The sequence below is a fragment of the Streptomyces asiaticus genome, assembly GCF_018138715.1.
GTDB lineage: Bacteria > Actinomycetota > Actinomycetes > Streptomycetales > Streptomycetaceae > Streptomyces > Streptomyces asiaticus.
On record NZ_JAGSHX010000006.1, the window covers coordinates 8,572,913 to 8,685,808 of the forward strand.

Sequence of the window (112,896 nt, forward strand, 5' to 3'; positions counted from 1 at the left end):
ACTCCTCGACGGTCCAGGTCACCTCGGCCGGAAAGCCCATCAGCTTCATGTTCTCCTGATAGGTGGCCCCCACCTCCAACGTGGCCGGACCGCCCTGCGGGAAGCTGGTGTGGGTGGCGTTCCAGTCGCCGTACGTGGAGAAGTCCGCCAGCCGGGCCCAGACCTTCTCGGCCGGTGCCTCGATGCGTGTCTGCGCGCTGACCTCGGCCATGGGGGAGTCCTTTCGGCGCGTTGCTGCGGGGTGTGGTGTGACGGTGCCGGGCAACGTAGCCCCGGGCCGCGGAACATTCAATACTGACGGGTCATCAGTTCCCGTTCATCGGGGCCGCCCTCCGCCCCTCTCCTCCCCGAGGAGGAGAACCGGTCATCCACGCACAACCACGGTGGGATGCGCACATGCTTCCCGGCGAGGATGCTCCGGCCCGAAGGGACTGATGGGGTGAGAGTGTGCGAAGTTCTACCCTTTCCGCCGGCCCGGACGACACCGGATGCGAGGACCGGGTGAGCGACGTGGTGGCCGCCGTGATCGCGGGAGCGCGCCGGCGCGCCGTACGCGACGGTGACGCGCGGATCGACACCGCCCATCTGCTGCACGGCCTCCTGGAGTCCGACCCGGACGTACGGGACGCGTTTCCCGGAGGCTCCCCCCAGGTGATCCGGCTGCTGGGGTATCTGGTGCAGCGTGCCATCGGCTACGGGCTCCGGTGGAGCGGCAGCGTCGAGGACTCGGGGGCGGCGCGGTCGGCGGGGAGCGGGATGGCCGGATGGTCGCCCGCCGCGGCGGCCGCCCTCGATGCGGCGGTCCGCCGCGCCGCCTCCCGTGGCGCGCCACGCGCCGACGGCCTCGATCTGCTCGCCGCGCTCGTCCAGGACCGGGAGTGTCGTGCCATGGAGGTACTGCGGCGCGCGGGTGTCGCCGTTGCGCCACTGGTCACCGCGTTGGAGGCAGAAATCTGACAGTAGTCAAAGGGGTGACGGTGCTGACGCGGGCTGACATGATGGCCCGGTGCGCGTATCCGGAGATCACTCACAGCAAAGGAAGGCCGGCCTGGGACTCGCCCTGCTGTCGGCGTTCACGTTCGGCGGATCGGGCGTCGCCGCCAAACCGCTGATCGAGGCGGGACTCGCGCCGCTCGAGGTCACCTGGCTGCGGGTGACGGGCGCGGCCCTGGTCCTGCTGCCCCTGGCCTGGCGCCATCGCGGGCTGCTGACCCGCCGCCCCGCGCTGCTGGTGGGGTTCGGTCTGCTGGCCGTCGCGGGGGTGCAGGCGTGCTACTTCGCGGCGCTCTCCCGCATCCCCGTCGGCGTGGCGCTGCTCATCGAATACTTCGCGCCCGCGCTGGTGCTGGGGTGGGTGCGGTTCGTCCAGCGCCGGCCGGTGAGCCGTGCCGCGGCGCTCGGGGTCGTCCTGGCCGTCGGCGGGCTCACCTGTGTGGTGGAGGTCTGGTCCGGGCTGAGCTTCAACCCCCTGGGAGTGCTGCTCGCCTTCGGCGCGGCGTTCTGTCAGGTGGGCTACTTCGTCCTCTCCGACCACGGCAGCGACGGCCGGGACCCGGCGGATCCGCTCGGTGTCATCGCCTATGGACTGGTGATCGGGGCCGTGGCGCTGACCGTGGTCGGCCGCCCCTGGGGCATGGACTGGACGGTCCTCACCGGGCGCGCCGACCTGGCGGGCGCCCGGGTCCCCGCACTGGCGCTGCTCGCCTGGATCGTGCTGGTGGCGACGGTGCTCGCGTATCTCACCGGGGTGGTGTCGGTGCGTCGGCTCTCACCGCAGGTGGCCGGGGTGGTGGCCTGTCTGGAGGCGGTGATCGCGACCGTTCTGGCGTGGGTGCTGCTGGACGAGCACCTGGGCGTGGCGCAGGTCGTCGGCGGTGCGGTGGTGCTGACCGGCGCACTGATCGCCCAGACCTCCACCCCGAAGGCCGCCGCGGCAGAGCCGGTGGCGGCCTCGGCGCCGATGGAGGGGGAACGGGAGTTCACGGCGGGGGGATGACCGGCCCCGCCGCCCCGTGTGCGAGGACAGGAACGAAGCCCGGAGGGCGGCGGGCCGGCCGGTCAGAGCCGGGTGAGGTAGCCGGGCACCGGCGTGTCGGACGCCAGGTCGTCGGCGGGGACCGGCGCGCCGTACGCGCGGGCGACCGGCACCACGCCGCTCCAGTGGGGGAGTTCCAGGTCCTCGTCGTCGTCGTTGGGCCCGCCGGTGCGGACCTTCGCGGAGACCTCTTCGAGGTCGAGGCGGAGCACGGCGGTGGCGGCCAGCTCCTTGGCGTTGGCGGGGCGGGAGTCGGCGGCCCGGCCCGGCACCACATGGTCCACCAGGGCGTCCAGCGCCGCGGTGCGCTCGGCCGGATCGGTCACCGGGCGGGCGGTGCCGTGCACCACCACCGAGCGGTAGTTGATGGAGTGGTGGAACGCCGAGCGGGCCAGGACCAGCCCGTCGACATGGGTGACGGTCAGACACACCGGCAGCCCCGGCTCCCCGGCGCCCGACCCGCCCGCCATGCGCAGCGGCCGCGCCCCCGTCGAACCATGGACGTACAGCCGCTCCCCGACCCGGCCGTAGAGGGTCGGCAGGACGACGGGGGCGCCCTCGCGTATGAAGCCCAGATGGCAGACGTAGCCCTCGTCGAGGATCGCGTGCACCACCTCCCGGTCGTACGAGGCGCGCTCGCGGGAGCGGGTGGGCACGGTGCGGTCGGTCGGCGGGTAGGTGCTGTCGGGCGCGTGGGTCGCGGCGGTGGCGTCCGGGGCGGGCATTTGCGTCCTCCATTGCGCTAGTGCAAAATAGCGTTTGTGCTAGGAGAATATCCGATCGCAGGTCGTCGCGCAGCCGAGATCGCGGCCAGTGTGGAGCGCGCGGTCGGCGCCGGTGAGCTGCCGCCGGGCCAACTGCTGCCGCCCTTGCGGGAGTTGGCCCAGCGGCTGGGCGTGAATCCCAATACGGTCGCGGCCGCCTATCGTGTGCTGCGCGAACGGGGTGTGATCGAGACGGCGGGGCGCCGGGGCAGCCGGGTGCGCTCCCGCCCCTCCAGTACGCCCCGCGAGTGGATCGGCGTCGACGCCGCCGGTGCACGCGATCTGTCGAGCGGCAACCCCGACCCCGCGCTGCTGCCCCCGCTCGGCGCGCCGCTCGCGGCGGCCGCGGCGCGCGCGGCGGAGCGCCCCACGCTGTACGGCGCGCCGGACGTCGTCCCCGAGGTGGCCGAAGTCGCCAGGGCCGCCCTCGACGCGGACGGAGTGCCGCCCGGCCCGGTCGCCGTCACCTCCGGCTCGCTCGACGCGATCGAGCGGGTGCTGGCCGCGCATCTGCGGCCCGGTGACGCGGTCGCGGTCGAGGACCCCGGCTGGGGCAGCCTGCTCGATCTGATCCCGGCGCTCGGACTGCGCGCCGTACCCGTAGGGGTCGACGACGACGGACCGCTGCCCGAGCGGGTGGAGCACGCGCTGGCCCAGGGCGCGCGGGCGCTGGTGGTCACCGACCGGGCGCAGAACCCGACGGGCGCGGCGGTGAGCGCGACACGCGCACATGAGCTGCGGGGCGTGCTCGCCGGCCACCCCGATGTGCTGCTGATCGAGGACGACCACGGGCACGGCATCGTGGACATCCCCCTGCGCCCCCTGGCCGGGGGCACCGACCACTGGGCGCTGGTCCGCTCCACCGCCAAGGCGTACGGTCCCGATCTGCGGCTCGCCGTGCTCACCGGCGACGCCGTCACCCTGGACCGGGTGCGCGGCCGCCAACGGCTGGGCCCGGGCTGGGTCAGCCATCTGTTGCAGGACGCGGTCGCCTGGCTGTGGCGGACGGACGCGGTCGACCCGGCGGCGGTGGCGGCGTCGTACGACACGCGACGCGCGGCGCTGGTGCGGGCGCTGCGCGAGCGGGGGATCGCCGCGCACGGGCGCAGCGGGATGAATGTGTGGGTGCCGGTCCCGGATGAGACCGGCGCGGTCGCCCGGCTGCTGGCGGCGGGCTGGGCCGTCGCCCCCGGGGCGCGCTTCCGCGTGGCCTCGCCACCGGGGGTGCGGCTGACGGTCTCGCCGCTGGCCGCCGACGAGATCGGGGCGGCCGCCGACGCGGTGGCCGCGGCGGCGGGGGCGACGGTATCGGGACGGCTGGACTAGGGCCTGTCTGGGGTTGTGATCTGGGCTCGCGGGGCGTGGTACGCACGCTCGCCGCGTTGCCGAAACGCCCTAGTAGCTCCGCTACGAGGGCCTTCCGGCGCCTTGCGATCGCACGCACCACGCCCCGCTCCCTGATCCAGATCGCAACCCCAGACAGGCCCTAGGAGCCTGTGCGATGGACCCGTATGGTCCGGGAACGTCCGCCGGACGGGGCCCGGGACGCGCCGGAGCGCCGCTGGGTCAGGGCCGCGCCGATGAGGACGATCACGGCGCCCACCGGCGTGTTCCAGGTGAGGTGCTCCCCGAGGATCACCACGCCCGCGGTGGTGGCGATGACCGGGACGAAGTACGTGACCATCATCGCCGTCGTCGGGCCGACCTCGTCGACAAGCCCGTACTGGACCAGGAACGCCACCCCGGTGCCCAGCGCGCCCAGGGCGAGCACCGAGAGCAGCGGCAGGGCCGGGAAGGAGGTGGGCGTCGGCGCGAACACCGGTGCCACGAGGGCGAGTTGCACCGTACCGAGCAGCAGCTGCCCGCCGGACATCGACAGATGGGAGTGGCCGGTGTCGCTCAGCGTGCGCCGGACGTACTGCCAGCCGACCGCGTAGCTGGCCGAGGCGATCAGCGCCAGCGCCGTGCCCAGCGGATCCTGGCCGGAGAAGCCCTGCCAGGCGCCCAGCACGATCAACACGCCGACGAAGCCGAGCCCGAGACCCGCGACACGCTGACGGGTCGGCCGGTCGTCGGAGACCACGACCACCGCGAGCAGCATCCCCCACAGCGGCGAGGCGGCGTTGCAGATCCCGGCCAGGGTGGAGGGGATGGTCAGCTCGGCGTAGGCGAACAGCGAGAACGGCAGCGCGTTCAGGAAGAACGCGGCCACCGCCAGATGGCCCCAGACCCGCGCCCCGCGCGGCAGCCGCTCCCGCTTCACCACCAGCGTCACCAGCAGCACGGCGGTGCCGAACAGCATCCGCCCGAGCGTGACGTACAAGGGGGCGAACGCCTCATTGCCCACCTTGATGAAGAGAAAGCTGAAACCCCAGACCAGGGAGAGCGCGCCGAAGCGGATGCGCCAGTCGAGGAGCGGTCGGCGGACGGGTTCGGGGGAGGGCTCCGCGGTGGAGGCGGCGGTGGGGGGCGCCGAGGCGGCGGCTGAGGTCATGCCATTACGATGTGGGCTGCAACCTCTTAGGACAAGCGAGAATTCGTTCGCGATTTCGCGTAGTATTTCTTAAATGAACCTGGATCGCCTCCGCACGCTGTACGCCGTGGCCCGCCACGGATCCGTGAGCGGGGCGGCCGAGGGGCTGCATGTCACCACCTCCGCCGTCTCGCAGCAACTCGCCAAGCTCGAGCGGGAGACCGGACAGCAACTGCTCGCCAAGAACGGGCGCGGGATCCGGCTCACCGACGCCGGGCGGCTGCTCGCCGACCACGCGGCGCGCATCCTCTCCCAGGTGGAGCTGGCCCAGGCGGATCTGGAGGCACAGCGCGGCCACGCCGTCGGCGAACTGCTGCTGGGCGCGTTCCCGACCGCCGTCCGCGGTATCTTCCCGGACGCGCTGAGCCGGCTGCGCACCGAGCATCCGCAGCTGAATGTGCGGCTCCAGGAGATGGAGCCCGATGAGTCGGTGCCCTCGGTGGTGCGCGGCGACATCGATCTGGCCGTGGTCCTGGACTGGTACAACAAACCGCTGCCGATGCCCGGCGGGCTGGTGAAGGCCGCCCTGCTGGACGACCCGGTGGATGTCGCGATGCCCGCCGACCACCCCCTCGCCGACCGCCACGCGGTCGAGCCGGAGGACTTCGTGGACGACGAGTGGATCTCCTGGCCCAAGGGCGGGTTCTGCTACGACTGGCTGATGGTGACCCTGCGCGGCAAGGGCATCGAGCCGAGGATCCGGCACACCGCGCATGAGCACCACACCCAGCTCTCGCTGATCGCCGCCGGGCTGGGCATCGCCGTGGTGCCCCGGCTGGGCCGTGGCCCGGTGCCCGAGGGGGTGCGGATGGTGCCCGTCAGCCAGCCCACGATGCGGCGGCACATCTACGCGGTCTGGCGCGCCGACGCCGATCGCAGGCCCTCGATCCGGGCGGTGGTCGAGGTGCTGCGGTCGGTCGGCGAGAAGATCATCGACTGACCGTCCTTCCGACCCGGACCCCTCAGCCCTGCGGCATCTTGCGGAAGTCCCAGGAGCGGATCGCCTCGGGAACCAGCCGCAGCCAGGCGTGGCGACCGTCGTGCGGCATGGCGTCCAGGCCGAAGTACTTCGCCGCGAACATCCGCTCCGGCGTGTCGAGTTCGGGGCACGACACGCCGGTGCGCGGCTCCTCGCCCACGGGGACCGCCTCGCCGGAGAGCTCCACCCCGCGCAGTTCGCCGTAGTCGTGCCCGTCGTCGACCACCACCGCGATCCGCGGATCGCGGCGCAGTTCGGCCCAGCGGCGGCTGCGGGTCAGGGAGTACAGCCACAGGGCGGTGCCGTCCCAGCAGAACCACAGCGGGCTGATATGCGGCCGCCCGTCGGCGGACACGGTCGCCACCCGGCAGGTGCGCTGTTCGGCGAGGAAGGCGTCCAGCTCGTCCTGGCTCATCATGATGCGGCGTCCCCGCCGCTGAGTGACGGTCATCCGACCTGTACCTCCCGGTAACCCGTTGTGCGGCACAGGATGATAGCTCTTCCTTGATGACGCAAGGGACGCTACTCTCCCGCGCCGTGACCTCGAGCCCCCGCGAACACCTCGTGGAACTGCTCCGGCCGGAAGGCTGCGCCCTGCTCACCGTCGAATGCCAGCGCGGTGTGGTGGGGCCGGACAGCGCGCTGCCCGAACTGGCCGCCGTGGCCCAGGAGTCCGGTGCGCTCGGGCGTGTCGCCCAGCTGGTCGCGGCCGCCCACGACACGGGCGTCCAGGTGCTGCACGCGGTGGCCGAGCGGCGCGCCGACGGACGCGGCGCGAGCCGCAACGCACCGCTGTTCCGGGCCGTCGAGCGGCTGCCGGTCCGGCAACTGTCCGGAAGCGCGGCGGTGGAGATCGCCGAACCCATTCCGGTGGCGCCCGAGGATCTGGTCGTACGGCGGCTGCACGGTCTCTCGCCGATCGCCGGGACCGAGGTGGACGCGCTGCTGCGCAATCTGGGCCGCCGCACGCTGGTCATCACCGGCGTGTCGGCCAATGTGGCGATCCCGGCCGCCGTCTTCGACGCCGTCAACCTCGGCTATACGGCAGTGGTGCCCGAGGACGCGATCGCCGGGGTGCCCGCCTCGTACACCCCGGCGATGGTCCGTCACACCCTCGCCCTCGCGGCCGCCGTCACCACGGCCGACGAGGTGGCCGCCTGCTGGCGGCGGACGGCCGTCACGCCATCCAGATCGAACTTCCCTGCACCTTGATCTGCGCGCCCGGCAGCGGCTTCTGCGCCGGGCCGCCCTTCACACTGCCGTCGGTGATGTCGAACTTGCTCTGGTGGCAGGGGCAGTTGATGGTGCCGCCGCTCACATCGCCGACCGAGCAGCCCTGGTGCGTACAGATCGACGAGAACGCCTTGAAATCACCCGCCTTGGGCTGGGTCACCACGACCTTGTGGTCCTTGAAGACCATGCCGCCGCCCTCGGGGATCTGGGAGGTCTTGGCGAGTTCCATGCCCTCCCCGCCGCCCGACTGGCCGCCGCCCTCCGCGCTCTGCGACGCGCTCTGCGACGGCTGCGCGCCCCCGGCGTCCTGCGCGCTGTCCGCGCCGCCGCCGCCCGAACCGCCGTCGTCGTCCTTGCCGCATGCGGCAAGCGTGGCGGCCAGCCCGGCCGCTCCGGCCGCGGTGACGACGGCACGGCGGGTGGTGCCCTGCCCGGGGATTGCCGACTGCGTCATGGTGGTGCCTCCTGCTCGGGGGACGTTTCACCGTTCCATACGGACGGCGGGGCCGCCGCGTTCAGCCGCCCCCGGGCATCATCGCGCCGGGGACTGGAAAATCACTTTGCCGACCGCCCGGCCGAGCAGTGAGAATGCCGGTTCATGGGACATCTGGAGGCCGCGCACCTCGCCTACTTCCTGCCCGACGGACGGCTGCTGCTCGGCGATGTGTCGTTCCGCGTCGCCGAGGGCACGGTGGCCGCCCTGGTCGGGCCCAACGGGGCGGGCAAGACCACGCTGCTGCGGCTGGTCTCCGGTGAGGTGGAGGCGCACGGCGGCACGGTCACGGTCAGCGGCTCCCTCGGGGTGATGCCGCAGTTCATCGGCTCGGTGCGCGATGAGCGGACGGTGCGCGACCTGCTCGTGTCGGTGGCCCAGCCCCGGATCCGCGAGGCCGCCCGCGCGGTGGACGCGGCCGAGCTGGCGATCATGGAGCGGGACGACGAGGCCGCCCAGCTGGCCTACGCCCAGAGCCTGAGCGACTGGGCCGAGGCGCGCGGCTACGAGGCCGAGACGGTGTGGGACATGTGCACCACCGCGGCGCTCGGAGTGCCGTACGAACGGGCCCAGTGGCGCGAGGTGCGCACGCTCAGCGGCGGCGAGCAGAAGCGGCTGGTGCTGGAGGCGCTGCTGCGCGGGCCCGACGATGTGCTGCTGCTGGACGAGCCGGACAACTACCTGGATGTGCCGGGCAAGCAGTGGCTGGAGGAGCGGCTGCGCGAGACCCGTAAGACCGTGCTGTTCATCAGCCACGACCGGGAGCTGCTGGCCCGCGCGGCCGCCCGGATCGTCAGCGTCGAGCCGAGCCCGGCGGGCAGCGATGTGTGGGTGCACGGCGGCGGCTTCGCCACCTACCACGCCGCCCGCGAGGAGCGGTTCGAGCGCTTCGAGGAGCTCCGGCGGCGCTGGGACGAGAAGCACGCCCAGCTCAAACGGCTGGTGCTGGACATGCAGCGGTACGCGGCCCGCAGCGACGAGATGGCCTCCCGCTACCAGGCCGCCAAGACCCGGCTGCGGAAGTTCGAGGAGGCCGGGCCGCCACCGGAGCCGCCGCGCAAACAGGACATCACCATGCGGCTCGCGGGCGGGCGCACCGGGGTGCGCGCGCTGACCTGCCGGGGGCTGGAGCTGGTGGGGCTGATGCGCCCCTTCGACCTGGAGGTCTTCTACGGCGAGCGGGTGGCCGTACTGGGCTCCAACGGCTCGGGCAAGTCCCACTTCCTGCGGCTCCTGGCGGGCCAGGACGTCGCCCACCGGGGGGAGTGGAAGCTGGGCGCGCGTGTCGTGCCCGGCCACTTCGCCCAGACCCACGCGCATCCGGAGCTCTTCGGACGCACGCTGGTGGACATCCTGTGGACCGAACACGCCCGGGACCGGGGGCGCGCGATGAGCGCGCTACGGCGCTATGAGCTCGACCGCCAGGGCGACCAGACCTTCGACCGGCTCTCGGGCGGTCAGCAGGCCCGGTTCCAGATCCTGCTGCTCGAACTGGCCGGGACGACGGCGCTGCTGCTGGACGAGCCCACGGACAACCTGGACCTGGAGTCGGCCGAGGCGCTCCAGGACGGGCTCGGAGCCTACGACGGCACGGTGCTCGCGGTCACCCACGACCGCTGGTTCGCGCGGTCCTTCGACCGCTTCCTGGTCTTCGGGGCGGACGGTGTCGTCCGCGAGACGGCGGAGCCGGTCTGGGACGAGCGCCGGGTCGACCGGGTCCGCTGAGCGCTCCGCGGGAAGGGGCACGAGGCGCGGTCGTTCATCCGCCGTGGGCGCTGTTGGCCGGTATCTTCCTCTTCAGCTGCTGGACCGGGTGGAGCGCGGGCGAGCGCTGGATGACCACCATGGCGGCGTCGTCGCCCAGCCGCCCGCCGACATGGGCCAGCAGATCGCGGCGGATGTGGTGCAGCAGCCCCTCGGGACCGGAGCCGCACCACTGCGCGACCCGCTGGGCCAGCGGATAGAAGGTCCCGTCGGGGGCCCGGGCCTCGACCACCCCGTCCGTGTAGAGCAGCAGCGTGTCGCCGTCCTCGAAGGGCATGGTCTCGGGCGTGCCGGGGTCGCCCGAGCTCCTGGGGAGTTCGCACATGCCCAGCGGCGGGCCGGGATTGGCCGGGTGCAGGGTGATCACCTGGCCACCGTCCCGCAGCAGCAGGGGCGGCGGATGCCCGCAGCTGGCCATGTACATCACCGGGCCCTCGTCCGGGATGTCCAGCAGCAGGGCGGTGATGAAGTGCTCGCGCAGCTCCTCGTCCGCTCCCGGCCGCGGCTGCTCGGCACCGTCGTGCTCGACACTCGCGGTGCCGATGTGCTCGGCCAGGTGCCGGCAGACGCTGCGCTCCAGGAGATCGATGAGCTCCAGCAGGCTGGGGGTCAGGTGGGCGGCCTCCCGGAAGGCGCCCATCAGCACCGACGCGTCGCTGATGGAGGTCAGCCCCTTGCCCCGGACATCCCCGATGATCACCCGGGTGCACTCCTTCACCCGGGTCGCGGCGTACAGGTCCCCGCCGATCTGTGCCTCGTCCTCGGCCGCCATGTACAGCGAGGCGACCCGCAGCGGGCCCAGCCGGTGCGGCAGCGGCCGCAGTACGACCCGCTGAGTGGCCTCGGACACCGACCGCACCCGGGCCAGCTCACCGTGGCGCCGCCGCTGCTCCCGGGCGTAGGCCGTGATGAGCAGCGAGAGCACGGTGAGGGCCGCGATCTGCACCTGGTGGTTGAGGTCGAAGCCGCCGCGCAGCGCCGCGATGAGTATCTGGGCGGCCACCGCCAGCGCGCCGATCAGCCCGGTGGTCCGGGGACCGGCGAACGAGAGGGTGATGGCCGGGGCGACCACCAGCAGGGGGCCGAGGTGGATATGGGACGGGGCCAGCAGATCGATGAGGGTGATCAGCACGATCAGCCCGACGGGGATCGCCACCAAGGCGTACCCAGGCTGCCATGGCCTCGTCAGATCGGTCAGCCGTCGCCGAACTCCCACGTCTTCCACTGTGCACCCTCCCGGCACGGCACGGCACGGCTCGACTTCATCGCCCGCCGTCACATCCGGCCGGTGCCACCGCCGGGTGCGCCGCGCCCCCGGCGGGCCGTTCCCGCCCGTCGCCCGCGGAATCGGGCCGTGCGAGACGGACGGCGCCCGGTCCGCCGGGCGTGTCGTGACGCCGGTACGGGGCACTGCGAGACGATGGGCGTTCCCCGGGCAGCCACGGGAGCGGGCGGAGGAGAGGGGCCGCATGGATCAGCGGGTCACCACCACGGACGTACGACGGCGGATCCCCCGCACCGACGCCGTCCTGGGCGACCCACGCCTGATCGAGGCGGCACAGCGGCTGGGATCCGGGGCAGTGAAGGCGGCGGTGCGGCAGGCCCAGGAGCGGGCGCGGGCCGGTGCCATCGCGCCGGACGGGGTGGCGGACACGGCGGTCGCCCTGCTGCCCCGCACGGCCGGCGGACTGCGACCGGTCATCAACGCCACCGGCGTGGTGCTGCACACCAACCTCGGCCGGGCGTCGCTGTCGGCGGCGGCCCGGCGGGCGGTGCGGGAGGCCGCCGGGCCCACGGACATCGAGCTGGATCTGCGCACCGGGGTGCGGGCCCGCCGCGGGCGGACCGCGCTGGCCGCGCTGCGCGAGCGGGTGCCGTCGGCCGCCGCCGCGCATGTGGTGAACAACGGCGCGGCGGCGCTGGTCCTGGTGGCGACCGCGCTCGCCGCCGGGAAGGAGATCGTCATCAGCCGCGGCGAGATGGTGGAGATCGGGGACGGCTTCCGCCTGCCGGACCTGCTGGTGTCCACCGGGGCCCGGCTGCGCGAGGTGGGAACGACCAACCGTACGTCCGTCGCCGACTACGCCGCCGTGATCGGCCCCGAGACGGCCTTCGTCCTGAAGGTGCACCCCTCCAACTTCCGCGTCACCGGGTTCACCAGGGCCGCCGGGACCGGGGAACTGGCGGCTCTCGGCGTTCCGGTGGTCGTCGACATCGGCTCCGGGCTGCTCGCGCCCCACCCTCTGCTGCCGGACGAGCCCGACGCCGAGACCCGGCTCCGGGCCGGAGCGTCGCTGGTCACCGCGAGCGGCGACAAACTGCTCGGCGGACCGCAGTGCGGACTGCTCCTCGGGCAGGAGGAGCTGGTGCGGACCGTGTCCCGGCATCCGCTCGCCCGTGCGCTGCGCGTGGACAAGCTGACGCTGGCCGCGCTGGAGGCGACGCTGACCGGGCCCGAGACCCCGACCGCCGTGGCACTGGCCGCGGGTCCGGCGGGGCTCCGCCACCGTGCCGAGCGGCTCGCCTCCGCCCTGGCCGCCGACGGCATCGATGTGCGGGCCGTCGAGAGCGCCGCGTCGGTGGGCGGTGGCGGCGCCCCGGGGGTGACACTGCCCAGCGCCGCGCTGTCGCTGCCCGAGCGGTACGCCGCGGCCCTGCGGACGGGCCCGGTCCCCGTGGTGGGGCGGCTGGAGGCGGGCCGGTGCCTGCTCGACCTGCGGGCGGTGGCACGGGAGGACGACGAGCGGCTGGCCGAGGCCGTGCGGTCGGTCGGCGGTCCGGCCGCCACGGATCCGGCCGCGGGAGCCGTCACGGATCCGGCCGCGGAAGGGTAGGGCCATGCGGGTACTGGCCACCGCCGGGCATGTCGACCACGGCAAGTCGGCGCTGGTACGGGCGCTGACCGGGATGGAGCCCGACCGTTTCGAGGAGGAGCGGCGCCGCGGCCTGACCCTCGACCTCGGGTTCGTCTGGACCCGCCTGGGACCGGACGGGAGCCCGGACGGAGGCCCGGCGGACGGGAGCCCGGACGGAGACGGCGCCCCCGGCGGCGAGCACATCGCCTTCGTGGACGTGCCCGGACACGAGCGCTTCGTCGCCACCATGCTGGCCGGTGTCGGGCCCGTGCCCGCCGTACTGTTCGTGGTGGCCGCGGACCAGGGCTGGCAGCCGCAGTCGCAGGAGCACCTGGAGATCCTGGACGCCCTCGGGGTGCGGCACGCCGTGCTCGCGGTGAGCCGCGATGACCTGGCGGACCCCGAGCCCGTGCGGGCGGACGCCGCCGAGCGCATGGCGGCCACCTCCCTCGGCACCGTGCCGTCCGTCGCGGTGAGCGCGGTGACCGGCGCCGGGCTGGACCAGTTGCGCCGGGAGCTGGCCCGGTTGGGCCGCTCGCTGCCCGTTCCGCCCGCCGGTGCGGACGTACGGCTGTGGCTGGACCGTGCCTTCACCGTGCGCGGCCAGGGCACGGTCGTCACCGGCACCCTGGGGGCGGGCACCCTGCGCGCCGGCGACCGGCTGGTGGCGGGGGACGGCAGGACCGCGCTGCGGGTGCGCGGGCTCCAGTGCCTGCGGGAGGACCGGTCCGCGGTCAGCGGCGTGGCGCGGGTGGCGGTCAATCTGCACGGCGCGCCCGACGGCGTGCTGGGCCGGGGCCAGGTGCTGCTGACGCCCGACCGCTGGCTGCTCACCGGCCTGATCGACGTCCGGGTCCGCGGAGCGGCGGCCCGCGACCTGCCCCGGACGGTCACCCTGCACATCGGCACCGCCGCGGTGCCCGTGACCGTCCGCCCGCTGGGCGCGGACACGGCCAGGCTGACCCTGCCCCGGGAGCTGCCGCTGCGGGTGGGCGACCGGGCGGTCCTGCGGGAACCGGGCGGACGGCGCCCGCCGTGCGGGGTGACCGTCCTGGACGTACGGCCGCCCCGGCTGACCCGGCGCGGGGCGGCCCGGGCGAGGGCGGCCGAGCTGGCGGACCTGACCGGCGCGCCCGACGGCGCGGCGGAACTGCGACGGCGCGGGCTCATCCGCCGCTCGGAGCTGGCGGCCATGGGGCTGCCCGCCCCCACCGCGCCGGTGGCCGGGGACTGGCTGGCCGACGCGGCCCACTGGGCGGCGCTGCGGGACCGCCTGGAGGCCGAGGTCGAACGCCATGCGGCGCGCCACCCGCTGGAGCCCGGCCTGCCTCCGGAGGCGGCCCGCCGTCTGCTCGGCCTGCCCGACCGGTCCCTGGTCGACGCCCTCGCCGAGACCTCGGAGAAGGTGTACGGCCGTCAGGGGCGGCTGTACGGCGGCGCGGACGCCCGGCCCACCCTGCCGCCGCCCGTCCAGGCGGCCGTGGACGACGTGCGGCGACAGCTGCTGCGGACACCGTTCCGCGCCCCCGAGGCCGACCGGCTGACCGAACTGGGGCTGACGCGCCGGACGGTGGCCGCCGCCGTCGCGGCGGGCGCGCTGCTGCGGGTCGGCGACGGCATCCTGCTGCTTCCGGGCGCGGACACCCGGGCCGCGGCCGTACTCCGCGGCCTTCCGCAGCCGTTCACGCTCAGCCAGGCGCGCCGGGCCCTCGACACGACACGCCGGGTGGCCGTACCGCTGCTGGAGTACCTCGATGCCCAGGGGCTCACCGAACGCGTGGACGACCAGCGTCGGCGCTGCCGGGCCGGTACGGAGAGCGGAGGCGGACGGGAATCGAACCCGCCTGCCCGAGATCCTCGGGCACCTCGGTTTTGAAGACCGGGAGGGCCACCAGGCACCCACACGCCTCCCTCGCCCGGCCAAGGCTACCCGCCGCCGACCACCATCGACCGAGAGGACCGGCATGACCACGACCCGCGAAACGCCCGTACGGCTCACGCAGTTCGCCCATGGCGGTGGCTGCGCCTGCAAGATTCCGCCCGGTGAACTGGAGGACGTGCTCAGCGGACTGGCCGGGCCGACCTCGGCCGCGAGCGACAGCCCGCTGCTCGTCGGGATGGCCACCGGCGACGACGCCGCCGTGGTCGCCCTGCCCGCCCCGGCGGGGGGCCCGGCCCAGGCGGTCGTGTCCACCGCTGACTTCTTCACACCGGTCGTGGACGACCCGTACGACTGGGGGCGCATCGCCGCGGCCAACGCCCTGTCGGACGTGTACGCGATGGGCGGCCGCCCGGTGCTCGCCGTCAACCTCCTGGCCTGGCCGCGCGATGTGCTGCCGTTCGACCTGGTCCGCGAGGTGCTGCGCGGCGGGCTCGACATCGCCGCCGAGGCGGGCTGCCACGTGGGCGGTGGGCACAGCGTGGACGATCCCGAGCCCAAGTACGGCATGGCCGTCACCGGCCTCGCCGATCCGGCGCGCCTGCTGCGCAACGACGCGGGCCGGCCGGGCGTGCCGCTGTCGCTGACCAAGCCCCTCGGCCTGGGGGTGCTGAACAACCGTCACAAGGCCACCGGCGAACGGTTCGAGCAGGCGGTGGCCACGATGGTGGCGCTCAACCGGGACGCGTCGGCCGCGGCCCTGGAGGCCGGTGCCACCTGCGCCACCGACATCACCGGCTTCGGCCTCCTCGGCCATCTGCACAAGCTGGCGCGGGCCTCGGGCGTGACCGCGGTGGTCGACACCGCCGCCGTGCCGTACCTCGACGGGGCGCGGGAGGCGGTCCGGGACGGGTACGTCAGCGGCGGCACCCGGCGGAACCTGGAGTGGGTGGCCCCGTTCACCGACTTCGGGGACACCGACCCCGCCACCAGGCTGCTGCTGGCCGACGCCCAGACCTCCGGTGGGCTGCTCGTGGCGGGCGAGGTGCCCGGAGCGCCGGTGGTGGGAGAACTGGTCCCGCGGGGGGAGCACTCCCTGATCCTGAGGTGAGACGTCCTCAGGCGAGACTGTCCTCGGATGAACGCCGTGGTGGCTCAGAGTTCCGTGCCGGTGTGTTCGTCGATGCCCGCGCGCGTCCGGTAGGCCCGCACCAGCTCCACGGCGGCCGGGCCCCTCGGGCGGCGGCCCGGCCGGATGTCGACGGCGAACGCCTTGGTCTCCTGGATGTGGGTGTTGGGGTCGAGGGACATGTGCAGCAGCTCGTTCGCCGCGTCCCCCGTGCTGTAGCCGTTCGGCCCCCAGTGGTAGGGCAGGCCGACCTGGTGCAGGGTCCGCCCGTGCACGGTCAGCGGCGGTACCCGGTCGGTGACCAGGACCCGCGCCTCGATCACCCCGCGGGCGCTGACGACCGTCGCCCAGCCGGTGTGCTCGAGGCCGCGTTCGGCGGCGAGTTCGGGGGAGACCTCGCAGAAGAACTCCGGCTGTAGCTCCGCCAGGTAGGGCTGCCAGCGGGACATGCCGCCCGCGGTGTGGTGTTCGGTGAGCCGGTAGGTGGTGGCGACGAACGGGAACACCTCCGAGCCGGGCTGGCCGCCGCCCGGCTGGTAGCGGTTGTCCGGGCGTGACGGCAACAGGTGCCGTACCGGGTTGCGCCACTGGCCGTACAGCAGGTTGGGGAAGGGCGAGTCCTGCGGCTCGTAGTGGGTGGGCAGGGGGCCGTCGGTGAGGCCGGACGGCACGTACAGCCACGCCTTGCCGTCGGCCTGCATGATGAACGGGTCGGTGCCCGACAGCGCCGCGCCCGCCGTCGCGTCCGGCGGGGGCCGGTAGGAGGGCGCCTTGCCGGGCGCGAAGTCGGGCATGTCATGGCCGGACCACCGGGCCCGCTTCTCGTCCCACCACACCAGGGCCTTGCGTTCGCTCCACGGTCTGCCGTCCGGGTCGGCCGAGGCCCGGTTGTACAGGATGCGGCGGTTGGCGGGCCAGGCCCAGCCCCACTCGGCCGCCACCCAGTTCTGCTGGGTCCCCGGCTTGCGGCGGGCGGCCTGGTTGACGCCGTCGGCGTACACCCCGCAGTAGATCCAGCAGCCGCAGGACGTGGAGCCGTCCCCGGCCAGCTGCTCATAGGACGAGAGCGGGCGGCCCTCGGCGTCGTGGCCGTTGATCTCGGCGAGGACCGCCTCCGCCTCCGGTTCGGCGTGCTCGCCCCTGGTGGGGTAGTCCCAGGTCAGATCGAGCACCGGCCGGTCCATCGGATCGGCCGACCCGGCCAGCTTCGCCCGGATCCGGCGGCCCAGGTGGTACATGAACCACAGATCGCTGCGCGCCTCGCCGGGCGGTTCGACGGCCTGGTGGTGCCACTGCAACAGCCGCTGGGTGTTGGTGAAGCTGCCGTCCTTCTCGGTGTGCGCGGCGGCCGGCAGGAAGAACACCTCGGTGGCGATGTCCTCGGTGCGCAGCTCGCCGGTCTCGATCTCCGGGCCGTCCTGCCACCAGGTGGCGGACTCGATGAGGGAGAAGTCCCGGACGACGAGCCAGTCCAGGTTGGCCATGCCCAGCCGCTGCATCTTGGTGTTGGCCGAGCCCACGGCGGGGTTCTCGCCCATCAGGAAGTAGCCCTTGCAGACTCCGTCCAGCTGGGCCATGACCGTCTCGTAGGTGGAGTGGGAGCCGGTCAGCCGCGGCAGGTAGTCGAAGCAGAAGTCGTTCTCGGGCCGCGCGGCCTCGCCCCAGTAGGACTTGAGCAGGCTGACCAGATAGGCCCGCATGTTCCCCCAGTAGCCCTTGCGGGCCGCTTCGACCTCCACGAAGGTGTCGAGGTCCTGCATCTGGTGGGCGTGTGGCATCGGGATGTAGCCGGGCAGCAGGTTGAACAGGGTGGGGATGTCCGTCGAGCCCTGGATGGAGGCGTGCCCCCGCAGGGCGAGGATGCCGCCGCCGGGCCGGCCGATGTTGCCGAGCAGGCTCTGGAGGACGGAGGCCGCGCGGATGTACTGCACACCCACCGTGTGCTGGGTCCAGCCGACCGCGTAGGCGAAGGCGGTGGTCCGGTCGCGTCCGGAGTTCTCCGTGACGAGCTCGCACACCTGGCGGAAGAGGTCCTGCGGGACGCCGCAGATCTTCTCCACCATCTCGGGCGTGTAGCGGGCGTAGTGCCGCTTGAGCACCTGGAAGACGCAGCGCGGATGGCTGAGCGTCTCGTCCCGCTCGGGCTCGCCCTCGCCGACCTCGGCGCCACCGGCCCCGTGCGCCTCGCCGCGTGCGGCCTCGCTCACCGACCGTCCGCCGCCGGTGCGCTTGTCGTACGCCTGGTCGCGCTCACCGGAGGCCGCCTGCACCTCCATGCCCTCGTACTGCCAGCTGCCGTTGTCGTAGGCCCGGCTTTCGGGGCGGAGGCCGGAGAAGACGCCGTCGAGGTCCTCGGTGTCCCGGAAGTCCTCGCGCAGCACGACGGGGCCGTTGGTGTACGCCACGACATAGTCCCGGAAGTACGCGTCGTTCCGCAGCACGTGGTTGATGATCCCGCCGAGGAAGGCGATGTCCGAGCCCGCGCGCAGCGGCACATGCAGATCGGCCGGCGCGCTGGTCCGGGTGAAGCGCGGGTCGACATGGATCACCTTCGCGCCACGGGCCTTGGCCTCCATCACCCACTGGAACCCGACCGGATGGCACTCGGCCATGTTCGAGCCCTGGATGACGATGCAGTCGGAGTTCTGGAGGTCCTGCTGGAAGGTGGTCGCGCCGCCGCGGCCGAACGAGGTTCCCAGACCGGGAACGGTGGAGGAGTGTCAAACCCGCGCCTGGTTCTCGATCTGCACGGCTCCCAGGGCCGTGAACAGCTTCTTGATCAGGTAGTTCTCCTCATTGTCGAGCGTGGCCCCGCCCAGGCTGGCGAAGCCGAGCGTGCGCCGGGTGCGGGTCTCGTCGACCTCCCACTGCCAGCCCGCCCGGCGCGCCTCGATCACCCGGTCGGCGATCATGTCCATGGCCGTGTCGAGGTCCAGCCGCTCCCATGCGGTGCCGTGCGGGCGCCGGTGGAGGACGTGGTACTCGCGGGCGCCGCCGGTGGTGAGCTGGAGGCTGGCCGAGCCCTTGGGGCACAGCCGGCCGCGGGAGACGGGGGAGTCGGGGTCGCCCTCGATCTGGGTGACGCGGTCGTCCTCCACATACACGTTCTGGCCGCAGCCCACCGCGCAGTACGGGCAGATGGACTTCACCACCCGGTCCGCCGAGGCGGTCCGGGGAGTGGGCCGCGCACCGGCGCTCGTGGCGGCGGCCCCGCGGCCCAGCGGGTCCGTCCCCGTGAGCTGGCGGTAGACCGGCCAGGAGGCGATCCATGTGCGTACGCCCATGTCATCCGCCCTTCCGTGCCCTTGCGGTGGCGCTCGGTGCCGTGCCGGGTACCCGGTTTCCCTCTCCCGTACGCGGGCATCCCTACCGGCGGTGCGTCCGCTCACCGGACCGTTCGGCCTGCCCGTGATGTCCCTTTGGCCTCGGTCCGGATAGTACGACGGGAGTGATCGGATGGCTATCGGGAGCGCTGGTCCCCATGGCCGGTGACGGCCGCCCGGGCGTCCTCGTCTTCGACGTCAACGAGACGCTCACCGACATGACCCCGCTCGCCGCGCGCCTGGAGGACATCGGTCTGCCCGGCCATCTGCTGCCGGTGTGGTTCGCCGGTGTGCTGCGCGACGGTATCGCCCTGTCCCTCGCGGGCGGCCGGGCTACGTTCGCCGAGGTCGCCGGGGACGTCCTGCGCACCCTCCTGGCCCGGCACGGACCCGGGGGAGCGGACCCGGCGGCGGCCGTGGACCATGTGCTCACCGGCCTGCCGGACCTGCCCGTCCACCCGGACGTCCCCGAGGGCGTACGGGCACTGCACGCGGCCGGACACCGCCTGATCACCCTGACGAACGGCTCGGCGGACACCACGCGTGCGGTGGTGGACCGGGCCGGGTGCGCGGACTGCTTCGAGGCCCACCTGGATGTCCAGGGCGCCGGTGGCCGGTGGAAGCCCGCTCCCGCCGCGTACGCGTACGCGCTGCGTGCGGTGGATGTGCCGGCCGGGGCGGCGACGATGGTGGCGGTGCACCCGTGGGACATCGACGGCGCCGCCCGGGCCGGACTCTCCACCGTCTGGTTGCGGCGCACACCGGTTCCCTACCCGTCCACGGCCCGGCCCGCCGACCGGGAGGCGACCGGGGTGGCGGATCTGGCCCGGCGCCTGGGGACCGCCCAGCCCGGCTGAATCGGGAAACGAGCGCCTGGCCGTCACCAGGCTGGTGATCACTTCAGCGCGGTGCCGCGGAGCCTGGCCGCCGAGCGGACGAGCGATGCGACCGCCAGGGAGCGACTGCTCGCCGGCCATGCGATCACCGTGGTGACCTTCGGCGCGTCGACGACGGGTACCGCGATGTGTTCGGGCCACTGCCAGGCACGGCTGGAGGCGGGGATGACGAGCAGTGTTTTGCCGAGCGCCACGAGCTGAGCGAGCTGCGACTGGGTGTGCACCTCCGGTCCTGGCCCGTCCGGGTAGGACCCGTCGAGCCGGGGCCATCGAGCGATCGGCAGGTCCGGCACGTTGTCGACATCCGCCAGCGTGAGCTGATCGCGCGATGCGAGCGGATGCCCCGCGGGAAGGATCGCGACCTGGCCTTCGACACAGAGGCTTTCGGTGTCGAACCCGGCGAGGTCGTCGAACGGGCGGTGCATGAGCGCCACGTCGGCGTGCCCGTCGCGGAGCAGCCGCGCCTGCTCGCCCACCTCGCACAGGACGAGCTCGACCGGTGCCGCACCGGGTTCGCCCGCAAGCTCGTCGAGGAGCCGTCGCAGCAGCTCATGGGATGCCCCGGCCTTCGTCGCCAGCGCCAGCGGCCGCTTCGGATCCCCGGCGCGCCGCGTCCGGCGCGCGGCGGCCGCCACCGTGTCGAGCGCCACTCCGGCCTCCCGGAGGAGCACCCTGCCGGCATCGGTGAGCGCCACACCACGACGGTCCCGGTCGAGGAGCTGGACGCCGAGCCGCTGCTCCAGCTTGCGGATCGCGCGCGAGAGCGGCGGTTGTGCGATCCCGAGCCGACCGGCGGCCCGTCCGAAGTGCAATTCCTCCGCGACGGCGACGAAGTACCGGAGTTCGCGGGTTTCAAGATCGTCCACGCGAGCAGCCTACCGGCTGATACCCGGTGAGTATCACAGCCGACTGATTCGATATTGGACGACGTGTGCGCGGCCCACTGAGCATGGATCGCGTGAACAACACGAAGATTGCGCTGGTCAGCGGCGCGAACAAGGGAATCGGTTACGCCATCGCACAGGGTCTCGGGGCGATCGGCTTCAGGGTCGCGGTGGGCGCTCGCGACGAGGCCAGGCGCGAGGAGGCCGTCAAGCATCTGTGTGCCGAGGGCGCCGACGCGTTCGGCGTCGCCCTCGACGTCACCTCCGACGACAGCGTCGCCGCGGCGGCGGCGACCATCGAGCAGACGGCGGGGCGGCTCGACGTACTCGTCAACAACGCGGGCATCTCCGGCCCGGTCGACGGTGGCACGCAGGATCCGACGACGCTCGACCTCGACGTCGTCCGCACCGTCCTCGACACAAACGTGTTCGGGGTCATCCGGGTGACGAACGCGATGCTCCCGCTGCTCGGCCGCGCCGACTCGCCGCGCATCGTCAACATGTCGAGCACCATGGGCTCGCTGGCGCTTCAGACCGGCCCCATCATGGCCGCGTACGCACCGTCGAAGTCCATGCTCAACAGCGTCACGGCACAGTACGCCCGTCAGCTCGCCGATACGAACGTCATCGTGAACGCCTGCTGCCCCGGCTATGTGGCGACCGACTTCACCGGCTTCAACGCGCCGCGGACACCCGAGCAAGGTGCCGCGATCGCCATCCGGCTCGCCACCCTGCCGGATGACGGACCGCGCGGCGGCTTCTTCGACGACGAGGGCGTCGTCCCCTGGTGACCTCCGGCGGACGGGAGGGGGTGCGGGTGTGCCCGGTAGTGGTGCGCGTTGCGCCTGGCTGTACGTGTAAGAGGGGCGTTTGAGGGGGGAGTTGGGCGGAACGTTCGCCGGGCCGGGCGGCCCGCGCCGGTAGGCGGGGACGAGGTGGCGCGGCACATCCGGCTGCGTGGCGCGAGCCGCAGGCCGGCCCCGGGAGCTGTGTTGGAGCGCCGTACCAATTTGGCACGGCGCTCCAAACGTGGCACGATCGAGGCATGGCAGCGCAAGGGCGCCGGACACAGCGGCGCAACCAGGTGCTCTCCCGGGAGCAGATCATCGATACCGCCATCGAGCTGCTCGATACCGGCGGCGAGGGGGCGCTGACCATCCGGGCGCTGACCGAGCGCCTGGCCACCGGGTCCGGGGCGATCTACTACCACGTGGGCAACCGGGACGAGCTGCTGGATACCGTGACGGAGACCGTCGTCACCGCCGCATGGGCGACCGAGCCCACCCGGGCTCCGGCGACACCCGAGGACGAGATCCGCGTCGTCGCACTGGCCCTGTTCGATGCGATCGCCGCACACCAGTGGCTCGCCACACGGCTGATCCTCCAGATCATCCGCAACCCGGTGGGCCCGGTCACGGTCGGGATCTTCGAACGGATCGGTCGGCAGGTGGGCGCCCTGGGCGTGCCGCGAGCCTCCTGGTTCGACGCGACCTCGGCGCTCGTGCACTACATCCTCGGCGCGGTCAGCCAGAACGCCCACATCGACGGAGACACCTCAGGCGTCGACGCCGACGCGGACCGCGAAGAGTTCTTCGGCGCGGCAGCGGCGGCATGGCAGGAGCTCGACCCCGAGGACTACCCGTTCATGCACGCCATCATCGGCCAGATGAGTGAGCACGACGACCGCGAGCAGTTCCTCACCGGCATCGCCATCGTCCTCGACGGCCTCACCCATCTCCGCTGACCCACCGAGACAGGTCGGGTTCGCCAAATGACCACGCTGGGAGAGAAATCCCTCATGCATGACGTAGTGATCGCGGGTGGCGGCCCGGTCGGCCTGTTCCTGGCCGGCGAGCTCGCCCTGTCCGGCTGTTCGGTCCTGGTTCTCGAGCGTGACCAGGAATGGAGCTCGCCGTTGAAGGCGCTCCCGCTCGGGTTGCGGGGTCTGACCGCTGGTTCGGCCGAGACGTTCTACCGCCGGGGGCTGCTGGAAGCGGTGGCGAAGGCCTCCGGTGTCGACGCGGAGAAGATCGGCGCGGACCCCGAAGCGATCGAGGCGCCCGCTCCCCGTGGCCTGAGCCATTTCGCGGGCATGACGCTCGACGCGGCCGACATCGAGGCATCCACCCTTCCGTTCCGGCTGCCCAGCCCGGCGATGGAGGGCTTTATGACGAGCCTGGACGCGGTCGGCGAAGTGCTGTCCGAGCGGGACGCGGCGCTCGGTGTGGAGATCGTCCGGGGCGCTCCCGTCACGGCCGTGACGCAGGACGACGCGACCGTGGTGGTGACCGCGGGCGGGTGCGAGTACCGGGCGCGCTGGCTGGTGGGATGTGACGGCGGGCGCAGCGCGGTACGTGAGCTTGCGGGCTTCGACGTCGTCGGCACCGAGCCGCTGTTCACCGGCTACGTCGCCAAGGTCGCCTTCGCCGACCCGCGGCAGCTGCCCCTCGGGTTCAACCTGACGCCGAACGGCATGTACCTGCGCACGCCGCTCGAAGGGCACCTGGGCATGATGGACTTCGACGGCGGCGCCTTCGACCGCTCGCAGCCGCTGACCCGCGACCACCTCCAGACGGTCCTGCGCCGCGTCTCAGGCACCGACGTGGTGCTGGACGAGGTCCATCTCGCGTCCAGCTTCACCGACCGCGCGATGCAGGTGACCACGTATCGCAAGGGCCGCGTGCTGCTCGCCGGTGACGCCGCGCACATCCACTCCCCGCTCGGCGGCCAGGGGCTCAACCTCGGCCTCGGTGACGCCGTCAACCTCGGCTGGAAGCTCGCGGCAACCGTGCGCGGCTCCGCGCCGGACGGCCTGCTCGACACCTACACCAGCGAGCGCCACCCCATCGGCGCCTCGGTGCTCGACTGGTCACGCGCCCAGGTGGCGACCATGAAGCCGGGCCCGAACGCCCCCGCGCTGCGGCGGCTGGTCCGCGAGCTGATGAGCACCCCCAATGGAACCACCCACGTCTACCGCGAGACATCGGGACTGTTCCACCGCTACGACCTGGGCAGCGAGCAGCCGCTCGTCGGCCGCACCGCCCCGGACTTCCGCTTCGAGGACGGCACCCGCCTCGGCGACCTGCTGCATCAGGGCCAGGGCGTCGCGCTCGACTTCAGCACCGACTGTGCACTCCAGGCCGCGGCCAAGGGGTGGGAGGGCCGGATCCGGTACGCGGCCGGTCCGGTGCGCGACGACCTCGGGCTGAGGGCCGTACTGATCCGACCTGACGGCGTCGTGGCCTGGGCGAGTGAGCACACCCCCGACAACCATGCGTTCGAACAGGCCGCCGCCCAGTGGTTCGGCACCCCGGAGAACTAGAGCGACTGACCGGCTCCCGTTCCTCATCGCCACAGCGGCTGCGCTCCACCCTCCGGTCTCGCCGTAGCGCGCCCAGCCGAACTCGGTGAGCACCGCCGCCCCGAACACCAGCCGCGATACCCGACCACCGAAAGGCAACGACCAAGGCCATCGCCGTCGTCGGTGACTCTCGCGTCGATGGAATCGGCTCCACCCCCGGCGCGGACCGGCGCTGGACCGACCTGCTCGCCGAGCGCCTGGCCGCCCGCGGCGGACAGACGCGCTGCGTGATCAACCAGGACATCGGCGGCAACCGCATGCCCGCCGATGGCATCGGCACCGCCGCCCTCGCCCGCTTCGACCGCGACATCCTCGCCCCGCCGGGCCTCGGTCACGTGGTGACCGCCGTGGGCAACGACCTCGTCTTCTCCTTCGCCCCCCACACCGAGGAGACCGCCGGATTCCTCGCGATGTTCCCCGGCGCCACCGTCACCGCGGACGACATCATCGCGGCCCACCTCCAGTGGGCGGCCCGAGCCCGTGCGCACGGCGCGAAGGCTTATGCCGCGACCATCGCTCCCTACGGCGGCACGGACATGTACTCACCCGAGGGCGACAAGGCGCGCGAGCACGTCTGATCCCGGCTGGAGTATCAGGCGCCCTGATTCACGCGTCGCTGACCTGCGTGGGCAGATGCGGGGAGCGGAGCACGAGCAGGGTGATCTCGCTGGGGGCGAAGACGCGGAACGGCGGGCCCCAGAAGCCGGTACCGCGACTGGTGTAGAGGAGGGTGCGGGGGCCGTGGTGGCTGAGGCCGGCGAGGGCGGGCTGGTCGATGCGGACGAGGTGGTGGAAGGGCCAGATCTGGCCGCCGTGGGTGTGGCCGGAGAGTTGCAGGTCGATGCCGGCGGCTGCTGCCCGGTCGATGAACTTGGGCTGGTGCGCCAGGAGCAGGACGGGCAGGTCGGGGTCGGCGCCGTTCAGGGCTCCGGCGAGGTGGGCGCGGTGGCCTGCCAGGCCGGAGGACTCGGCGGTGACGTCGTCCACGCCGGCGACCACGAGGGTGTCGCCTCCGCGTTCGAGCAGCAGGTGGCGGTTGCGCAGCGGCTCCCAGCCCAGCTCGTCCATCAGGTCGACCCAGCCCTGGGCCTCGCTGTAGTACTCGTGGTTGCCGGTGACGTACACACGGGCCCGGGTGGCCCGCACGGTACCGAGTGGGGCGGCCTGGGCGCGGCGGCGGTCGGCCGTGCCGTCCGCGATGTCGCCGGTGTGGCAGACCAGGTCGGCTTCCAGAGTGTTCACCGTCTCGCATACCCGCGCCGACCAGCGAGTGCGAGGGAGCGGGCCGTAGTGGGTGTCGGTGATGAGGGCGACGCGGAGGCCGTCCAACCCGGCACCCAGCCGTGGGAGTTGCACGTCGAGTCGGCGCACACGTGGCACGCGGCGGGCCTCGGCGTATCCCCAGCCGAGCAGTACGGCGGTTGTGCCGAGGACGGCCCAGGTGACGATGCGGGCCCGGTCCTGGCTCTCGCCGACGCCGGCCACGGTCAGGGCGAGCCGCAAGAGGACGCCGAGCAGTACGGACCAGGTGAACAGGATCCAGCCGGCGCCCAGCAGGGTGTCGCCGATGATCGCCGCCCGGTCCTGCTGGCGCCGGCCGTGGCCGCGCATCATCGCGAGCGGCATAACGATGAGGCCGAGGACGAACAGGGCGGTGCCGGCCAGCGTGACGGGCAGCGGCCAGTGCTGACCGCTGTGCAGGAGCACCCAGCAGGGCACGGCCCACAGCAGGACGGGGGCGATCAGGGGCATGTAGCGCATCAGGCGGCGCAGTCGGCTCTGCCGCGGCGCTTGCGCTTCACCCTCGGCGGGCCGGGTGTCGCTGGTGTCGGTCACGCTTCCCCTCCCTGACCGGGCTGCCCTCTCGCGCACTGTATCCGGTCGCCTTGGGCCGGCCGGATCCGGTCGCGGGTGTAGAGGTCCCGGTCGGCCAGGTCCAGGCCCTGGCGGTATTCCCCCACGGCGCAGCTCCACGTGGTCGGGCGCGGTGGCGGAGTTCCAGGAGTCGTGACAGTGGGCGGCGGCGCCGAAGGATGGTTTCCACGTGCTTCGGCACACCCACGCAAATCGTGAATTGCAAGGTCAGTAAGTCGGATAGCCTGGGAAAATGTTGACCGAAGTCACCGCGATCCGGTATGTCACGCCCTTGCGCGAGGGCGGATCGCTGCCGGGCATCGTCGAGGCCGACGATCTGGGCACCTATGTCATGAAGTTCACCGGCGCCGGGCAGGGCCGCAAGACCCTTGTCGCCGAGGTCGTCTGCGGTCAGCTGGGCCGTCGGCTGGGGCTGCGGGTGCCGGATCTGGTGCGGATTCAGTTGGACCCGGTGATCGGTCTGAGCGAACCGGACCAGGAGGTGCAGGAGCTGCTCAAGGCCAGTGGCGGGCTCAACCTCGGCATGGACTACCTCCCCGGCTCGCTCGGCTTCGATCCGCTCGCCTTCGAGGTGGGTGCGGAGGAGGCCGGGCGGGTCGTGTGGTTCGACGCGCTCATCGGCAATGTGGACCGCTCCTGGCGCAACCCCAACATGCTGGTCTGGCACGGGCGGCTGTGGCTCATCGACCACGGCGCCACGATGATCTGGCACCACGGCTGGCGCGGGCTGGACAAGGCCGCCACCAAGCCGTACGACGCCTCCGACCATGTCCTCGCGCCGTTCGCGCCGGACATCGCCGCGGCCGGCCGGGCGCTCGCGCCGCTGATCACCGAGGAGCTGCTCACCGAGGTGGTGGCGGACGTCCCCGACGAATGGCTGACCGACGAGCCGGGCTTCGACGGCCCGGACGCGGTGCGCCGCGCCTATGCCGAGGTGCTGCTGGAGCGGGCGGCCACGGTGGAGCAGAGGATCACGCTCGGGGAGCGGGCCGGGCAGGAGCCGTCCAAGGCTCCCGAGTGGCTGCGGGTGTGGGTCGACGGAAAGGCGTCGCAGTGAGCGGGTTCCACAACGGCCGGGATGTCTTCGAGTACGCCGTGCTGCGGGTCGTGCCCCGGGTCGAGCGGGGAGAGCAGATCAACGCGGGCGTGGTCGTCTACTGCCGCGCCACGTCCTTCGTGGCGGCCCGGGTCCATCTGGACGAGGACCGGCTGCGTGCCCTGGACCCCACGGCGGACGTGCCCGCGGTACGGGCCGCGCTGCGCGCGGTGGAGTGTGTCTGCGGCGGCGGAGAACGGGCCGGTCAGGCGGCCGGGGAGGACGCGGGACGGCGCTTCCGCTGGCTTGTGGCGCCGCGCTCCACGGTCGTCCAGCCGGGGCCGGTGCACACGGGTCTGACGGCGGACGCGGAGGCGGAGGTCGAGCGGTTGCTCGAGCTGCTGGTGCGGTGACACATCGGCTCAAAGGGCGCGGAGGTGAGCGAGCACATACGGGCGGTCGTTGACAGGCGGTGGCGGGCCTCATAGCGTCTCGTGCGCAGGAGAGACTAAGCGGTTGCTCACTCCCGGGGCCGGGACGGTGAGCCGCCATCGATGCGAGGGAGAACCCGCATATGTCCACCACCGAGCAGCGCGTTGCCATCGTGACGGGCGCGGCCCGCGGCATCGGCGCGGCGACCGCCGTGCGCCTGGCCGAGGAGGGCCGCGTCGTCGCCGTGCTCGACCTCGACGAGGGGGCCTGTGCGGCCACCGTGGAGAAGATCACCGAGGCGGGCGGCAAGGCCATCGCCGTGGGCTGCGATGTGTCGGACGCCGAGCAGGTCGAGGCCGCCGTCGCGCGTGTCGCCGAGGAGCTCGGCGCGCCGACGATCCTGGTCAACAACGCGGGTGTGCTCCGCGACAATCTGCTGTTCAAGATGAGCGAGTCCGACTGGGACACGGTGCTGAACGTGCATCTGCGGGGCGCGTTCCTGATGACGCGCGCCTGCCAGAAGCACATGGTGGACGCGGGCTTCGGCCGGATCGTCAACCTCTCCAGCAGCTCGGCGCTGGGCAACCGGGGCCAGGTCAACTACTCCGCGGCCAAGGCCGGCATGCAGGGCTTCACCAAGACCCTCGCCATCGAGCTCGGCAAGTTCGGCGTCACCGCCAACGCCGTGGCGCCCGGCTTCATCGCCACCGACATGACCGCCGCGACCGCCGAGCGCGTCGGCATGGGCTTCGAGGACTTCCAGAAGGCGGCCGCGAGCCAGATCCCGGTGCAGCGCGTCGGGGAGCCCGCCGACATCGCCAACGCGATCGCCTTCTTCACCGGCGAGGCGGCCGGTTTCGTCTCCGGCCAGGTCCTGTACGTGGCCGGCGGCCCGCTCAACTGATCAGGAGTCACGCACCACATGACCGAGCAGATACCGGACAGCGGCAAGGCCGCGCTCATCACCGGGGCGAGCCGGGGGATCGGCTACGCCATCGCCGAGGCGATGGTGGCCCGCGGCGACAAGGTGTGCATCACCGGGCGCAACGAGGACGCGCTCAAGGAGGCCGTGGAGCGGCTCGGGGCCGACCGTGCGATCTACGTCGCCGGGAAGGCCCATGACCAGGCGCACCAGGCGGCCGCCGTCGAGCGGACGATGGAGGCGTTCGGCCGGGTCGACCATCTGGTGAACAACGCCGGAACCAACCCGGTCTACTCGCCCATCGCCGATCTCGACCTCGATGTGATCCGTAAGGTCTTCGAGACCAATGTCGTCTCGGCGCTGGGCTTCGCCCAGCGGACCTGGAAGGCCTGGCAGCAGGAGAACGGCGGCACGATCGTCAACATCGCCTCGCTCGCCGGGATGTCGTCCTCGCCGTTCATCGCGGCGTACGGCGTCAGCAAGGCCGCCATGATCAACCTCACGGTGCAGCTCGCCCAGGAGTTCGCCCCGCGGGTGCGGGTCAACGCCATCTCCCCGGCGGTGGTGAAGACCAAGTTCGCCACCGCCTTGTACGAGGGGCGGGAGGAGGAGGCCGCCGCGGCCTATCCGCTGAAGCGGCTCGGCGTGCCGGAGGACATCGGGGGCGCGGCCGCGTTCCTCACCTCCGACCAGTCGGCGTGGGTCACCGGCCAGACGCTCGTGGTGGACGGCGGCATCCTCCTGGGCGCCGGGCTCGGCTGACCGGTGCCCGGTCCGGGCCCGCGCCGCCCCTGGTCCGGCCCCGTGCCGCTGAAGTGGCCCGGGCGGGTGTGAGGCGTTGTCAGTGGCCGCCGGTAGGTTCTGTGCCCGTAGGACGGAAACACCGACCGGAGGTTGAAGACGTGCCCGATGTGCTGCCCGAGTCCTGGCGCGGGGTCCTCGGCGAGGAGCTGGAGAAGCCCTATTTCAAGGAGCTCACCGAGTTCGTCGAGGAGGAGCGGGCCAAGGGGCCGGTGTACCCGCCGCGCGAGGAGGTGTTCGCCGCCCTGGAGGCCACGCCGTTCGACCAGGTGAAGGTGCTCGTCCTCGGGCAGGACCCGTACCACGGCGAGGGCCAGGGCCACGGACTGTGCTTCTCGGTGCGGCCGGGCGTCAAAACCCCGCCGTCGCTGCGGAACATCTTCAAGGAGATGAAGGAGGAGCTCGGCCACCCGGTGCCCGACAACGGCTATCTGATGCCCTGGGCGCAGCAGGGCGTGCTGCTGCTCAACGCGGTGCTGACGGTCCGGGGCGGCGAGGCCAACTCCCACAAGAGCAAGGGATGGGAGAAGTTCACCGACGCGGTGATCCGCGCGGTGGCCGCGCGCCCCGATCCGGCCGTCTTCGTCCTCTGGGGGAACTACGCCCAGAAGAAGCTGCCGCTGATCGACGCGTCGCGGCACGCGGTGGTGAAGGGGGCGCACCCGTCCCCGCTGTCGGCGAAGAAGTTCTTCGGGTCGCGCCCCTTCAGCCAGATCGACGAGGCGGTCAAGGCCCAGGGGCACGCCCCGATCGACTGGCGGATCCCGGATCTCGGCGCCTGACCGGGGCTAGAGCGCGTAGTCGAAGCTGTAGGGGATCTCGGACTCCCCCTGGACGGCGGAGAAGGTGCCCGATCCGGTGAGCCCGGTCAGCTCGCCGGTGCCGGATCCGGGCACCACCTCGAAGGCGCAGTGGACGGTGGCGTCCTCGCCCCAGCTGGCGTGCTGCACCACGACGAAGCTGCCCGCGCGCCCGTCGAGGGTGCCGGTCAGCAGCTCGTAGCCGCAGCAGACGCCGGTCTTGTCGGGCAGATAGGTGATGGCGTACTGGCAGCTGGTCCGCGGTGCCTCGATACCGCCCGAGAAGGCGTTCGTGACCACGGCCCGCGCCAGCTTGGCGCCGCCCTCGGTCTCCTCGAGGGCCGTCTCCTGCCAGTCGGCGTAGGTGAAGTGGCCGGTGGTGTGCGTGGTCATGGTGGTGGGTCCTTTCCGGGGCCGGGATCGGCTGTGAACGTCACTCTGGCCGCCGTACCTGACATCTTCTGTCAGGTACGGCGGCCACAATGGGCCGCATGCGCGCCGACCGCCTTCTCTCACTCCTCCTGCTGCTCCAGAACCGGGGCCGGATGACCGCGCCCGAGCTCGCCGCCGAGCTGGAGGTCTCGGTGCGCACCGTCTACCGCGATGTGGAGGCGCTGAGCGCGTCCGGGGTGCCGGTCTACGCCGACCGGGGCCCGGCCGGGGGCTTTCGGCTGCTCGACGGCTACCGCACCCGGCTGACCGGGCTCACCGGCGACGAAGCCGACTCGCTCTTCCTCGCCGGGATGCCCGGCCCGGCCGCCGAGCTTGGCCTGGGCGCCGACCTCACCACGGCCCAGCTCAAGCTGCGGGCGGCGCTCCCGGCCGCGCTGGGGGAGCGGTCCCGGCGGATACAGGAGCGCTTCCACCTCGACGCGCCGGGCTGGTTCCGGGACGCCGAGCCGGTGCCCCATCTGGCGGCGGCCGCCGAGGCGGTATGGGAGCGGCGCGTCCTGCGGGTGCACTACCGCCGCTGGCGCGGCGAGGTACGACGCGAGCTGTGCCCGCTGGGCCTCGTCCTCAAGGGCGGCATCTGGTACCTGGTGGCGCGGGTCGAGGACTCCGTGCGCAGCTACCGGGTGTCGCGGATCCTCGACGCCGAGGTGCTGGCGGAGGTCTTCGAGCGGCCCGCCGGATTCGACCTCGCCGCCTCCTGGGCGGAGTCGTCCCGCCGGCTGGAGGCCATGCGCTTCCAGGGCCAGGCCGAGCTCCTGCTCTCCGAGCGCGGGGTGAAGCTGCTCCCGATGCAGTTCGGGGCGGTGGGCGCGGAGGCGGTGGCCGCGGCGGGCCCGCCCGAGGACGACGGGCGACGGCGTGTCGTCCTCCCCGTGGAGTCGCTGCCGGTCGCGGTCCACGACATGCTGCGGCTGGGCACCGACGCCGAGGTGCTGGGCCCGCCCGAGCTGCGGTCGGCCGTCGCCCGCGCCGTCGCCGAACTGGCCCACCGCTACGGCGCGCCGGACGACACTCCTTGAGGTCCCGCCGCGCCACGACACGCCGAGCGGCGCGGGCGGGAACGGCTAGCGTCGTCCGAAAGACGGGAGGCGGCGATGGCGGAAGCGCGGCACCAGGCGCCGGAGGGCGATGCCGTACTGACCCGGATCGGGCAGGCGGTCATGCTGCACCGGGGCGGCGACCGGGAGGAGGCGCGCAATCGCCTCGCCGCGCTGTGGCGGGAGATCGAACGGGACGGCGCCCCCTTCCACCGGTGCGCCCTCGCCCACTATCTGGCCGACACCCAGGACGATCCGCTCGACGAGCTGATCTGGGACCTGCGGGCGCTCGCCGCCGCGGACGGACTCACCGGGGCCCTGGCGCCACGGGCGTTCCTGCCCTCCCTCCACCTCAACGTGGCCGCGGGCCATCTGAGGCTGGGCCAGGAGGAGGCGGCCCGGGGCCAGCTGGCGCTGGCGCGCGAGGCCGCCGGCGCGCTCGGCGAGGATCCATACGGCGACGGGGTGCGGGCGGCCATCCTGCGGCTGACCCTGGTCCTGGAGGGCGCCGTCGAGGACTGAAGGTCAGCGGAAGGCGCCGTCGAGGACTGAAGGTCCGGCTATGCCGCCTCCCCCAGCTCCTCCCAGCGGTCGGCGAGCTCCTTCAGCTTGACGACGAACCGTTCGCGTTCCGCCTCGTCGAAGGACTCCAGGAGGATCTTGTCGAGCCTGCGCGCCCGGTGGTTCGCCTCCTGAAGGGCCTCTTTGCCCGCGTCGGTCAGGTAGAGCAGTTTGCGACGGCCGTCGGCGGCCGCGGTTTTCCGGGCGAGCAGCCCACGGTTCTCCAGCCGGCGAGCCACATCGGCCATGGTGGAGGTGTCCAGGGCGACGGCGGCAGCCATGGAACGCTGGTCCTGGCCGGGATGGGCCTCCACTGTCTGCAACACCGCGAACTGGGGGCCGGTGAGGACTGGGTCCACCTCCCGTGCCCACACGGCGAGATACGCCTGGTAGAGACGGCGGACCTGATAGCCGGGCGCGGCCGTCAGGGCAGTGGGGGCCTCCGGCCCGGTTGGGGCGGGCGGGGTGGGATCGGTCATAGAACCTACTTAAGCACGCACGGTTGACGCCGAGGGACATCGGGGGCGGACGCCGGCGCCGCTCCCGGCAGGGCCGGAGACCCGGCCGCCGAGCAGGCTCCCGGCGCCGGGCACGACGGGCGGCAGCCCGAGCTCCGTCAGAATGCGGAACGCGGTGGAGGTGGCCGCCGACAGTACGGGCAGCCCCGCCTCGTCCTCGACGGGCTGGATCGACGCCAGCGACGGCATCTGCACACAGGCCGACAGCACCAGCGCGTCGGCCCTGCCCAGGTTCAGGCGGCGCCAGTGGTCACGTAGATCGGCGGGGTCCAGACGGGCCACCGCCAGGTTGTCCGGAACTTCGAGGCTGAGCGCGTCGACGACCTCGATCCCGGCGTCCTCGATGTAGTCGGCCACCTTGGCGGTGAGCTCCTTCATATACGGCGTGATGATCGCGACTCGGCGGGCGCCGAGCGCCTCGACGCCGCTGAGCAGGGCGCCGGCGCTGGAGACCACGGGCGCCAGGGAGCCCTCGGACCGCAGTGCGGAGGTGATGTCGGCCTCCGCCACACAGTGGTGGCCCGGCCCCTGCGCCATGATGGCGACCAGGCAGGCGGTGGCGACGACGTCGGGCCGCGCGTCGGCCAGTTCGAGGGCGGCCCGCTCGGTCTGCGCGTTCATATTGCGCAGCTCGTCGGGGGTGACGTGCTTCATCCGCATCCGGCTGGTGTGGAAGACGAAGCGGTCGTCGGGCGCGATGGACGCCCGCGCGTCGAGCATCCGGGGGAGTTCGGTCTCCATCGTCAGGTTGGAGCTGGGCACGATCAGCCCGATGTGATGGTCTGCCATGGGGTTGGTCCTCCGAAAGGGGGCGGCGGGCACCGGTCAGGCGGCCGGGGAGAGAACGGTCCGGAGCGCGTCGCGGAGCGCCGCGGTGGCGATCGCCGGGGCGTCCCAGAAGATCATGTGGCCGGCGCCGGGGATCTTGTGCAGCGGTGCGGTCGGATTGCTCTCGGCGGCCTCCCGCGCTCCTTCCGCCGTCACGACGGGGCTGTCGGCCCCGTAGAGCAGGTGGGCCGGTCCGGGCACCCGGGGCCACCAGTCGAAGAAGTCCTCGTACTCGAAGCCGTGGTGCGTGGCCACGATGGCCTCCTCGGCGCAACTGGACAGCCAGCGGGCCCGCAGTTCCTGTTCGCGCCGCGGCCAGGTGGGCCAGGAGGCGGCCACCTCGTCGGCGTCCGTACCGCGCCTGGCTTCGGAGAGTTGCCGCAGGAACACCTCCCGGGTGGTGGGGTAGGGGCCGCGATCCGGGCCGCTCAGCGGCGGATCGGCCAGCACGGTGCCGCGCAGGGGCACCTTGGCGCGCACCGCGACGGCCGCCGCGATCCGCGCGCCCATCGAGTGGCCGAGGAGCAGCGGACGGTCGAGGCCGAGCTGGGTGATGAGGGCTTCGGTGTCCTCGGCGTACTCCGCCAGCCCGTAGCCGTCGCCCTCGTCCGAAAGTCCCCGGCCGCGTACGTCCAGCACCACCGGCCTGACCAGGTCGGTCAGTTCGCGTGCCACGAAGTCCATGGTGACCGCGGGACTGGTGATACCGGGCAGGACGACCAGCGGCGGCAGGTCGCCGCCGTAGTCGAGGGCGTGCAGCCGTACCTCTCCGGAGCGCGCCCACCGGCTCGTGGCCGGCACATCGGCCAGATCGGCGAGCGCGCTCTGCTGGACCGAACGCCGTGTCATGTGCTGTCTCCTCGTCGGTGGGAACGCCGGGCCGCGTCAGGAGCCGCCGGGGCGGGAACGGAGCCGATGTAGCCGACGGCGTCCTCGAGGGTGACGACGTCGCCGTACTTGGCCTGGATGTCGAAGAGCGCCGCCTCCGCCGGGCCCTCGGCCCGGTCGCCCACGCAGGCACGGGGCACCAGCACCGGGAAGCCCGACTGGACGGCGTCGACCACGGTGGCCCGCACACAGCCGCTCGTGGTGGCGCCGCACACCACGACGGTGTCGCGGCCGAGACCGGTCAGGGTGGCGGCGAGACTCGTGCCGAAGAAGGCCGAGGCCCCCTTCTTCACCACCAGTTGATCGTGTCCCGGCCGCATGGGCAGCCGCGGGTCGATGGCCACGGCATCACTGCCCTCGACCAGGGCGCGCAGACCGGGGGCCTTGCGCAGCCAGGCGACCGCGTCACCGGACGCCTCGGCCTCGGTGTATGCGATCGCGGTGAAGATCACTGGCACCTCCACCGGCCGGGCCGCCTCGATCAGGCGCGTGGTGGCGGCCACGACCTCGGAGAGGTCGGCACCCGAGGGGTACGAGTCCTCGGTGAAACCCCGGGTCAGGTCCACCACGACGATCGCCGGACGGCTGCCGCGCCGCACTTCGGCGCCGAAGCCGGCCCGCCGGTAGGTGCGGTTGGTGGTGACGCCGTACAGTCCGCCGCTCATCGGCGCCTCCCCAGCAGCCAGCCCGGCACGAACCCGAGCAGGAACGCGCCCGCGACCGGGCCGTACTTCTTCAGCAGCGGGCCCGCGATCAGCACCATTCCGTTGAGCTCACCGGGCGCTTCGGCGGGTGTGCCGGCCGCGGGAGCGGACGCGGCGGGCACCGCGCCGGAGACGGGGGACGCCTCCGCGCCGTCCTGCCGCAGGAGCAGGCCGCCGAGGTTCTGGGCGAACTGCTGGAGGATCCTGTCGGACACCGCCCCGATGGCTCCCTTGCCGAACTGGGCGATCTTGCCCCGGATCACCAGGTCGGTGGAGAGGTTCAGCTGGGCGCCGCCCTCGGCCGGGACGACCTCCAGGGAGACCTCGGCCTCGGCGTCGCCGCTGCCGTGGGTGTCGGCGCCGCTGGCGTGGACACGCAGCCTCCGCTTTTCCGCGTCGACCTCCAGGAAGCGCACGGTGCCGGCGTAGGCGGCCGTGATCGGGCCCACCTTGATCTTGACCGTGCCGCGCCAGGCATCGCCGTCACGGCCTTCGAGAGCGGCGCCGGGCATACAGGACGCCACTCTTTGGACGTCTTCGAGCAGCGCGAACACCGCGTCGGGCGCGGCCTGGACGGAGACGGTGTTGATCAGTTGCATGATTCCTCCTCGGCGCCCATGGCCCGCTGGGAGCGCCGGGCGGTCGCGCAGGCGTCGATCGCCTCGACGATGGTCTGGTAGCCGGTGCACCGGCACAGGTTCGCGGCGACGACCTCCCGGATGTCCTCCTTGGTCGCCTCCGGCCGCTCCGCGAGGAAGCCCTGGGCCAGCATCAGGAAGCCGGGGGTGCAGAAGCCGCACTGTAGGCCGTGGTGGGCGGTGAAGGCCCGCTGGAGATCGCTGAGCTCGCCGGTGCCGGGGTCGGCGAGGGATTCGACGGTGGTGATCCGCGCACCCTCCGCCTGGGCGGCGAACATCAGACAGGCCCGGACCGGGAGCCCGTCGACGAGCACGGTGCAGGCTCCGCAGATCCCGTGCTCGCAGCCGACGTGGGTGCCGGTCAGCCGCAGATCGTGGCGGAGCACATCCACCAGGGTGCGGCGCGGTGCCGTGATCACCTCGTAGGACGTGCCGTTGACGTCGAGCGTGATGAGCTGGACGTCGTCGCCCAGGCCGGTGGTGTCGTTCATGGTGTCTGCTCCGGGGTGCGGGGGGTCAGTGCACGGTGGACCGTCTCCGGTGTGATGGGCGTGTTGTCCAGCTCGACGCCGGTGGGCCGCAGCGCGTCGTTGACGGCGTTGAGTACGGCGGCGGGGGCCCCGATGGTGCCGCCCTCGCCGGCGCCCTTGGCGCCCGTCGCGGTGAAGGCGCACGGGGTCTCCAGATGGTGGATCACCACCTCCGGGATCTCCTGGGCGGTGGGCACCTTGTAGTCCATGAAGCTGGTGGCCGACGGCTCGCCCTGGGCGTCGTAGGTGATCTGCTCGAAGAGCGCCCCCGAGATGCCCTGGGCGATGCCGCCCCGGCACTGCCCCTCCACCACCTGCGGATTGACGGCGACACCGCAGTCCTCGACGCAGAAGTAGGCGAGGATTTCCACCTGCCCGGTGCCCTCGTGCAGTTCCACCACCACCCCGTGGGTGGCATTGGAGAAGGTGCCGTCGTTGTGGACGTCGAAGACGGCGGTGGCGGTGAGGCCCGGGTCGATGTCCTTGGGCAGCAGATGCGATGTGAGATAGGCGGTGTCGGCCAGGCGCTCGTAGCTGAGTGCGACATCCGGGTCGTCACGCCGGCGGACCCGGCCCCGGTCCAGTTCGGTGTCCTCCGGGGGGATGCCCCACTCGGCGGCGGCGATGGCGCGGAGCTTGTCGCCGAGCTTGGCCGCCGCCAGTCGTACGGCACTGCCGCCGACCGCGATCGAGCGGCTGGCGAAGGTGCCCCAGCCGTAGGTGATGCGGTCGGTGTCGCCCTGGTGGAGTTTGACCTTGGCGATGTCGAGGTGGAGCGTGTCGGCGACGATCTGCGCCATGGTCGTCTCATGGCTCTGCCCGTGGCTGATGGTGCCGGTGGTGGCGGTGACCGCGCCGCTGGTGTCCATGCGGACCTCGGCGAGGTCGAACCCGGGCACGACCTCCATCTTGCGCTGGGCGAAGGCGGCGGAGCCGTAGCCGGTGCGCTCGCTGAAGCAGCTGTAGCCGATCCCGATGTGCCTCCCCTCGGCCGTGGCCGCCGCCTGCCGGTCGTACCAGCCCGCCTCGCGCAGGGCCCGCTCGCACAGGTCGAGCGATTCCAGATAGGAGCCGGGGTCGTAGGTGATGTTGTTGACGCCGGTGTACGGGAAGTCGGTGATGACGTTGCGGCGCCGGATCTCCACCGGGTCCAGGCGCAGTTCGCGGGCGGCGCGCTCCATGAGCCGCTCCATGGCCATGACGTACTGCGGGCGGCTCACACCCCGGTAGGGGGCGGTGGGCGCCTTGTTGGTGGTGATCGCCCGGCCGCGCACCCGGTAGGCCGGGACCTTGTAGACGCCGGGCATCTCGGCGGAGGCCATCAGCGGCTCGATACCGGCGGTGAACGGATAGCAGGAGTAGGCACCCATGTCGCACACCACGTCCGCGTCGAGACCGAGGATCCGGCCGTCGGCGTCGAAGGCGGCGCGTGCGGTGTAGTGCTGTTCCCGGGCGAGGAACGAGGCGGACAGGGCGTCCTTGCGGTCCTCGATCCACTTGACGGGCCGGCCGAGCCGCAGTGCGGCCGCCGCGGCGGCGATCTCCTCGCGGCCGACCACGCACTTGAGGCCGAAGCCGCCACCCATGTCCGGGACGATCACGCGCACCGCGCGCTCGTCCAGCCGCAGGCAGCGGGAGGCCACGGTCCGCACCTGGTGCGGGGTCTGGGTGCAGGCGTGCAGGACGAGCTGCTCCTCCCGGGCGTCCCACTGCGCCACCGCGCCACGCGTCTCCAGCGGCAGGGCGTTCTGGCGGCCGGTTCGCACATCGACGTGGACCACGCAGGGAGCCTGGTCGAAGATCTCGTCGATGCCCTCGGTGGCGAACAGGCCGACGTCGACCAGGGTGTTCCCGGCGGCCTCCGCGTGCACCCGCGGAGCGTCGGGGGCGAGGGCCTGTTCCTCACAGGTGATGGGCGGCAGGGGCGCGTACGTCACCTTGGCGGCCTCCAGGCCGTCCTCGGCGAGGTAGGGGTCGCGGGCGACGACCACGGCGACGGGCTCGCCGACGTACCGGACCCGGTCGCGGGCGAGGACGGGCATGGCGGTCGGCACGAACTCCGAGAGCGGGCGGCCGAGTTGCGCGGTGATATCGCCCAGCTCCAGGTCGGCTGCGGTGAACGCGGCGACGACGCCCGGGACCTGACGCACCCGGGTCAGATCGATCTCGGTGATCGTCCCATGGGCGACCGTGCTGCGGACGAACTGCGCGTGCAGCATGCCGGGCAGCTCGATGTCGTCGACGAAACGGCCACGTCCGGACAGCAGCCGGGGGTCCTCGCGGCGCGCCACCGACCTGCCGACCAGCCGGTCGTCCTTGGCGGAGGTCATCGTGACATCGCCTCCTCACAGGCTCGCTCGATCAGATTGCGGATGAGGTGCTTGCGGTAGTCGCCGGTGCCGTTTGCGTCACTCGGTGGATCCACGGCGGAGGCCGCCGCCTCCGCGCAGTCCCGGAACGAGCCGCCGGCCGCCAGCACGGCCTCCGCCTCGGGCACCCGTACCGGCATCGCGGCGACACCGCCCAGCGCCACCCGGCCGCCGAGGACGTCCTCGCCCTCGGTGGCCAGATCGACCGCGGCGGAGACGATGGCGAAGTCCCCGCGACGCTCGGCGAACTCGGTGAGCGCCGCGTGCGGCGCGGGGCTGGGGAAGACGATCTCCACGAGGATCTCGTCGGGCTCCAGGGCGGTGGTGTAGTAACCGAAGAAGAACTCACCGGCCGGGATGCGCCGCCGCCCGCGCGGGCCGTGGGCGACGAACTCGGCGTCGAGCAGTACGGCCAGCAGACACCACTCGGCGGTCGAATCGGCGTGCGCGATACTGCCGCCCACGGTGCCGCGGGTCCGGATCGGCAGATGGCCGATCCACCGCATGGCCTCGCGGATGACCTCGAAACCCGCCCCGAGCCGGTCCGCGGACGCGGTCTCCACCGTGTGATGGGTGGTGAGCGCCCCAATGTGCAGCCCGCCGTCGGCCCCGACTCCGAGATGGTCGAGTTCGCGCAGGCCGGCGATGTCGACCAGATGCCCCGGGCGGGCCAGCCGGAAGTTCATCATCGCGACCAGGCTCTGGCCGCCGGCGATGACCTTGGCCTCGTCGGACAGTTCGGCCAGGAGTGCCGTGGCGCCCTCGACATCGCGCGCCCGGTGGTACTGGAAGGGAGCGGGCTTCATGTTTCTCCTGTCGTTTTCGAAGGCCGCCCCGGACAGTCCGGTCGGGGCGGCCTGCGCTTCAGCGCACCGGCTGACCGACGGCCGGCTCCGGGGACGCCTGGGCGGGCACCGCGGTCGGATCGTCCTCGTCGAGGTCGCGTCCCTTGGTCTCGGGCGCCGCGAACGCCGTCCAGACGACGGCCCCCAGGACGGCCACGGCCAGTACCCCGAACGTCATCGGCAACCCCAGCAGCGGCCACATCACCGAGCCGAACAGCATCGGGGCGAAGCCGGTGAGCACGCGGCTGAACGAGGACGCCCAGCCGAAGCCGCTGGCCCGCAGCGTTGTCGGGTACAGCTCGGAGACGTAGGCGTACATGGCGGGGATGGTCAGCTGCATCAGGAAGCCGAAGACGCCGATGGCCACGACGGAACCCGTCGGCATGCGCATCACCAGCGCGAACACCACCAGTGCGAGCGAGGCGACCGGGGCCGAGACCCCTATGAGCCACTTCCGGCCGACCGCGTCCACCAGCACCGTGGAGGTCAGGACGCCGACGATGCCGACCGCGCTCATCAGCGTGGTGCTCATGAAGGCGGCCGTGTCGCCGAGGCCCTCCTCCTTGAGAATGGACGGCAGCCAGCTCAGGGCCGCGTAGTACACCAGCATGACGGTGGCGAACAGCAGCCAGGCGGCGGAGGTGATACGCGGGCTGAACTTCCAGACCGCGCGCAGCTGTTCGAGCGCGGCGCGGGGACCGTTCCCCCCGGACTCGTGCACCGGGGCGGGTATGACGTACGGCTCGGCAGGCGCACCCGTGCGGGCGACCAGATCGTCGATGACGGCCCGCGCCTCGACCTCCCTGCCCTTCCTGCTGAGGTAGACCGGCGACTCCGGCACACCCCTTCGCACCCAGAACAGCAGCAGCGCCGGAACGCTCATCACGCAGAGCATCCACCGCCAGTTGCCTTCGAGGGAGAGCATGGCCGTCGAGACGAGACCGCACAGGGTCACGCCGATCGGCCACCAGGCGTCCAGCGCGGTCAGTACGCGTCCGCGGTACTTCGTCGGGGAGAACTCCGCCACCAGGGCGTAGTCGACGGGAATACAGCCGCCCAGTCCGACACCCGCGATGAAGCGCAGGGCGAGGAAGATCCCGTAGTTCGGGGCCAGGGCACCGGCGACCGAGAACAGCGCGAAGATCAGCAGGGTGACGCTGAAGGCCTTCTTGCGTCCGATGCGGTCGGCGATCGCGCCCCAGGCCACCGCGCCCACGGCCATGCCGACCAGATTGGCGGTGGCCACCAGACCTCGCTGGGAGAGTGAGAGGTGGAAGTGGTCGCCCAACAGCGGCATCAGAAAGCCGTTGAGGGCGATGTCATAGGCGTCGAAGAGGTAGCCGAGGCCGCCGATGATGAAGATCCTGCCCTGGACTCCCCATCTCCATGGGAGGTCCTGGACGATGTGGTCGCCTGTTTTCACTGTCGCTCCACGGGGTGTTCGGGGATGTGCCCGCGCGGGGCGACACCGAGGTGGATGAGCGGGAAGTGGCCCCGGAGGGGTCGAGGGATGAGCGGAGGGGGAGGGGAGGGGCGGGGAGGGGCCGGTCAGCGGGCGAAGCGGTAGTCGAAGGCGCCCAGGTCCGGGTCCTCGAGGGGGCTGCCGCTCCACAACCAGTGGTAGGAGACGTCGGATTCGCCGTCGAAGCCGCGCCGCAGCAGGGCGTCCCTGGCCTCCTGCTGGGGGCCGTCGGGGTAGTGGTAGAAGGTCTTGTTCTGTAGTGAGGCGTCCTGGACCATGCCGGCGTGCTTGGCTCGCCGGTCCACATAGCGCCGCAGCGCGCCCTCGACGCCGTCGGCGGTTATCCGGCCCAGTTCCTCGGCCAGTACGGCGGCGTCCTCCATGGCCTGGGAGGCACCCTGGGCCTGGTAGGGCAGCATGGCGTGGCAGGCGTCGCCCAGGAGGGCCACCCGGCCGTCCATCCAGACCGGGTCGCGCCGGCGGTGGTAGAGGGCGAAGGAGAGCACGTCCTCCTTGGCCTTGGACAGCATCGCCGCCGCCCGGTCGTCCCAGCCCTGGTAGGCGTTCACCAGGTCTTCCGCGGTGGCCGAGCCGGTCCATTTCTCGGCGACCTCGTCCGTGCACGGGACGCAGCCGACGACGTTGAGGTACTCGCCGCCGCGGATCATGTAGTGCACCAGGTGCCGGTCGGGGCCGTACCAGATGGTGCTCTGGAAGCGGTCCATCAAGAAGCGCGTGGCCGGGTCGGCGGCGATGAGGTCGCCGGGGATGAGGACCCGGAAGGCCATCTCGCCGGAGAACAGCAGGGTGTCGGGGAGGCCCATGAGGTCGCGGACCCGGGAACGGATGCCGTCGGCGCCGATCAGCACATCGGCTTCGAAGCGCCGGCCGTCCTCGGTCACGGCCGCGGGGCGGCGGGGGTCGCTCCGGTCCAGTTCGCCGACCCGGCTCGAGGTGTGCAGCGCGACCACCGGGCCGGGGCCGGCCGGGTCGACGCAGGCATCGGTGAGGACACCGTGCAGATCGGCCCGGTGGTAGTGCCAGTACGGCGCGTTGTAGTGCTGCTTGACGTAGTCACCGAGCTGGGTCAGGCCGATGATGCTGCCGTCCTTCCACCGGCGCCGCACCTGGTCCAGGGGCTCGGTGCGGATGGCCTCCAGTTGCCTGCGCAGCCCCAGCCCGAGCAGGACCCGGCTGGCGTTGGGCGCTGTCTGGATGCCCGCGCCGATCTCGCCGAACTGCGGTGCCTGCTCCAGTACGGTCACCTGATGGCCGCGCTGCCGCAGCGACAGCGCGGCGGTCATTCCGCCGAGCCCGCCGCCGACGATGACGACGTCGAGGGATTGGGTGGATGCCATGTTCTCTCCAGATGCGGGTGCGGCGGCGGGATCAGAAGTCGACGAGCCGGCCCGCGGTGACGACCTCCTGGTCGTCGACGGAGACGGTGCAGCCGCGCATGGCGATGTCGACGTGCGCATACGATTCGCGCTCGAGTACGGGGTGGGGTCCGGTGGACCACAGGAAGTTTCCGGCGAACGCCCGCGCGTCCATGCCCATTAGCTCTTCCTTGCCGTACAGGGCGGTGGCGAACCAGTCGGCGGTGCGCATCAGACCCCAGCCCATATGGGACAGGCTGCGCCCCCATTCGTCGTTCGCGTCGTCGAAGAAGGTGTTCAGCAAATGGGCCTCGGCGCCACCGGACACCTTCTCGATGTTCCCGCCCGCGATCTCCAGAGTGACCGGCTGGCGTACGTACTCCTTGAACGGCAGCAGGATGTCGCCCTCGGAGAGCACGATCCGGCCCTCGGAGAACCGCGGCCAGCACAGGACCATGGTGCTCGGCCAGTGGTCCCAGCGGCCCGGGTCGTCGGCGAAGCCCACCTGGAACTCCGGCTTGGAGCCCGGCAGTTCGACGGTCAGGTCGGTGCCGGCCTCGGAGGTCACCCGCATGACGGACGCGCTCTTCAGCAGGTTGACGCCCTTGAGCACCTCCGCCTTGTCCTCCGGCTTGGGGAGATTGCGGATGAGTACGTCGGGGGCGTCGCACACGAAGAGGATGCGGGTGCCCGTCCGCATGATCTCCTGCTGGAGCGGGGCGTGGATGAAGCCCTCCCGCGTGAGGTCCACGACGAGGTCGGCGGCCTTGAGCAGGTTCTGCGCGGCGGTGTCGCCGAGCACCGCGCTCAGGCCGGGTCCGGCACCGGTGCGGGTGCTGTCCGAAGGCGACGGGTTGCCGCCGGGGACCGTGGCGGCGATGACGTGCGCGCCGCAGGCCTTGGCGGCGCCGAAGGCGGCCGCCACGTAGTCGCCGCGGCTGGTGGGCTCGGACAGGACGACGACGTGCTCATCGGGCTTGAGCTTGCACAGCTTCAGCTCCTGGGTGAACGCCTCGAGCAGGTCAACGGAGGTGAGGTCGAGCATGTCTCGCTCCTGGGGGAGGGGAAGGTGGCAGACGGCGATCGCATGGTCCGGGCAGGCGTAGAGGGTATGGATCCAGCCATGCGGCCAGGTGGCTTCATGGGGAGACGCGGGTCTCACGGGCGCCGCCGACGAATTAATCCGAACGCGTACGATCTGGGTTTGGCAAGGGGTACGGCCGAACTATTTTGTGATCAGTCCGCCTCCCGGGGTGGTCGCGACGGGCAGGGCACCCCCGCTGACCTCGCATTTTCCCTAGGTGTCGGCCGTCTTTCCCGGCTTCACGAAGATGAACGAAAGATGATCGTGGCTGGCATGAAGCCTTGCGCCGAGAGTTCGTACGTGCTCGGATGGTTTCTGTTCACATCCGGAACTGCGTGCCCTGAGCTGCCTCGCGATGGCTGGTTCTCAGCGGCACGCGCCGCCGCCAAGGAGGGCTCCGATGGTCATCCCCCGCGTCCCTCGGCGCACCGTCGTCCCGGCGCGCATGGCTCCGTCGCGTCACCGCGCCTGCCCGGCGCCCTCGCGGGTACACGCGAGGGCCGCGGGGCATCGGCCCCGCGGCCCCATCTGACGCGGCGTCACTAAGCGGCCTCGCTGACGTCCGGTGCGGTTCGGGTGCGCCCCGAAGGGGCGCGGGGCGGTATCGGTATGCGGCTCCGCCGCGGGGCGCGACCGGCCACGGCGAAGCCGCGGATGAACGACCGCACCTCGCGGCACTTCCCGTGGAGCGCTCAGTCGCCGGTGACGCCGTCGATCCGCTCGCGGATGAGGTCGGCGTGGCCGTTGTGGCGGGCGTACTCCTCGATCATGTGCAGGTAGATCCAGCGCAGGTTGTAGTCCCCGCGGCCGGGACGGCTGGCCACATCGTCCAGGGAGCGGCCCGCGGCGGCCTCCTTGGCCTTGGCGATCTCCTCCCGCCAGATGGCGAAGGCGGTCTCCGAGGTGTCCTCGTCGGTGAGGTGGAACTCCCCGTCCGGGTCCTCCTCGCTGTACCAGATCGGCGCTATGTCCTGCCGGTCGAGCACCCGCCGGAACCAGCTCCGCTCGACCTCGGCCATATGCCGTACCAGGCCGAGCAGGGTCAGCCCGGACGGCGGCGCCGACGCCTCGCGCAGCTGCTTGTCGTCCAGGCCCTCGCACTTGAGGGCGAGGGTCGCGCGGTGGAAGTCCAGCCACCCCTCCAGGCTGGTGCGTTCATCGGCGGTCCGGGGCGGGTCGGGGCGTTCTGTGATCGTCATGGCGGTCATGATGAGGCGCCGCCCTCATGACCGCCACGCGTTATTCGTCCAGCATCCCGCGCAGCAGCTCCTCGAACCCGGTGCGCAGCGCCGCGCGGTCGGGTACGGCGTCGTGGTCGGCGCCCGCGGCGCAGCTGAACATCAGCCCCTCGCACCAGGCGACCAGTGACCGCGCGTGCCGCCGGGGCTCGGTGGAGCCCAGCGCCGTCATCATCGCCTCGAGTGGCTCCCGGAAGCCGCGCCCCGTGGCGTCGTAGAACTCCCGCAGCTCAGGGCGGCGGGTCGCCTCCAGCGCGAGCTCGTAGCGGGCGATCAGCAGATCGCGCTGGGTGGTGAGTGAGCGGTGCAGGGCCAGCGCGAGCGCGTCGGCCGGCCCCGCGACCGGATCGGTTCCCTTCGGCGCCGCGCCGGCGGGGCCCGGCATCTCGTCGGGCGCCAGCACCTCCGCCTCCCGCTGGGCCAGCCGCCGGACCGCGGCCTTGAGCAGGGCGGCGCGGGTCCGGGCGTGGTTGGAGGTCGAGCCGAGCGGCAGCCCGGCCGCCTCGTCCACCGCGCGGTGCGTCAGCCCCCGCATCCCGCGCTCGGCCAGCAGCGTCAGCGCGGTATCGGCGATCAGCTCGGCGCGGGACGCGCCGGACGCGGAGGCGGACGGGGCGGCGCCGGAAGCGGAAGCGGCGGTTCGATCAGCGGTCATGGGGCCAACCTAAGCCCATCCGTCACGCGTACTACGGGTGTAGTAACGTAAGTGAGTACTACACCTGTAGTTGGTCTGGAGGAGTCATGCAGCAGCCCCGTGCCGTCGTCATCGGTGCCGGAGTCGGCGGGCTCACCGCCGCCGCGGCCCTGCACCGCCGCGGCTGGTCCATCACCGTCCTGGAGCGGGCCGCCCGCCTCGAGCCGGTCGGCGCCGGAATCTCCCTCGCCGCCAACTCCCAGCGCGCCCTGGACGCCATCGATCTCGGCGACGACGTGCGCGCGCTCGCCGCCTGGCAGGGCGGCGGCGGACTGCGCACCCCCGGCGGCCGCTGGCTCTCCCGGATGGACAGCGCCACCATGGCCGAGCGCTTCGGCGGCCCGCTGGTCCTCCTCCACCGGGCCACCCTCGTCGATCTGCTCGTCTCCCGGCTGCCCCAGGGCGCGGTCCGCACCGGGACCGCCGCCCGGCTGGCCGACCCCGGCGCCGCCGACCGCCCGGCCCGGGTCACCACCGAGGACGGCGACCACGAGGCGGACCTCGTCATCGGCGCCGACGGCATCGACTCGGCCGTCCGCCGCGCGCTCTTCCCGGACCACCCCGGGCCCCGCTACGCCGGATTCACCACCTGGCGTGTCGTCATCCCCGCCCCCGACCGGCCGTTCGAGCCGCACGAGACCTGGGGGAGGGGCCGGATCTGGGGCACCCAGCCGCTCAAGGACGGCCGGGTCTACGCCTACGCGGCGGCCGTCGCCCCGCCCGGCGGCCGGGCCCCGGACGACGAGCGGTCCGCACTGCTGCGGCTCTACGGCGACTGGCACCGGCCCGTCCCCGACGTCCTCGCCGCCGTCGCGCCCCCGGACGTGCTGCGCCATGACATCCGGTACATGGCCGAGCCGCTGCCCGCCTACCACCGGGGCCGGGTCGCCCTCCTCGGCGACGCCGCCCATGCGATGGCCCCCACGATGGGGCAGGGCGGCAACCAGGCCATCGAGGACGCCGTCGTCCTCGCCCACCAGCTGGCCCCCGGCATCGCCGACCCCTCCGCCGCACTGGCCGCCTACACCCGCGACCGGCTGCCCCGCACCATGGACGTGGTGCGCCGCTCGGCGCGCACCGCCCGCATGATCACCCTCACCAGTGCCCCCGCCGTCGCCCTGCGCGACGCCGCGATCGCCGCCGTCGGTCGCCTCGCCCCCGGTCTCGCCCTCCGCTCCTTCGACGGCATCGCCGACTGGTCTCCGCCCACCTCCACGTATCCTGCGGGGGCACAGCGGAAGGCGTGATCGGAAGAGACCGGGGAGAACATATGAGGGTCGGCTGCGTCGGGCTCGGCGACATCGCGCAGAAGGCGTATCTGCCCGTGCTGATGGCCCGTCCCGGCCTGGAGCCGCATCTCCACACCCGCACCCCGGCCACCCTCCAGCGGGTCGCCGACAGCTATCGCGTCCCCGGAGCCCAGCGCCACGCCGACCTGGACTCGCTGCTCGCGGCCGGGCTCGACGCGGCCTTCGTACACGCCCCGACCGACACCCACGCCGATCTCGTCACCCGGCTGCTCGAGGCCGGGGTGCCCACGTACGTGGACAAGCCGCTCGCGTACCACCTCGCCGACAGCGAGCGGCTCGTGCGGCTCGCCGAGGAGCGCGGGGTGAGCCTGATGGTCGGCTTCAACCGGCGTTACGCGCCCGGCTACGCCCAGTGCCTGGACCATCCGCGCGATCTGATCCTGCTCCAGAAGAACCGCGTCGGCCTCGCCGAGGACCCGCGCACCCTGGTCCTGGACGACTTCATCCACGTGGTCGACACGCTGCGCTTCCTCGCGCCCGGACCGGTGGACCACATCGATGTGCGCGCCAGGGTCCGCGGCGGGCTGATACACCATGTGCTGCTCCAGCTGTCCGGGGACGGGTTCACCGCGCTCGGCGTGATGAACCGGATGAGCGGCTCCACCGAGGAGGTCCTGGAGGTCTCCGGCCAGGACACCAAGCGGCAGGTGCTCAACCTCGCCGAGGTGATCGACCACAAGGGCCAGCCGAGCGTGCGCCGCCGGGGCGACTGGGTGCCGGTGGCGCGGCAGCGCGGGATCGAGCAGATCACCGACGCCTTCCTGGACGCGGTGCGCGCCGGGCGGCGGATCGGCGCCGAGGACCCGCTGCGCACCCATGAGCTGTGCGAACGGGTCGTCAGGGACGCCCTGGAATCGGCTGGTCTGTCCGCCGCTCCGACGGCTGGTCCGGCTGGTCCGGCCGGCGGTCCGTCCGCCGTCTGAGCGCCCGGCCCCCCTCGACGGCGCAGAAGACGCCGAGCGCCGCCATCGCCCCGTACGCCGGCCAGGGTCCGATCCGCACATACGGGCTGGTGCCCTGCCCCAGCGGCACCGTGTAGACGGTGGCCGCGCTGGTGCCGGTGGACATCCGGTGGCCCACCGGCTCGCCGCGCGGCCCGAACACCGCGCTCTCCCCGGTCAGCGTGGCATGCACCATCGGCCGCCAGGTCTCGGCGGCGCGCAGCGCGGCCAGCGAGGCGTGCTGCGCCGGCGCCCAGCTCTTCTGGAAGGTCGAGGTCGAGGACTGGACGACGAGCACCCGCGCCCCGTCCCGCACCAGGTTCCGGCTCATGTCCGGGAACGCCGACTCGAAGCACACCAGCGGCCCGATCCGCAGGGAATCCGGCAGCTTCATCACCACTGGTTCGGTGCCCCGGTGGCGGTCCTCACCGGCCGCCTTGCCCACCGAGGTGGCCCAGCCCAGCAGCGGCCGGGCCGGGATGTACTCCCCGAAGGGGACCAGCCGCATCTTGTCGTAGCGCTGCCCCGTCGGGCCGTCCGGCCCGATCAGCACCGAGCTCTTGTAGATGCCGGGCATATCGCCGCGCCGCGCGTCCACGTTGACCAGCAGATCCGCGCCGGCCGTCCGGGACAGCGCGGTCAGCCGCCCGCGCAGCTGCGGATGGGTGGTCAGATCCTGGGCCACGCTGCTCTCGCCCCACACCACCAGGTCGACACCGCGGCCGGCCAGCTGCCGGGTCAGCTCCGCGCTGCGCTCGAAGCGCGGCCCCGGCCCGAGGATGACCCCCGGCTGCACCACCGCGATCCGCGCCGTCCCGGGCTCCTTGGCCTGCGGCACCCAGGCCCATGTCCCGGCCACCGTGGCGCCGCACGCGGCGAGCCCGGCCAGCGCCACCGTACGGGCCCGGGCCACCGCGATCAGCACGGTCACCGCGACATTCACCAGGACCAGCAGAAACCCGAGCAGCCAGACCCCGCCCACCGAGGCCAGCCGCAGCGCGGGCGCCACCTGCCACTGGCTGGCGCCCAGCAGCCCCCAGGGCCCGCCGAGATACTGCCAGGACCGGGCCAGCTCGGCCATCAGCCAGACGGACGGCAGCAGCACCAGCGCCGCCGCCACCCGCCCGGCACCCGGGCGGCCGTGCAGCAGCCGGTGCGTCAGCCACCCCCAGGGCGCCCACAACAGCCCCAGCAGCAGCGCCAGGAGCACGATGAACACATGCAGGCTCGGCATCAGCCAGTGGTGCACCGCGAGCAGGAACCCGGCGCCGCCCAGCCAGCCGTCCCGCATCGCCCGGCGGCCGGTGGGCGCCGAGCGCATCAGCAGCAGCCAGGGCACCAGGGCCACATACGCCCACCACCAGAGCGAGGGCGCGGGGAAGGCCAGTGCGGGCAGCGCGCCCGCCAGCAGCGCCATCGCGCCCCGCCACCACGGGGAGGCCAGCCGCCGCCCCCACAGGTCCTCGCCGCCGACCGGCCTCCGCACCTCGGATGCCCCCCTCCTGTTGGCACAAGGCCAGTGTGCGGGAGTCAGCCGATCATGAACAGGGCAGGGGTGCGCCGGAGCGTGCTTCATGCCGCATCCGGGAGGTCGCGTTCCGGGAGGTCCCGTTCGGGGAGGTCTTGTTCGGCCCAGATGAGCTTGCCGCCCTCGGTGTAGCGGGTGCCCCAGCGGCGGGTCAGCTGGGCGACGAGGAACAGCCCCCGGCCGCCCTCGTCGGTGGTGCGGGCGTGGCGCAGCCGCGGCGAGGTGTTGCTGGTGTCGGTGACCTCGCAGATCAGCACGTCGTGCCGGATCAGCCGCAGCCGGATGGGGCCGGTGCCGTGGCGGATGGCGTTGGTGACCAGCTCGCTGACGATCAGTTCCGTGGTCGTCATCAGCTCGTCCAGCTCCCACTCGGCGAGCTGGCGCATGGCCAGGGAGCGGGCACTGGCGACGACGGCCGGATCGGAGGGCAGGTCCCAGGAGACGACATGTCCGGTGCCCAGACCGTGCGTACGGGCCAGCAGCAGGGCCACGTCGTCGGTCTGCGGGGAGGTCAGCAGGGTGTCGACCACCGTGCGGCAGAGCTCCTCCAGCGGCAGCACGGCCTGGCCGAGGGCGTTGCTCAGCCGGCTGAGGCCGACGTCGATGTCCTGGTCGCAGGTCTCGATGAGCCCGTCGGTGTAGAGGGCGATCAGGCTTCCGGCGGGCAGCTCCAGCTCCGCCGACTCGAACGGCAGCGACCCCAGGCCCAGCGGGGGACCGGCGGGCAGCGCGGGGAAGGTGACCTCGCCCGAGGGGTCCACGATCGCGGGGGTCGGGTGGCCCGCCCGCGCCATCGTGCACCGCCGGGTGACCGGGTCGTAGATCGCGTACAGACACGTGGCGCCCATCACCGCGGCCGCCACGCCCTCCTGTCCTGCCTCCTCCTCGGTGAGCCGGATGACCAGGTCGTCGAGGTGGGCCAGCAGTTCCTCGGGCGGCAGGTCCATGTCGGCGAGCGTGTGCACGGCGGTGCGCAACCGCCCCATGGTGGCCGCGGCGTTGATGCCGTGCCCGACCACGTCGCCGACCACCAGCGCCACCCTGGCGCCGGACAGCGGGATCACATCGAACCAGTCGCCGCCGACCCCGTTGCGCGCGTCCGTGGGCAGATAGCGCGAGGCCACCTCGACGGCCTGGCCGCCGCTCAGGGCGTGCGGCAGCAGACTGCGCTGGAGGGCCAGCGCGGTGGCGTGCTCACGGCTGTAGCGGCGGGCGTTGTCGATGTTCAGCGCCGCCCGTGCGACCAGCTCCTCGGCGAGCAGCAGATCGTCCTCCTCGAACGGGTCCGGATGGTCGGAGCGGACGAACGAGGCCACGCCCAGGACGGCGCCGCGGGCGCAGATCGGGACCACGATCAACGAGCGCATCCCGAATTCGTGCACCTTCCGCGTCCGGTCCGGGTCCTCGCCGCTCCACGCTTGCAGGGCGACGTCCAGCTCCGGATCCAGCACCGCCTCTCCCTCGAGGAAGCTACAGGCGAAGGGCGACGCCGGGGAGATGGTGATCGGATCACCGCGCGCCGCGATGGACTCGGGGCAGCCCTCGTGGATGGACGTCTGGCCGGCGCGCCGGAAGGGCGGGATGGCCCGGGGGGGCCGCGCCGAGGGCTCCTCGCCGCGCAGGACGGACTCCAGCAGATCCACGGTGACGAAGTCGGCGAGCCTGGGCACCGCGAAGTCGGCCACCTCCTGCGCGGTGCGCATGACGTCCAGCGTGCTGCCGATCTGCTCGCCGGCCTCGTTCAGCAGGGCCAGCCGCTCCCGGGCCCGCCAGCGGTCGGTGACGTCGATGACCATGTGGCACACGGCCACCGGACGGCCCTCGGCGTTGTCCAGGCGGAAGAAGGAGGTCGAGTACGCGTGCTCGCGGTGGGGCGCGGCCATCGTCCAGCCCCGGTACTCGTAGTCGATCACCGGCTTGCCGGTCTTCAGTACCTGCCGCAGCTGTGCCTCGAGCGCCTCGGTGTCCACCCCCGGCAGGCACTCCGCCATCCGGCGCCCTATCCGCTGCTCACGGGGTAGCCCGCCGTAGCGCTCCAGCGTGTCGTTGAGCCACACATACCGCAGATCCGGGCTGAGCACGGCGATCCCGACCGGCGACCGGGTGAGGAACGCCTGGAGCAGCGAGCCGCTGAGCGCCCAGGTCGGGATGGAGCCCACATCGATCCCGGAGACCAGCCAGGAGACCTCGCCGTCCGGGTCGTGTATGGCGGAGACCCGCAGCCCCACCTCGATCCGGTGGCCGTCCCGGTGCCGGAGCCGGCCCAGACCTCCCCAGCCGTCGTGCTCCTGGCACCACGAGCCGATCGCCTCGGCCTTCGCCGCGTCCTCCGGCGCCGTCAGCAGCATCCTGGCCGACTGCTTCATCGCATCCGCCGCCGGATAGCCGAGGAGTCTCTCCGCCGTCGGGGTCCAGCCGATGATGGTCCCCGTGACGTCGATCAGCGCCGAGGCCGCATCCGCCATGTCGAACGGGACATGCGTCTCGGTCGGCGCGATTCCCTGGGGGATGGCCATCGCACCCGTCCCATCTGCGGATACATTTCCCTTAATACTATGACTTCTGCGCCTCCCCGGCGGTGAACCGCACGGCGCGGCCGAGGCCCTGGCGCGCCTTGACGCCGTACGCGCGGTTGTGGGCCCGGACCACGATGGCCACCCCGGCCCGGTCGGGGGCCACGTCGACGGCGACCACGGGCACATGGGCGCGCCGGGTGGCGCTCAGCCCGGGGGGGCGATGGTGGCGGAGTCGATCGGGGAGACGACCAGGCCCTTGACGTCCTTGGCCGGCAGATTGTCGATATCGGTGATCTGTTTGCCCGGGTCCGCACCGCCGCCGCGGCCCGCGGCGGCCGGGCCGCACAGCAGGAGCAGGGCCGCGGTGGCGGTGGCGAGGCGGTGGGGCATGGGGTCTCCGACGCTCGGGACGAATACCTCATATCAATACAGAACGGGCGAAAATCAGAGGAAAGTCGACCCTTGACAACCCTCCGGTGTACGTCCGAGGATCGCCGCGTGAACTTGTCAGACAGCCAGACAGGTGGCTCCGGATTCGCCTCCCCTCGTCGCATCAGCGCGATGGAAGCGGTTCTCACCCACCTCCGGGAAGCGATCGAGCGCGGCGATTACGCGGTGGGGGACAAACTCCCCTCCGAGGCCGAGCTCTGCCGCCGCCTGGAGGTGAGCCGGCCGGTGCTCCGCGAGGCCCTCAGGGCCTTGCAGACGATGGGGCTGACCGCCTCGCGCACCGGCAAGGGCACCTTCGTCATCTCCAGCGGCCCGGTGGAGGACCCCACCTTCGGCGACTACGCCGCGAGCGACCTGCTGGAGGTGCGCCGGCACATCGAGATCCCGGTGGCGGGCTACGCGGCGCTGCGCCGCTCCGCCGAGGACCTCGACCACCTGTCCCATCTGCTGGAGCGGATGGAGCGGGAGACCGACACCACCGCATGGGTGGCGATGGACACGCTGTTCCATCTCGCCGTCGCCCAGGCGGCCCGGAACCCGGTCTTCCGGCGGGTCATCGAGGAGATCCGCGATGCCCTGGCCCGGCAGTCGGCATTTCTCAACGAACTCGGCGGCCGCCGCGAGCAGTCGAACCGGGAGCACCGGGCGATCGTCGAGGCGCTCGCCGACGGGTCCGAACACGACGCGGTGGGGGCCATGTCCCACCACCTCGAACGCGTGGAGACCACCCTGACCTCCATCGTGCGGCCCGCCGCGGCGGACGACCGGACGACAGCACCGACAGAAGGCGGACAGCAGGCGTGAGCGAGCAGTCCCTCCGGCAAGAAGACCGCCAACAGCACCAGGCCGGGAGCCCCGCGCATGTGGACGCGGGCGACGCCGGTTACAGCAAGTCCCTCAAGGCCCGGCACGTCAACATGATCGCCATCGGCGGCGCCATCGGCACCGGCCTCTTCCTCGGCGCGGGCGGGCGGCTCAAGGACGCCGGGCCGTCACTGGCCCTGGCGTACGCGGTCTGCGGCCTCTTCGCCTTCCTGGTCGTACGCGCCCTGGGCGAGCTGGTGCTGCACCGGCCGTCCTCCGGCGCGTTCGTCTCCTACGCCCGTGAGTTCCTCGGCGAGAAGGGCGCCTTCGTCGCGGGCTGGATGTACTTCCTGAACTGGGCCACCACCGGGGTCGCCGACATCACGGCCGTGGCGACGTACACCCACTACTGGGGGATGTTCACCGAGATCCCGCAGTGGGCGATCGCCCTGGTCGCGCTGGCCGTGGTGCTCACGGTCAATCTGATCTCGGTGAAGATCTTCGGTGAGCTGGAGTTCTGGTTCGCGATCATCAAGGTCGGCGCGCTCGTCGTCTTCATGGCGATCGGCATCTTCCTGCTGGTCACCCGCGAGCAGGTGGCCGGTGGCAGCACCGGGCCCAGCCTGATCACCGACCACGGCGGCGTCTTCCCGCACGGTGTGCTGCCGATGCTGCTGGTCATCCAGGGCGTCGTCTTCGCCTACGCCTCCGTGGAACTGGTCGGCGTGGCCGCGGGCGAGACCGAGAACCCCGAGAAGATCATGCCCAAGGCGATCAACTCCATCATGTGGCGCGTGGCCCTGTTCTACGTCGGCTCCGTGGTGCTGCTCTCGATGCTGCTGCCCTCCGGCTCCTACTCGGGCGACGAGAGCCCGTTCGTCACCGTGCTGTCCAAGATCGGCGTCCCGGCGGCCGGCGGCGTGATGAACCTCGTCGTGCTCACCGCCGCGATGTCCAGCCTCAACTCGGGTCTGTACTCCACCGGCCGGATCCTGCGCTCGATGGCGATGTCCGGCTCCGCGCCCAAGTTCACCGGCACCATGAGCCGCACCCATGTGCCCTACGGAGGCATCCTGCTCACCGCCTTCTTCTGTGTGCTGGGCGTGGGCCTGAACTATGTGGTGCCGGACAAGGCGTTCGAGATCGTGCTCAACTTCGCCGCCATCGGCATCCTCTCGACCTGGGCCATCATCATGCTCTGTCATCTGCTGTTCTGGCGGCGCGCCCAGGCCGGTCAGGTCAGCCGCCCCGGCTACCGGCTCCCCGGCTCCCCGTACACCGAGATCGTCACCCTGGGCTTCCTCGCCTCCGTCCTCGTCCTGATGTGGGCGGACGGCGGCCCCAGCCGGCTGACCGTCATGGCGCTTCCGGCGATCCTGGCGGCGCTGGTCATCGGCTGGTACGTGGCCCGCAGCCGGATGAAGGACCCCTCGTGAGCCCCTACTGAGGAATCGTTTCTCCCCCGCGGCCGTACCACCCCCGGACGCCCTCTCCCTCCACCACCACCCGGAGGAATCCCACCCCGTGAACACCCCCGACCACGAGAGCACCACCATGAACACCCCCCTCGGACGGACTGACGACGCGACCCGCCGTACCCCGGCCGAACCCCCCGCCATCCGTGAACCCCGCCATGTGCCGCTCGCCCATGTGGTGCGCGGCGGGGCCATCGAGGGCGTCCACCACGGCTCGGTCGTCGTCCTGGCCGCCGACGGCCGAGTCGCCTTCCAGGCCGGCGACATCGACGTGGCCTTCTACCCGCGCTCCGCGCTCAAGCCCGTCCAGGCCGTCGCCCTGCTGCGGGCCGGGCTGCCGCTGGACGGGGAGCTGCTGTCGCTCACCGCCGCCAGCCACTCGGGCCAGCCGCGCCATCTGGACGGCGCCCGCCGCATCCTCGACCGGGCCGGGCTCACCGAGGCCGACCTGCGCAACACCCCGGACCTGCCGTACGGCGCCGCCGAGCGCGACGCCTGGCTGCGCGACGGCGGCGAGCCCACCCGGCTCGCCCAGAACTGCTCCGGCAAGCACGCCGCGATGCTGCTCACCGCCCAGCTGCGCGGCTGGCCGCTGGCGGACTACCTGGACCCGGCCCATCCGCTCCAGCGGCTGATCGCCGAGACCGTGGAGGACCTCACCGGGCAGGGCATCGCCCGGGTCTCGGTCGACGGCTGCGGCGCGCCGCTGTTCTCCGTCTCCCTGCGCGGGCTCGCGACGGCCGCCGCCCGGATCGCCTCCGGCGCCATGGACACCCCCGAGGGGCGGGTCGCGGCCGCCCTGCGCGCCCACCCGGACATGGCCTCCGGCACCGACCGGGACGTGGCCCGGCTGATGCGCGCCGTACCGGGCCTGATCGCCAAGGACGGCTTCGAGGGCGTGCAGATCGCGGCGCTGCCCGACGGCCGGGCCGTCGCCGTGAAGATCGCCGACGGTGCGGACCGCGCCCGGATGCCGGTGACCGCCGCGGCCCTCGCCCACTGCGGGATCGACCCCGGTGTGCTCGCCGAGTTCGCCACCACGCCGGTGTACGGCGGCGGGGCCGCCGTCGGCGGTGTGCACCCCACCGACGTCCTGGCCCCGGCCACCGCCTGACCCCGCCCACCCTCCCCCTCACCAGGAACCGAGGAAGACCGCACACCATGAGCGCCACCGGCCATCGCCGCGAACACGACCTGCTCGGCGACCGCGACGTCCCCGCCGACGCCTACTGGGGCATCCACACCCTGCGCGCCGGCGAGAACTTCCCCATCACCGGCACCTCCATCTCCGCCTATCCGCACCTGATCAGCGCCCTGGCCGCCGTCAAGGAGGCCGCCGCCCGCGCCAACGAGGACCTCGGGCTGCTCACCACGCGGAAGGCCGACGCCATCGCGGCCGCCTGCCAGGAGATACGCCGGGGCGCCCTGCACGACCAGTTCACCGTCGATGTGATCCAGGGCGGCGCCGGGACCTCGACCAACATGAACGCCAACGAGGTGATCGCCAACCGGGCGCTGGAGCTCCTCGGCCACGAGAAGGGCGACTACGCCCACCTCCACCCCAACGAGGACGTCAACCTCAGTCAGTCCACCAACGACGTCTACCCGACCGCCGTCAACGTCTCCACGATCATCGCCGTCCGCGAGCTCCACGCGGCCATGGAGACGCTGCGCCGGGCGTTCGCCGCCAAGGCCGAGGAGTTCCACGACGTCCTGAAGATGGGGCGCACCCAGCTCCAGGACGCGGTGCCCATGACGCTGGGCCAGGAGTTCTCGGCGTACGCCGTGATGCTGGAGGAGGACCAGAGCCGGCTGCTGGAGGCCGCCACCCTGGTGCACGAGATCAACCTCGGCGCGACCGCCATCGGCACCGGCCTCAACGCGCCCAAGGGCTACGCCGAGGCCGCCCGCCGCCACCTCGAGGCCATCACCGGACTGCCGCTGGTCACCGCCGCCAACCTGGTCGAGGCCACTCAGGACTGCGGCGCCTTCGTCCATCTGTCGGGCGTCCTCAAGCGCATCGCCGTCAAGCTCTCCAAGAGCTGCAACGACCTGCGGCTGCTCTCCTCGGGGCCGCGGGCCGGGTTCAACGAGATCAACCTGCCCCCGGTGCAGGCCGGTTCCAGCATCATGCCCGGCAAGGTCAACCCGGTGATCCCCGAGGTGGTCAACCAGGTCGCCTTCGAGGTGATCGGCAACGACGTCGCCATCACGATGGCCGCCGAGGCGGGGCAGCTCCAGCTCAACGCCTTCGAGCCGATCATCCTGCACTCCCTCTCGGAGAGCGTCACCCATCTGCGCGCCGCCTGCCTGGTGCTGGCCGAGCGGTGCGTCGCGGGTATCACCGCCAACACCGAGCGGCTGCGCACCTCCGTGGAGAACTCCATCGGCCTGGTCACCGCGCTCAACCCGTACATCGGCTACAGCGCGGCCACCAGCATCGCCAAGGAGGCCCTCGCCACGGGCCGCGGTGTGGCCGAACTCGTCCTGGAGAAGGGCTTGCTGCCCGCCGACCGCCTGGCCGAGGTCCTGCGCCCCGAGGAGGTCGCGGGGCAGCCCTCAGGGCTCCGTTCGTAGCCGCGCGACTTCTGGGGCCGAGCTGTGGGGGAGGAGTTCGGTGGGGTGGTCCGGGCTTGCCACGGCGATGTGGACGCTGTCGGCGATGCGGTAGGGGCGGTGCGCCAGTACCGCCCCGACGCGGCCGCGCAGCCGGGACATCGCGGCCCGTACGGTCACCGTCCGCGACGGGTCCCCGAACAGGTCCTGGGCCAGCTGGGCCGCCGTGCGCCCCTCGGGGTGCGCGGCGAGCACCAGCAGCACCTCGGCCTGGCGGGCGCTGAGCTCATGGGTCCAGGTGCCCGAGGGGCCCGAGAAGGTCAGGGTCCAGCGGTGCGGATGGCGTACGTCCAGCAGCAGATCGCCCCAGCCGGCCGGGCCGCCCCCCGCGGAGGTCTCGCCGTCCAGCACCCGCAGCAGATGGCCGCCGGGCAGCGGTTCCACCGCGCACGCGCCGAGCGCGGGCAGCCACACCGGCCCGTCGTACGGCGCCTTCGGCAGCGGCAGCCGGTGCTCGCGCGGGGTCACCCCGGTGACCCCGGCGATCCAGCCGTGCTGGTCGACCACGACGGCCTTGCCGTGGATCCGCGCCAGCAGCGGCGCGGCGACCGCGCGCAGGCCCTCCAGCTCCCGGCTGTGGGCGAGGCGCAGTTCGCCCTCGGCCCACCGGGCGGTCGCGGTGACCAGGGAGAGCACCGTCGGATGGGCGGTTCCGGCGGGGCCGCTGACGTCGATGACGCCCAGCAGCCGTCCGTCGCGCGGGTCGTGGACCGGGGCGGCGGCGCAGCTCCAGGGGTGGAAGGCGCTCACGAAGTGCTCCGCCGAATGCACCCGTACGGGGGACTTCACGGCGAGCGCGGTGCCGATTCCGCTGGTCCCGGCGACGTCCTCGGCCCAGTGCGAACCCTCCACGAGCGCGATGCCGTCGGCCTGCCGACGCACCCCCCGATGGCCGTCGATCCACAGGATCCGGCCCTCCGCATCGGCGATGATCATGATGTGCGCGGCCGCCTCCGCCGCCTCCAGCAGCCCGTCCCGCAGGGTGGGCAGCACCTCGGCCAGCCGGGTCTGCCGCCTCCGCCGCTCCAGTTCGTCCAGGCCCAGCGGCCGTGGCGCGCGGCCGTGATCGGGGTCGAGCCCCAGGCGCAGCATCCGGTCCCAGGAGGCGCCGATCACCGGGCGGGCGGGCAGCGGAAGCCGTCCCCGGCTCAGCGCCGCCTCGCGGATCACCGCCATGAGACGGGCCGATTCGGTGGGGCTCAGCGCGGCCAGGGGACCGGCGTCGCGTGGGTGCTGGAAATGCATGGATGGCAGCCTTCAGCCTCTGCTGAGCGGGGCTTCGTTGCTCCGCGATTGTAGTGAAGAGGCGCGGCGGGGGCTGCGGTTGTGAAGCGGTGGAGAGGCAACCGAGACGATGCGAGCAGCCCTTCAGGCCGTGGCCTCCTGAGCGCGGGCACGGCGGCCAGTTCGGCCCGGATGGTCTTGCCGGTGGCGGTCTGCCGGGTGCCCCAGCTCTCGGTGAGCTGGGCCAAGCCGCTCGGCGGCCTCCCGGCGGGCCCGGGCCACCACGGCGGGGTTGTCCGGCAGCTCCCAGGTGGCCGCCCGCTCCGCGCCCAGCCCCCGGGCGCGGGCCAGGAGCAGGGCGATGTGCCCCAGCGGCGGCCCACTGGGCAGGTCGAGAAGGGTGGCGGTGCGGGTGGCCGGGCATGGGCGTGGCCAACTCCAGCCGCTGCCCCTCGCCCGTCTCCAGCGCCCGCCGCATCCTCCGCTCGGCCGACTCGGATGCGGGTCCTGGCAGGATCTCCGGGATCCGCAGCCCCCGCATCTCCTCCTGCACCAGGCCCAGCACCCGCTCCAGGTCGTGGTTGACCCAGCGCAGCCGCAGCCCGGTGTCGTAGACCGCCATCGTGCAGGGCCCCTCGAGGAAGGAGCGCCGCATCAACTCCTCGTCCCGGGCCGTGTCCCCGGCGCGCGGTACGGCGGAGACGATCAGCCACTCGGGGGCCCCGGCGGACGAGGTGCGGCGGTGCGCCAGCAGCCCCAGCTCCACGGTGGAGCCATCGCGGCGCAGCAGGGTGACCCGCCCGTTCAGCCGGGCGGGCGGGGCGGGGGAGCGCAGCGCGGCCGACACCTCGGCACGGGCGGGCGAGGAGTCGTGGAGCAGCTCGGCCGCGGGCCTGCCCACGATCTCGGCGGGGCGGTAGCCGAGCAGCCCGCGCGCCGCCTCGTTCCACTGGGTGACGATGCCGTGCTCGTCGACGGTGGTCTTGGCGGTGGCCCCCTCGCCGAGGAGATCGCCCGACCGGATGGACCACTCGTCCCGTGGGGTGTCCGGTCGCGTCATGCCGTCATCTCACTCTTGCCCCGGTCTTCCGCCGTGGGCGAGGTGCCGGCTCCACCGTGGCGCCCTGGGCGGAGAGTGAACCAATGGTCGCGTCTTCACGTATGCCCACGGTCCGAGGGGTCGGCACACGGTGCGCGGCCCGCGCATGAAGGTCGGGGGCCGACTGTCGCTCTCTGCTGGTACTGTCCCGGATCACAGCGAAACGAACAGAAGTTCTGCAAGGGGTGGGGTTTATGGCCATGGTCGTACATGGGGGACATGGCAAGGGTGCCCGTGCGGCCGGTGCCGTGCTCACCGCCGTGCTGCTCTGCGGCGGCGCGGTCGGCTGCGGATCGTCCGGTGCGGACGGGAAGCCCGAGGGCAAGGCGGGGGAGAAGTCCTCGGAGCAGGTGCGGATGGCCCCGGCGGCGGCCGTGCGCGCCGCCGCCAAGAAGAGCGAGAAGCTCACCTCGTTCCGCTACCGGATGAGCGGCCGCACCCCCGAGGACGGACGGATCGAGGGCGAGGCGGCGATGAGCACCAAGCCGCTCGCCGTCAGCATGAAGATGCGCGCGGTCGGTCAGGGCGCGGACGCGGCGGTGGAGATCCGGATGCTCGACGGGGCGATGTACCTCGACGGGGGCAAGGAGGCCGTCGCCGGGCTGGACGGCAAGACCTGGCTCAAGCTGGACCTCGGGGCGCTGGGCGAGAAGGCGGCCGGCGCGCTGGCCGGCGGTACCCTCTCCCGCCAGGCCGACAAGAACCCGGCCGAGGAGTCGGCCTTCCTCTCCGGCGCCGACGATGTGAAGCGGGTCGGCGAGGAGACCATCGACGGGGTGCGCACCACGCACTACCGGGGCACCATCGGTCTCGGCCAGATGCGCGCGAGCCTGAAGGACGAGGACGCGGCGACCCGCGAGCGCCGCGAGAAGAACCTCAAGGCGTACGAGGGGATGGGGATCGACCGGCTGTCCATGGACATGTGGATCGACCAGGACGGCCACACCAAGCGGTTCCGCGTCCGTGGCGAGGGGGACAAGGGCCCGCTCGACATGACCATCACCTTCTCGGCCCTCAACGAGCCGGTCACGGTGAAGGCGCCGCCGGCGAACCAGACCACGGACCTCTCCGAGCTGGCGCGGGGGGCCGAGGGCTGATCCGGCGGGGGCGGCTTCACCGGCAGGCGGTGCGGCGTTTCACCGGGGGCGGCGCGGCGCTTCACCGGTAGGCGGCGCGGCGGGCTCAGGTGCCCGGTGCGCCCGTCCCGGCCGTGAGGGCCGAGTCGTCCTCCACCCGTGCGCCGGGCAGCTGGTGCCGGGCGGCGATGAGGGCGGTGTCCACATCCCGCGTCCCAGTGGAGACGCACAGGGTGTAGGCGAGATCGTCCATCCGCTGTCGTACCTCGGTGCCGCCCGATTCGGCGTGCAGCATCCGCAGCGTCTCGTACTGCTCGATGAGGTTCTGAAGTACGACCGGGTGGGCCATCAGCACGGCAGTGGTCCTTTCTCAGCCGACGGGTTGACGCCAGGCGTGTACCCCCACCGCCGGGGGCCATGTACGTGTTTCATCCAACAGGGCCCGCGGGGGATTCGGACGCCGCGGGTCAGATGTCGTGCCGCTCCAGGGGCTGGTTGGCCGGGCCCTGGAGCACCCGGCCGTCGATGCCGAAGCGGGAGCCGTGGCAGGGGCACTCCCAGGCCCGCTCGGCGGCGTTGAACGCCACCAGACAGCCCAGATGGGTGCAGCGGGCCGAGACCGCGTGAGCTGTGCCGTCCTCGTCCCGGTAGACGGCGCGGCGCCGACCGTCCAGGCGGACCACGGCCCCGGTACCCGGGGCGATCCGGTCGACCGAACCGGCCCCCGGGGTGCTCAGCCGGTCGCCGACGAAATGCTTCCCGACGTGGAACTGATGGCCGAGCAGCGCCGGGGCCTCGCGCAGCGCGGTGCCCAGCCGCCGGGGGTCGTACAGCCCGGCCCACTCCGGCCGCTCACCGCCGATGAGCGCGGTGAGCAGCCGGCCCGCCATGATGCCGCCGCTCAGACCCCAGCCCGCGAAGCCCGTCGCCACATAGGTGTGGCGCGCGCCGGGGTGGAAGGGGCCGACCAGCGGCACGGTGTCGGTCGGGTCGTTGTCCTGGGCGGCCCAGCGGTGGGTGATCCCCACGCCGGGAAAGCGCTCCCGGGTCCAGTCCGTGAGCCGTTCGAAGCGCTCGGAGGTGTCCCCGGTGCCGGGGGTGAAGCTCTCTCCGGTCACGATCAGCAGCCGCTGCCCGTCGCCGTACGGCGCGGTGCGCACCGACCGGGTCCGCTGGTCCGGGGTGATGTACGCGCCCCGCGGATCCCGGTCGGCGGGCAGGGGCCCGGCCACGACGAGTTCGCGGTGCGGCGAGAGCCGGGCGAACAGCAGCGCCCGGTCGAACACCGGGTAGTGGGTGGCGATCACCACGTCCCCGGCCGTCACCACCGCCCCGCCCTCCGTGGTGACCCGGCAGGGGGTGCCCTCCTCCAGGCCGGTGGCGCGGGTGTGCTCATGGATGAGCCCGCCGCGGGCGCGCAGGTCCCCGGCGAGCCCGAGGAGATAGGCGCGCGGATGGAACTGCGCCCCGTCCTCGACCCGGACCGCGCCCGCGACCGGGAAGGGCAGCCCGGTCTCGGTCACATACGAGGCGGGCAGCCCCGCCTCGCGCGCGGCCTCCGCCTCGGCGCGCATGGTGTCCGCGCGCGCCGGGTCCTCGGTGTAGGTGAAGGCCGGGACGCGCTCCAGATCGCAGTCGACGCCGAGCTCGGCCGCGATCGCCGCCGCCCGCTCGACGGCCTCGGACTGCGACCGCGCGTACATCCGCGCGCCCTCCGGCCCACGGGTGCGCCGCAGCCGGTCGTAGATGAGCGAGTGCAGCGCCGTGAGCTTGGCGGTGGTGTGGCCGGTGACGCCCGCCGCGATCCGGTCCGCCTCCAGCACCACCACCCGGTGCCCCGCGCGGGTCAGCTCCCACGCGGTGCTCAGCCCCGCGATCCCGGCGCCGATCACGGCGACATCGACCTCCAGGTCCTCGGTCAGGGCCGGGTGAGGGGTGCCGGGCGGGGCGGTGTCCATCCAGTACGACTCGGGTGCGCCGGGAAGTTCGGTCATCGTTGCCGAGTGCCCACCGGCACCCGGCTGAAGCGGGTGGGCGGACGAACCATGAAGCGGGTGGGGCGGGCGAACCAGCCGCCGCCTACACCGGGCCCTCGGCCGAGATCAGCGCCGAGGCGGCCCGGGAGTGCAGCGAGTCCAGGGTGGTGAGCTGCTGCCCGGCCCGCTCCAGCAGCTCCGCGAGGCGGTCCGTCCGCAGTCGGGTGTCATGGACGGCCACCGCGAGCAGCGAGCGCCACAGCAGCGCCTTGCCCTCCACACCCATCCGCAGCGCCTCCAGCCCCACCAGCGTGTTCACCCCGGTGCGCCGCCGCGGCCGGCTGCCCGGCGTCAGCCGCGCCGTGCGCTCGGCCGCCCGCGACGCGCGGAGCTTGCCGCGGCGGACGGGGACGTCGAGCGAGGCCATGCACCACAGCAGCGACCTGCGGTCCTGGACCAGCTCCGCGGTGAGCCTCGCCAGCTCGCCGCTGTAGACCGAGCGCCGGTGTCTGCGATTCATCCTGCGGGCCAGCCCGACCGCTGCTGTGGCGGCCACCAGATGGTCGTTGAGGTAGATCCCGAGCCACGGCGGCGCGTGGATGCCGCCGGAGCGGGTCGCGGCCGGTACAGCCATGGTCGTCCTCCCGACGCCGGGCCCCGAGCAGCGCTGTCAGGACTGAGACGGGTACCCGCCGGGAGGATTCCCAAGAGACGGCCGCCGCGGAGCCGCTCGGCCGGCCGCGGCCAGGGCGCGCTGGTGCAGGTCTTCGAGCGCGTCCAGCACGACCGTGCGCTCGTGCCACTCGAGCCACGTCCCCGCCCGGGTGGCCAGATCGAGCAGGATCGCGGTCTCCGCGTCGGTCAAGCTGTGCCTGACCTTGGGCACGTGGACCGAGAACACCCCGACGACCTGGCGGGAGGCGCCGGTCATGGGGATGCTGTGCGCGGTGCGGGAGCCGGTCGCCAGGATGACCTCGCGGGCGGTGTCCGAGAAGACGCGGTCGGTGGTGATGTCCGACACCACCGGCCGGGCGCGGGCCGCCGCCGTCGCACACGCCGTCTCGCCCTCGCCGACATGGGAGAAGAAGTCGATGAACTCCCGGTCGAGGCCGTGGTGCTGCTCCATCCGCAGCCCGGCCGGGTCCGCCAGCTGGAGATCCCCCATGTCGGAGCCCACCACCTCCAAGGCCCGGTGCAGCACCCGCTTCGCCACCGTGGAGCGATGGACCTCACCGGGCCGCGCGTCCGGCAGGAACGGCAGCGCCGGAGCCTCCTCGGGGGTGCGCTCCGGAAACCACAGCGGGCTGCCGGGGGCGGGCCGTTCCACCCGCAGCAGCGCGGCCGCCAGGGTCCGCAGTTTCACGTTGTGCGTCTGTGAGCTGCGCTTGAGCAGGGTGAACGCCGTGTGCTCCCCGGGCAGCCGATAGCGCTCCCGCAGAACGCCCTGGGCCTGCGCGATCAGCGGGTGCGAGCGCAGTTTGGCGCGCAGATCGACGGTCTCCCGGCGCAGCCGTATCACCTCCGGCACCGCCGTCCGGCCGCCGCCCGGCGCGGAGGTGTCCCGCGGGGAGGTGTCCGCCGCCGCTCCGCCGCGGGCGGCGACGGCCGCCTCGACGGTGGCGTACATCCGGATCGTGCCGTCCACCAGCACCGTGCGCAGCAGCCGCGCCACGTCGTCGGTGGCCCCGGCGAGGAGCAGCGGGGCACCGGCCTCGGCCAGGGCCCGCGCACAGCGCAGCAGCCCCCGCACACCCTCCGCCGTGATCTCCCGGACCCGTGAGAGGTCCACGAGCACGGCGGTGCCGAGTCTCTCCCGGCCGACCTGCCGCGCGCCCATGAACACGGGGTGGTCCGGCCGGTCGAGATCCCCTTCGGGGCGCAGCAGCCATACCGCGCCCCCCGATGCGGCACCCGGCACCAGGCGCGGCCGCTCGCCCGGCGCGACCGTGCCGGCGCCCCGGTCCTCGTTCCCGCCCGTCGCCTCGATCTCGCGCATTTCCGCCTCGTTCCGCTATCCGTCCGCAGGTGGTTCGGGTCCGGGGGTACCCCGGACCCGTACCAAACCTTGGTCAGACCGGCGGAACGAGTCAACGCGGCCCCGGCGCGCGCATGGCGTGCAGCGGTCCGCGATGCAGCGGCGTGGTGCGCCACCGCGCGGTGAACACGCGGTCCGCGAGGGAGCAGGTGACCACCAGGTGGTGCGGGGTCTCCAGGAACGCGATGTCCACGGTCAGCGTGTCCGGGTCCGTCCAGCCCCCGCTCACCGCCGTGGGAACGGGCGCCTCCGGCCCGGTGTGCACCCGCCACCCCGCGCCGTCGAACCCCAGGTCCAGCCGGGACGCCCGCTCGGCCAGCGAGACGGCCCAGCCGCCGGAGCCGTCCTCGGCCACGGTGACCCCCGTCAGGGTCGGCTGGACCGCGCAGACGCCGCCTTCGGGGGCGAACTCCGCACCCGACCAGGCGCCGGGGTCCGAGAGCGGCGCGGGCTTCGCCGCCAGCGGCGGCAGGGCGAGCCGGGACAGCCGCCGCTCCAGCGCGGCGTCCTCGTCCGCGCGCCCGGTGAGCGGCGCGTCGCCGAACGCGGGCAGCAGATGCTCCCAGACCGCGTCCAGGACGGCCTGCATCCGCTCGGTGTCCGCCGTTGTGGCGATCACCACATCGTGCTCGGGCAGCACCAGGCAGAACTGCCCGTACGCCCCGTCGCCCCGGTACCCGTGGCGGGACATCCAGAACTGGAGCCCGTACCCCCGCCGCCAGTCCGGCCCCGAGCCGTCTGCCATGGGCTCCTCGGTCGGGATCCACGGCCGGGTCGCGTCCTCGACCCAGGAGGCCGGAAGCAGCCGTTCGCCCTCCCACTCACCGCCCCGCAGATACAGCAGCCCCAGCCGGGCGATCGCGTCGGTGGCCGCGAACAGCCCGCTGAAGCCGAGGTCACGCCCGGCCGGCACCTGGAGCCAGGCAGCCTCGCCGATGCCCAGCGGATCGAACAGCCGCGGCCGCAGATACTCCGTCAGCGACTGCCCGGTCACCCGCTGGACGATCGCGGCGAGCGTGTACGTGGCGGGCTGGTTGTACGCGAAGACGGTGCCCGGCGCGCGATCCGGCGGCAGCCGCAGGAAGCCGCGCACGGGCTCCTCCGGGTCCAGGCCGAACGCCCGCTCCAGCGTCTCCTCGAGATGTCCGCTGGCCATGGACGCGACATGGCGTACCAGCATGGCGCGGCTGCCCGGGTCGGTGATCTCCGCCTCGAACTCGGGGAAGTACGAGATCACGGGGGCGTCGAGGTCCAGCAGCCCCTCGGCGACGGCCAGCCCCGCCGCCGTGGAGGTGAAGCTCTTGCTGAGGGAGTAGAGCAGATGCGGCCGCTCGGCGGTGTACGGCGCCCACCAGCCGGAGGCGATCAGCCGGCCGTGGCGCAGGATCATCAGACTGTGCGGCTCGATGTCCGGCGCGCCCTCGACGGCGTCGAGGAAGGCGTGGACGCCCCGCGCGTCCACGCCCTCGGCGGCGGGGGTGCTGGTGGGCAGCGGATGAGCACTCATCAGACGGGTCCTCGTGGGGTCAGGGGTGGGCTGCGCCAACCCTCCCCGGCGGGGCGGCGGGTGTCCAGAGGGTTTTGTGCCGCCTGCCGCCTGCCGCCTGCCGCCTGCCGCCTGCCGCCTGCCGTCCGGCCGCCCGGCCGCCCGGAGGGCGTGGCTGTGGCGAGCCGAGGGCCCGTTGAGAGGATCGGCGGTGATGGGTCGGCGGTGACGTGAGCGCCGTTGATCCGCGAACGCACCAGACGCCGGAAGGAACGAACACCTCGTGACCGACTCCGTGACCGATCGCGTGACCGACGACGACGCCGTGCTGACGCGCGTCGAGGGCCGCGCCGGACATCTCACCCTCAACCGGCCCCGCGCCCTCAACTCCCTCACCCATCCGATGGTGACCCGGATCGCCGAGGCCCTCACCGCCTGGGAGCGGGACCCTGCCGTCGAGACCGTGGTGATCGACGGGGCGGGGGAGCGCGGGCTGTGCGCGGGCGGCGACATCCGCCTGATCCACCAGGACGTGACCTCGGGCGGCGGCGCGGCCTCGCGGGCGTTCTGGCGCGACGAGTACAGGCTCAACGTCCGGATCGCCCGCTACCCCAAGCCGTATGTGGCCCTGATGGACGGCATCGTGATGGGCGGCGGCGTCGGGGTCTCGGCCCACGGCGGTGTGCGGATCGTCACCGAGCGCTCGCGGGTGGCCATGCCCGAGACCACGATCGGCTTCGTACCGGACGTCGGCGGCACCCATCTGCTGGCCCGCGCACCGGGCGAACTGGGTACGCACCTGGCGCTCACGGGAGCGTCGGTGGGCGCCGCCGACGCCCTGCGCTGCGGACTGGCCGACCATGTCGTCCCCTCCGGGCAACTGCCCGCGCTGACCCGGGACCTGGCCGTGGAGCCGGTGGCGGACGTCCTGCCCCGGTACGCCGTCGAGGCCCCGGCCGGAACCCTGGACGGCCGGCGGGAGTGGATCGACCACTGCTATGCGGCGGACACCGTCGAGGAGATCGTGGACCGGCTGATGGCCGTCGGCGAACCGGCCGCCAAGGAGACCGCCGAGACCCTCCTCGCCAAGTCCCCCACCGCGCTGAAGGTCACGCTGGCCGCCGTCCGCGGGGCCCGGGCGCTCGGCTCGCTGGAGCGCGTCATGGAGCAGGAGTACCGCGTCTCCTGCGCCGCCCTGTCCCGCCCGGACCTCATCGAGGGCATCCGCGCCCAGGTGATCGACAAGGACCGCCGCCCGCGCTGGACCCCGGCGGCTCTCGCCGAGGTCACGGACGCGGAGGTGGCCGGTTTCTTCGTACCGCCCGTCGACGGTGATCTTCGCCTCGGCGACGCTCCGTAGCCGGCCGCCTGTCGGCGCCGGCAGAGGGGCTGTCGGCGCCGACGGTTGAAATAGTGTGCCAAGCAGCACATCAGCGGGGTGACCCGCGTGAGCGCGCGGCAGCAGCGCCGACCGGCCCGTGCGATCAAGAACGCGCGGGAGACGGCGCTGCTGCCCTGCGGATCGTGCTAGCGCCTCACCGGCGCACCGGCTCGGTGCTGTCGGCCGCGGTGTTCAGATCGCGGTCGAGGGTCTCCGGGGACATCCGGGTGGCGATGAGGCTGACCGCCGTGACCAGCGACATATAGACGGCGACCGGTATCCAGGAGCCGGAGAACGCGGTGAGGAGCGCGCTACAGATCAGTGGCGCGACCCCGCCGCCGATCAGCGAGGAGAACTCCCGGCCCAGCGTGACGCCCGCGTAGCGGTAGCGCTTGCCGAACAGTTCGGGGAAGTAGCTCATCTGGACGCCGACCGAGCCGTGGCAGGCCAGGATGAAGCCGATGACGATGGCCACGGTGATCGCCACGTGTGAGCCGGTGTTCAGCGCGATGAAGGTCGGGGCGGGCAGCAGCACCAGCGCGGCGGCGATGGTGGAGTAGACCGGGCGCCGCCCGAGGCGGTCGGAGAGCGTGCCGAAGCAGATGGCCGCGAGGCCGCCGCACAGGGCCCCGATCAGCAGCACCTGGGGAACGAAGTCCTTGTCGACGCCGACGCTGGACACCAGGTAGGAGGCCATGAAGACCTGGTACGTGTAGGACTGGGTGCTGACGCCGAAGTTCATGAACAGCGCCAGCAGCATGGGCTTCCGGCCGTGCTGGAAGACCTCCTTCACCGGTGAGGCGGGCCGTTCTTGCTGCTCCTTGAGCTCGGTGAAGACCGGGCTCTCGTTGAGCTTGCGGCGCAGCACCAGGGCGATCACGGTCACCAGGAGGCTGCTGCCGAAGATCAGCCGCCAGCCCCAGCTCATCAGGGCGTCGTCGGGCAGGCGTTGGGCGAGGATCCAGGCCACCGCGCCCAGGGCGGTGCCCAGCGCGGCGCCGGTCATGACGAGGGAGGACAGTCTGCCGCGGCGTCCGGGGGCGGCCGTCTCGGTGAGCAGGGTGGCGCCGCCGGACTGCTCGGCCCCGGCCCCGAAGCCCTGCCCCATACGGCAGATGAGCAGCAGGATCGGGGCGAGCAGCCCGGCCTCGTTGTAGGTGGGCAGCAGTCCGATGGCGAGGGTGGAGCCGCCCATCAGGAGCAGGGTCGCCACCAGCACCCACTTGCGGCCGAGGCGGTCGCCGAAGCGGGAGAAGAAGAGCCCGCCGAGCGGGCGGGCGGCGAAGCCCACGGCGTAGGTGCTGAAGCTGGCCAGGATGCCCACGGACGGTGAGGCGTTGGGGAAGAACAGATCACTGAAGATCAGCGCCGATGCGGTGCCGTAGATGACGAAGTCGTACTGCTCGAGCGCGGTGCCGATGAGACCGGCCAGGGCGGCGCGGCGTACCGCGCGGGGGTCGGCGGGTGGTTCGGCGGGGGTGGAAGGGTCGGGGGAGGTGGCCGGCGACGGGGGGCGCGCCGTGGCGGGGGTGGGGTTGCTGTCCATGATCCATGCCTCCTTGAACGGATCGACGCAGCGGAGCGGTGGAGGGGAGGGCAGGCGAAAGGGGACAGAGGAACGGGGGAAGTGGGGAGACAACGGGGGACGTGGGGGGACAGGGGACGGGGTTCAGGGGTGGGCGGGGGTCCGTAGGGTCCCGGCGGCGTCGGCTGCCGCGGCGGCGGGGCCGTGGCGGACGATGAGGTCGATCAGCTCGGAGACCCGGGCGGCGAAGTCCGGGTGGTCTCTCAGTCCGTCGCCGAGCAGCCCGCTGTCCAGGACGGCCGCGACGAAGGGCGGCCCGGAGGCGGTGGCGCTCCGCCCGGCGATGGTGGCGAGCGTCTCCCGGGCCGGGTCCGCCATCGCGGTGGCGTGGGGGCCGGGGGAGAAGCCGGGGCGCGGTGCCACGCAGCACAGATACGCGGCGACGGTGAGCGCGAGATGGTGGGGCATGCGTCCGGCCCGCAGGTGGAACAGGGCGGGTTCGGGGACTCGTTGGCGCAGTTTGACCGAGCCGTCGGAGCCGACCTGCCGGGTGCGGTGGCCCAGGGCGGTGTTGGCCCAGCGGTCGAAGAGCTGTCCGATGTAGTGGTCGGGGTCGATGTCGGTGGGCACGGTGAGGGTCGGCAGATAGTCGTCGTGGAGCACCGCGCGGGCGGCTTCGGCGATGAACGGCCGGGCGGTGGCGTCCGGGATGGTCTCCCGTCCGTCCAGCGCGCCGAGGTAGGCGATGAGGGAGTGGGTGCCGTTGAGCAGGCGCAGCTTCAGCAGTTCGTAGGGTTCGACGTCGTCGGTGAAGAGCGCCCCGCCGGTTTCCCAGTGCGGGCGTCCGGCGGCGAAGCGGTCCTCCATGACCCACATGCTGAAGGGTTCGGCCGGTACCGGGACGGTGTCGTGTACGCCGAGGTGGGTGGCGACGGCGTGGCGGTAGGTGTCGGTGGTGGCGGGGACGATCCGGTCGACCATGGAGTTGGGGAAGGTCACGGCGGATTCCAGCCAGGGTGTGAGGTCGTCGCGTTCGGCGGCGGGGAGGGCCTGGGTGAACTCGTGGACGAGTCGCCTGGTCTGGGTGCCGTTGCCGGCGAGGTTGTCGCAGCTGAGCACGGTGACGGGCCGGGCGTGGGTCCGTATGCGGCGCTGGAGGCCGCGGACGATCTGGCCGATGGTGGTCCGTGGCGGCGTAGCGCCGCGCAGGTCGGCCCGGACGGCGGGGGCGTCGAGGTCGAGGCCGCCGGTGCGCGGGGAGAAGGTGTAGCCGTGTTCGGTGACGGTCAGGGTGATGACGGCCGTGGTGGGGGCGGCGAGGGCGTCGAGGAGTTCGGCGGGCTGCTCGGTGGCCACCAGGGCGCCGGTGTGTACGGCGGGGACGGTGACGCGGGTGTCGTCGGGGGAGATCTCCACGACGGCGTAGGCCATCTCCTGGTCGCGCATCGCGCGTGCCACGGTGGCGGAGTGGCTGGCCACGCCGAGGATGCCCCAGGGGCCGTCGGTGTGGCGCAGGGCGGCGGCGGTGTGGACGGCCTGGTGGGCGCGGTGGAAGTTGCCGAGGCCCAGGTGGACGATGCCGGTTTCGGCGGGTGGATGGGGGAGGGTGAGGGCGGCCGCGGGGGTGGTGGCGCGGCGGAGGCGGGGGAGGGGCATGGGTGTCACCAGTCCGTCATCGAGCCGTCGAGTCGTCGCGCGACCGGCAGATAGGCGGGTTCGTAGGGGTGGCGGGCGGCGAGTTCCTGGTCGATCTCGACGCCGATGCCGGGCGCGTCGCCGGGGTGGAGGTGGCCGTCGGCGTAGGACCAGGCGTGCCGGAACACCTCGTGGACCAGGGGTTCGTAGCCCATGTACTCCTGGATGGCGAAGTTGGGGGTGGCCAGGCCGAGGTGGAGTGAGGCGCCGAGGGCGACGGGGGAGATGTCCGAGGGGCCGTGCGGTCCGAGCCGCACCTGCCAGAGGTCGGCGAGGGTGGCGATGCGCCGCAGATGGCTGATGCCGCCCGCGTGGCTCACACAGGTGCGAATGAAGTCGATCAGCTGCTCGGTGATCAGTGTCTGGCACTCCCAGACGGTGTTGAACACCTCGCCGATGGCCAGCGGGACGGTGGTGTGGCGGCGGATGTGCCGCAGCACCTCCTGGTTCTCGGCGGGGGTGACGTCCTCCAGCCAGAAGAGGTCCGCCGGTTCCAGGGCGCGGCCGAGCCGGGCGGCCTCGCCGGGGGTGAGCCGGTGGTGGGTGTCGTGGAGCAGTTTCAGCTCGGGGCCCACGTGTTCGCGGATCCGCGTGAGGACGCGGGGGATGTGGCGGAGGTAGGCGTCGGTGTCCCAGGTCTCCTCGACGGGGGCGGCGCCCCGGCCGGCGGGTTCGTATCCGGTGCCGCTCCTGCTGACGCCGTAGACCAACTCCAGTCCGGGGACGCCGCTTTGGGCCCGTACGGCGCGGAAGCCGCGCTCCCGCCGTACCTCGATGGACTCCAGCAGCTGGGGGAGGTCCCAGCCGGTGGCGTGGGTGTAGGCGAGGACGCGGTCGCGGACCGCGCCGCCCAGCAGCTGGTAGACGGGCTGTCCGGTGGTCTTGCCCTTGATGTCCCACAGCGCGATGTCCACCGCGCCGATGGCGGTCATCGTCACCGGTCCGCGCCGCCAGTAGGCGCCGCGGTAGAGGTACTGCCAGGTGTCCTCGACGCGGGCCGGGTCGCGGCCGATGAGGAGGGGGGCGAGGTGGTCACGGAGGTAGGAGGCGACGGCGAGTTCGCGGCCGTTGAGGGTGGCGTCGCCCCAGCCGGTGACGCCGTCCGCGGTGGTGATTTTGAGGAGGACGAAGTTGCGCCCCGGGCTGGTGACGAGGACGTCGACGTCGGTGATGGTGTCGGTTGCCGTCACGGGGCCACCGCCACCACGTTGTGGAGGGGTTCGCCCGTGGCGAGCCGGCGGATGTTGGCGGTGATGTCGGCGGTGCGGTGGACGAAGGTCTGGCGGGTGAGGCCGGAGGAGTGTGGGGTCATCAGCACGTTGTCCAGCGTGTCGAAGGGGTGCTTGCCGGGGGTGGCGGTGTGGCCGTCGGCCGGGTACCGGTACCAGACGTCGATCGCGGCGCCGCCGATGGTGCGGTCGCTCAGCGCCTGGTACAGCGCGTCCTCGTCCACGACGGGTCCGCGGCCGACGTTGACCAGGACCGCGTCCGGGCGCATCCGGGACAGCTCGGCCGTGCCGATCAGCCCGGTGGTGTCCTCGGTGAGCGGCACGGACACCACCACGGCGTCGCAGCTCTCCAGCAGGGCGTGGAGGTCCTTGACGGTCCCGGCCCACAGCAGTCCGTGGGCGGCCGCGTCCACGTCCCCGCGCCGGGTGACGGCGATGCCCCGCGCGCCGAACGCCTGGAACAGCCGCCAGCAGCGGGCCCCGATGTGTCCGAAGCCGATGAACCCGACGGTGGCGGTGGTCAGGTCCTCCGCCCAGGGTGCCCGTGGGTCATGGGCGGGGGAGTCCCAGTGTGCTTCCCGGCGCAGTGCGGTGTGCTGGCGCAGAAAGCCACGGCGCATCAGGATCGTGGTGGACACGGTGTATTCGGCGATGGCGTTCTCGTGGTGGTAGGTGTTGGCCACCCGGGTGCCCGGGGCCAGCGCGGCGGTGTCGATGTTGTCCGTTCCGGCTCCGGCGGCGTGGACCAGCCGGAGCCGGGTGGCGGCCGCGGCCATGGTGGCGGTGCACCGGCCCGAGACGAGGACGTCCGCGTCCGTCATGGCGGCTTCGACCGCCTCGGTGTGCCGGGGGTCGGGCCAGTGGACGACCGTGCCGTGGGGGAGGGCGGCCTCGAATTCGGTGCGCAGCGGGGCGAGGTTGGGGTCGGCGACCACCACGGTCAGGGGGTCGGCGGTCATGAGGCGTCCTTGGTGGCGGGGCCGGTGGGCGCGGTGGCCGTGGCGGGCCGGTGCCGGGGGGTGCGGGTGGTGGCGGGGCCGGTGGAGTCGCGCACGATGAGCTGCGTGGACAGTCGGTGGGTACGCGGGATCTGCCGTTCGCCCGCGAGGACCTGCCCCAGCATCTGGAGGCTGAGCGCCCCGGCGCGGGCCATGGGCACGGCGACGCTGGTCAGGGACGGCTGGGACACCTCGGCGAAGGGGATGTCGTCGAACCCGATGACGCTGAGGTCTCCGGGCACGGTCAGCCCCAGCGCCCGGGCGCCGGTCAGCACGCCGAACGCCATCAGGTCGTTGTGGGCGATGACGGCGGAGGCGCCCGAGGCCATGACACTCGCGGCGGCGGCGGTGCCGCCCGCCACCGTCTCGGACTGCCAGCCGAGCAACTCCAGCTCCAGTCCGGCGCGTCCGGTCTCGGCGCGGATGAGGTCGACGCGGTGGGCGTTGGACCAGGAGCGCCGCATGCCCTGGACGTAGGCGATCCGCCGGTGTCCGAGGGCGGCGAGGTACTCCACGGCCTGGCGCATCCCGTGGGCGGCGTCGGCGAGCACACAGTCGGTGCCGGACGTTTCGCGGTTGACCAGCACGGTGGGGGTGCGGCCGCAGATGTCGAGCACATCGTCCGCGTCCAGCCGTGGGGAGCACACGACCAGGCCGTCCGCCCGCTCCCGCAGATGTGTGAGGACCTCGCGCTCACGGTCCGGGTCGAGGTCGGTGTCGGCGAGGACGACGGTCTGCCTGTGGTGCCGGCACTCGCCCTGTGCGGCCTTGACGAAGGCTCCGAAGACGGGGTTGGCGATATCGGGGACGACGAGCGCGACGGTGGCGGTCTCGGCCCGGGCCGCGGTGGCGCTCTCGGCGGTGCGCGCCACGGGTGGTTCGTACCCCAGCTCCTGCGCGACGGTCAGCACCTTGCGCAGGGTCTGGGGGCCGAGCCGGCCGGGGTCGCTGAACGCCCGGGATGCCGTGGACAGCGCGACGTTCGCGCCCTTGGCGACATCGGTCAGGGTGGGGGCCATGGCAGCCCGTTACCGGTGTGACGGGGTGGGGTGGGTGAACGGCATGTGGCATGGTCTTCACCGTTGCGCAACCTTGTCAATGCTTGCCAACACATTGGCAAGGCCGGTCGGCGCCGAAGCTTTCCGCGGCCCGGAGAGGTCTTTCGCGTGCCCGGAGCGAGTCTTTCGCGGTCCGGCGAAGCCTTCCCCGGCCCAACGGGTGCATGCGTGCGCGTGTATGCACATAATGGTGGCATGGAGTCCCATCACCACGGACACCGGCACCACCACCGCCGGCACCAGCTCGCGCATCTGCTGAAACCGCACTCCCACGAGTCGGCGCAGAAGGTCGACTCCGCGCTGGAGTCCTCGGCCGAGGGCATGCGTGCCCTGTGGCTGTCCCTCGCCGTCCTCGGCGCCACCGCGGTCCTCCAAGCCGCGGTCGTCGTGCTGTCCGGCTCGGTGGCGCTGCTGGGCGACACCGTTCACAACGCCGCCGACGCGCTGACCGCGCTGCCGCTCGGCGTGGCGTTCGTCCTGGGACGCCGCGCGGCGGACCGCCGGTTCACCTACGGCTACGGCCGGGCCGAGGACCTGGCCGGGATCGTCATCGTCCTGACCATCGCCGCCTCGGCGGCCCTGGCCGCGTACGAGGCCGTGGAGCGGCTGCTGCACCCGCGCGCCATGTCCCATCCGGGCGTCGTCGCGGTCGCGGCGGCCCTCGGCTTCATCGGCAACGAATGGGTGGCCCGCCACCGGATCCGGGTCGGGCGCCGGATCGGCTCCGCGGCCCTGGTCGCCGACGGACTGCACGCCCGCACCGACGGCTTCACCTCCCTGGCCGTGCTGCTGGGCGCGGGCGGCGCGGCGCTCGGCCGGCAGCTCGCGGACCCGATCGTCGGCCTGGCCATCACCGCCGCCATCCTGCTCGTCCTCAAGGACGCCGCCCGCGAGGTGTTCCGGCGGCTGATGGACTCCGTCGACCCGGCGGTGATCGACGCGGGCGAGGCCGCCCTGCGCGAGGTCCCCGGAGTGCTCGGGGTGACCGAACTCCGGATGCGCTGGATCGGCCACCGGCTGCGTGCCGAGGTCACGGTCGAGGTGGACGGCGGCCTGGAACTGCGGGCGGCGCACGATGTGGCGGTCGGGGCCGAACACGCCCTCCTCCACGCGGTGCCCCGGCTGACCGCCGCCCTGGTGCACACCGATCCGGCCCCCGGGCCGGGTGCGGAGGACCCGCATCGCCTGCTGGCCCACCACGCCGTGTGAGCGCCACCTGGAGACGGATGGGGGCTCAGTCGTGCGGCGGGGCCCCGGTGACCATGTGGTCCGCGTGGTTGACGGCCTCGGTGACCAGCCGGCGCAGATGGCCGTCGTGAAGGGAGTACACCGAGCGGCGGCCCTCCTTGCGCACCTGGACCAGCCCGGCCAGCCGGAGCTTGGCCAGATGCTGGCTGACCGCCGGGCGGGCCGCGCCGCTGGCCTCGGTGAGGGTGTTGACATCGGCCTCGCCCCGGGCGAGGGACCACACCAGATGCAGCCGGGTCGGGTCGGACAGCAGCGAGAAGACATTGGCGGCCGTGGCGAACTGCGCCGCGCCGCTGGGATGCGTATGCGACCGGGTCGCAGGTGAGGAGGGTTCGCTGACCGGCATGCCCCCATCGTAGAGCGGCGGGCAAGGGGCGGACCCCGCTCGGCCGGTGGTCGAATCCGCGCACCATACTGGAGCACATGCGCTACGCCGTCTGCTGGCAGCTTCCGCTGCCGCGCGCCCTCGGATCCGTCGCCGCCTCATACCCGGGCCGGGGCTGAGCGATGGGGGACACGGCGAACACCCCTGCCGGACCGGGGGAGTTGCGGCGGCGCCTCGGGGTCTTCGACGCGGTCGTGGTCGGCCTGGGGTCGATGATCGGCGCGGGCATCTTCGGGGCGCTGGGGCCCGCGGCGCGGGAGGCGGGGACGGGGCTGCTGCTCGGCCTGGTGGCCGCCGGAGTGGTGGCGTACTGCAACGCCACCTCCTCCGCGCGGCTGGCCGCCCGCTATCCGCAGTCGGGCGGCACCTATGTCTACGGCCGTGAGCGGCTGGGCGACTTCTGGGGGTATCTGGCCGGCTGGGGGTTCGTGGTCGGCAAGACCGCCTCCTGCGCGGCGATGGCCCTGACCGTCGGCTCCTATGTCTGGCCCGCCCAGGCACACGCGGTCGCGGTGGCGGCCGTGGTGGCGCTGACCGCCGTCAACTACGTGGGCGTGCACAAGGCCGCCTGGCTGACCCGGGCGATCGTGGCCGTCGTGCTCGCGGTCCTGGCCGCCGTGGTCGTCGCCCTCCTCGCCTCCGGCGAGGCGGACGCCGCACGGCTGGAGATCGGCGGCGACGCCACCCTCGGCGGGGTGCTGCGCGCGGGCGGCCTGCTGTTCTTCGCCTTCGCCGGCTACGCCCGTATCGCCACCCTCGGCGAGGAGGTCCGCGACCCGGCGCGGACCATCCCCCGCGCCATCCCCCTCGCGCTCGGCATCACCCTGGCCGTCTACGCGGCGGTCGCGGTCGCCGTGCTGACCGTGCTGGGCAGCGGCGGGCTGGGCGCGGCGGGCGCCCCGCTGGCCGACGCCGTGCGCGCCGCCGGGCTCCCGGGGCTGGCGCCGGTGGTGCGGGCGGGAGCCGCGGTGGCCGCGCTGGGGTCGCTGCTGGCGCTGATCCTGGGCGTCTCCCGGACCACCCTGGCCATGGCCCGCGACCGGCACCTTCCGCCCGCGCTGGCCGCGGTACACCCCCGGTTCGCGGTGCCGCACCGCGCCGAACTGGCCGTGGGCGCGGTGGTGGCGGTCCTGGCGGCGACGGCGGATCTGCGCGGCGCGATCGGGTTCTCCTCGTTCGGGGTGCTGGCCTACTACGCGGTGGCCAACGCCTCCGCCTGGACCCTCACCCCGGCCGAGGGCCGCCCACCGCGGATCGTGCCGGGGCTCGGCCTGGCCGGCTGTCTGCTGCTGGCCTTCGCGCTGCCCGTCTCCTCGGTGGTCTCCGGCGCGGCGGTGCTGGCCCTGGGCGCCGCGGCCTACGGGGTGCGGCGCGCGAGGGCCGCGTAGCCGATCCCCGCCACTGGGGTGCGCCGGGCCCGGAAGCGTCCCTTCCAGCCGCTCTGAGCAGGTCATATGCCGGTTTGTGAGGAATGCCACCCCGGGTGGATTCCGCGTCCTGGAGAGCCGTCTGTGAGCATGGGTCGTCGCTGACGTACGGCAACCCGTGTCAGCCGGGCCCCGGATACGGGCCCTCTCCACTTCCGCCCCGCACCCGGAAACCGGCCTGACCTCGCCATGACCCCCTCCCTGCCGCCCCGCATACCCAGGCCCCGCTCCCCGGAGCGGGGCACACGCACCCCGTGGCGCAGTCTGCGCCACGGGGCCATGCGGTGGTGGTCGGCGGCGAACCTGGTGTCCAACGTCGGCACCTGGATGCAGTTGACCGTGCAGAACCTGCTGGTGCTGCACATCACCGGCTCCGCCGCCACCACCGGGCTCTCCCTCTCCGTGCAGGCCGCCCCCGGGCTGCTCATGGGGCTGCTCGGCGGAGCGGCGGTGGACGCATGGCCGCGCAAGCTCACGGCGGCCGTCAGCCAGGCGGTGCTGGGCCTCGTCGCCTTCGTCACGGCCGCCCTGGTCGCGTTCGACCTGCTCAACGTGGTCTCGCTGATGGTGCTCGCCGCGGTGACCGGTCTCGTCGCCACCGTGGACGCGCCCGCCTGCGCCCTGCTCGGCAACGATCTGGTGCCGCCCGACGACGTCCCCTCGGCGATCGCCCTGGGCTCCGTCGTCAGCAGCGCCGGCCGGCTCATCGGCGTGGCCTGCGCGGGTGTCGCGGTGGGCACGCTCGGTACCGCGGCCGCCTACGCCGTCAACGGGCTGTCGTTCCTGTGTGTCGCGGCCGTCATCCCCTTCCTGCGCCCCCACCCGGGCGCGGCCACCGCCGCGGGCCCGCCCGCCGCCGCGGGCCCGCCCGCCGCGCGCCTGGACCGGCTCTCCGGTGCCGGTGCCCGCGACGGGCTGGGCTTCTTCGTGAAGCGGCCGCGTCTGGTCGCCCTCACCGTGATCACGGCGGTGAGTGCCGTCTTCGGCCGGAACTACGGACTGACCCTGGCGGTCCTGGTCACCGGCCCGCTGGCCGGGAGCTCCGAGGACTTCGGGACCGTGGCCACCGTCCTGGCCGTGGGCGGGATCGCGGGCGCGGTCCTCGCGGGGCGGATGCAGCGGCCGTCGGTGCGGATGGTGGGCGCGCTCGCCGCCGCCGGGGCACTGCTCCAGGCGCTGGCCGGGCTGTCGCCGGGGCTGATCCCGCTGCTGGTGCTGGTGGCCCCGATGGCGGTGGCCGAGTCGGTCTCCGACACGGCCGGTACCACGGTGCTCCAGACCGACCCGCCGCCCGGGATGCGCGGCCGGGTGCTCGGCGTGTGGCGCACCGCGGAGACCGGCTGGGGCCTGGCCGGTCCGCCCCTGCTGGGCCTGCTCATGGAGTGGGCGGGGCCGCGCGGCGCCCTGGTGACCGGTGGGCTGATCATCGCGGCGGTCATCGGCGCGGGCACGCTGGTGCACGCCCGCCGCACCGCTTCCCGCCGCACGCCCGCCACCGTCGTTCCCGTCGAGCCCGCCGCCGCGGAACGGGCTGCCGCGCCGGTGTCGCACGAACCCCTTTCCCCTATCGGTTGACCCGGTAGGGGGAGGAACGGGGGGATGTGCCCTGATTGCCTCCTTTCGTCGCGGGTACTGGGGTGGGGCCCAACGCGAAGGAAGGGAGGGGCCATGGAGCGATCCGACTCCGTCGTCCCCGTCCGTACCTGGTCGCACGCCGTGGTCACCGGGGGAGCCGGATTCGTCGGTTCACATCTGTGCGCGGCGCTTCTCGACCAGGGCACGGCCGTGACCTGTGTGGACGATTTCTGCACCGGAACCCCGGACAACGTGGCCCACCTGATGGACCGGCCCGGCTTCACCCTTCAGCATGCCGATGTCACCGAGGGGTTCGAGGTGAAGCGGCCCGCCGATCTCGTCCTGCACTTCGCGTCCCCCGCCTCCCCGGCCGACTATCTGCGGCTGCCGCTGCACACCCTGGAGACGGGCAGCCTCGGCACCCGCAACGCACTGGCCCTGGCCCGCCGCCACGAGGCGCGCTTCGTGCTGGCCTCCACCTCGGAGGCGTACGGCGACCCGCAGCAGCATCCGCAGAACGAGCGCTACTGGGGCAATGTCAACCCGGTCGGACCGCGCAGCGTCTACGACGAGGCCAAGCGCTTCGGCGAGGCCCTGACCTGCGCCGAGGCCGGGACGAACGGCACGGATGCCGGCATTGTGCGGCTGTTCAACACCTACGGGCCGCGCATGCGCGGACACGACGGACGGGCCGTGCCCACCTTCATCCGGCAGGCGCTGGCCGATGAGCCCCTCACGGTCACCGGCGACGGCAGCCAGACGCGCTCGCTCGCCTACATCGACGACACCGTGCGCGGCATCCTCGCCATGGCCGGATCCGACCTCCTCGGCCCGGTCAACATCGGCAACGCGGACGAGATCACCATGCTGGACCTCGCCCACAAGATCATCGAACTGGCCGGTTCGCGCTCCGCCGTCGCGTTCATCGACCGGCCCACCGACGACCCCGCCGTCCGCTGCCCGGACATCACCCTCGCCCGCGGCAAGCTCCAGTGGGCACCGGCCGTCCCCGCCGACGAGGGGCTGGCCCGCACCATCGACTGGTTCCGCCGCCAGGCCGCCTGACGCCCTCGCCCAACCGCCTTCACGCCCCCTTCCGCCGCGGCCCCGGGCCGCCGAAAGGTCCGCCCATGCGCATCCTCGGCATCAACGCCCTCTTCCACGACCCGGCCGCCGCCCTGGTCGTCGACGGCCGTACCGTCGCCGCCGCCGAGGAGGAGCGGTTCTCCCGGCGCAAACACGGCAAACGGCCGGTGCCGTTTTCCGCCTGGGAGCTCCCGGAGAAGGCGGCGGCCTGGTGCCTGGAGCAGGCAGGGCTGCGCCCGGAGGACCTGGACGCCGTCGCCTACTCCTTCGACCCCGCCCTCGCCCGCCCCGCCGCGTCCATGGGCCTGGACGACCCCTGGGACCACCTGCGGCTCACCTACGCCCGCGAGGCCCCCGGCTTCCTGCGCACCGCCCTGCCCGGACTGGACCCCGACGCCGTGCGGTTCGTCCCCCACCACATGGCGCACGCCGCCTCCAGCGCGCTCGCCGCGCCCGGCGCCGACACCAGCTCCGTCCTCGTCCTCGACGGACGCGGGGAGGCCACCTCGCATCTCGCGGCGCGCCGCGTCGGCGACCGGCTGGAGCCGCTCCACGGCCAGGAGCTGCCCCACTCCCTGGGGCTGGTCTACGAGGAACTCACCGAGCACCTGGGCTTCCTGCGCTCCAGCGACGAGTACAAGGTGATGGCCCTCGCCTCCTACGGCACTCCGCGGATGCTGGACGAGCTGCGGCGGTTTGTGTACGCCACCGGCGACGGCGGTTTCCACGCCACCGGGGTGCCCTGGGACGGGCTGTGCCCCCCGCTGCGCCCCGGCCAGGCGTGGTCGCAGTCGCACGCCGATCTCGCGGCGAGCGCCCAGGCGTGTCTGGAGGAGATACTGCTGGACCTGGTGCGCTGGCTGCACGGACGCACCCATGACCGGGTGCTGACCCTGGCCGGGGGAGTGGCGCTGAACTGCGTGGCCAACTCCCGTATCGCCCGCGAGGGCCCGTTCGACCGGGTCTGGGTCCAGCCCGCCGCCGGGGACGCGGGCACCGCGCTCGGCGGCGCCCTGCACTTGAGCGCACAGGGCGGCGACCGGCCCGAGCCGATGGCCGGGGCCGACCTCGGGCGCCGCTGGTCGGACGCCGAGCTGGAGGCGTGGCTGAAGACGGCCGCGGTGCCCTACGAACGCCCGGCCGATGTGGCCGAGACGGTGGCCGAGGCGCTCGCGGACGACGCGATCGTCGCCTGGTTCCAGGGGCGCTCCGAGTACGGGCCCCGGGCGCTGGGCCACCGCTCGCTGCTGGCCCACCCCGGCCGTTCGGGAAACCTCGAGCGGCTCAACGACGTCAAGGGGCGGGAGCAGTTCCGGCCGGTCGCCCCGATGGTGCGCGCCGAGCGCGCGGCCGAGATCTTCGACGGCCCGCTGCCCAGCCCGTACATGCTCTTCGTGCACGAGGTCGCGCCGGAGTGGCGGGACCGTATCCCGGCCGTGGTGCACGTGGACGGCACGGCCCGCATCCAGACCGTCGATTCCGCCGACGAACCGCTGGTGGCCCGCCTGCTGAGCGCGTTCGAACGCCGCACCGGGCTGCCGGTGGTCGTCAACACCAGCCTCAACACCTCGGGCCGGCCGATGGTCGACGATCCGCGTGACGCCCTGGAGTGCTTCGGCTCCGCCCCCGTCGACCTGCTGGCGATCGGGCCGTTCGTGATCCGCCGTGGCGCCTTCTTCGCGGGCGGCCGTCCGGACACGGCCGCGCCCGAGGGGGCCTGACGCCGGGGCACGTACCGCATATGAGCCGCACCGGCCCGTGCCCATCGCACATGACCGCACCGACCCCCGCCATGGGAGGAGCCAGGTATGACGGACACCGGAGAGCGGACCGGCGGACCCGAGTACGCCGTGGTCATCCCGACGCTGGGCCGCCCCAGTCTCTCCGTGACCCTGCGGGCGCTCGCCGACGCCAAGGGTCCCGCGCCCCGGCGGGTCGTCCTCGTCGACGACCGGCCGCTGGAGGACTGCACCCCGCTGCCCGCCGACATCCCCACCGAGCTCGCCCCCCTGGTGGAGACCGCGCCCGGCTGCGCCGCCGGGCCCGCCGCCGCGCGCAACATCGGCTGGCGGGCCGCCCCCGAGCCCTGGACGGTCTTCCTCGACGACGATGTGGTCCCCGGCCCCACCTGGGCGGACGACCTCGCCGCCGATCTGGCGGCGGCCGGTCCCGGCACCGGCGGGGTCCAGGCGCGGATCACCGTTCCGCTGCCGGAGGACCGCAGGCCCACCGACTGGGAGCGCACCACCGCGGGGCTGGCCTCCGCCCGCTGGATCACCGCCGACATGGCGTACCGGAGGGCCGCGCTGGCCGCGGTGGGCGGCTTCGACGAGCGGTTTCCGCGCGCCTTCCGCGAGGACGCCGACCTGGCGCTGCGGGTCATGGCCGCCGGGTGGCGGCTGGAGCGGGGATCGCGGAGCACGGTCCATCCGGTGCGCCCGGCGAACCGCTGGGTGTCGGTGCGCACCCAGGCGGGGAACGCGGACGACGTGCTGATGGCCAAGGTCCACGGCCGCGGCTGGTGGGACCGGGCCGGCGCCCCGCGCGGCCGGCTGCCACGCCATCTGGCCATCGCGGCGGCCGGTGCCGTCGCCCTGACCGGCGCCCTGGCGGGCCGGCGGCGGGCGGCCGCGGCGGGCACGGCGCTGTGGCTGGCCGGAACCGCCGAATTCGCCCTGGCCCGGACCCGGCCCGGGCCGCGCACCCCGGACGAGCTCGCCACGATGGCCGTGACCAGCGCCGTCATCCCGCCCGTGGCCACCGCGCACTGGCTGGCGGGGCTGGTGCGGCACCGCGCGGCCGCCGCGTTCTGGCGGTCGGCGGCCAGGCGCACCAGGACGCTCGGGCATGGGTAGCGCTTGGTCGCGTTTGGTGATGGACCGTCCGGGCTACTCGGTGCCCGTGTTGGCCATATATGCACCAAAGGCACCATTCGTCCCAGGAGGGGTGCCGTGGCTGTTCACCCCGGGTGACCGTCCCGCCCGCCCCCGCGTGCCCGTCCGGCGGGGACTTCCGGGCGCTGTGCTCTTCGACCGGGACGGCACGCTGATCCAGGACGTCCCCTACAACGGCGATCCCGCCCGGGTGCGGCTCATGCCGCACGCCAGGGCCGCGGTCGACGCGGTACGGGAGTGGGGCGTCCCGGTCGGGGTGGTCACCAACCAGTCGGGCGTCGCCCGCGGCCTGCTCACCCCCGGCGCGGTCGAGGCCGTCATGCGGCGGGTCGAGGAGCTGCTGGGACCCTTCGACATCTGGGCGGTGTGCCCCCATGGCCCCGCCGACCGCTGCGGGTGCCGCAAGCCCGCCCCCGGGCTGATCCACGCCGCGTGCGCGGCGCTGGGCACCGATCCGCGCAGGGCCGTCGTCCTCGGCGACATCGGCGCGGACCTGGCGGCGGCCCGCGCGGCGGGCGCCCGAGGCGTCCTCGTCCCCAACGCGGTGACCCGCCCGGAGGAGATCGCGTACGCCGCACGGACCGCACCGGACCTCCTGACGGCCGTACGGGGGCTGCCCGTCAGGGCGGGAGACGCCCCATGAGCGCCCGCCACACCGGTCCGCGCACCCTCGTCGTGCGGCTCGACAGCGCGGGAGACGTGCTGCTGGCCGGGCCCGCCGTACGGGCGGTGGCCGCCGGGTCGGCGTACACCGCGATGCTGTGCGGCCCGCTCGGCGAGCCCGCCGCCCGGATGCTGCCCGGCCTCGACGAGGTGCTGGTCCATGACGCGCCCTGGGTGGGCTTCGAGGCCCCGCCGGTGCGCCGCGAGCTCATCGACGCCCTCGTGGACTGCCTGGCCGCCCGCCGCTTCGACCGCGCGCTGATCCTCTCCTCGTACCACCAGAGCCCGCTGCCCGCCGCACTGCTGCTGAAGCTGGCCGGAATCCCCTGGACCGCCGCCGACAGCGAGCACTATCCCGGCACCCTGCTGGACCTGCGCCACCGGCGCGCGCCCCACCGCCACGAGGCGCGGGCCGCGCTCGACCTGGCCGAGGCGTCCGGCTTCGCCCTCCCGCCCGGCGACGAGGGCGCGCTGGCCCTGACCGCGCTGCCCGACACCGCCCCGCTCACCGGCACCGACCCCTATGTGGTGGTCCACCCCGGAGCCGCCGTGCCCGCCCGCGCCTGGAGCCCCGCGCGGGCCGCCCGGGCGGTGGCCGCGCTGGAGGAGGCCGGCCACCGCGTGGTGGTCACCGGCGGCCCGGCCGAGAAGGAGCTGACGGCCGACATCGCCGACGGCATCGCCCTCGACCTCGGCGGCCGCACCTCCTTCCCCGAACTGGCCGGAGTGCTCGCGGGCGCCGACGTGGTGGTGACCGGAAACACCGGGCCCTCCCATCTGGCCGCCGCCGTCGGCACCCCGGTCGTCTGCCTCTTCGCGCCCGTCGTCCCCGCCGAGCGCTGGGCCCCCTACCGGGTGCCGCACCGGCTGCTGGGCCGCCAGGACGCGGCGTGCGCGGGCAGCCGCGCCCGGGTCTGCCCGGTGCCGGGCCACCCCTGCCTGGACTCCGTCACCGACGCCGAGGTGCTCGCCGCCGTGGCCGCGCTGTCTGAGCCGGACGGGACCGCGCTGACGGCGCCGGACGTGGCCGCGCCGTCTGAGCCGGACGGAGCCGACGTGGCCGCCCCGGCGGCGCCGAACGGAGCCGACGACGACCGTAAGGAGCCCGAATGAACGTCCTCCTGTGGCATGTGCACGGCTCCTGGACCACGGCCTTCGTCCAGGGCCCGCACCGCTGCCTGGTCCCCGTCCTCCCCGGCCGGGGCCCGGACGGACGCGGCCGGGCCCGCACCTACACCTGGCCCGACACGGTCACCGAGGTCACCCCGGAGGAGCTGCGGGACGCCCCCGTGGACCTGGTCGTCCTCCAGCGGCCCCACGAGGCCGAGCTGGCGAGGCGCTGGCTCGGCGGCCGCCGCCCCGGGCGCGATGTGCCCGCCGTCTACCTGGAGCACAACGCGCCGGAGGGAGACGTCCCCGGCACCCGCCACCCCTGCGCCGACCGCGACGACCTCACCCTCGTCCACGTCACCCACTTCAACCGGCTCTTCTGGGACAGCGGCCGCGCCCCCACCACCGTCATCGAGCACGGCATCGTCGACCCCGGCCACCGCTACACCGGGGAGCTGACCCGCGCCGCCGTCGTCGTCAACGAACCGATCCGACGCGGCCGCCACACCGGCACCGATCTGCTGCCCGCCCTCAGCGACGCCGCCCCGCTGGACGTCTTCGGCATGGCGACCGAAGGACTCGCCGACCATCTCGGCCTGCCCCCCGACCGCTGCCGCGCCCACGACCTCCCCCAGGCCGAGCTGCACACCGCCATGGCGCGCCGCCGGGTGTATCTGCACCCCGTGCGCTGGACCTCGCTCGGTCTCTCCCTCCTGGAAGCCATGCACTTGGGGCTGCCCGTCGTCGCCCTGGCCGCCACCGAGGCCGTCGAGGCGGTGCCGGCCGGGGCCGGGGTGCTCTCCACCCGCCCCGACGTCCTCGCCCGCGCGGTCCGCCGCTATCTGCGGGACCCCGACGCCGCCGCCGAGGACGGGGCACGGGCCCGCCGGGCGGCGCTCGACGCCTACGGACTCAAACGCTTCCTGGACGACTGGGAGCGGCTCATGGAGGAGGTGACCCGATGACTCCGCGCCACGGACCGCCCGAGCACCTGGACATCGCACTCGTCTCGGAGCACGCCAGCCCGCTCGCCCCGCTCGGCGGGGTGGACGCCGGCGGCCAGAACGTCCATGTCGCCCGGCTCGCCGCGGCCCTCGCCGACCGTGGCCACCGCGTCCGCGTCTACACCCGCCGCGACGCCCCCCACCTGCCCGTGACCGTCCGCCCGCACCCGGGCGTCGAGGTGCGGCACGTCCCCGCGGGCCCCGTCCGGCCACTTCCCAAGGACGACCTCCTGCCGTACATGCGGCGGTTCGGCGCCTATCTGGAAAGCGAATGGCGGGGCGCGCCACCCGATCTGGTGCACTCCCACTTCTGGATGTCCGGCGTCGCCTCGCTCCAGGCCACCCGCGCCCTCGGACTGCCGCTCGCGCACACCTACCACGCGCTGGGCACCGTCAAGCGGCGCCACCAGAAGGACGCCGACACCAGCCCTGCCGACCGCGTCCCCTGGGAGACCGCCGTCGGGGAGGGCTGCGACCGGATCGTGGCCACCTGCCGCGACGAGGTCGGCGAACTGGCCGCCATGGGGCTGGACCCCGAGCGGATCACCGTCGTGCCCTGCGGAGTCGACCCGCGGCTGTTCACCCCGGCCGGGCCGGCGGCGCCCCGCCCGGCCCGCCGGGCCCTGCTCGCCCAGATCGGACGGCTCGTACCGCGCAAGGGGGCCGCCGTCTCCATCGCCGCGCTCACCCTGCTGCCGGACGCCGAACTCGTCATCGCCGGAGGACCGCCGTCCGCCCAGCTGAGCGATGACCCCGAGGCACGGCGGCTGCGGCGGCTCGCCGACCGCCTCGGCGTCGCCGACCGGGTCCGGCTCACCGGCGGACTGCCGCCGGAGCGGATGCCCGAACTGCTGCGCGCCGCCGACCTCGTGCTGTGCCCCGCCGACTACGAGCCCTTCGGGATCGTCCCCCTGGAGGCCATGAGCTGCGGAACGCCCGTCGTCGCCTCCGCCGTCGGCGGACAGTGCGACACCGTCGCCGACCCCGGCACCGGCCGGCTCGTCCCGCCCCGCGACCCGGTCGCCCTCGCCGAGGCCGCCGCCGCGCTCCTCGCCCGCCCGGCGGCGCGCGCGGCCTGCGGCGAGGCGGGCCGCCGGCGGGTGCTGACCCGTTACAGCTGGAACCGGGTGGCCGCCGCCACCGAGGCCGTGTACCACGACGTCCTGACCCCGCACCAGGCACCCGTCACGGAGGCGGCATGAGCACCCGCGATCGTCCCCAGTCCCGCCCCCTGCCCCGGGACGCGGGGGTATCGGACACCGGCTCCCGCGCCCGTCGTCCGTCCCCGTCCGGATACGCGCCCGCGGGGACGGACACCGTCGACCGGCTGCGCGCCGCCCACGCCCACTGCCAGTCGCTCCAGGACGCGCTGGTGGCACTGCGCGACCACGGTCTGGAACAGATGGCCGAGTGGGGCCGCCACCTCGCCGCCATCCTCCCCGTCGGCGGCCGGCTGCTGGCCGCGGGCAACGGCGGCAGCGCCGCCCAGGCCCAGCACCTCACCGCCGAACTCGTCGGGCGCTACCAGCGGGAGCGGTCGGCGTACTCGGCCATCGCCCTGCACGCCGACACCTCCGCCGTCACCGCCATCGGCAACGACTACGGCTTCGAGGAGCTGTACGCCCGTCAGGTGGCCGCGCACGGCAGGCCCGGCGATGTGCTGATGCTGATGTCCACCTCCGGCCGCAGCCCCAACCTGCTGGCCGCCGCCGACACCGGCCGGGCCGCCGGACTGTCCGTGTGGGCCATGACCGGCCCCCGGCCCAACCCGCTGGCCTTCCGCGCCGACGATGCCCTGTGCATCGGCTCCGACTCCACCGCCACCGTCCAGGAGGCGCATCTGGTCGCCCTGCATCTGCTGTGCGAGACCTTCGACCACGAGATCGGGGTGGTGGACGGGGCGGTGCCCGCGGACGGGGTGGTGACGCCGTATTCGTCCTCATGAGAGCCGTATCGGTCCTCATGAGGGCCATATCGGAGGTGAGAGCATGACCCCCGCCGCCCCGCGACCGCTCGTCGTCGTCGGAGACGTCCTGCTGGACCAGGACATCGACGGCGAGGCCACCCGCCTGACGCCGGACGCACCGGCACCCGTCATCGATGTGGACGTGGACCGAAGCCGCCCCGGGGGAGCGGGACTCGCCGCCACGCTCGCCGCGCGCCAGGGCCGTGAGGTCGTCCTGGTCACGGCGCTGGGCGACGACACCGCGAGCCAGACCGTGCGGAACGCGCTGACCCCGGGCGTGCGGCTGGTGGAGCTGCCGCTGGAGGGCACTCTTCCGGTCAAGACCCGTATCCGCGCCGGGGGCCGCCCGTTGGTCCGGGTCGATCGCGGCGGCGGCACCCCCGGGAATCCCGGCCCGGACGCTCTCGCCGCGCTCCGGGACGCCCGCGCCGTCCTGGTGGCAGATTACGGCCGCGGCACGGCCGCCGCGCTGCGGCGGCAACTGGGCGCCGCCGCCCGCCGGGTGCCCCTGGTCTGGGATCCGCATCCACGCGGTGAGCAGCCCGTGCCCGGCGCACGGCTCGCCACGCCCAGCGCCGCCGAGGCCCGCGCCCTGCTCGGCTCGGCCCGCCACGCCCTGTCCGGCGACGCAGACTCGCTGCACGCGCACGGCGGCCGGGGCGCCCGCCTCGCCGAACGCTGGCGGGCCGCGGCGGTCGCCGTGACCCTCGGCGAACTCGGCGCGGTGCTGGCCCTCCCGCACCGGGAGAACCCCATGTACGTGCCCGCGCCCCACCTGGCCCAGGGTGACCCCTGCGGTGCCGGTGACTGCTTCGCCGCCACCGCGGCCGGGGCGCTGGCCGACGGGGCGCTCCCGGAGGAGGCGGTGCAGCTCGCCGTCGCCGAGGCGGCCGCGTTCGTCACGGCGGGCGGCGCCGGGAACCCCGCCCTCTGGGATCTCCCGGGCGGCCCCGGGCCCCACCCCACCGAGCTCCGCCGCCCCGCCGACGCCCACGCCCTCGCCGAGGCCGTCCGCGCCCGCGGCGGTACGGTCGTCGCCACCGGCGGCTGCTTCGACCTGCTGCACGCCGGGCACGTCGGGCTGCTACAGAACGCCCGCCGCATCGGCGACTGCCTCATCGTCTGCGTCAACTCCGACGCCTCCGTGGGGCGCCTCAAGGGGCCCGGCAGGCCCATCAACCCGGTGGCCGACCGGATCCGCGTCCTGTCCGGACTCGGCTGTGTGGACGCCGTCGCCGTCTTCGACGAGGACACCCCCGAACCCTTGCTACGGCAGCTGCGCCCCGATGTATGGGTCAAGGGCGGCGACTACAGCGCGGACGCCCTGCCCGAGACGGCCGTACTGCGCGACTGGGGCGGCCGGGCCCTCGTCCTGCCCTACCTGGACGGCCGCTCCACCACCGAACTGGCCCGCCGAGCCGCCCTGGGTCCCCACACCTCCACCCAGCCCGCCACGTCACCCCTCCACCCCCGCCAATGACCGGCCGCCCTGCCGCCGACGGCCCCGGCAGCCCTGACCATCCCGCGTCCGAGACCCCCGGCCGCCCTGCCGCCGACCGCCCGCGGCTGGTGGTCCTACGGGCCCTCGGGCTCGGCGATCTGCTCACCGCCGTGCCCGCCCTGCGCGCGCTGCGGCGGGCCCATCCCGGCCATGAACTGCTGCTCGTCGCGCCCGCCCGGCAGGCCCACGCCGCCCTCGCCACGGGAGCCGTCGACCGGGTGATCCCCGCCTCGGCCCCCGGCCGGGCCGTCCCCGGCCGGATCGACTGGAGCGGGCCGCCGCCCGATGTCGCGGTGGACCTCCACGGCAACGGCCCGGCCAGCCACCGCCCGCTGTCCCGGCTGCGCCCGGCCCGGCTGCTGGCCTACGCCCACCCCCCGGAGCGGACCGCCGGGCCCCCGTGGCGCGAGGACGAGCACGAGCGGGACCGCTGGTGCCGTCTGCTCTCCTGGTACGGCATCCCTGCCGATCCCCAGGACCTGCGCATCCGCGCACCCGAGCGCCCCTCGCCCGCGCCGGGCGCCGTGGTGATCCACCCCGGTGCGGACGCGGCGGCGCGCCGGTGGCCGGCCGCGCGGTTCGCGGCCGTGGGCGCCGCGCTGCGCGCCGCCGGCCACCGGATCGTGATTACCGCCGGCGCCGGGGAGGCCGGCCTGGCCCAGGACGTGGCGCGGCGCGCCGGGCTGCCCGGGTCGGCCGTGCTGGGCGGCGACACCGACCCGCCGTTCGCCGAACTGGCCGCGCTGGTGGGCCAGGCGCGTGCGGTGATCGTCGGCGACACCGGTCTGGCGCATCTGGCGACCGCCGTGGGCACACCGTCCGTCGTCCTCTTCGGCCCGGTTGCCCCCAGGCTGTGGGGCCCGCCGCCCGGCCCGCCGCACCGGGCGCTCTGGCACCCGGACGATGACGCCGCCCGCCCGGGTGACGCCCACGGAAACGTCCCGGACGAGCGGCTGTTGCGGATCACGGTGCCAGAGGTCCTGGAGGCCCTCACCCGGCTCCCCGGCCCCGCGCGGCTCGCGCTCACCGGCGCCGGAGGCTGACCCCGCACCCAACCACTGGCTATGAGCCCACCACCGGCTCCGTGCCCACCACCGGCTCCGTGCCCGCGCCCGTAAGGCGTTCACCGGGTGGCGGGCGACGCTCGGCCGGGTACCCGGGCCCCTGCGGTCACCCCACATAGCGCCGGGCCGTGGACACCCGCTGGGTCTCGTCCAGCAGGCGCAGCCCTCGCTCGACCCGGTTCGGTACCACGGCCCGGTGGGCGAGTGTGCCGGGCAGGCCTGCCAGGGCCTGGGCGAAGGCGTGCAGGCTGGCCCGGTCGCGGGGGACCGCGCGGGCCAGGAAGAGGGTGCGGCGGGCGGCGGAGGTGAGGGGCGGCGCTGCCAGGTGAACCACAGGGTGTTCCGCAGACCACGCACCCGCCGGGCCGTGGTGTCGCGGGCGTCCGACGGCGCGTGGTGGATGACCGGCCCGGGCGCGAAAACCAGCCACCAGCCGAGGGCCGCGAGATCGGCGGCGAGCAGTTCCTCCTCGCCGCCGAGCCACAGCCGGGGCGAAAACCCGCCCACCGAACGGAAGGCGGCGGTGCGCACGCAGGTCGCGGCGGCGAGGACGGAGCCCAGCGCCGGGCCCGGCAGCCACCGTGGGCCCGGCACCGGCGAGGAGCGCAGCTCCGCCACGATGGGGTCCTCGGTGCCCTCGGGCTCGACGAGGATCCGGGCCGTCACCGACGCCAGCCCCGGATGGCGGTCCAGCAGGTCCGCGGCCGCCGCCAGGGACCCCGGCGCCCACCAGGAGTCGTCGTCGCAGAAGGCGACGTAGGGCGTCAGCACCTGCCGTACGGCCACGTTCCGGCCCACGGCGCCGAGGTTGCGGCCGGGGCGCAACAGCGTCACCCGCGGATGGAGCCGGGCCACCGCCTCGGCGGTGCCGTCCGTGGACCCGTTGTCGGTGACGATCACGGGCGGCCGCTCAGGGAGTTCGGCCAGCCGGTCCAGGGTGTGCAGCAGTTCGTCCCGACGGTCGCGGGTGATGATGACGACCGTCGTGCGGCCGTCGGCGTTCCCTTCGCCCTGGTCCTGGTCCTGGTCCTGGTCCTGGTTCTGGTCCTGGTCATCGGTCATGGGCGCCCTGCCTCTCCTCCCGTCGGGGTTCGTCGTCCATCCGCTGCCCGTCCACGCGCCGGGCGGCCTCCTCGACCCACGGCGGCAGCGCCCGGCGCTGCCACAGCGCGGCCGGCAGCCGGGCGAGCAGACCGCCCAGCGCGGCCCGCGCGACCGGGTCCCGCCCGGCCTCGGTGAGCAGCCCGGCGGTGCGCCGGGCGGCGAGCGGCAGCGGGCGGCGCAGCCAGCAGCCGATCAGCTCGTTGCGCCGCATCACGGCGGTGCGGCCCGTGCGCGGTGCGGGGGCCGGATGGTGGTGGGCGACCACCTCGGGGCAGTACGAGACGCCCCAGCCCATCGCGGCGAGGTCATAGGCGAGCAGCGTCTCCTCGCCGCCGAAGAAGATCAGCGGATGGAAGCCGCCCGCCTCCAGGAAGGCGTCGCGGCGCACCACGGCCCCGCAGGCGAGGAAGCCGAACACCTCGGGGCCGGGAAGGTCCTCGGCCCGCCCCGCGGGGGAGGCGGCCAACAGGGCGTTGAGCGGATCGGGCCGCTCCTCCGGGCCGACCCGCACCTGGGCCGCCAGCAGTCCCAGCCGCGAATGGGCGTTCAGCAGGGTGGCCGCCCGCGCCAGGGCGCCTGGCCGCCACCAGGAGTCGTCGTCGCTGAAGGCCACATAGGGTGTGCCGATGGCGCGTACGCCGTCGTTGCGTGCGAGCGCGCCGCGGTTGGCCCTGTGCGCCAGGACCCGAACCCGGGGAAAACGCTCGGCGACCATGGCCCGGGTGTGGTCCGTCGAGCCGTTGTCCACGACCAGGACCGGTGGCCGCTCCGGCAGGGCGGTGAGGTGTTCCAGGGCGGTGGCGAGTCCTTCGGCGCGGTCGCGGGTGGCGAGGACCACGCCGACGGCGGGGCCCGGCGCGTTCATGGCCCTCAGGTACCCGGCGCCCCGGCCGCTATGCGAGACGCCGCGCCGGGCTCCTATGCGATGCGCACCCGGCCGTCCATACCGGCGCGCCGCCGTCAAGGGTGATGTATGTCACGTTCGACACCGTCGTTCCGTGGGTACGGTGCTGACAGCTATCGCGCAAGAGGAGCGGCTCGTTTGTCCCTGGACCTGTCATCCGTCATAGCGGCGACCACGCAGTGGCTGATCAGGGCCTATCCGGCGGCCGACGGCGCAATGAACGCCGCGCTCGCAGAGGCGCAGGCGCGACAGGCCGTGACCGTCGCCACGTGGCTGCGCTACCCGACCACCACCGACGCCGCCCTGGTGACCATGGCCGGACCGGGCGGTTCCTACCGGCTGGACTGGCTCGTGGACGCGGAGCCGTACGAGATCCGCGGCCCGGACGGCGTCTGGCGCACCTGGGTGGACGAGGTCGTGGCGAGCTGGGCGGCGGCCCTGCTCACCTGCTCCACCCTGGCGTCCGAGGCCGTGGCGGTGCTCGCCGACTGTGAGCACGCCGCGGGGGCCCCCAGGGAGTTCCGGCGGCTCACCGACCCCGACGCGCACGACTGGCAGGCCGCGCCGCTGATGCGTCATCCGGACCTGATGGCGTGCGTGGTGGAGCTGCACCGTCCCCAGCTGCTGGAGCGTCTGCGGCGGCTGCCCAGCGACGACCAGACGCCCACCAGCGCGGCCTGACGGCGCCAGTCCACCCCGAGCGGCCGTCACGGCGCCAGTCCACCGCGGGCGGCCGTCACGGCGCCTGGAGCACGCCTTGCGCGTTCACGGTCACGCGCTCGCCACGGGGGCAGTGGACCACCTCGGACGGGAAGTCCGGGTCCCGGGTCTCCGCCAGGAACGCGGAGAGCGGGGAGCTGAAGGCGGCGTAGTCGTCGTAGTGCACCGGCAGCACCCGCTCCGGCCGTACGACCCTGACCAGACCGGCCCCCTGGAGCGCGTCCATGGTCACGATCAGCCCGCCCGGAAGCCGGGTGCCGCCCAGGTGGACCACCGCCAGATGCACATCCGGGTAGCGCCGGGCGATCTCATGGATGCCCCGGAACATCAGCGTGTCGCCGGTGATGTAGACCCGCAGCCGTGGAGGCTCCCCGGGCGCGCCGAAGTCCAGCAGGCTCCCCATCACCGGTGGCAGCAGCCGCTGCCACCGGCCGGGGGCGTGTCTGCCGGGCAGCGCGGTGATCCGGACCTGGCTGCGGTCGTTCACCAGGACGTGATCGTGCCAGGTGGGCAGCCCGGTCGCGCGGCTGAACCCATGGACGCCCTGAAGCCGCCGGGAGGCGTGCGGAGTGGTGATGATGGGCAGCGAGCGGTCCAGCTGCCGGCGCGCCACCCGGTCCCAGTGGTCGCCGTGCAGATGCGAGAGCACCACGGCGTCCAGGTCGGACGGGATCTCCGAGACGGTCAGGGCGGGCTCGGCCAGCCGCCGGGACATCAGCCCCTTGCCCAGATAGGCGTACTGGCCCCGGTGCAGGAAGTTGGGGTCGGTGAGCAGCGTCAGCGTGCCGTAGCGGATGAGGAGCGTGGCATTGCCGACGAAGAGGAGCTCGGCGGCGCCGTCCGGGGGAGGAGCGGGAGGGGGCACGTTCCGGCCAGGAGCGGGAGGAGTCATGTGCCGACCACCGCCTCCCGCGGTTCCGTCCGGCCGGGGCTGAACATCGTGGTGGCCGCGGCCTCGTGCAGCGACGCCAGCGTCGCGCGCTGCCGCCGCGCCCGGTCCAACAGCTCGGTGAGCCGATCGGAGTCCAGCCGGGGGTCCTCGCCGGCCGCGGCCAGCAGCGCGTGCCACAGCAGCGCCTTGCCCTCCACGCCGATCCGCAGCGACTCCAGCTCGAGGACCGTGCTGAGCCCGGAGCGCCGCCGCAGCCGACCGTTGGGCTTCAGCCGCCCGGCCTTCTCGCCCAGCCAGCCCCCGTAGACCTTGTAGCGTCGGACGGGCACCTCGAGGTCGGCCATGACGGTCAGGAGGGCCTGGCGGTCCTCCATGATCTGCACGGCGAGGTCCTCCAGGTCGCCGCCGAAGGGCGCCTGGCGGTGCACGCGGGCCGCGCGGCGGGCCAGCTGCATTCCGGCCGTCGCCCCGGCCAGGTGGTCGTTGAGGTAGATGCCGAGAGTGCGGGGGGATGTCGATGTCCTGGGCTCGCTCATGATCGTCCTTTGGGATTCGGCACGGTCGTATCGGGCCACGCGCCGGTCGTACCGGGCCCCGGCCGTACCAGGCCCGGCCGTATCGGGCCACGCGCCCAGGGAGTGCCCAGCTCCGGTCGGCTCAACCAGCCCCGCGCCCCTCGTCGCGGCCGCCCGCCCGCCGGGACGGCTGACGTCGCGGCCTCAGCCCTCCGGAGCCACCCGCCGCCGGTAGTGCGGGCACCGGGTGAGGTCGTCGTGCTCACAGCCGAGGGCGCATGCGACGAGCGCGGGCGAGTCCCGCGCGGCGGCGACGCGGGAGCGGAGCGTCTCGGCCTCGCGCCGCAGGATGTCCCGGCGGTCGGCCGGCTCGGTGGCGGCGGTCAGGGCGCGGATGGTGTCCAGGCCGAGCCCGGCTTCCTTGGCGCGCAGGATGACGGCCACCCTGACGAGGTCGGCCTCGCCGTAACGGCGGCGCCCGGCGCTGTCGCGCGCGGGGCACGGCAGGCCCACGGTCTCCCAGTGCCGCAGCACATGGGCGGCCGGCCCGAAACGCTGCGCGACCTCGCCGATGGCCATGGCCGCCATGGCGCCGCTTGACTTCATGCCGACATCAAGTCGCAGTCTCGCGGTCATGTCCGCGGTCATGTCCAAGGAGAAGCACAGCGAGCGGGACGTACGGGGAAGGGGCCACCGATGCCCTCATCGCGCGGCTGGACCGCGTCGAGCGGTCGCCCGAGGCCGAGCGGTTGCGCGCCAGGACCTACGAGCTCCTGGCGATCGAGCCGGGCGCCCGCGTGGTCGACGTGGGCTGCGGCGCCGGGCGGGCCGTGGCCGAACTGACCGGGCGCGGGGCGCGGGTGACGGGTGTGGACGCCGACGAGCGGATGGTCGCCGTGGCCCGCGAGCGGTGGCCCGGCGCCGACATCCGGGTCGCGGACGTGGGCCGCCTGCCGTTCGGCGAGGCCACGGTGCACGGCTACCGGGCCGACAAGGTCCTCCATGAACTCCCCGACCCGGCCGGGGCGTTGGCCGAGGCCCGCCGGGTGCTCGCACCCGGGTGGGCGGGTGGTGCTGGTCGGCCAGGACGGGGAGGCGCTGGTCGTGGACGCCGACGACGCGGCCCTGACCAGCACCATCGTGCGCGCCCGCGCAAGCCTCGTCCCCTTGCCCCGCGCCGCACGCGGCCAGCGCGGTCTGCTGCTGGATGCCGGGCTGGGCGATGTCACGACGGAGGCGCACACCACTGTTCTGACCGGGCCCGAGACGCTGCGGTTGCTCACCGGCCCGGCCGAGGCCGCGTGCGCGGCCGGTGCGATCACCCGGGGCCAGGCCGGGGCGTGGTGTGCCGAACAGCGCGAACGCGCCCGCGCCGACCGGCTCCTCCTCGCCGTACCCCTGTTCCTGGCGGCCGGAACAGCACGGTGAAAGGGCCGACGAGCACGGCCCGGAAGCCGGCCGCTCAGGCCCCCACGACCCCGTCCACGCCCTCGCGCAGAAAGTCCGCGTGCCCGTTGTGGCGGCCGTACTCCAGCAGCACATGCACCAGCACCATCCGCAGCGACACCTCCTCGCCCCACCGGGGCTGGTGGCCCGCCAGGTCGAGCGAGTCCGCCTCCCGTTCGATCCGGCGGGAGGTCTCGACCTCCGCCTCCCAGGCCGCGAACGTCTCGGCTCCGGTCGCCTCGCTCACGTCGTACGCCGCCTGGAAGTCGATCGTCGGGGACCAGACCATCGGCGCGTCGTTGTCCTCGAACACCCTCCGGAACCAGGCCCGTTCCACCTCGGCCAGGTGCCGCACCAGGCCCAGCAGCGTCAGCGTCGAGGGCGGCATCGACCGTTGCCGCAGTTCCTCGTCCGTCAGCCCCTCGCACTTCATGGCGAGCGTCGCCCGCTGGTAGTCGAGGAAGGCGCGCAGGGTTTCGCGTTCGTCGCCGAAGTGGGGTGGTTCCGGGCGGCTGTCGGCGGTCATGGTCGGTCGTCCTCCTCGACGGCTGGGCGGGCCCCTGAGCGGTGCCGCTCGGCCTCATAGGACCACGGCCGCATGGACCCGGCCGCACCGGGGCCATGGCCGAAACGCCGAGAAGGGCTCCCCGGCCCGGGGCCGCCCCGGGCCGGGGAGGGTGGTCAGTCCTCGTCCTCCTCGTCCTCGAAGGCGTCGCCGATCTCGTCGACGACCTCCGCGGTGACCATTCCGCCGACGACGCCGACCGCGACACCCGCCGCGACGCCTCCGACGACCGCCGCGGTGCTCGGGCCGGAGCGCCGCCCGCCGTCGTGGTGCCCGTCGTGGCTGTAACCGTGCCCGGCATGCTCACCGTGACCGTACGAGCCATGGGCGCCGTACGAGCCGTGGGAGCCGTAAGAGTCGTGCGAGCCGTAAGAGCCATAGGCGGCGCGCCGCTCGACGAGCCGGCTGATCCAGGCGTCGACCTCGGCGTTCCAGTCGCGGTGCTCGACGCCCTCGTGACCAACGGTGAAGAGCGTGAGGGCGTCCTCGCCCGAGGAGAAGAGCCCGCCGCGCTTGTCGGCCTCCAGGACGACGTCCATGCCGCCCGGGTTCGCCAGGAACGTCACCTCCAGCTCGTTGAGGGCGTGGGCGTACTGGGGAGCCGGGGTGAGCTCGATCTCCTGGTAGAACGGCAGCCGCTGCCCGGTGCCGCCCACATGGCCCAGCTCCAGATCGGCGGACTTGAAGCCGAAGCCGAGCTGCCCCAGCGCCTCCAGAACGGCCTCCTGGGCCGGCAGCGGGGCCACGGTCAGCTGGTCGAGGTCGCCCTTGTCCTTCGCGCCCGCGACCGACAGCCCGGTGCGGACGCCGAGGATGATGCCCAGCGGCTGCCCGTACAGCTCGGTGATCGGCGTCTCCCAGGGGAGGTGGGCGGTGAACGGGAGGCTGCGGTGCTCGCCCTCGGCGAGCCGGAAACCGCCGCCGACGGTGAAGCGGTCGAAGAGGACGACCCCCTCCCGCTCCTCGTCGCCGTGCTCGTCCTCCACCCGGGCCACGAGCTCCAGCGTGATCTGCTCGATCTCGAAGTCCGCCGTGCCGCCCCGGAGATGGACCTGACCGGTCAGCGGCCCGCCGGGGTGTACCGGGCCGGGGTCCAGCACCGTGTCCACGGTGGGTCCGCCGACACCGAGCGAGCCGAGCAGTCGTTTGAACACCATCGGGGCGTCCACTCCTTCAATGTGCGTACTGTCGCGTATGCGCAGGGGCTTCTACATGCATGTAGAAGCATAGGGGTGTGTGCCGCGACGGGACGGCCCATCCGGGCGCGTTGACGGCGGAAGGCCGAAAATGATCACTCGCGGCGCGCTCCGGGATTCCCTTCGGGCGAGGCGTCGCCGCGCAAGGTACCGGCCACCGTGTCCGCGAAGGCCCGGGCCAGCGGCGGGAGCGCGTCCCAGCGGCGTGCCGCCCAGCCGACCGGCAGCGGCGGCAGCGCGGGGATCGGGACGAGCCGCAGCGGCCCGTCGTCCCCGGGCACCGGCAGCCCCGGCAGGGCGGGCACCACGGCGCGCCCCAGGCCGAGTTCGGCCAGCAGCAGGGCCGTGTCCCAGTCGGCGACGCCGGTGTCGGAACCGGCCCGTACGCCCAGCTCGGCCAGGGCCGCGTGGAGCTGCCCGCCGGAGGTGGAGTTCGGCGGCAGCCGTACGAGGGGGATCTCGGCGAGGTCGGACACCTCCACCCGCGACCGGGCCGCGAGCGGATCCCCGGCCCGCAGGGCGAGCACCCACGGCAGCTCGGCCACCGGCCGCTGCTCGACACCGCGCACCGGCCCGCCGAGGGTGATCCAGGCCAGATCCAGCTTGCCGGCGATGAGCGCGCCGAGACAGCCCCGGCTCGAACTCTCGGTCTGGAACTCCAGGTTCACCTTCGGATAGCGGCGGCGGAACGAGACGATCGCCTCGGCCATGAAGTGCCGCACGGTGGTGCTGCCGGTGGTGATCCGCACCGAACCGCTCTCCCCGTGCACCAGGTCCCCCAGCCGCCGCAGCGCCAGATCGAGCCCGGCGATCCCGTCGGCGGCGGCCTCGCACAGAATGCGTCCCGCCGGAGTGGGCACGACCCCGCGTGCCTGGCGCTCCAGCAGGCTGACGCCGGTCTCGCGTTCCAGCCGCTTCACCCGCTGGCTCACCGCCGACTGTGTGCAGGTCAGCTCCCGGGCCACGGCGCTGAGGCTGCCGGCCCGGCACACGGCCACGAACACCCGCAGATCGTCCAGAGTCATAACCCCCAAGGTAGAGCTTGGAGTTGGCGAGCAATCCCCAGGATTGACTGGGATGGCGAGTGGTCGCGACGATCGTCGCAGGGCTCAGGCGGCAACCCGTACGGCGCTGGCACGAGGATCCGGACCGGGTGGGGGCGCGGTACGGGTGCCGACCTGCCAAGCACCGAAAGGACGCGACCTGTGCCTGCCGCTCCCCCTCCCGCCGCCGCCGACCGGGCCGTCACCCTCCTGCGCCGCCTCGGCGCCGCGCGCATCGCCCACCCCGGTGGCAGCACCCTCCTCGCCCACCTCCAGCGCGTACGCGCCCGGCTCGCCGCCTGGGGAGCCCGCCCCGAACTCCAACTCGCCGGGCTGTGCCACGCGTTCTACGGAACCGACGGCTTCCCCGTCACCCTGCTGCCCCTCGGCCGCCGCGGCGAACTCGTGGCGGTGATCGGCGCGGAGGCCGAAGCCATCGTGTACCTCTACGCGAGCTGCGACCGGAAGGCCACTTGCCCGGTGCTCGGCGACCCCGGCGCGCTCTTCCACGACCGCTTCACCGGCCGTGCGCACACCCCCGAGCCCCGGCTGCTCCGGGACTTCGCCGAGCTGTCGGCCGCCAATGAGCTCGACCTCGCTCGCTTCGACCCCGCCCTGCGCCGGCGGCGCGGCCCCGAACTCCTCGCCCTGTTCACCCGCTGCCGCCCGCTGCTCAGCCGCCCGGCCTGGCTCGACGGCCATGCGCTCCTCGCGCCGTCCCCGCTCGCGCGCGACTGAAGTGCCTGCTCAGCGGGCGCTGCCCGCGGGCGCGGGTGTGATATCGCCGGAAGCGCGGGACCGCAAAACGGCGCGCCGCACCCTTCACCTTTTCGGCTCGTTCTCGTCGTCGGCGCACACCGGCCGGGATTTTGTGATCAAGAATTGCCGGAAGCGTTCGCCCACGGTAATAGCTTGGTCAACTCCGTGGAGAGAAAGAAACGATCTAGGAATTCCCCGTGAAGGAGATGACCGGATCAACGCCTTGACCGGAATCACGCCGAGCGTCGAAACTCAAACCGCACTCACGCATCAGGAGCCGCAAGCGACGTTCCGAACCCTGCGATACCGGTTTCGCGGGGGCGTGCGACCGGGGGAAGTGCAAGGAGAAGTTGTGTGCGCGGCAGGAAATCCGTGCGCGTGATCTTCACTTCCCCTCCTCATCTCTTGATGCGCTGAAGAGAATGGAGGGGGAATGCCGACGCCCGCGGGCTATCCCGGTGTCTACATCGAAGAGCTTCCCAGCAGCGTCCGTACCATCGCCTCGGTCACCACCTCGGTGACCGCCTTCGTGGGCCACACCCGGCGCGGCCCGCTGAACACCCCGGTCCGCATCACCAGCTTCGCCGACTTCGAGCGCCGTTTCGGGGGCCTCACCTCGCAGAGCGCGGTCGGCTACGCGGTACACCAGTTCTTCGGCAACGGCGGCACCGTGGCGGTCGTCGTCCGCGTGACCAAGGCCGGGACCGGCAAGGCCGCTTGCGTCACCCTCGAATCCACCGAGGGGCACAGCGAATGCCCCGTGCTGGAGGTGCACGCCAAGGAGCCCGGCCACTGGGGCTCCGGCCTGCGGCTGGCCGTCGACTACGACACCCCGTGCCCGGAGGAGACCTTCAACCTCCATGTGCTCGACGCCCGGGGCACCTCCCGCGAGTCCTTCGCCAACCTGTCCATGGACCCCGCCCACGGCCGCCACGCCGAGACCGTGATCAACGCCGGGTCGGCGCTGATCCGGGTCAAGGCGGTCGGCGAGGGCCGGCCGGACCCCTCCGGCACGGTCTCCAAGCCGTTCGCGGACGAACTCCCCGATCTCGAGGTCGAGCTGACGGTCAAGATCGGCGAGGTGGAGCGCGCGTTCACGCTCTACGACCCGGACTGCGACGGCGAGGCTCCGTGCGACGTCACCGAGCTGGCCCTGCTCCTGGAGCGCAAGCTGCGCGCGCTGCCCGACGCCCCCGGCAAGCACGCCTTCGCGGGCACCGAGGTCACCGCGTTCGGCCGCCGCCTCCAGGTCGTCGCCGGCTCCATCGACCCCGACGACGTGGTGCGCTTCCTGGGCGAATGCGCCAATGACCTGGGCCTGGAGGCATCGGTCAACCCGCCCGTCTTCCCGCTGTCCGGCGGCGAGGACGGCGCCCCGCCCGGCCCCCGCGACCTCATCGGCAGCGAGGCGGCCAAGACCGGCCTCCAGGCGCTGCGCGACATCGAGGACGTCAACCTGCTGTCGCTGCCCGAGCTCGCCGGATACGAGTCCGTGGGCGACATGGTCACCGTGCTGTCGGCGGCCGACCGGCTGTGCCGCGAGCGGCGGATCTTCCTGCTGGTCGACGCGCCCTCGGCCTGGGGCAGCGTGGACGCGGCCCGCGCCGGGATCGGCGCCTTCGAACCGGTCCGCAGCGACCACGCCGCGCTGTACTTCCCGCACCTGCGGCTCACCGACCCGCTCACCGGGCGGCTGCGCGCCTTCCCGCCCTCCGGGGCGCTCGCGGGCGTCATGGCCCGTACGGACGGCGAGCGCGGCGTGTGGAAGGCCCCGGCCGGGACCGAGGCCCGGCTGGCCGGGGTGTACTCACTCGCCGTCCAGCTGACCGACCGGGAGAACGGGCTGCTCAACCCGCTGGGCATCAACTGCCTGCGCACGTTCCCGGTGGTGGGCCCGCTGGTCTGGGGCGCCCGCACGCTGCGCGGCGCCGACGCGCTCGACAGCGAATGGAAGTACGTCCCGGTACGGCGGCTGGCGCTGCATATCGAGGAGAGCCTGCGCCGCGGACTGCAATGGGTCGTTTTCGAACCCAATACCGAGCAGTTGTGGCAGCAGATCCGGCTGAACGCTTCCGGCTATCTCCACACGCTGTTCGAGAAGGGCGCGTTCAAGGGCGGCACTCCGCGGCAGGCGTACTTCGTCAAGTGCGACAAGGACACCACGACGGACGAGGACATCGCCAACGGCGTCGTGAATGTCGTGGTCGGTATTGCGCCGGTCAAGCCCGCGGAGTTCGTGATCGTCAAGATCCAGCAGATGGCCGGACAGTTCGAGATTTAGGAATGTGATGGCTGAGTTCCAGGTCAACGCCCATCGCTTCGACCCGTACAAGAACTTCAAGTTTCTGGTCCTCTGGGACGGTCGTACGGTCGCGGGCATCAGCAAGATCAGTCCGCTCAAGCGCACCACCGAGGTCGTCAAGCACCGCAACGGCGGCGACCCCAGCTCACCCCGCAAGTCCCCGGGCCGGTCCGAGTTCGAGGGGATCACCCTGGAGCGCGGCGTCACCCACGACCCGGAGTTCGACCGCTGGGCCAACAAGGTCTGGCAGGTCGGCGCGGGGCTCGGCGCCGAGGTCTCGCTCGCCGACTTCCGCAAGGACATCGTCATCCAGGTCCTCAACGAGGCGGGCCAGGTGGCCGTCTCGCACAAGCTCTACCGGACCTGGCCGAGCGAGTACCAGGTGCTGGGCGAGCTGGACGCCAACGCCAACGCGGTCGCGATCCAGAGCCTGAAGCTGGAGTGCGAGGGCTGGGAGCGGGACTACGAGGTGCCGGAGCCGGAAGAGCCCTCGTTCACGCATCCCGCGTAGGCGGGGGACGGGGACGGGGCGCGGGACGGCGGCGGTCACGGGTACGGGGAACGGCACGGTACGGGGAGCGGACGGCCTGAGAGATGGGGAACACGGGGCCCGCGGAGCTGCTGGCCATCTGGGAGGCGGGGCTGGCGCACCACGGCCCCGGCCGCGCCCTGCTGCTGCACCGGGCGGCCCGCCCGGAGGCCGCGGCGGACGAGCTGCTGTCGCTGCCGGTGGGCGAGCGCGAGGCGGATCTGTACGCCCTGCGGCGCGCGCTCTTCGGCGAGCGGATGCAGATCCGGGCCGAGTGCGGTGCGTGCGGCGAGGCCATGGAATTCGACCTCGACGCACGCGCCCTGGGTGTGCGCCCGGGGGCGCAGGACGGCCCGCTCCGGGTGGAGGAGGGCGAGTGGACGGTCGAGTTCCGGCTGCCCACCGTCGCCGACCTGGAGGCCGCCGCGCGGGCGGTGGCCGAAGCGGGCGGGCCCTTGGGCGCGAACGGGAACGTGGGCGTGGACTCGGGCGTGGACGCGAACGGGAACGTGGGCGCGGGCGTGGGCGCGGGCGTCGGCGTCGGCGCGAACGGGAACGTGGACGCGGCCTCGGACTCGTACGGCAACGAGGCCGAGCGCGAGCCCACCGCCGCCGCCCGCGCCCGCCGGGCCCTGATCGCCCGCTGCATCGTCTCCGTGCACCGTTCGGGGCGGCCCGTCCCCGCCGACCGCCTCCCCGCGGCCGAACTGCCGGAGCCGGTGCAGCGGCGCCTCGCCGAGGCCGCCGAGCGCGCCGACCCGGCGGCCGATGTGACGCTCAGCGTCGCCTGCCCCGAATGCGGCGAGGCCACCCGGGCCGAGCTGGATATCGCCTCCTACCTGTGGGCCGAACTCGACCACTGGGCACGGGACCTGCTGCTCGATGTCCACCTGCTCGCCACCGCATACGGCTGGAGCGAGCCTCAGATCCTGGCGCTCAGCCCGCTGCGGCGCCGTTACTACCTGGAGCTGTGCGCAGATGGCTGACTACTTCGACCGGCTGCTCGCGCGGCACGTCCCCGTCCCCGTACCGGGGCGGGCGGCGGGCGGCGGCGCCGGCGAGCGCCCGGTCCGGGTGCGGCCGCGGCTGCCGGGCCCGTACGAGCGGATCGAGGCGCTGCGGGGGGAATCACCGCTGCCGGAGGAGCCCACACCGGCCCGGGTGGCCCCGCCACCGGTGGCCGACCGCTACCAGGAGGTGCTCCGGCACGAGCGCGAGGTCAGGACCGACCGGCACACCGTCGTACGCGCCGAGCCCACACCGTACGAGGACGTGGAGCGGTACGCCGAACCCCCGGCCCCGGCACCGCTGTTGCTCCCCAGCGCACAGCTCACCGCCGGACCGAACCCGGTCGCCCCCGACGCCCGGGCGCCACGGCGGGGCACCACGGCGTCCCCGGCACCCGACGCCACACCGGCCGCGGCGGGATCCCGGCCCGGGCCGCTGTCCGCGGACGTGTGGTCCGCGGTGGCCGCCGCGCCGCTGCCGGCCCGCGCGGCCGACGCCACCCCGGGCCGCGAGGCCGCGCGGCTTCCCGCCGGGCGGCGCCGCGCCCGGTCCGCCCAGCGCACGGTGCACGTCCAGATCGGGCGGCTGGAGGTCACCGCCGCCACCCCGCCCGGCGCCGACCGCACCACGGGCGCCCGCACCGGAACGACGGGACGGCGCGCGCCCGCGCTGAGCCTGGAGGACTACCTGGCACGCGGCGAGAGGAGGGACTGACACCATGAGCAACGGACTCGCCTTCGCGACCGTCACCCAGGCCCTCGCGCTGCTGATCGCGAACAATCTGCGGCCCGAGATCGACATCGCGGTCACGGTGGACACCCGTAGGCCCCCGGCCGAGCCGCCCACCGAACCGACCATCAACATCTTCCTCTACCAGGTCACCCCGAACGCCTCGATGCGCGCCACCGACCTGCCCACCCGCGCCTCGGACGGCACCCTGCTCAAGCGACCGGCCGCGGCGATGGATCTGCACTATCTGATCAGCGCGTACGGCGAGGAGTCCGAACTGGTCGGGCAGCGCCTGATCGGCACCGTGGTGCGCATCCTGCACGAGATCCCGATGCTGCCGAAGGACGTGATCGAAGAGGCCGCCCGGCGCTCGTACCTGACGGGCAGCGACCTGGCCGAGACGGTGCAGCGGGTGCGCTTCACTCCGACGCAGATGGACGTGGACGAGACCTCCAAGCTCTGGGGGATGCTCTACCAGACCCCGTATGTGCTGTCGGTCTGCTACCAGGGCTCGTTGGTCCTGATCGAGGGGCGCGAGCGCCCGGTCCCGGCGAAGCCGGTGGAACGCCCCACGGTGCGGGTACTGCCCTTCGGCGCGCCGGGAGCGCCGGAGCCACCCACCCTGCCGGGGGCGGAGCGGCCCGAGGAGCCCGCCGAGGCGGAGGCATCGACGGAGGCCGAGACCCCGTCGCCCGCCATGCCCGCCAAGAAGCGCCCCGCCGCCGCGAAGACGGCCGTGGCCAAGACCGCCAAAGCCGCCAAGACCGCGAAGGCGGCCGCAACCAAATCGGCCGCGACCAAGACCACGAAGTCGGCCGCGGCCAAGTCGGCCGCCTCACCCACCCGCGCACGCAAGTCCACGCCCCGGCGCCGTGGCGGCCGCTCCGAGGACACGGAGAGCTGAGGCACACGGTGGGGGAGAAGGGGGCGGACGACACCATGGGCACGCGGAACGGCCGCGCATCGGCAGCGTCCGACGCCGTCGCCGAGGGCGCGGACGCCATCGCGGGTGGGGACGCCACCGAGGGCGCGGACGCCACCGAGGGCGGGGACGCCGTCGCGGGTGGGGACTCGGACGCGGGTGGGGACGCCGCTGCGGGCGGGGACTTCGCCGCAGGGGCAGGCTCCAGCGCGGGCGCAGGCCCCTTCGCGGCCGGGCCCATCGCGGCCGAGGACGGGCAGGCCCTGGGCGCCGCCGTCCAGGCGGTACTGGCCCGCGTCGACGCCCACGCGCGCCGCGCCACCGCCAACGGCTCCCGGCCCAGTGCCTCCGCGAACCGCGATACCGCCACCGTGGACGACCCCAACACCCCAGCCACCGCCGCCCAGCCGCCCCACACGGAAGACCACGCGCAAGCGATCCCCGGCCCCGCCGCCCTCGACGCGCTCGTGGCGTGCTTCGGTCTCAGCACCTTCGAGCGCCAGCTCGTCCTGCTGGCGGCGGCCGCCGAGCTGGACCCCACCGCCGCCGCGCGGTGTGCCGCCGCCAGTGGCGATCCGGCCCGTGCGTACCCCACCTTCTCGCTCGCCCTCGCCGCGCTCGACGAGCCGCACTGGAGCGCGCTCACCCCCGTGTCCCCGCTCCGCCGCTGGCGGCTCGTAGACCTCGACGAAGAGACCCGGCTGACCACAACACGCCTCCGCATCGACGAGCGCATCCTGCACTTCCTGGCCGGGTCGCCCTACCTCGACGCCCGGCTGCACGGGCTGCTGCGCCGTGCGCAGCCCCCGCGGACCCTGCCGCCCTCGTACGACCGGGCGGCGGACCAGGTGGCGGCGGGCTGGAACGAGTCGCGTCCGGAGGCCCCGTTGCGCGTGGAGCTCGTCGGCGGCGATCTGACCACCCGTACCGACATCGCCGCCGAGGCCGCCCGCCGCACCGGACTCGCGCTGTACGTCATGGCCTCGGACGACGTCCCCACCGACGCGGCCGAACGCGACCGCCTCGCCCGCCTCTGGCAGCGCGAGGCCGTACTGCTGCCCGCGGCGCTCCTGCTGGAGGTCGGCGAGCCGGACCGGGAGCAGACCGCCGCCACGGACGCGTTCATCGAGGCCGCAGCCGTGCCCCTCGTGGTCTCCAGCGAGGACCCGCGCCGTACCGACCGCCCGCGCGGCGAGCGCGTCACCGTGCCCGGGCTGGACGACAGCGAACAACTCGACCTCTGGGCGGACGCCTTCGCCGACATCCCCCGGATCGAGGCGGCCCATCTGCGGTCGCTGGTGGCCCAGTTCCAGCTGCCGCCCCACATCATCCGCTCCGCTGCCGCCGCCGTACGCCGCGACCTCACCGACGTCACTGACGCCCCACTGGACCCCGCCGAACTCGCGTGGCGGGCCGGGCTCACCGAGGCGCGCATCGGCCTGGACGAACTGGGCCGGCGCATCGAGCCCGAGGCCGCCTGGGACGATCTGGTCCTCGCCGACCACCAGGCGCGGATCCTGCGCGAGATCGTCGCCCACGTACGGCAGCGCGCCACCGTCCACCAGGAGTGGGGCTTCGCCGCGACACTCCGCCGGGGCCTGGGCGTCACCGCCCTCTTCGCGGGCGGTTCCGGCACCGGCAAGACCCTCGCCGCCGAAGTGATGGCCAAGGAGCTGGGCCTGGACCTCTTCGTCATCGACCTCTCCCAGGTGGTCAGCAAATACATCGGCGAGACCGAGAAGAACCTGCGCAAGGTCTTCGACGCCGCCGAGCGCGGCGGCGCACTGCTGCTCTTCGACGAGGCGGACGCGCTGTTCGGCAAGCGCAGCGAGGTCAAGGACAGCCACGACCGGTACGCCAACCTGGAGGTCAGCTATCTGCTGATGCGCATGGAGGCGTACCGGGGCCTGGCCATCCTCACCACCAACATGAAGAAGGCCCTCGACCCGGCCTTCATGCGCCGGATCCGCTTCGTCGTGGACTTCCCCTTCCCCGGCGAGAGCGAGCGCGCCGAGATCTGGCGCCGGGTGCTCCCCGCCCGGGCGCCGACGAAGGACATCGACCCCGAACGCCTCGCCCAACTCACCGTGGCGGGTGGCTCGATCCGCAACATCGCGCTCTCCGGCGCCTTCCTCGCCGCCGAGGAGGGCGACCGCCTCCAGATGCGCCACATGCTGGCGGCGGCGCGCACCGAGTACCAGAAGCTGGACCGTTCGCTCACACCCTCGGAGGTCACCGGATGGGTCTGAACGAGGAGCCGCGCACGGTCCATGTGGACATCGGCGAGCTGACGCTGACCGGCTTCGGCGCCGGGATCGACCCGGACCAGGTCGGGGTGGCATTCCAGACGGAGCTGACCCGCCTCGTACAGGAACGCGGCGTACCGCTGGCGGCGACCGGCGCCGACCGCGCCCTCGACGTCCTGTCCGACCTGCCCCCGCTCCCCGCCACCACCTCCCCGGCCCGGCTGGGCGAGGCCCTGGCCCGGGCCGTACACGCGGGCCTGTCCGGAAGGGGGCGGGAGGGGACATGAGCAACGCACCGTCCACCACCCAGGACGACCGCGCGTCCCAGTCCGCCAAGCGCCGCAAGCGCAAGGAGCGGACCGGCAAGGCCCGTACGCCCGAACCCAAGGACATCGTCAGCGGCGCCGGACAGCCCCTCGACCCGAGCGTACGGCGCGACCTCGAAGAGCAGCTCGGCCACGACCTCGGCCAGGTCCGCCTGCACACCGACCGCGACGCGGGCCACCTCACCGAACTTCTGGGCGCGGACGCGGTGGCGGTCGGCCAGGACATCTTCTTCCGCGAGAACACCTACCGCCCCGGCACGACGGATGGCCGGCGCCTCCTCGCCCATGAATTGCTCCACACCGTCCAGAACCCCCACGGCCTCGGCACCCTGCGCGCGGGCCGCGACCTGGGCGCGGTGAGCCTGCCGCAGGACGCGATGGAGCGCGAGGCGGAGGGTACGGCGCGGGAGCTGGCCCGCGGCGGGCAGCCGGACACCGAGACGCGGCCGCAGCCGTCCGCGACCCCGGGCTGGCTCCGCTACGCCACGGTTGACGCCGACCGCAACCGCATGGAGAAGCTCGACCCGGCGACCCTGGTCGACCGCCTCGCCAACAGCGTCGTCCGCTCCCTGCGCGGCGACCCCGAGGACCGCTCCAAGCGCACCCGTATGCAACTGGCGCGGATGCCGGACGAGGTGCAGGACGCCGTCCTCGACCGCCTGGAGACCAGGCTCCTCAGCTCCGAGCACGAGCGGGTGCTCGACTTCGTGGACGAGGTCGAGGCGGACGGCAACCTGGAGCGGGAGTCGTCGGCCGCCCCGGAGGCCGAACCGGACCTGATCGAGGAGCTGCTGTTCGAGCGCGAGACGCGGCGGCGGAGGGCGGAGGAGCGCCGCGAGGAGGAGCAGCGCCCGGCGCCCGCGCCGGGTCCGGAGAAGGACGCGCCCGCGGGGGAGGGCGCGCCGGGCAGTACGCCGCAGAACGGTGGGGGCGCGGCGGAGCAGAAGGGGCAGGGCGGGAGCCGGGAGCAGAGGCCGGGCGCCGACGCGGGACGCCGGGGCGGAAGCCCTTCGGGTGGGAAGTCCGGCGGTTCGGCCCCAGCAGCCGCCCCTCAGTCCCAACCCCAGTCCCAACAGCCGTCCGGGGGCGGGCAGCAGGGCGGCGAGAAGAAGTCCGAGGGCTCCGAGAAGGGCAAGGAAGGAAAGGAAGGCAAGGAGGGGGAGGGGAAGGAGGGGCAGGAGCAGCAGGGTGTCGCGACGCCGAGCAAGGAGGAGTCGGCGGCCAAGAACCGCCCGGGCGCGGTCGATTCGCTCGTGGCGGGTCAGCAGCTGAAGCAGCAGGACAAGCGGGGCGCGGACAAGCCCACCGGTTCGCCGATGACGTCCGGCAAGGACACCCAGTCGCCCGGCCCCCTCTCCACGCTCGACGGCGTACGGGCCCAGGATCTCGACGGCCCGGAGGAGCGGGCCGAGGAGGATCCGTTCGGCTCCGGCAGTGAGTCGGAGGTCGAGGTCGGGGGCGCGGAGAAGAGCGCCTGGGACATCAAGCTCCAGCCGGAGGACTTCCTGCCCGAGCAGGACCTCGACGTGTCCGGCGTACCGACCGCCGACCAGCTCGACCCCGCCTCGTCCGCCGACGCCCCCGTTCCGTCCTTCCCCGCCCCTCCGCTGACCAAGGCCGACAAGGTGCAGGCCGAACGGGACGCGGAGGACGCCGAGGACGAGGCGGAGGACGCCGAACCCGAGGAAGACGCTGCCGACTCGGCCGTCGACACCGAACCGTCAGCGGAGGCGGACGAGGACACGACGGCGGCAGGCGCCGGGCTCAGCGGTCTCGCCCTGGAACAGGCCGCCGAGAGCCGACCGGGACCGGCCGCGACCCGCGACCCGAAGAGCGGCTCCGACCCCAAGGACGGACCCGTCGTCGCGCAGACGACGGTGCAGGAGGCCGCGGGCAGGTCGGAGGACGGCAGCGAAGCCACCGAACAGGCCGCGAAGGAGGAGAAGGGCACACCCGCGGCGGGTGACGCGCCGGGCGGTGCGCAGGAGAAGGCGTCCCCGCAGGCGGTGGGCGGTCAGGCGGCGCAGGAGCCCGCGGCCAAGGAGGAACAGAAGAAGGCGGACACGGCGCCGGCGGCCAAGAGCGAGCCCACCGCGGACGCCAAGTCCCCCTCACCCGCGCCGGACACCCAGGTCACGGGCGGGTCCAACGCGGATACGCCCGGCGGGGCGAGCAGCGGGGCGCAGAGCGGGCAGGGCGCGCCGACGGAACGTACGGAGACCCCGGCGGCGGAGTCGGCGCCGCCCGCACCGGAACCGAAGAAGTCCGCCGAGCCCGAGCCGCCGGCACCCAAGGCCGCGTCGGGAGCAAAGCCCACAGCGCCCAAGTCGGCACCGGCCCCCAAGACACCGCGTGGCGGTGGCGGCGGGGCGGGTGGAGGCGGTGGCGGCGGCAAGGCATCCGCCCCGGCCAAGGGCAGGAAGAAGGACTCCGGACCGGCCCCGAATCTCTCTCAGGTGTCCCCGGAAGCGGGCCTATCCACGGCCTCCAGGCTGAAGCCCCATGTGGCGTTGCAGGCCATGACGGGCGTGAGCGGCTCGGTCAACCGCACCGTCGGCGACGAACACAAGGCGCTCGCCGCCGCCCCGCCCTCGATGCAGCGCCCGGCGGGCGCCCCGCAGACCCTCCAGGGCAAGCCGAAGACCGACGCCCCGGCCCAGTACTCGCAGGATCCGGCCCAGAAGTCCGAGGCCCCGGAGAAGGAAGACGCCAAGGTCACGGGCGCCAAGGAACCCGAGGGCCAGATCGAGGCGGAGAAGGCCGAGGAGCCCGGCGGCTGGGACACCTTCAAGATGGCCCTGGGCTTCATCGGCGGCAAGATCGTGAACGCGGCCGCGAGCCTCTTCGGCGCCGACAAGCCTGTAGTGGACCCGCAGGCGCTGGCCGCGAAGTTCGCCGGGCTGCCGACCAAGGACGAAGCGCTCAAGCAGGCCCAGGCGGGCAACGCGCCGGGCGTACAGATGCAGGGCGCCGCCGACCAGACGGCCGGTGAGCAGGGCTCGGCCGTCGACACCAAGGGCCAGGAAACCGTCGCTACGGGTCGAGACGACGCGGGCCGGGGTATGGGCGAGGACCAGGTCTACCCCGACGCTCCCAAGGAGCAGATGGAGGCGAAGGTCCCCGGCCAGCAGGGCGGCGGCGGTAGCGGTGCGCCCAAGGGAGGTGCGACGACAGGCGCCGTCCCGCCCGAAGCCGCGTCGGAAGTGGCGGAGCACGAACGCGGACCGCAGTTCCAGGCGGCCTTCTCCGACGGCCAGAAGACCATGTCCGAGGGGCGGCAGACCAAGGACCGCGACTTCAGGAACGGTCAGCAGCAGCACAAGCAGCAGGTCAACGCGGAGATCGCGACCAACACCAAGAGCCAGGCGAGCGAGCGTCAGAAGGCGATGACGGAGGTCACCGCCAAGCGTGCGGACTGGCGCGCGGAGCAGGACAAGGAGCTCCAGTCGCTCGGCGACAAGAAGACCGAGCGCCACGAGAAGATCCGCAAGGACGTCAAGGACAAGGAAGAGCAGACCGACAAGGACGTCGACAAGGAGAAGGACGACAGCGACAAGAAGATCCAGGACAAGAGCGACCAAGCCGAGCGGGATGCCGAGAAGAAGCGCGACGCGAGTGTCAACGAGTCGGGCAACTGGGTCAGCAAGGCTTTCGACTGGATCAAAGACAAAGTCATCGAGATCAAGAACGCGATCGTCCGCGTCATCAGGGAGGCGCGGGACGCGGTCATCGGCTTCATCAAGAACTTCAAGGAGACCGTCGAACGCTGGATCAACGACGCTCGTAAGGCCATCGTCGACGCGATCAAGAACTTCATCAACGACCTGATCGAGTTCGCCAAGGCGATGGTGCGGGCCGTCATCGACCTGGCCAAGCGCATCCGGGACTTCATCACCGGCCTGATCAACGCCGCGATCGCCCTGGTCAACAAGCTCGCCACCATGCTCAAGCAGGCCATCACCGACCTGCTGAACGCCCTTGGCAAGCTGCTGAGCAGCATCCTGGACGTCCTGAAGAAGATGCTGCTGGACGTCGTCAAGGCCGTCGTTGACGCGGTCAAGGCGGTCCTGGACTTCGCCTCCAAGCTCTTGGGTGCGCTCGGCGACTTCATGCTCATCGCGGTCGACTTCCTCTCCGACCCCGGCGGCTGGCTGAGCGGGGCGAAGAACTCGGCGGTGGACGGCGCGAAGAACCACCTGTTCCGCGAGGTGAAGTCGGCCGTCAAGGAGTGGTTCCAGTCCAAGATCCAGGAAATCATCGGCGTCCCCAAGGCGATCCTGGACAAGCTGTTCAAGGGCGGCTTCACGCTGGAGCAGATCGTCAAGGAGACGTGGGACGCGATCGTCCCCCAACTGCCCTTTATCATCGGCGAGATCGTCATCACGAAGGTCATCGCCAAGCTGATCCCGGGAGCGGGCTGGGTGATGGCCGTCATCGACGCCATCCGCACGGCCATCGGCGCGCTCGGCGCGATCCTGCGCGCGGTGGGCGCGGTGCTCGACTGGCTGAAGCTCGTCCGCATGGGCGGCGCGGGAATCCTCTTCGCGAAGGCCGTCGCGGCGGGCATCGTGGCACTCCTCGAATTGGCCTACCAGGCGCTGCTGTCGGGGATCGGCAAGTACGTCGCGAAGGTGGGCCGGCGCTTCAAGGCCATCGCGGCGAAGCTGGGCCGGGGCAAGGGTGGCAAGGGCGGAGCTGGAGGGAAGGGCGGCGCGGACGGGGAGGGTGCGGAGGGTCGGGGCGGCAAGCCGAAGCCCGACGAGAAGCCCGAACAACCGACCTCACCGAAAACGACGACGCGCCCGACGCCAACGGCCACGAAACCGAAACCGGGTGCCGAACCGACGCCCAAGAAACCCACAACGCAATCGCAGCCCCAAACCAAACCCACCAGGCCCGAAGCCCCTGGCAGGCCCAAGCCCACACCCGACGCCAAGACCCCGGCCCCCACAACAAAGGACAAGAACGGCAAACCCAAGCCCGAGGAAGACCACCCGGACACCCGCCCAACCCCGACGGTAAAGCCCAAGCCCAAGCCGGAACCCCCGGCGAAGCCCAAGCCCGAGCCGCAGACAAAGTCCAAGCCGGACAAGGACGAAAAAACCCCGGGCAGCCCCAAGGACGACAAGGGCCCGGACGACCGGCCGCAGAACGACGACAAGCCCTCAACCAAGGACCCCAAGGACCAGGACCCGACCAAGCCCAAGCCCGACAAGGACGGTGACAAGCCCACCAGGCCGAAGGAAGACAACGGCAAGAAGCCCAAGCCGGACAAGGACGGCGACAAGCCAAGCCCCCGAAAGCCCAAACCCGACAAGGACGGCCCCGGCAGGCGGCCGAACAAGAAGGGCCCCAACAAGCGCAAGCCCCACCCCGACAAGAGCGGCCCCGGCCGACCGAAGACCAAGTCGCAGAAGGAACGGCGGAAGAAGGACGAGAAGTCCAAGGAGTCGAAGGACGAGCGGCTGCGCAAGATCGTCGCACGGATCCGGCCCAAGCTGAACTCCATGCTGGACAAGGGAACGCCCCGCCCCGTGATGCGTGCGGCGACCGCAGGCATGCGGCTCTGGTACCGGCTCACCGGGCTGTCGATCCAGGGCGGCGAATCCTTTGGCATCGAAGCCTGGCTGAACCCCCGGGATCTTTTCCTTAAGGGCCTCAAAGTCACCATCCCGCAACGCGAAGTTCTGGCCTTCGCCCGAAAACTGGCACTGGACCTTGAAAGCGATCCGGAAATCGTTGCCGCAAGGAACAAGAACCTTGAGTCCCGGGATGCGAAGGGGAGGGCGCCACGGAAACGCGAGAAAGGGCCCACCCCGCTTCCCGTACGAACCGGTGCCGCACGGCAACATGGTCCGCTCGCCCCCGGTAAGAAAGAATTCTGGGAGACCCCGAACGGCGTTGTGACAAGGACCCAAAAAGGAGAGTTGGCCGCATACAAATACGTCAGCAAGGGCGGCTCCTACAACACGCAGGCCGATTTCCGGGGCAATATCACAACAGGAATCGCGGATGACCTGCAGCAGCGTAGACTTGAACCGCAGTTCGCCGAGTTTCTATTGAACAGGTTCACCGGCCGCGACACGGGCGAGGTACCCGAGGAGATTGGTTTTGCCGCCCCTGCGT

The 112,896-nt window shown here is 73.0% G+C and carries 98 protein-coding genes, 1 tRNA gene and 5 pseudogenes (2 of these 104 only partly in view); 55 read left to right on the plus strand and 49 right to left on the minus strand.

Annotated elements, in window-relative coordinates; genetic code table 11:
- A protein-coding gene (locus tag KHP12_RS44410) for a type II toxin-antitoxin system Rv0910 family toxin (RefSeq protein ID WP_086886091.1) crosses the window boundary here: on the minus strand, nt 1-211 show its start. 218 nt of this gene lie to the left of the window's left edge; the window shows 211 of its 429 coding nt (coding positions 1-211); its start codon is at nt 209-211; the stop codon falls past the left edge of the window.
- A 236-nt stretch (nt 212-447) separates the two neighbouring features.
- Between KHP12_RS44410 and KHP12_RS44415 the strand changes: the two genes are divergently transcribed.
- Both KHP12_RS44415 and KHP12_RS44420 read left to right on the plus strand, forming a co-directional pair.
- Nucleotides 448-957 (plus strand): Clp protease N-terminal domain-containing protein, encoded by a 510-nt coding sequence (locus KHP12_RS44415; RefSeq protein WP_211834539.1) that lies wholly within the window; start codon nt 448-450, stop codon nt 955-957.
- 49 nt (nt 958-1,006) lie between these two features.
- Entirely contained in the window at nt 1,007-1,996 is a 990-nt protein-coding gene (locus KHP12_RS44420) for an EamA family transporter (RefSeq protein ID WP_086886093.1), read from the plus strand.
- A 62-nt stretch (nt 1,997-2,058) separates the two neighbouring features.
- On the opposite strand, the gene KHP12_RS44425 is transcribed toward KHP12_RS44420, so the two are convergent.
- The gene (locus KHP12_RS44425; protein ID WP_086886094.1) at nt 2,059-2,760 is read right to left on the minus strand and encodes a pyridoxamine 5'-phosphate oxidase family protein; all 702 of its coding nucleotides are present in this window, start codon (nt 2,758-2,760) and stop codon (nt 2,059-2,061) included.
- Nucleotides 2,761-2,796: 36 nt separating this feature from the next.
- On the opposite strand from KHP12_RS44425, the gene KHP12_RS44430 reads away from it, so the two are divergent.
- On the plus strand, nt 2,797-4,125 hold the full coding sequence (locus tag KHP12_RS44430) for an aminotransferase class I/II-fold pyridoxal phosphate-dependent enzyme (RefSeq protein ID WP_086886095.1): 1,329 nt from the start codon (nt 2,797-2,799) through the stop codon (nt 4,123-4,125).
- Nucleotides 4,126-4,285: 160 nt separating this feature from the next.
- On the opposite strand, the gene KHP12_RS44435 is transcribed toward KHP12_RS44430, so the two are convergent.
- Nucleotides 4,286-5,293, minus strand: coding sequence for a DMT family transporter (locus tag KHP12_RS44435; RefSeq protein WP_210608992.1), 1,008 nt, complete (start codon nt 5,291-5,293; stop codon nt 4,286-4,288).
- A 73-nt stretch (nt 5,294-5,366) separates the two neighbouring features.
- Between KHP12_RS44435 and KHP12_RS44440 the strand changes: the two genes are divergently transcribed.
- A complete protein-coding gene (locus tag KHP12_RS44440) occupies nt 5,367-6,272 on the plus strand; it encodes a LysR family transcriptional regulator (protein ID WP_210608991.1) in 906 nt (301 codons plus the stop codon).
- 22 nt (nt 6,273-6,294) lie between these two features.
- On the opposite strand, the gene KHP12_RS44445 is transcribed toward KHP12_RS44440, so the two are convergent.
- Complete coding sequence (locus KHP12_RS44445) at nt 6,295-6,762, minus strand: pyridoxamine 5'-phosphate oxidase family protein (protein WP_164431632.1); 468 nt, start codon at nt 6,760-6,762, stop codon at nt 6,295-6,297.
- A gap of 56 nt (nt 6,763-6,818) precedes the next feature.
- On the opposite strand from KHP12_RS44445, the gene KHP12_RS44450 reads away from it, so the two are divergent.
- Nucleotides 6,819-7,523 (plus strand): cysteine hydrolase family protein, encoded by a 705-nt coding sequence (locus KHP12_RS44450; RefSeq protein ID WP_086883168.1) that lies wholly within the window; start codon nt 6,819-6,821, stop codon nt 7,521-7,523.
- Here KHP12_RS44450 and KHP12_RS44455 read toward each other — a convergent pair.
- Nucleotides 7,489-7,998, minus strand: coding sequence for a Rieske (2Fe-2S) protein (locus tag KHP12_RS44455; protein WP_086883167.1), 510 nt, complete (start codon nt 7,996-7,998; stop codon nt 7,489-7,491). The two genes, KHP12_RS44450 and KHP12_RS44455, sit on opposite strands and share 35 nt — an antisense overlap.
- Nucleotides 7,999-8,142: 144 nt before the next feature.
- Between KHP12_RS44455 and KHP12_RS44460 the strand changes: the two genes are divergently transcribed.
- Nucleotides 8,143-9,762, plus strand: coding sequence for an ATP-binding cassette domain-containing protein (locus tag KHP12_RS44460; protein WP_086883166.1), 1,620 nt, complete (start codon nt 8,143-8,145; stop codon nt 9,760-9,762).
- Nucleotides 9,763-9,796: 34 nt separating this feature from the next.
- On the opposite strand, the gene KHP12_RS44465 is transcribed toward KHP12_RS44460, so the two are convergent.
- Nucleotides 9,797-11,017, minus strand: a complete 1,221-nt coding sequence (locus KHP12_RS44465; RefSeq protein WP_244202991.1) for a PP2C family protein-serine/threonine phosphatase — start codon at nt 11,015-11,017, stop codon at nt 9,797-9,799.
- A gap of 253 nt (nt 11,018-11,270) precedes the next feature.
- On the opposite strand from KHP12_RS44465, the gene selA reads away from it, so the two are divergent.
- Both selA and KHP12_RS44475 read left to right on the plus strand, forming a co-directional pair.
- Nucleotides 11,271-12,635, plus strand: coding sequence for an L-seryl-tRNA(Sec) selenium transferase (selA, locus tag KHP12_RS44470; RefSeq protein ID WP_211834540.1), 1,365 nt, complete (start codon nt 11,271-11,273; stop codon nt 12,633-12,635).
- 4 nt (nt 12,636-12,639) lie between these two features.
- A pseudogene (locus tag KHP12_RS44475) lies at nt 12,640-14,439 on the plus strand (SelB domain-containing protein); the annotation flags it as partial.
- A gap of 35 nt (nt 14,440-14,474) precedes the next feature.
- On the opposite strand, the gene KHP12_RS44480 reads toward KHP12_RS44475, so the two are convergent.
- A tRNA-Sec gene (locus KHP12_RS44480) sits at nt 14,475-14,567 on the minus strand.
- Nucleotides 14,568-14,620: 53 nt separating this feature from the next.
- On the opposite strand from KHP12_RS44480, the gene selD reads away from it, so the two are divergent.
- On the plus strand, nt 14,621-15,646 hold the full coding sequence (selD, locus tag KHP12_RS44485) for a selenide, water dikinase SelD (RefSeq protein ID WP_086883162.1): 1,026 nt from the start codon (nt 14,621-14,623) through the stop codon (nt 15,644-15,646).
- A 44-nt stretch (nt 15,647-15,690) separates the two neighbouring features.
- On the opposite strand, the gene fdh is transcribed toward selD, so the two are convergent.
- On the minus strand, nt 15,691-18,948 hold the full coding sequence (gene fdh, locus KHP12_RS44490) for a formate dehydrogenase (RefSeq protein ID WP_211834541.1): 3,258 nt from the start codon (nt 18,946-18,948) through the stop codon (nt 15,691-15,693).
- Between the two features lie 197 nt (nt 18,949-19,145).
- Between fdh and KHP12_RS44495 the strand changes: the two genes are divergently transcribed.
- Nucleotides 19,146-19,844: a haloacid dehalogenase type II gene (locus KHP12_RS44495; RefSeq protein WP_086883159.1), complete on the plus strand. Its 699-nt coding sequence runs from the start codon at nt 19,146-19,148 to the stop codon at nt 19,842-19,844.
- Between the two features lie 38 nt (nt 19,845-19,882).
- Here KHP12_RS44495 and KHP12_RS44500 read toward each other — a convergent pair whose 3' ends face one another.
- Nucleotides 19,883-20,749 carry a LysR family transcriptional regulator gene (locus KHP12_RS44500; RefSeq protein WP_086883158.1) on the minus strand — a complete coding sequence of 289 codons (867 nt, stop codon included), beginning with the start codon at nt 20,747-20,749 and terminating at the stop codon, nt 19,883-19,885.
- An 83-nt stretch (nt 20,750-20,832) separates the two neighbouring features.
- On the opposite strand from KHP12_RS44500, the gene KHP12_RS44505 reads away from it, so the two are divergent.
- From KHP12_RS44505 to KHP12_RS44520, 4 genes are all read left to right on the plus strand, one after another.
- Nucleotides 20,833-21,558, plus strand: coding sequence for an SDR family oxidoreductase (locus tag KHP12_RS44505; protein ID WP_086883157.1), 726 nt, complete (start codon nt 20,833-20,835; stop codon nt 21,556-21,558).
- A gap of 254 nt (nt 21,559-21,812) precedes the next feature.
- Nucleotides 21,813-22,511, plus strand: a complete 699-nt coding sequence (locus KHP12_RS44510; RefSeq protein WP_086883156.1) for a TetR/AcrR family transcriptional regulator — start codon at nt 21,813-21,815, stop codon at nt 22,509-22,511.
- Between the two features lie 54 nt (nt 22,512-22,565).
- Complete coding sequence (locus KHP12_RS44515) at nt 22,566-24,089, plus strand: FAD-dependent monooxygenase (protein ID WP_086883170.1); 1,524 nt, start codon at nt 22,566-22,568, stop codon at nt 24,087-24,089.
- A gap of 149 nt (nt 24,090-24,238) precedes the next feature.
- Nucleotides 24,239-24,706, plus strand: coding sequence for a GDSL-type esterase/lipase family protein (locus KHP12_RS44520; protein WP_276328652.1), 468 nt, complete (start codon nt 24,239-24,241; stop codon nt 24,704-24,706).
- A gap of 28 nt (nt 24,707-24,734) precedes the next feature.
- Here KHP12_RS44520 and KHP12_RS44525 read toward each other — a convergent pair whose 3' ends face one another.
- Entirely contained in the window at nt 24,735-25,964 is a 1,230-nt protein-coding gene (locus KHP12_RS44525) for a metallophosphoesterase (RefSeq protein ID WP_086883155.1), read from the minus strand.
- 271 nt (nt 25,965-26,235) lie between these two features.
- Between KHP12_RS44525 and KHP12_RS44530 the strand changes: the two genes are divergently transcribed.
- The 5 genes from KHP12_RS44530 (at nt 26,236) to ung (ending at nt 29,976) form a co-directional block, all read left to right on the plus strand.
- Nucleotides 26,236-27,060, plus strand: a complete 825-nt coding sequence (locus tag KHP12_RS44530; protein ID WP_086883154.1) for a HipA family kinase — start codon at nt 26,236-26,238, stop codon at nt 27,058-27,060.
- Nucleotides 27,057-27,452, plus strand: a complete 396-nt coding sequence (locus tag KHP12_RS44535; protein WP_037947741.1) for a DUF3037 domain-containing protein — start codon at nt 27,057-27,059, stop codon at nt 27,450-27,452. Before KHP12_RS44530 ends, KHP12_RS44535 begins: the two co-directional genes overlap by 4 nt.
- A 161-nt stretch (nt 27,453-27,613) precedes the next feature.
- Entirely contained in the window at nt 27,614-28,375 is a 762-nt protein-coding gene (gene fabG / locus KHP12_RS44540) for a 3-oxoacyl-ACP reductase FabG (RefSeq protein WP_037947738.1), read from the plus strand.
- 18 nt (nt 28,376-28,393) lie between these two features.
- Nucleotides 28,394-29,155, plus strand: coding sequence for an SDR family oxidoreductase (locus KHP12_RS44545; RefSeq protein ID WP_086883153.1), 762 nt, complete (start codon nt 28,394-28,396; stop codon nt 29,153-29,155).
- A 140-nt stretch (nt 29,156-29,295) separates the two neighbouring features.
- Entirely contained in the window at nt 29,296-29,976 is a 681-nt protein-coding gene (gene ung, locus KHP12_RS44550) for a uracil-DNA glycosylase (protein WP_086883152.1), read from the plus strand.
- Nucleotides 29,977-29,982: 6 nt separating this feature from the next.
- Here the strand turns inward: ung and KHP12_RS44555 are convergent, their stop codons facing one another.
- Nucleotides 29,983-30,387 (minus strand): DUF3224 domain-containing protein, encoded by a 405-nt coding sequence (locus KHP12_RS44555; RefSeq protein WP_086883151.1) that lies wholly within the window; start codon nt 30,385-30,387, stop codon nt 29,983-29,985.
- A gap of 98 nt (nt 30,388-30,485) precedes the next feature.
- On the opposite strand from KHP12_RS44555, the gene KHP12_RS44560 reads away from it, so the two are divergent.
- Together KHP12_RS44560 and KHP12_RS44565 are read left to right on the plus strand one after the other, a co-directional pair.
- Nucleotides 30,486-31,466, plus strand: a complete 981-nt coding sequence (locus KHP12_RS44560) for a helix-turn-helix transcriptional regulator (protein WP_208653102.1) — start codon at nt 30,486-30,488, stop codon at nt 31,464-31,466.
- A gap of 75 nt (nt 31,467-31,541) precedes the next feature.
- A complete protein-coding gene (locus KHP12_RS44565) occupies nt 31,542-32,006 on the plus strand; it encodes a hypothetical protein (protein ID WP_086883149.1) in 465 nt (154 codons plus the stop codon).
- 38 nt (nt 32,007-32,044) lie between these two features.
- Here KHP12_RS44565 and KHP12_RS44570 read toward each other — a convergent pair whose 3' ends face one another.
- From KHP12_RS44570 to KHP12_RS44630, 13 genes are all read right to left on the minus strand, one after another.
- Complete coding sequence (locus KHP12_RS44570) at nt 32,045-32,524, minus strand: MarR family winged helix-turn-helix transcriptional regulator (RefSeq protein ID WP_086883148.1); 480 nt, start codon at nt 32,522-32,524, stop codon at nt 32,045-32,047.
- Nucleotides 32,525-32,533: 9 nt separating this feature from the next.
- A complete protein-coding gene (locus KHP12_RS44575) occupies nt 32,534-33,352 on the minus strand; it encodes a maleate cis-trans isomerase family protein (RefSeq protein WP_086883147.1) in 819 nt (272 codons plus the stop codon).
- 36 nt (nt 33,353-33,388) lie between these two features.
- The gene (locus tag KHP12_RS44580; protein WP_086883146.1) at nt 33,389-34,240 is read right to left on the minus strand and encodes an alpha/beta fold hydrolase; all 852 of its coding nucleotides are present in this window, start codon (nt 34,238-34,240) and stop codon (nt 33,389-33,391) included.
- The gene (locus KHP12_RS44585) at nt 34,237-34,944 is read right to left on the minus strand and encodes an isochorismatase family protein (protein WP_086883145.1); all 708 of its coding nucleotides are present in this window, start codon (nt 34,942-34,944) and stop codon (nt 34,237-34,239) included. The genes KHP12_RS44580 and KHP12_RS44585 overlap by 4 nt, the downstream gene beginning before the upstream one ends.
- Entirely contained in the window at nt 34,941-35,582 is a 642-nt protein-coding gene (locus KHP12_RS44590; RefSeq protein ID WP_211834542.1) for an SRPBCC family protein, read from the minus strand. Before KHP12_RS44590 ends, KHP12_RS44585 begins: the two co-directional genes overlap by 4 nt.
- The gene (locus tag KHP12_RS44595) at nt 35,573-36,112 is read right to left on the minus strand and encodes a (2Fe-2S)-binding protein (RefSeq protein WP_086883143.1); all 540 of its coding nucleotides are present in this window, start codon (nt 36,110-36,112) and stop codon (nt 35,573-35,575) included. The genes KHP12_RS44590 and KHP12_RS44595 overlap by 10 nt, the downstream gene beginning before the upstream one ends.
- Nucleotides 36,109-38,481: a xanthine dehydrogenase family protein molybdopterin-binding subunit gene (locus tag KHP12_RS44600; RefSeq protein ID WP_211834543.1), complete on the minus strand. Its 2,373-nt coding sequence runs from the start codon at nt 38,479-38,481 to the stop codon at nt 36,109-36,111. The genes KHP12_RS44595 and KHP12_RS44600 overlap by 4 nt, the downstream gene beginning before the upstream one ends.
- Nucleotides 38,478-39,326 carry an FAD binding domain-containing protein gene (locus tag KHP12_RS44605; RefSeq protein ID WP_211834544.1) on the minus strand — a complete coding sequence of 283 codons (849 nt, stop codon included), beginning with the start codon at nt 39,324-39,326 and terminating at the stop codon, nt 38,478-38,480. The genes KHP12_RS44600 and KHP12_RS44605 overlap by 4 nt, the downstream gene beginning before the upstream one ends.
- A 58-nt stretch (nt 39,327-39,384) precedes the next feature.
- Nucleotides 39,385-40,788, minus strand: a complete 1,404-nt coding sequence (locus KHP12_RS44610; RefSeq protein ID WP_210608989.1) for an MFS transporter — start codon at nt 40,786-40,788, stop codon at nt 39,385-39,387.
- 125 nt (nt 40,789-40,913) lie between these two features.
- Nucleotides 40,914-42,185: an FAD-dependent oxidoreductase gene (locus KHP12_RS44615; RefSeq protein ID WP_210608987.1), complete on the minus strand. Its 1,272-nt coding sequence runs from the start codon at nt 42,183-42,185 to the stop codon at nt 40,914-40,916.
- Nucleotides 42,186-42,216: 31 nt separating this feature from the next.
- Nucleotides 42,217-43,248 (minus strand): 2,5-dihydroxypyridine 5,6-dioxygenase NicX family protein, encoded by a 1,032-nt coding sequence (locus KHP12_RS44620; protein WP_086885664.1) that lies wholly within the window; start codon nt 43,246-43,248, stop codon nt 42,217-42,219.
- 731 nt (nt 43,249-43,979) lie between these two features.
- Nucleotides 43,980-44,486 carry a DinB family protein gene (locus tag KHP12_RS44625; RefSeq protein WP_086885669.1) on the minus strand — a complete coding sequence of 169 codons (507 nt, stop codon included), beginning with the start codon at nt 44,484-44,486 and terminating at the stop codon, nt 43,980-43,982.
- Between the two features lie 40 nt (nt 44,487-44,526).
- Entirely contained in the window at nt 44,527-45,180 is a 654-nt protein-coding gene (locus KHP12_RS44630; protein ID WP_086885665.1) for a TetR/AcrR family transcriptional regulator, read from the minus strand.
- 86 nt (nt 45,181-45,266) lie between these two features.
- Here KHP12_RS44630 and KHP12_RS44635 point away from each other — a divergent pair, with 86 nt between their 5' ends.
- Nucleotides 45,267-46,466: an FAD-dependent monooxygenase gene (locus KHP12_RS44635; RefSeq protein ID WP_086885666.1), complete on the plus strand. Its 1,200-nt coding sequence runs from the start codon at nt 45,267-45,269 to the stop codon at nt 46,464-46,466.
- Between the two features lie 23 nt (nt 46,467-46,489).
- On the plus strand, nt 46,490-47,452 hold the full coding sequence (locus KHP12_RS44640; protein ID WP_167442764.1) for a Gfo/Idh/MocA family protein: 963 nt from the start codon (nt 46,490-46,492) through the stop codon (nt 47,450-47,452).
- On the opposite strand, the gene lnt is transcribed toward KHP12_RS44640, so the two are convergent.
- From lnt to KHP12_RS53665, 4 genes are all read right to left on the minus strand, one after another.
- The gene (lnt, locus tag KHP12_RS44645; RefSeq protein ID WP_167442765.1) at nt 47,367-48,887 is read right to left on the minus strand and encodes an apolipoprotein N-acyltransferase; all 1,521 of its coding nucleotides are present in this window, start codon (nt 48,885-48,887) and stop codon (nt 47,367-47,369) included. The two genes, KHP12_RS44640 and lnt, sit on opposite strands and share 86 nt — an antisense overlap.
- Nucleotides 48,888-49,042: 155 nt before the next feature.
- Entirely contained in the window at nt 49,043-51,514 is a 2,472-nt protein-coding gene (locus KHP12_RS44650; RefSeq protein WP_086885667.1) for a SpoIIE family protein phosphatase, read from the minus strand.
- Between the two features lie 37 nt (nt 51,515-51,551).
- On the minus strand, nt 51,552-51,692 hold the full coding sequence (locus KHP12_RS53660) for a hypothetical protein (RefSeq protein ID WP_372455272.1): 141 nt from the start codon (nt 51,690-51,692) through the stop codon (nt 51,552-51,554).
- A 26-nt stretch (nt 51,693-51,718) separates the two neighbouring features.
- Nucleotides 51,719-51,904, minus strand: a complete 186-nt coding sequence (locus KHP12_RS53665; protein ID WP_372455273.1) for a hypothetical protein — start codon at nt 51,902-51,904, stop codon at nt 51,719-51,721.
- A gap of 108 nt (nt 51,905-52,012) precedes the next feature.
- On the opposite strand from KHP12_RS53665, the gene KHP12_RS44660 reads away from it, so the two are divergent.
- From KHP12_RS44660 to aspA, 4 genes are all read left to right on the plus strand, one after another.
- Nucleotides 52,013-52,768: a FadR/GntR family transcriptional regulator gene (locus KHP12_RS44660; RefSeq protein ID WP_078559035.1), complete on the plus strand. Its 756-nt coding sequence runs from the start codon at nt 52,013-52,015 to the stop codon at nt 52,766-52,768.
- The gene (locus tag KHP12_RS44665; RefSeq protein WP_086885668.1) at nt 52,765-54,204 is read left to right on the plus strand and encodes an amino acid permease; all 1,440 of its coding nucleotides are present in this window, start codon (nt 52,765-52,767) and stop codon (nt 54,202-54,204) included. Before KHP12_RS44660 ends, KHP12_RS44665 begins: the two co-directional genes overlap by 4 nt.
- Before the next feature lie 88 nt (nt 54,205-54,292).
- Nucleotides 54,293-55,357: an asparaginase gene (locus KHP12_RS44670; protein WP_372455274.1), complete on the plus strand. Its 1,065-nt coding sequence runs from the start codon at nt 54,293-54,295 to the stop codon at nt 55,355-55,357.
- 47 nt (nt 55,358-55,404) lie between these two features.
- Nucleotides 55,405-56,820, plus strand: coding sequence for an aspartate ammonia-lyase (aspA, locus tag KHP12_RS44675; protein WP_086886109.1), 1,416 nt, complete (start codon nt 55,405-55,407; stop codon nt 56,818-56,820).
- Here aspA and KHP12_RS44680 read toward each other — a convergent pair.
- Together KHP12_RS44680 and KHP12_RS44685 are read right to left on the minus strand one after the other, a co-directional pair.
- Nucleotides 56,803-58,104 (minus strand): GAF domain-containing protein, encoded by a 1,302-nt coding sequence (locus tag KHP12_RS44680; RefSeq protein ID WP_211834545.1) that lies wholly within the window; start codon nt 58,102-58,104, stop codon nt 56,803-56,805. The two genes, aspA and KHP12_RS44680, sit on opposite strands and share 18 nt — an antisense overlap.
- Before the next feature lie 454 nt (nt 58,105-58,558).
- Nucleotides 58,559-59,143 (minus strand): annotated as a pseudogene (locus KHP12_RS44685) (PAS domain S-box protein); the annotation flags it as partial.
- A gap of 233 nt (nt 59,144-59,376) precedes the next feature.
- Here KHP12_RS44685 and KHP12_RS44690 point away from each other — a divergent pair.
- On the plus strand, nt 59,377-60,279 hold the full coding sequence (locus KHP12_RS44690) for an SCO4651 family lipoprotein (RefSeq protein WP_086885708.1): 903 nt from the start codon (nt 59,377-59,379) through the stop codon (nt 60,277-60,279).
- Nucleotides 60,280-60,364: 85 nt separating this feature from the next.
- Here the strand turns inward: KHP12_RS44690 and KHP12_RS44695 are convergent, their stop codons facing one another.
- From KHP12_RS44695 to KHP12_RS44715, 5 genes are all read right to left on the minus strand, one after another.
- On the minus strand, nt 60,365-60,613 hold the full coding sequence (locus KHP12_RS44695) for a DUF5133 domain-containing protein (RefSeq protein ID WP_086885707.1): 249 nt from the start codon (nt 60,611-60,613) through the stop codon (nt 60,365-60,367).
- Nucleotides 60,614-60,725: 112 nt separating this feature from the next.
- Complete coding sequence (locus KHP12_RS44700) at nt 60,726-62,252, minus strand: FAD-dependent oxidoreductase (RefSeq protein ID WP_086885706.1); 1,527 nt, start codon at nt 62,250-62,252, stop codon at nt 60,726-60,728.
- Between the two features lie 85 nt (nt 62,253-62,337).
- Nucleotides 62,338-62,868 (minus strand): hypothetical protein, encoded by a 531-nt coding sequence (locus KHP12_RS44705; RefSeq protein WP_086885705.1) that lies wholly within the window; start codon nt 62,866-62,868, stop codon nt 62,338-62,340.
- Nucleotides 62,869-62,904: 36 nt separating this feature from the next.
- Nucleotides 62,905-64,230 (minus strand): ANTAR domain-containing protein, encoded by a 1,326-nt coding sequence (locus KHP12_RS44710; RefSeq protein WP_107471912.1) that lies wholly within the window; start codon nt 64,228-64,230, stop codon nt 62,905-62,907.
- 91 nt (nt 64,231-64,321) lie between these two features.
- Nucleotides 64,322-65,776, minus strand: coding sequence for a serine hydrolase domain-containing protein (locus tag KHP12_RS44715; protein ID WP_086885704.1), 1,455 nt, complete (start codon nt 65,774-65,776; stop codon nt 64,322-64,324).
- 262 nt (nt 65,777-66,038) lie between these two features.
- Between KHP12_RS44715 and KHP12_RS44720 the strand changes: the two genes are divergently transcribed.
- Nucleotides 66,039-67,115 (plus strand): enoyl-CoA hydratase/isomerase family protein, encoded by a 1,077-nt coding sequence (locus tag KHP12_RS44720; protein ID WP_086885703.1) that lies wholly within the window; start codon nt 66,039-66,041, stop codon nt 67,113-67,115.
- Between the two features lie 78 nt (nt 67,116-67,193).
- Nucleotides 67,194-67,286: pseudogene (locus KHP12_RS44725) on the plus strand (30S ribosomal protein S18); the annotation flags it as partial.
- A 4-nt stretch (nt 67,287-67,290) separates the two neighbouring features.
- Here the strand turns inward: KHP12_RS44725 and KHP12_RS44730 are convergent.
- The 5 genes from KHP12_RS44730 to KHP12_RS44750 form a co-directional block, all read right to left on the minus strand.
- Nucleotides 67,291-68,682 (minus strand): MFS transporter, encoded by a 1,392-nt coding sequence (locus tag KHP12_RS44730; protein WP_210608984.1) that lies wholly within the window; start codon nt 68,680-68,682, stop codon nt 67,291-67,293.
- 123 nt (nt 68,683-68,805) lie between these two features.
- Nucleotides 68,806-70,317 (minus strand): mannitol dehydrogenase family protein, encoded by a 1,512-nt coding sequence (locus KHP12_RS44735; protein WP_210608983.1) that lies wholly within the window; start codon nt 70,315-70,317, stop codon nt 68,806-68,808.
- Nucleotides 70,318-70,322: 5 nt separating this feature from the next.
- Nucleotides 70,323-71,546, minus strand: coding sequence for a D-mannonate dehydratase ManD (manD, locus tag KHP12_RS44740; RefSeq protein ID WP_308017022.1), 1,224 nt, complete (start codon nt 71,544-71,546; stop codon nt 70,323-70,325).
- Nucleotides 71,543-72,544: a 2-hydroxyacid dehydrogenase gene (locus tag KHP12_RS44745; RefSeq protein WP_086886595.1), complete on the minus strand. Its 1,002-nt coding sequence runs from the start codon at nt 72,542-72,544 to the stop codon at nt 71,543-71,545. The genes manD and KHP12_RS44745 overlap by 4 nt, the downstream gene beginning before the upstream one ends.
- Nucleotides 72,541-73,602: a LacI family DNA-binding transcriptional regulator gene (locus KHP12_RS44750; protein ID WP_211834546.1), complete on the minus strand. Its 1,062-nt coding sequence runs from the start codon at nt 73,600-73,602 to the stop codon at nt 72,541-72,543. The genes KHP12_RS44745 and KHP12_RS44750 overlap by 4 nt, the downstream gene beginning before the upstream one ends.
- Nucleotides 73,603-73,836: 234 nt before the next feature.
- Here KHP12_RS44750 and KHP12_RS44755 point away from each other — a divergent pair, with 234 nt between their 5' ends.
- Nucleotides 73,837-74,850, plus strand: a complete 1,014-nt coding sequence (locus KHP12_RS44755; protein WP_211834547.1) for a cation diffusion facilitator family transporter — start codon at nt 73,837-73,839, stop codon at nt 74,848-74,850.
- Between the two features lie 25 nt (nt 74,851-74,875).
- Here KHP12_RS44755 and KHP12_RS44760 read toward each other — a convergent pair whose 3' ends face one another.
- Nucleotides 74,876-75,235, minus strand: a complete 360-nt coding sequence (locus KHP12_RS44760; protein WP_037947629.1) for an ArsR/SmtB family transcription factor — start codon at nt 75,233-75,235, stop codon at nt 74,876-74,878.
- 161 nt (nt 75,236-75,396) lie between these two features.
- On the opposite strand from KHP12_RS44760, the gene KHP12_RS44765 reads away from it, so the two are divergent.
- From KHP12_RS44765 to KHP12_RS44820, 12 genes are all read left to right on the plus strand, one after another.
- Nucleotides 75,397-76,662, plus strand: coding sequence for an APC family permease (locus KHP12_RS44765; protein ID WP_086886295.1), 1,266 nt, complete (start codon nt 75,397-75,399; stop codon nt 76,660-76,662).
- Between the two features lie 228 nt (nt 76,663-76,890).
- Nucleotides 76,891-78,276 (plus strand): MFS transporter, encoded by a 1,386-nt coding sequence (locus KHP12_RS44770; RefSeq protein WP_086886294.1) that lies wholly within the window; start codon nt 76,891-76,893, stop codon nt 78,274-78,276.
- Between the two features lie 93 nt (nt 78,277-78,369).
- Entirely contained in the window at nt 78,370-79,341 is a 972-nt protein-coding gene (locus KHP12_RS44775) for an NAD-dependent epimerase/dehydratase family protein (RefSeq protein WP_211834548.1), read from the plus strand.
- Nucleotides 79,342-79,406: 65 nt separating this feature from the next.
- Nucleotides 79,407-81,083 (plus strand): carbamoyltransferase family protein, encoded by a 1,677-nt coding sequence (locus KHP12_RS44780; RefSeq protein ID WP_210608980.1) that lies wholly within the window; start codon nt 79,407-79,409, stop codon nt 81,081-81,083.
- An 87-nt stretch (nt 81,084-81,170) separates the two neighbouring features.
- Complete coding sequence (locus KHP12_RS44785; RefSeq protein WP_086879369.1) at nt 81,171-82,217, plus strand: glycosyltransferase family 2 protein; 1,047 nt, start codon at nt 81,171-81,173, stop codon at nt 82,215-82,217.
- Nucleotides 82,218-82,383: 166 nt separating this feature from the next.
- On the plus strand, nt 82,384-82,899 hold the full coding sequence (locus KHP12_RS44790) for a D-glycero-alpha-D-manno-heptose-1,7-bisphosphate 7-phosphatase (RefSeq protein ID WP_308017023.1): 516 nt from the start codon (nt 82,384-82,386) through the stop codon (nt 82,897-82,899).
- A complete protein-coding gene (locus KHP12_RS44795; protein ID WP_086879367.1) occupies nt 82,896-84,032 on the plus strand; it encodes a glycosyltransferase family 9 protein in 1,137 nt (378 codons plus the stop codon). The genes KHP12_RS44790 and KHP12_RS44795 overlap by 4 nt, the downstream gene beginning before the upstream one ends.
- Complete coding sequence (locus KHP12_RS44800; RefSeq protein ID WP_086879366.1) at nt 84,029-84,994, plus strand: glycosyltransferase; 966 nt, start codon at nt 84,029-84,031, stop codon at nt 84,992-84,994. Before KHP12_RS44795 ends, KHP12_RS44800 begins: the two co-directional genes overlap by 4 nt.
- Nucleotides 84,991-86,235: a glycosyltransferase gene (locus KHP12_RS44805; RefSeq protein ID WP_086879365.1), complete on the plus strand. Its 1,245-nt coding sequence runs from the start codon at nt 84,991-84,993 to the stop codon at nt 86,233-86,235. Before KHP12_RS44800 ends, KHP12_RS44805 begins: the two co-directional genes overlap by 4 nt.
- Entirely contained in the window at nt 86,232-86,978 is a 747-nt protein-coding gene (locus KHP12_RS44810; RefSeq protein WP_086879364.1) for an SIS domain-containing protein, read from the plus strand. Before KHP12_RS44805 ends, KHP12_RS44810 begins: the two co-directional genes overlap by 4 nt.
- A 43-nt stretch (nt 86,979-87,021) precedes the next feature.
- Complete coding sequence (gene rfaE2 / locus KHP12_RS44815; protein ID WP_210608979.1) at nt 87,022-88,479, plus strand: D-glycero-beta-D-manno-heptose 1-phosphate adenylyltransferase; 1,458 nt, start codon at nt 87,022-87,024, stop codon at nt 88,477-88,479.
- Nucleotides 88,476-89,543: a glycosyltransferase family 9 protein gene (locus KHP12_RS44820; RefSeq protein ID WP_210608978.1), complete on the plus strand. Its 1,068-nt coding sequence runs from the start codon at nt 88,476-88,478 to the stop codon at nt 89,541-89,543. The genes rfaE2 and KHP12_RS44820 overlap by 4 nt, the downstream gene beginning before the upstream one ends.
- 127 nt (nt 89,544-89,670) lie before the next feature.
- Here the strand turns inward: KHP12_RS44820 and KHP12_RS44825 are convergent.
- Together KHP12_RS44825 and KHP12_RS44830 are read right to left on the minus strand one after the other, a co-directional pair.
- Nucleotides 89,671-90,626, minus strand: a pseudogene (locus KHP12_RS44825) (glycosyltransferase family 2 protein).
- Entirely contained in the window at nt 90,616-91,533 is a 918-nt protein-coding gene (locus tag KHP12_RS44830; protein ID WP_211834549.1) for a glycosyltransferase family 2 protein, read from the minus strand. The pseudogene KHP12_RS44825 and the gene KHP12_RS44830 overlap by 11 nt, the downstream one beginning before the upstream one ends.
- Before the next feature lie 177 nt (nt 91,534-91,710).
- Between KHP12_RS44830 and KHP12_RS44835 the strand changes: the two genes are divergently transcribed.
- Nucleotides 91,711-92,253 (plus strand): hypothetical protein, encoded by a 543-nt coding sequence (locus tag KHP12_RS44835; protein WP_086880942.1) that lies wholly within the window; start codon nt 91,711-91,713, stop codon nt 92,251-92,253.
- A 55-nt stretch (nt 92,254-92,308) separates the two neighbouring features.
- On the opposite strand, the gene KHP12_RS44840 is transcribed toward KHP12_RS44835, so the two are convergent.
- From KHP12_RS44840 to KHP12_RS44850, 3 genes are all read right to left on the minus strand, one after another.
- Complete coding sequence (locus tag KHP12_RS44840; protein ID WP_211834550.1) at nt 92,309-93,184, minus strand: MBL fold metallo-hydrolase; 876 nt, start codon at nt 93,182-93,184, stop codon at nt 92,309-92,311.
- Nucleotides 93,181-93,720, minus strand: a complete 540-nt coding sequence (locus tag KHP12_RS44845; RefSeq protein WP_086880944.1) for a hypothetical protein — start codon at nt 93,718-93,720, stop codon at nt 93,181-93,183. The genes KHP12_RS44840 and KHP12_RS44845 overlap by 4 nt, the downstream gene beginning before the upstream one ends.
- A gap of 183 nt (nt 93,721-93,903) precedes the next feature.
- A complete protein-coding gene (locus tag KHP12_RS44850; protein WP_086880945.1) occupies nt 93,904-94,305 on the minus strand; it encodes a MerR family transcriptional regulator in 402 nt (133 codons plus the stop codon).
- Nucleotides 94,306-94,505: 200 nt separating this feature from the next.
- Between KHP12_RS44850 and KHP12_RS53065 the strand changes: the two are divergent.
- Nucleotides 94,506-94,700 (plus strand): annotated as a pseudogene (locus KHP12_RS53065) (class I SAM-dependent methyltransferase); the annotation flags it as partial.
- 1 nt (nt 94,701) lies between these two features.
- Complete coding sequence (locus KHP12_RS53070; protein WP_308017024.1) at nt 94,702-95,127, plus strand: methyltransferase domain-containing protein; 426 nt, start codon at nt 94,702-94,704, stop codon at nt 95,125-95,127.
- Between the two features lie 34 nt (nt 95,128-95,161).
- Here KHP12_RS53070 and KHP12_RS44860 read toward each other — a convergent pair whose 3' ends face one another.
- From KHP12_RS44860 to KHP12_RS44870, 3 genes are all read right to left on the minus strand, one after another.
- Nucleotides 95,162-95,671 (minus strand): DinB family protein, encoded by a 510-nt coding sequence (locus KHP12_RS44860; protein ID WP_086880946.1) that lies wholly within the window; start codon nt 95,669-95,671, stop codon nt 95,162-95,164.
- Between the two features lie 155 nt (nt 95,672-95,826).
- Entirely contained in the window at nt 95,827-96,867 is a 1,041-nt protein-coding gene (locus KHP12_RS44865) for a sporulation protein (protein WP_211834551.1), read from the minus strand.
- 134 nt (nt 96,868-97,001) lie between these two features.
- Complete coding sequence (locus KHP12_RS44870; RefSeq protein WP_086880948.1) at nt 97,002-97,931, minus strand: LysR family transcriptional regulator; 930 nt, start codon at nt 97,929-97,931, stop codon at nt 97,002-97,004.
- A gap of 180 nt (nt 97,932-98,111) precedes the next feature.
- On the opposite strand from KHP12_RS44870, the gene KHP12_RS44875 reads away from it, so the two are divergent.
- From KHP12_RS44875 to KHP12_RS44915, 9 genes are all read left to right on the plus strand, one after another.
- The gene (locus KHP12_RS44875; RefSeq protein ID WP_037947593.1) at nt 98,112-98,687 is read left to right on the plus strand and encodes a DUF6817 domain-containing protein; all 576 of its coding nucleotides are present in this window, start codon (nt 98,112-98,114) and stop codon (nt 98,685-98,687) included.
- 454 nt (nt 98,688-99,141) lie between these two features.
- The gene (locus KHP12_RS44880; protein WP_086880949.1) at nt 99,142-100,989 is read left to right on the plus strand and encodes a phage tail sheath C-terminal domain-containing protein; all 1,848 of its coding nucleotides are present in this window, start codon (nt 99,142-99,144) and stop codon (nt 100,987-100,989) included.
- A gap of 7 nt (nt 100,990-100,996) precedes the next feature.
- Entirely contained in the window at nt 100,997-101,521 is a 525-nt protein-coding gene (locus tag KHP12_RS44885; protein WP_014058531.1) for a phage tail protein, read from the plus strand.
- 83 nt (nt 101,522-101,604) lie between these two features.
- Nucleotides 101,605-102,525, plus strand: a complete 921-nt coding sequence (locus KHP12_RS44890; RefSeq protein WP_086880950.1) for a T4 family baseplate hub assembly chaperone — start codon at nt 101,605-101,607, stop codon at nt 102,523-102,525.
- Complete coding sequence (locus KHP12_RS44895; RefSeq protein WP_086880951.1) at nt 102,518-103,261, plus strand: hypothetical protein; 744 nt, start codon at nt 102,518-102,520, stop codon at nt 103,259-103,261. Before KHP12_RS44890 ends, KHP12_RS44895 begins: the two co-directional genes overlap by 8 nt.
- Before the next feature lie 4 nt (nt 103,262-103,265).
- Nucleotides 103,266-104,180 carry a Pvc16 family protein gene (locus KHP12_RS44900; protein ID WP_086880952.1) on the plus strand — a complete coding sequence of 305 codons (915 nt, stop codon included), beginning with the start codon at nt 103,266-103,268 and terminating at the stop codon, nt 104,178-104,180.
- A gap of 35 nt (nt 104,181-104,215) precedes the next feature.
- Complete coding sequence (locus KHP12_RS44905) at nt 104,216-106,447, plus strand: AAA family ATPase (RefSeq protein ID WP_246643285.1); 2,232 nt, start codon at nt 104,216-104,218, stop codon at nt 106,445-106,447.
- Nucleotides 106,438-106,731, plus strand: coding sequence for a hypothetical protein (locus tag KHP12_RS44910; RefSeq protein ID WP_086880981.1), 294 nt, complete (start codon nt 106,438-106,440; stop codon nt 106,729-106,731). Before KHP12_RS44905 ends, KHP12_RS44910 begins: the two co-directional genes overlap by 10 nt.
- On the plus strand, nt 106,728-112,896 hold the 5' portion of the coding sequence (locus tag KHP12_RS44915) for an eCIS core domain-containing protein (RefSeq protein WP_246648886.1). The gene runs 566 nt beyond the window's last position; only the first 6,169 of its 6,735 coding nucleotides appear in the window; its start codon is at nt 106,728-106,730; its stop codon lies beyond the right edge, outside the window. The genes KHP12_RS44910 and KHP12_RS44915 overlap by 4 nt, the downstream gene beginning before the upstream one ends.

Coding starts and splice junctions, on each gene's coding strand:
- KHP12_RS44425 (WP_086886094.1), bottom strand. CDS start 2,760: ATGCCCGCCCCGGACGCCACCGCCGCGACCCACGCGCCCGACAGCACC.
- KHP12_RS44435 (WP_210608992.1), bottom strand. CDS start 5,293: ATGACCTCAGCCGCCGCCTCGGCGCCCCCCACCGCCGCCTCCACCGCG.
- KHP12_RS44440 (WP_210608991.1), top strand. CDS start 5,367: ATGAACCTGGATCGCCTCCGCACGCTGTACGCCGTGGCCCGCCACGGA.
- KHP12_RS44445 (WP_164431632.1), bottom strand. CDS start 6,762: ATGACCGTCACTCAGCGGCGGGGACGCCGCATCATGATGAGCCAGGAC.
- KHP12_RS44450 (WP_086883168.1), top strand. CDS start 6,819: ATGACGCAAGGGACGCTACTCTCCCGCGCCGTGACCTCGAGCCCCCGC.
- KHP12_RS44455 (WP_086883167.1), bottom strand. CDS start 7,998: ATGACGCAGTCGGCAATCCCCGGGCAGGGCACCACCCGCCGTGCCGTC.
- KHP12_RS44460 (WP_086883166.1), top strand. CDS start 8,143: ATGGGACATCTGGAGGCCGCGCACCTCGCCTACTTCCTGCCCGACGGA.
- selA (WP_211834540.1), top strand. CDS start 11,271: ATGGATCAGCGGGTCACCACCACGGACGTACGACGGCGGATCCCCCGC.
- selD (WP_086883162.1), top strand. CDS start 14,621: ATGACCACGACCCGCGAAACGCCCGTACGGCTCACGCAGTTCGCCCAT.
- KHP12_RS44495 (WP_086883159.1), top strand. CDS start 19,146: ATGGCCGGTGACGGCCGCCCGGGCGTCCTCGTCTTCGACGTCAACGAG.
- KHP12_RS44505 (WP_086883157.1), top strand. CDS start 20,833: ATGGATCGCGTGAACAACACGAAGATTGCGCTGGTCAGCGGCGCGAAC.
- KHP12_RS44510 (WP_086883156.1), top strand. CDS start 21,813: ATGGCAGCGCAAGGGCGCCGGACACAGCGGCGCAACCAGGTGCTCTCC.
- KHP12_RS44515 (WP_086883170.1), top strand. CDS start 22,566: ATGCATGACGTAGTGATCGCGGGTGGCGGCCCGGTCGGCCTGTTCCTG.
- KHP12_RS44530 (WP_086883154.1), top strand. CDS start 26,236: ATGTTGACCGAAGTCACCGCGATCCGGTATGTCACGCCCTTGCGCGAG.
- fabG (WP_037947738.1), top strand. CDS start 27,614: ATGTCCACCACCGAGCAGCGCGTTGCCATCGTGACGGGCGCGGCCCGC.
- KHP12_RS44545 (WP_086883153.1), top strand. CDS start 28,394: ATGACCGAGCAGATACCGGACAGCGGCAAGGCCGCGCTCATCACCGGG.
- KHP12_RS44555 (WP_086883151.1), bottom strand. CDS start 30,387: ATGACCACGCACACCACCGGCCACTTCACCTACGCCGACTGGCAGGAG.
- KHP12_RS44560 (WP_208653102.1), top strand. CDS start 30,486: ATGCGCGCCGACCGCCTTCTCTCACTCCTCCTGCTGCTCCAGAACCGG.
- KHP12_RS44565 (WP_086883149.1), top strand. CDS start 31,542: ATGGCGGAAGCGCGGCACCAGGCGCCGGAGGGCGATGCCGTACTGACC.
- KHP12_RS44570 (WP_086883148.1), bottom strand. CDS start 32,524: ATGACCGATCCCACCCCGCCCGCCCCAACCGGGCCGGAGGCCCCCACT.
- KHP12_RS44575 (WP_086883147.1), bottom strand. CDS start 33,352: ATGGCAGACCATCACATCGGGCTGATCGTGCCCAGCTCCAACCTGACG.
- KHP12_RS44580 (WP_086883146.1), bottom strand. CDS start 34,240: ATGACACGGCGTTCGGTCCAGCAGAGCGCGCTCGCCGATCTGGCCGAT.
- KHP12_RS44585 (WP_086883145.1), bottom strand. CDS start 34,944: ATGAGCGGCGGACTGTACGGCGTCACCACCAACCGCACCTACCGGCGG.
- KHP12_RS44590 (WP_211834542.1), bottom strand. CDS start 35,582: ATGCAACTGATCAACACCGTCTCCGTCCAGGCCGCGCCCGACGCGGTG.
- KHP12_RS44595 (WP_086883143.1), bottom strand. CDS start 36,112: ATGAACGACACCACCGGCCTGGGCGACGACGTCCAGCTCATCACGCTC.
- KHP12_RS44600 (WP_211834543.1), bottom strand. CDS start 38,481: ATGACCTCCGCCAAGGACGACCGGCTGGTCGGCAGGTCGGTGGCGCGC.
- KHP12_RS44605 (WP_211834544.1), bottom strand. CDS start 39,326: ATGAAGCCCGCTCCCTTCCAGTACCACCGGGCGCGCGATGTCGAGGGC.
- KHP12_RS44615 (WP_210608987.1), bottom strand. CDS start 42,185: ATGGCATCCACCCAATCCCTCGACGTCGTCATCGTCGGCGGCGGGCTC.
- KHP12_RS44620 (WP_086885664.1), bottom strand. CDS start 43,248: ATGCTCGACCTCACCTCCGTTGACCTGCTCGAGGCGTTCACCCAGGAG.
- KHP12_RS44625 (WP_086885669.1), bottom strand. CDS start 44,486: ATGACGATCACAGAACGCCCCGACCCGCCCCGGACCGCCGATGAACGC.
- KHP12_RS44630 (WP_086885665.1), bottom strand. CDS start 45,180: ATGACCGCTGATCGAACCGCCGCTTCCGCTTCCGGCGCCGCCCCGTCC.
- KHP12_RS44635 (WP_086885666.1), top strand. CDS start 45,267: ATGCAGCAGCCCCGTGCCGTCGTCATCGGTGCCGGAGTCGGCGGGCTC.
- KHP12_RS44640 (WP_167442764.1), top strand. CDS start 46,490: ATGAGGGTCGGCTGCGTCGGGCTCGGCGACATCGCGCAGAAGGCGTAT.
- lnt (WP_167442765.1), bottom strand. CDS start 48,887: ATGGCGCTGCTGGCGGGCGCGCTGCCCGCACTGGCCTTCCCCGCGCCC.
- KHP12_RS44650 (WP_086885667.1), bottom strand. CDS start 51,514: ATGGCCATCCCCCAGGGAATCGCGCCGACCGAGACGCATGTCCCGTTC.
- KHP12_RS53665 (WP_372455273.1), bottom strand. CDS start 51,904: ATGCCCCACCGCCTCGCCACCGCCACCGCGGCCCTGCTCCTGCTGTGC.
- aspA (WP_086886109.1), top strand. CDS start 55,405: ATGAGCGCCACCGGCCATCGCCGCGAACACGACCTGCTCGGCGACCGC.
- KHP12_RS44680 (WP_211834545.1), bottom strand. CDS start 58,104: ATGCATTTCCAGCACCCACGCGACGCCGGTCCCCTGGCCGCGCTGAGC.
- KHP12_RS44690 (WP_086885708.1), top strand. CDS start 59,377: ATGGCCATGGTCGTACATGGGGGACATGGCAAGGGTGCCCGTGCGGCC.
- KHP12_RS44700 (WP_086885706.1), bottom strand. CDS start 62,252: ATGACCGAACTTCCCGGCGCACCCGAGTCGTACTGGATGGACACCGCC.
- KHP12_RS44705 (WP_086885705.1), bottom strand. CDS start 62,868: ATGGCTGTACCGGCCGCGACCCGCTCCGGCGGCATCCACGCGCCGCCG.
- KHP12_RS44710 (WP_107471912.1), bottom strand. CDS start 64,230: ATGCGCGAGATCGAGGCGACGGGCGGGAACGAGGACCGGGGCGCCGGC.
- KHP12_RS44715 (WP_086885704.1), bottom strand. CDS start 65,776: ATGAGTGCTCATCCGCTGCCCACCAGCACCCCCGCCGCCGAGGGCGTG.
- KHP12_RS44730 (WP_210608984.1), bottom strand. CDS start 68,682: ATGGACAGCAACCCCACCCCCGCCACGGCGCGCCCCCCGTCGCCGGCC.
- KHP12_RS44735 (WP_210608983.1), bottom strand. CDS start 70,317: ATGCCCCTCCCCCGCCTCCGCCGCGCCACCACCCCCGCGGCCGCCCTC.
- KHP12_RS44745 (WP_086886595.1), bottom strand. CDS start 72,544: ATGACCGCCGACCCCCTGACCGTGGTGGTCGCCGACCCCAACCTCGCC.
- KHP12_RS44750 (WP_211834546.1), bottom strand. CDS start 73,602: ATGGCCCCCACCCTGACCGATGTCGCCAAGGGCGCGAACGTCGCGCTG.
- KHP12_RS44755 (WP_211834547.1), top strand. CDS start 73,837: ATGGAGTCCCATCACCACGGACACCGGCACCACCACCGCCGGCACCAG.
- KHP12_RS44760 (WP_037947629.1), bottom strand. CDS start 75,235: ATGCCGGTCAGCGAACCCTCCTCACCTGCGACCCGGTCGCATACGCAT.
- KHP12_RS44765 (WP_086886295.1), top strand. CDS start 75,397: ATGGGGGACACGGCGAACACCCCTGCCGGACCGGGGGAGTTGCGGCGG.
- KHP12_RS44770 (WP_086886294.1), top strand. CDS start 76,891: ATGACCCCCTCCCTGCCGCCCCGCATACCCAGGCCCCGCTCCCCGGAG.
- KHP12_RS44775 (WP_211834548.1), top strand. CDS start 78,370: ATGGAGCGATCCGACTCCGTCGTCCCCGTCCGTACCTGGTCGCACGCC.
- KHP12_RS44780 (WP_210608980.1), top strand. CDS start 79,407: ATGCGCATCCTCGGCATCAACGCCCTCTTCCACGACCCGGCCGCCGCC.
- KHP12_RS44785 (WP_086879369.1), top strand. CDS start 81,171: ATGACGGACACCGGAGAGCGGACCGGCGGACCCGAGTACGCCGTGGTC.
- KHP12_RS44795 (WP_086879367.1), top strand. CDS start 82,896: ATGAGCGCCCGCCACACCGGTCCGCGCACCCTCGTCGTGCGGCTCGAC.
- KHP12_RS44800 (WP_086879366.1), top strand. CDS start 84,029: ATGAACGTCCTCCTGTGGCATGTGCACGGCTCCTGGACCACGGCCTTC.
- KHP12_RS44805 (WP_086879365.1), top strand. CDS start 84,991: ATGACTCCGCGCCACGGACCGCCCGAGCACCTGGACATCGCACTCGTC.
- KHP12_RS44810 (WP_086879364.1), top strand. CDS start 86,232: ATGAGCACCCGCGATCGTCCCCAGTCCCGCCCCCTGCCCCGGGACGCG.
- rfaE2 (WP_210608979.1), top strand. CDS start 87,022: ATGACCCCCGCCGCCCCGCGACCGCTCGTCGTCGTCGGAGACGTCCTG.
- KHP12_RS44820 (WP_210608978.1), top strand. CDS start 88,476: ATGACCGGCCGCCCTGCCGCCGACGGCCCCGGCAGCCCTGACCATCCC.
- KHP12_RS44830 (WP_211834549.1), bottom strand. CDS start 91,533: ATGAACGCGCCGGGCCCCGCCGTCGGCGTGGTCCTCGCCACCCGCGAC.
- KHP12_RS44840 (WP_211834550.1), bottom strand. CDS start 93,184: ATGACTCCTCCCGCTCCTGGCCGGAACGTGCCCCCTCCCGCTCCTCCC.
- KHP12_RS44845 (WP_086880944.1), bottom strand. CDS start 93,720: ATGAGCGAGCCCAGGACATCGACATCCCCCCGCACTCTCGGCATCTAC.
- KHP12_RS44850 (WP_086880945.1), bottom strand. CDS start 94,305: ATGAAGTCAAGCGGCGCCATGGCGGCCATGGCCATCGGCGAGGTCGCG.
- KHP12_RS53070 (WP_308017024.1), top strand. CDS start 94,702: ATGAACTCCCCGACCCGGCCGGGGCGTTGGCCGAGGCCCGCCGGGTGC.
- KHP12_RS44860 (WP_086880946.1), bottom strand. CDS start 95,671: ATGACCGCCGACAGCCGCCCGGAACCACCCCACTTCGGCGACGAACGC.
- KHP12_RS44865 (WP_211834551.1), bottom strand. CDS start 96,867: ATGGTGTTCAAACGACTGCTCGGCTCGCTCGGTGTCGGCGGACCCACC.
- KHP12_RS44870 (WP_086880948.1), bottom strand. CDS start 97,931: ATGACTCTGGACGATCTGCGGGTGTTCGTGGCCGTGTGCCGGGCCGGC.
- KHP12_RS44880 (WP_086880949.1), top strand. CDS start 99,142: ATGCCGACGCCCGCGGGCTATCCCGGTGTCTACATCGAAGAGCTTCCC.
- KHP12_RS44885 (WP_014058531.1), top strand. CDS start 100,997: ATGGCTGAGTTCCAGGTCAACGCCCATCGCTTCGACCCGTACAAGAAC.
- KHP12_RS44890 (WP_086880950.1), top strand. CDS start 101,605: ATGGGGAACACGGGGCCCGCGGAGCTGCTGGCCATCTGGGAGGCGGGG.
- KHP12_RS44895 (WP_086880951.1), top strand. CDS start 102,518: ATGGCTGACTACTTCGACCGGCTGCTCGCGCGGCACGTCCCCGTCCCC.
- KHP12_RS44900 (WP_086880952.1), top strand. CDS start 103,266: ATGAGCAACGGACTCGCCTTCGCGACCGTCACCCAGGCCCTCGCGCTG.
- KHP12_RS44905 (WP_246643285.1), top strand. CDS start 104,216: ATGGGCACGCGGAACGGCCGCGCATCGGCAGCGTCCGACGCCGTCGCC.
- KHP12_RS44910 (WP_086880981.1), top strand. CDS start 106,438: ATGGGTCTGAACGAGGAGCCGCGCACGGTCCATGTGGACATCGGCGAG.